Source organism: Wolbachia endosymbiont of Phyllotreta cruciferae, assembly GCF_918697765.1.
Taxonomy (GTDB): domain Bacteria; phylum Pseudomonadota; class Alphaproteobacteria; order Rickettsiales; family Anaplasmataceae; genus Wolbachia; species Wolbachia pipientis.
The window spans coordinates 1,038,085-1,153,427 of record NZ_OU953855.1 but is presented as its reverse complement, the minus strand read 5'-3'; the positions used below and the strand labels follow the sequence as shown (position 1 = coordinate 1,153,427).

Sequence of the window (115,343 nt, the reverse complement as noted above, 5' to 3'; positions counted from 1 at the left end):
AATTAGAATAGTGGGCTGAATTCTCAGTTTATCTACGGTTAAATGTACTGCATCAGTGCAAAGGTCAAGAATAATTACGCTTACTATACTACTTTGGCTGCTTATGTGATAAACTCCTTCTGCTGCTCTTCGCCAGATTAATCTTGAGCCGCTTAATAAATCCTCGAACCAACTTGCAATTTTTTCTAAGTTAAGATTGGTTGATAGTAGGTGAAATCGTTGTTTTTGATGTGTATTTGGTAAAATGTAGCGACAACAATCTTCACAAATCATGTCATCACACTCTTCATCAAAATCTCGACTAATAGGAATTTCATTATTACAATCTGGGTAGAATACATTAGGCCAATCTAGATGGTCTTCTATGCGGGAACAAATAATAAAATCAACTTCTTTTAGCTTAATAAAGCTGAGGTCAGACAACCACAATGCAGTTTCTAAATAAGCTTTACTAGGATCAATCCAAGAGTCATGAGATCTCAGAATATCTGCAACAGCTTGCTTTTGGGAGGATTGTAAGTCCATAGGTTTCTTTCATTAATGATTTAAAATCTTCACGCTCTTTTTTATTAAGTATGTGCTCTGAGTAATAAATAATAGTATAATGTTCATTTCTTTTAAAGAACAGAGTTACTTTCTTTTCTAGAAATACAATACGAATAGATTCAACAAGTGAATTATCTTGCTCAATTGTTAGTTTTAGCATTTGTAATTCCCTAGCAATTGAGTTAACTGGATTAGTAACTACAACTAAGTACGTGTCTTTTTTCAGCTGAGTTGAACGAAATTTTACCTCAAATAGACAAATATTAGGATCAGTACCTTCTATGGAAGATTTTAAGAATGTTGCAACAAGAAGTGTACAATTCTGGTCTTTCATGTCGATAAATAAGCATTCACATTCAAAATAATTACTTACGATGCTATTTGCTATTTTTAGGCTTTCATTAAAATCCTTAGCACACAGGTTTACTTGATTACCATGAAGTGAAAAATCCAGAATAATCCAACTTGGTCTATATCCATGGATAATACGATTTGAATTGAAGAGTAGGTCCTTATCGCTAGCTCGACGTATAAACACATATATACGATTTTGGTGATAGAAAAAACCTTGTAGTTGAGTTTCAAAGCCATCATCTTTTTCAGCATCGTATTCTTTTAGTAATCGGTAAGTAACTTCTTTTGATATAAAGTTTTTAAATGGAGTTTTCATCTGCCTTGGAGAGTTCTGTAAAGTAAAAGATGAAAATCCTCTCTTTTGTACTTTATCAAAATGGTAAACACATTTGATTAATTCTGGGTCACTATGGAATAAAGCAAAAACTAAGGATTTTTTATCATGTTTGTTATTTTTACATAAAAAGTTTGCGATCAACTCTTCAGCCAAAACAGACCTTGCTACTTCAACAACAGCAGACTCAAGTTTAGAATGGTTGAAGTGGCTAAGTAGATAATAGTTGAACAAAGAGTCTGAGCAACCTATAAGCATTTTGCGTTGTTCTTGAACTGAAATATCATCATGCTTCTGAAATTCAAACAATTGGCCATTTTGCTTATGTGCAAAGGAATACTGAAAAATAACATTTAGTTGTCTACCTGAAAGAGAATAAAGCCAATTTTTACGTATTTCTTCATCTTGAAAGCTAGTCAGCCAATGATCTACTGGCATTTCCAAACTACTCTCCCAGAATTCTCTACTAGGATAAAGATTAACCATATATTATGTGTAATATAATACGCTACATTTAACATAATTCAAAAACTAGTCAACGGTAAAAATTATAACAAAGATTTAAGAAAACAAATCGATAAAAATATTTTTCTTTCACTTAAACATACAACAATGAAAAATGTATATATTAAGTAATAGGTCTGCGTAAAAAGGGAAATGTCAATACTCACAGAGTCAGGAAGAGCAGCAATAGCAGCAAGCATAAAAGAGCAACCAATACATCTTGCTTGGGGCAGTGGTGATGCCAATTGGGAAAGTAGTCATCAAATCGAAAAAGTTTTTGTTGAGGATGAAATAGCCCTAGATCACCATCCCATTAAAGACGTAAAAGTTTTTATCGGACAAACAACTTATCAGCCAAGTGTTGACTATACAGTTGATAGTAGTACTGGTCTAATAAAACGTACGGAAAATAGCTCTATTCCAGTAAGTGATAAAGTTACTGTACAGTATACTGAAAGCACACCACCTGAACCTATAAATTCTATAAAGCTCTTGAATGAACTTGGCAGACGTACTGCGGATGAAGTGCTATTCTGCACAGGTGATGAAAATGGCGAACTTATAACTCCTTCTGGAAGGTTTAGGCCCTTAAATGTACCAACTAATAACTTGTACCTTAAATTTACTTTCGATTTCACGGACGCAGCAAATCAAGTTATACGGGAATTAGGGGTTATGGTTGGTACTAAAATAAAAGAAGGATTACCTGAAGGACAGAGATATTTCGAGCCAAAAGACGTGGAAAATCCTGGAATTTTGTTAGTTTTAGAACATACAGTACCACTTATCAGAACTGCAGCAACCAGGGAAACTTTTTCATTTGTTGTAACTTTTTGAATTTTTCTAGCATTAAATGACTTTAAACGCCTATTATAACCGCTTTAATCCTGACAAAGAATACGAAAAAAGTTTGTTCCTGGCAGGAAGAGGTCTACAATCAGCAGAATTAAACGAAACTCAGGAGTATGCTCTCTCTAAGCTTAAAGGCATAGGTGATGCAATATTCCGTGATGGTGATGTTATAGCAGGAAGCAATTGTATTATAGATAGAGAAACTGGTAAAGTTACGCTTGAATCAGGAAAAATCTATCTGCGTGGAGCAGTTAGAAAAGTCGAAAAAGAAGAATTTATTATTCCACTGAGTACCACAGTTCGCATCGGTGTTTTTTTCGCCCTATCTACCATTACAGAACTTGAGGACGAAAATCTTCGTGATCCTGCAGTTGGTACAAGAAACTATCAGGAAGTAGGCGCAGCAAGGCTTAAAGTTTCTACCATTTGGGGTTATCAATCTGAAGGTGTTTCTTCCCCTTTTTCTGTAAATGGAGAATTTTACCCAATTTACAATATTGAAAATGGAGTATTGATAGAACATTCACCACCACCACAAGCAAATATAGTAACTACTGCGCTTGCTCGTTATGACAAAGAAGCCAATGGTTCCTACGTCGTAAATGGTCTTGAAGTAATGTTCCTGCAAAAGGAAGAGGGAGAAGGAGGAAAAAAAATATTTGTGATTAATGAGGGCAAAGCTCATGTTGATGGCTATGAGATTGAACTTCCTCACAGTATTCGTGTTTCTTTTGATGAAGATCCGGATATAAAATCAGTTGAATCAGAACCACATACTTTTCAGCCAAATAGCCAAAGAGTAATGGAACTGAAGGTTAATGATTTTCCAATAAGTGAAATTAAAAAAGTAGATATAACTGTTCAGAAAACTATTACTGTTACTCACGGTTCATATTCTGGAGCTATTGATCCGATACCTGACTCTGCAGTACTTGAGATTATTCAAGTTAAACAAGGCAATGTTATTTATGAAAATAGTATAGATTACAAATTAAACGCAGGAAACGTTGATTGGTCATTACCAGGTAAAGAACCAGCTCCTGGAAGTAGTTACCTGATAACCTATCGCTGTCGCACTCATGTAAGTCCTGAAGATATAAGTGAAGAGGGGTGTAAAGTAAAAGGAGCAGTTGATAATAGTCTGGTTTTGATTGATTATACCTGGAAAATGCCCCGCTTTGATTTAATTACTATCGATAGCAAAGGAGTAGTAAGAAGAATAAAAGGAATTTCTCACCCTTGGCGACCATCGATGCCTAAAGCACCTAGCGGACAACTTCTGCTTTGCTATATTCATCAGACGTGGAAAAAAGGCGAAGGGGTAAAAATAGTGAATAATGCTATTCATGCTGTACCGATGAATGAGCTTGAAGCAATGAAAAAAGGAATAAATGATCTTTATGCTCTTGTTGCACAGGAACGTCTACGCAGTGATGCAAATTCAAGAGAACCTACCACCAAAAAAGGAGTATTTGTTGACCCATTCTTTGATGATGATATGCGTGATCAAGGAATTTCGCAGCTTGCAGCAATAGTAAATAGAGAGCTAGTTCTGCCAATAGATGTAGAAGTTGCAGATATTGAAAAAGGTGGGGAAAGATATCTTTTGCCATATGAACTTGAACCGGTACTGGAGCAGCTTTTACAGACTAAAGGAGAAAAGATCAATCCATATCAAGCTTTTGATCCAGTCCCGGCGCAAATTACTCTAAATAAAAACATTGACCACTGGACAGAGGTTACCACGAATTGGAAAAGTCTAGTAACAAGAGTATTTAATGTTAAAGAAACGACAGAGCTGCTGTCAAGTACTTCATACGAAACTGAATTTATGAGAGAAGCAACTCAAAATTTTGAGATTGAAGGTTTTGCAACTGGTGAAAAGCTTAAGAAATTAAAGTTTGATGGAATTTTTATTCAACCTCAAGCATAGAAAATATTTGAAAGAAAAACATGATCGCAACATTTATTGCTGATAACAGAGGAAAAATAAAAGGAAGATTTACTGTACCAAGAAACATTCCTGCTGGGACTAAGTTAGTGCAGTTCTTCGGTGATAAAGGCAGTTATGGAGAAGCAACTTATACTGGTAAAAAAACTATTACCATAGAGGAAAGAAGAAGAGTTATCGCAGCAAGAAGAGTTGATCCTTTAGCGCAAACATTTACGCTAAATGAGAGCAGACACATAGGAGGCGTGGAGCTATGGTTTATAAATAAAGGCAAAAAACGTGTTGTTGTGCAGATTAGAGAAACAGCAGTGGGAATGCCATCGCAGACTGTTATTGCTGAAAGCTATATTGAGCCGAAAGATATAAAAGTAGATGGCACAGCAACACGTATAGAATGGTCGCCAGTGTTTTGCCATGCAGGAGAGGAGCATGCAATAGTACTGCTTACTGATGATCCTGGTACTGCAGTAAAGATAGCAGAACTTGGCAAATATGATGCAGTAAATAGCCGTTGGGTAACAAGTCAGCCATATCAAGTAGGAGTATTACTGTCGTCTAGCAATGCAAGTACGTGGACTCCACATCAAAATTTAGATTTAACGTTTCGATTACTAGCTGCAAAATTTAGCGAAAGTTCTCACGTTATTGATCTGGGCAAAGTTACTGCAAATAACGTATCAGATTTAATTGTTTTGACGAACGTCGAAAAAGTAGCATTTGATACCAATGTAGAATTTATCTTAACAGATGAAGAGGGAAGAGAAAACTTTTTGTCTGATAATTTGCCACTTGCACTGCGTGAAAGATTATCTGGAGAGCTAACGGTAAAAGCAAGCCTAAAAGGAGGGCGAGAAAAAAGTCCAGTTCTTTATCCTGGGTTACAGCTAGTTATGGGTAATATAGGGGAAAAAGGAGATTATGTTACAAGAAGCATTACAGCAGGAGCTAACACTAAGATTACCATAACATATGATGCGCTAATACCTGGCACTGCAGACGTAAAAGCATATGTGCAGAAAAGCGTCAAAGAATGGCAGCTAGTAAATTTAACCTCGGGAAAACCAATAGGGGAAAATTGGGTAGAGAGAACTCATGTGCTAACAAACTTTAATGGTAATGAGACAAGGATAAAATTAGTTTTAAGTGGAACAGTTGTCTATCGTCCTAAAGTCAAAAATTTGCGAGTGATTATTACTTAAATCAATGCCAAATGACCAAAGCAAACGAGGATATACACTACCACATCCAGAAAATATTGCTGTGCAGGATGTTGTTCGTATCCGTACCACAATTGAGAAAATAGATGAAGATATTACCGAAAGAGAAGATGAGCATAATCAACTTAAGAGTAATTTTGAGCGGTTTAATTTTGAGACTTTTTTAAATTTTTGGAAATGAAAGAAGCAATATACCAAAGGATAAAGGATTTAGCAGCAAACAGCACACCTGATCAACTGGCATATCTTGCAAAATCGCTGGAATTGATAGCAGATAAAAAAGCTATTGCTGACATTGTGCAGATGACTGAGGTAAAAGAGATAATTGATTCACTACAAAAGAGGCTTAAGGATTTAGCAGCAAACAGTACACCAGATCAATTAGCATATCTTGCTAAAGCATTGGAATCAATAGTCGACAAAAGTGCAGTTTCTGAAATTGTACAGATGACTGATGGTAAGCTAAAAGAACTTCTTGATAGTGCAAAAAAACACTTAGCTGATCTGGATAATAAAAAAGCTAGTTCTTTAGCAGTGATCTCTGAATCAGAGAAGCAGTTATTAAAGAGAATTGATGAAAAAGGAACAACAAATTTATCGCTACTTGATACGAGAAAGAATGCCAATATTGCAGCAATAAATAGTGTTGGCAATGATCATAAAGATGGTCTTAAAGGTTTAGTGAATAACTTCCGTACTGTTAATGATGTGCCAAGTGGCTCATCAATTATTAGGGAAATAGAAACTCGAATTGAAAACATCCTTAATGAGGTAAAAACTCGGGATGAACAGTTAAAAGCGTCTCTTATAAATGAAATAAGAAAGCGCAACATGGTTGAACCAGGGTCATTACCTTTCTTATTTGGTGTACTTGGCAGAAAAAATAATTATTTTGGCCACGGAACTTTTACGACAGAGCTTGGAAAGTGGAGTAGTGATATAACAAAAACTGACTATATGTTACAACTACTAGCAGGTAGCCATACGTACAATACAGATTACGTTAGTTTTTATCGGCCAAGACAACTAAGTTTTATAGAGGGAAGTAAAGGAACATTTATTTACGGAGAGTTATGCACAAAAAGCTTTTCGGGTAGTTATGATGAGATATACTATTACCCATATGCTGCACTTGGAGTAGTATTTGTAAAAAATACAACCAATGTGAACATAAATAAAGCAATAGAATTTGTTGGATCATCGTATTCGAGTACGGAGTATGGGGGAGCAGGGTTATTTGTGGGAACACCAGATAATACCAATTCTAATAAATCAAGTATTTCAAGAATAATATGGAAAAATGTTTACCAATACACGAGTTCTGATAGCAAGTTAGCTGGATCTGGTAATGTGGAGATTCCAGCAGGAAAAACAGTTGCAATATTACTTTACACATCATCTTACCTGTATTCCAGGACACAAGTTAGTCAAGGTATGCTTGCATCAAATTATGTACATAACTATGGTCAATTTATTCAGTGGGGGATTTATAACATACGTAGCAATGTTCTAACTACAGGACTTGAAGTAGATGTGGAGAGAACGCTAAAAGCTTGGCAATGTCCAGGATTAGAACGAACTAATCAAATATGGCAATGAGGAGGAATTTATGACTATTTATATACGTTTTGAAAACCACAAGCAGATTGAAACAACAACACTTGAAAACAAGCCAACTGGAAATGATTGGCATGAAGCACCAGAAGATTTTGATTGGCAAAAAAGCTATTGTCTAACAGAAGGGGAGATGGTATGAATAAGTATTGCTTGGTTGGAAGCAAGAGAAGATAATGACTTCTCAGAGTGGATAGGTGGCAGGTTGGATATTTTTCTGAAGCACTTTCTGCTCAGGGAGTAGAAAGAAGACTTCGTAGGGGAGATTAACTGCCCCTGCCACCGAAAATCATCGTGAGGCTCACAAAATGTGATGACCTCGTATAGGAGTTTGGAACAACCGGCAATATTCTACTCTGATATATTGAAATATGCAATTGGAGGAAAAAATATGCGTCACATTGGAGTTGATTTACATACCAATAGTTTTACTGTTTGTTACTTACAGGAAGGGAAACCTGAGCATATTCAAACGTTTCGCTTAAAAGACTTGGATAATTTCACCAAAGATCTTCAAGAAACAGATGAAGTAGCCATAGAAGCAACAGGTAACAGCTGTTTCTTTTATGATGCAGTTTCACCTTACGTTAAACGCATAGTAATAATTGCTCCTGGGCAGTTTGAAGTTGTTCGTCGCTCTGTGAACAAAACAGATAAGCATGATGCACGAGCTATTGCTTTCTTTCTCAGCAAAGATATGTTGCCTGAGGCAAGGTGCAAAAACAAACAATGCCAGCAGTTAGCTTCTCTTCTTCAAATGAGAGATCAGTTAGTAAAGTCACGGGTATCTTTAATCAATAAAGTTCATGGTCTTTTTAATTACCATGGAATAAAAATTAAAAAAGAAGTACTTACAACTAAAGTAGGATTTGAACGTGCTACTCAAAAGCATAATTGGGATCCTTTAGAAAAAGTTGAAATTGAAGTGATTAGCTATCATTTAGAAGCTATCCGAGAAAGCCTTAAAAAGCTTGAAAAGGAAATTATAGCTTTCGCTAAACAACTTCCTGGGTTCAGCAATCTTATCAGCATAAAGGGAATAGGTCCAATTTCTGCAGCTGTTTTTATTGTAACAATTGGAGACATTAATGATTTCCGTAGACCTGAGAAACTTACTGCATATTTTGGAGTTGTGCCAAGAGTTTCTCAATCTAATCAGCAATGTACAATTGGAAGAATTACCAAACGAGGGTCAAAAATAGCGCGTACTTCTTTAGTTCAATGTACTTGGATTGCTGTACGTTACAGTCCTTACTTGAAAAGCTTTTATGAACATATAAAAAAGAAGCGTGGTTCTGCTAAGGCTATAACTGCTACTGCTAGGAAATTTCTTATAACTATTTTCTACACTCTTAAAAATAACTGGGTTTTTAAAGATTTTACAAAATTTGAAATTTTTACTGGACAATAATCATAGGAGAAAAATGTTACCGAAGATTTTAAAGAATTTTAATGTATTTGTTGATGGTCGTGGCTATGCAGGAAAAATAGATGAAATTACCCTACCAAAACTTACCATAAAAATAGAAGAGTATCGTGCTGGTGGTATGGATATTCCAATAAATATTGATATGGGCATGGAGAAACTTGAAGCAGACTTTACTTTCGCTGAGTATGATTCAGAACTATTTAGACTTTTTGGCTTGATAGATGGAAACTCAGTATCTTTAACGCTCCGTGGAGGAATGCAAGGTAGTGGTAGCAATGAGGTTGAAGGAGTAATTATCAACCTTAGAGGCATATTCAAAGAATTTGATTTTGGTAGCTGGAAACCTGCTGAAAAAGCAACGCTGAAGTGTACTGTAGCTGCTCATTACTATAAACTTACCATAGGTGGCAATGAGCTGATAGAGATCGATGCTGAAAATATGATAAGAAAGATAAATGGCGTTGATCAAATGGCCTTGCTGCAAACGGTTTTAGGAATATGAAAACTTATTTGAAATTTTATTTTTTAAGGAGAAGCATATTAAAATAACTTTAAAAGTGTAAAAATATTTTATTTTTTAGGAGAATTTTATGAAAACTATAACACTAAACAACCCAATTACAGTTGATGGAATTTCTGTCTCAGAGTTATCGATGCGCGAACCTAAAGTAAGAGATTTACTTGCTATAGAACGTATAGAAGGAGAAGCCTTGAAAGAAGTAGCTTTAATTGCTAATCTAACATCCGTGCCAAAAGAAGCAGTTGAGGATTTATGTATTAAAGATTATGTAGAAATACAAAAGGTGCTAAAAGATTTTTTGTCACCGCTGGAACAGAGAACTTAAAGTATAATGTATTACTACTCAGTTCTATTTCAGGAAGTGGAATTGAGCAGATTACTAATATGGATGTAAATGAATTTTTATCATGGGTAGAAATAAGTAAAGGAGTAGCAAAAAAATGTCAATGCTTTCAATAAAAATAGGTGCGACGTTAGATGGAAGTTTTAATAATGCAATGACAGGTAGTGCAGCAAAGCTTTCTAAGCTGGGTGATAGTATAAGGCAGCTTGATTCGTCAATGAAATCTGTTTCCAAATTTAAGCAACTAAATTATGATGCCCTTGAAGCAATGAAGAATTGGAAGGAAGCGGAGAAAAAAGCAAAAGAATCAGCTGCAGCAATTGCTAAAGAGAAGAAGGAAAAAAAAGAGCCAAGCAAAGCACTGAGAAATGAATTCGAAAAATTGAAAGCATCAGCATCAAAAGCAAAAGAGGCTTATATCAAAAAGAGAGATGCACTTCACACATTAAATGAAGAAATCAGGAAAAGTGGAAAGGATGTCAAATCTTTAGTGAGAGATCAAACTAAACTTGGTTCATCTATTGAAGTACTAAAAGGAAAATACAGTAAATTAGGATCTGTAATACAAAAACAGCGAAATGCTTTGGCAAAAAAAGCGCATTATAGATCACAAGTAATGGAAACTATAGGACTAGGTCTTTCACTTGCAGCACCAATTAAAGTTGCGATTGACTTTGAAAGTGCTATGGCTGATGTTAAAAAGGTAGTAAATTTCAAGGATGGAACAAATGAAGCCGAAGAATTTGCTCAAAAATTGAAGAAATTATCCCGTGAAATACCATTATCAGCTTCAGAGTTAGCACAAATAGCTGCAAGTGGTGGACAGCTTGGTATCAACAAAGGTAAGCTACTTGAATTTACCACAACAGTAGCTAAAATGGCCACAGCATTTGACATGTCTGCTGAACAAGCTGGTGATTCTATTGCCAAACTCGCTAACATTTATGGAATCGCAGTAGAGAAGATGGAAGAAGTTGGTGATGTTATAAATTACCTATCAGATAATACTGCAGCTAAGGCGAACGATATGATTGAAGCACTCGCTAGAGTGGGTGGTAATGCAAAACAATTTGGTTTAGATATTAATCAGACAAGTAGTTTAGTAAATGCCTTCGTTAGTTTAGGTAAACAACCTGAAAAAGCAGCAACTGCTGTCAATGCTCTGCTTTCTAAACTTCAAACTGCTGAAGGGCAAGGAAAAGAGTTCAAAGCAGCATTGGAATCGATAGGTATCACTGCAAAGGAAATGTCACAAAAGGTTGCTGAAAACGGGCAAAACGCTCTACTTCATTTTTTTGAAATTTTAGAAAAAGTAGATAGACAGGAACGTTCACAAATCCTTCTCAATCTCTTTGGTCAAGAATATCAAGATGATATTGCATTGATAGTTGGGAGTTTGGAAGAATATAAAAAAGCAATAGATTTTGTGGCTGATAAAGAAAAGTATAATAAATCTATGCAAAAGGAATTTAATAACCGTGCAAGTACTACAGCAAATAATTTGCAGCTACTTAAAAATACAATAGCAGAGCTAGGAATGAACTTAGGGTCAGTTATGCTACCTCCTTTAAATTGGATAAGTAAGATTTTGAGGTCAATATCTACAGGTATAGCTTGGTTCGCAGAGAAATGTCCAATTTTAACTACAGGAGTTATGAGCATAATTTCAGCTCTTATTATTGGCAAGATTGCAGTGGTAGGTTTTGGTTATGCATTTGCATTGGCTGGAGGTGGAATACTAACTTTTAAGGCTATTTTGCAGGGAACACTTTTGCCAGTATTAACTTCGTTATCAGCGCGAGTAATTCCAGCAGTAATCATGGGACTGAAAGCTTTAACGCTAACCAATCCTATAGGAGCTGCTATTGCTGGACTATCAGTTGGTGCAGCGCTTGTAATTGCTAATTGGCAAAAGGTAAAGGACTTTTTTTCAAGTCTCTGGAAATCAATTACAAAATCTATAGAAAATTGGATTGGTATAGGAAAATTTTTTAATGATAGTCCAATAAAAGCATTAGAGAAACCAGTAGAAGCAAAAATAGGCAGTGCAACTAGTGAAAATAATGTTTTTAGTAAAGGAAATCCTTTATTGAATAATAATGCTTTTAGTAGAATTTCGAATAGTAGAACGAATATTGAAAGTGTGATTACAGAAAAAAGTTCTGTAGCAGATAATTCAGAGAAAGTTTTAAAAGACTGTGAAAAGTGTGAACAAAAAATTTTCAATCAAACTTTTACATTTAATATAAGTATAAAAGCAGAACCTAACCAAGATGTACGTAGTCTTGCTGATGCAGTAATAAAAAGAATAAGGGAAAAATCTCGTGATGTTTTATTTGATTCAATAGAACCAATTTACTAATGCTATCACTTGGTCAACATAAGCTTTCTCCAACAAGTGTAAGGTATAGTAAAGAAAATCGTTGGAGTACAATTGAGTCTATTGGTAAAATACCTTCATTACAAAATATTGGCCAAGGTACAGAAAATATAGACTTAGAAGGAATAATTTATTTCCATAATCTCAATGATTTAAATCAATTAAAAAGTATGAAAGAAACTGAGAAAAATCATGAACCAAGTATCTTAGTAGACAAATTAGGAAATGTTTTGGGAAGATTTGTTATTGTGCGGTTAGAAGAAAAGCAAACGTCGTATTTTCCCTGTGGATTACCAAAAAAGGTTGAATTTAGCTTAAGTTTAAGGAGTTATGTATGACAGTACATTATATAACCCGAGAAAATGAAATGTTAGATTACATATGTTTTAAGCACTATGGATATAGCTCTGGAGCAGTAGAAATAGTATTAGAAGAAAACCCTGGTCTTGCAGAGTATGGAAGTTTTTTGCCTACAGGATTAAAGATCAAGTTACCTACAATACAAAAGCAATTAAAAAAATCGAAGTTAAAAGTGTGGGAATAAATGAAACCTGAATTTAGCATTGAAGGAATAAAAGATCATGTAATATCGGTGCATCTTACTGATGAATCTGGTACTATAGATGATGTTGCAGAGGTATTCGTTGATTATGGCAATGAAAATGTAGAAGTTCCAAATGAATTGAACATAGCACTAGGTTATAAGGAAACGGGAATCTTTCCAATGGGTATATATACAGTCAACGAAATTACGATACAAGGTCCACCTAAGACTCTACTAATCAAAGCTCATGCAACAAATTTAAGAATATCTTTAAAAGCAAAGGTATCAAAAGAATGGCATCAAATTACCATAGAAAACTTAGTGAAAGAAATAGCTCAAAAACATGGATATGGACATAAAGTTGCTGAGGAATTTAAGAATGTATTGATACCCCATATTAATCAGGCAGATGAAAGTGATATAAGTCTGTTAACAAAGATCGCAACAGAGCGTGAAGCAATGGCAAAATTAGCTGGTGGGTATATATTGTTTATTTCAAAGAATATGGCAAAATCAGCCACAGGAAAAGCTTTAGGAACAACAACTATTAGACCTCAAGACACAATTAATTGGAAAGTGCATTTTACCGTACGTGATAAGTATAATTCAGTAGTAGCAAAATGGCACAGCTATGAAAAGGGCGAAACTATTAAAGAAACAGTTGGTAGTAGCGAGCCAAGTTATATTATGCTGGAACTTTACTCTAATGCAGAGTCAGCGCTGAGTGCAGCAAATGCCAAGTTGAAACAATTGAAGCGTAACAATGAAACTTTAGATATAACTATGCCTGGTAATCCAGAGTTATTTGCAGAAGCTAAACTTAATCTTATAGGTTTCAATCAAGCAGTAGATGGTGAATGGATAGTTAATAGAGCGGAGCATACTTTAAATAGCTCAGGTTACCTTACTATGTTGTCAGCATCTTTGAGTAAGTAACGTTAAGGAAAAATAAGTATATAGTCTATTCAATGTAAAGAAACTACTGAATATGAGTCAATTGAAATGTAATGAAAAGGAAAAAATACATTTTGTATGGTTTATAATATTAATGGTATGTGTCATTATTACATATTGCTATCAAAAATCTAAAGCTACAGATAATTATAAAACAATCTTACGCATTGCTTCTGAAAATTGTAACCTAGACGTAGTAAAGTTTTCAGTAAAGAACCTATTGAGCATTAACACACAAATTCCTAGATTAACAGTGCTACATTGTGCAGCAGAAGGAAAATGTCTAGAATTAGTAAAATTTCTAGTGAATGAAGGAGTTGATATAAATGATACAGGTAGATATAAAGGGTGGACAGTATTACATTCTGCCGCATACGGAGGCAATTTAGAGATAGTTAAGTTCTTATTAGAAAGAGGTGCTAATCCTAATATTAGAGATACAGATGGAAAAAACCCTCGGGATGTAGCTGTAATAGAATCAAGGCACAACAAAGATAAACCTTACAGAGAAATAATAAAGCTACTTGCAGAAGCAGAGGACCGATACGAATCAACAAAAAGTAATCATTAAAGCTATAAGTTTTCTATGATCTCTATATAAACTTCCAAAACTATCCATAACAGATTAATACTTTCACATGAAAAAGCAAAAAGTTCCAATTACAGTAATTATCACGTTATTAATCCAAACCGTAGCAATCATATGGTGGTTATCCAAGTTAGACTCAAGGGTACAACTTCACGATAAACTTATTGAATATGGTTTAATGGAAAAAGTGTTAGTATAGCCTTTCTCATAATAGTGGGAACAAATGAAGAAAAGCAGAGTCGACAGCCTGGCGAAAAGATTTAAAAAGAGGAATGTTTTTCCTGATTCTGTTTTTGATAGCAAACCAATGGTGCTCAATTTTATTGAAATCTGGAGAATATGGCGGCAGATACAGAATATCTACACCAATGCTTTTGGCAAATTCAACAGTCTTTTTAGACTTATGAAAAGTTGCATTATCCAAAATCACGGTTTGTCCAGGCCGTAAAATTGGTGCAAGAAATTGCTCAAACCAGCCATTAAAAACCTCTGTATCACAATAGCCTTCGAAGGTCATAGGTGCAACGATTTTTTCCTTATTTAAAGCTGCAATCATGCTAACTCTCTGAGTTTTCTTACCTGATTTTAGTGCATGAAATCTCTCTCCTTTTCTGCAATATCCATATGGGTAATCTTCTGTATTGTCTATACCAGATTCATCAATATATACCAAATTTTTAGGGGACTTTGCCGATATGATTTTCAAAAATTGAGCTCGTTTTTCTTCGTTTCTTTCTTTATATCCATAAGTCTTTTTTTGCGTGTAAATCCAATTTTTTTTAGAGCTCTATGAATCGTTTGACGACTTATATTGCCCCAGAGTTTGGCTACCTCCGATTGTGTTTTAGCGCCGTATTTTTTTATAAATTCTGCAAATGCATTCCAATCGGTGATTTTATGATTATAGCCTCTATTCCCCAGTTTCTTCGATTGAAAATCTCCTGTTTCTTTCCGCCTTTTTTCCCATTTGTACAATGTTATTCTACCGATTTTGAACCTCTTTGCTACTGCTGTTTTACTCTCTCCTTCATCTAATGCCTGAATGGCTTTTTTCCTTAAGTCATAACTGTACGCTGCTGGCACTTTTACCTTCTTATTGCCCTAAGTCTTTATTTTATCCTGTTCCCACTATTATGGGAAGAGCTATAAATCTCTACTGATTGGTTTATCCACTAATTCAAATAGCCTAGACCCATAATCTCTCCTCATGATTCTACTGTTTACTGGAGTGGTCAGTATATCAATTATCGACTGCTTTAAGTGCTCTATTCCTTCTAACGTCTTTCCTGTTTTAGCATCCATACCCTTCATTTCTATTTTGCAAAGACGCTTTCACTGCCTTTTATTACTTTAAACCCACATGAAACTATATCTCCTACTCTTCCTACACAGAGAATAATAGGAAGTGATCTAATAATTAAAAGAGCATATGAAGAACTAAATAGGTTCAACTGGTCAGAAAAAGAATTTATCGCTTATGAACAGGAAATAAAACGTATTCTTGATGAACAGGCTGTCCTTGCTCAAAAACTCGATGATGCTACTCATAAAGGTAGACAAGAAGGCATCCAAATCGGCCATGAAAAAGGCATGGAAGAGGGCGAAAAACAGGCTAAAATTGCTGTGGCTAGGGAAATGCTTGCTGACAAAATGAATATTGATACTATTGCCAAATTTACTGGATTGTCCATTAGCGAAATTAAAAAACTTTAAAAGGATTGTAATCTTCTTCTCATCTGATTAGCTGATCTTACATCGTTTAAGTTAGTTCCTGGTTGCATTTCCAAAATTTCACAATAATTACGACATAATCTAGCGTTTTCATTTTTTAAAATTTCAATAACTCCATGGTTGCTTTTTTCCTCAGCTAAAATAAAAGGAGAATTCTTTCGGTTGTTTAGAGCGTTTACATTAGCACCTCTCTCTAATAAAGTCTTAACAATCTCATTATGACCCTCTAATGCTGCATTATGTAATGGTGTACAACCGTCTTCATCTTTAGAATCAATACTAGCACCTCTCTCTAATAAAGTCTTAACAACCTCATTATGACCCTCTAATGCTGCATTATGTAATGGTGTCCGACCGTGTTTATTTTTAGAATTAACATCATCACCTTTTTTCAATAAGGTCTTAACAAACTCATTGTTACCCTCTGCTGCTGCAATATGTAATCGTGTACAACCTTCTAGATCACTTTCTCGATCTGAGTCCTGTTGTTCATACGATTCATCGTTGCCAACATTAGCACTCTCCTGTTCTGCGGAATTATCACTATCATTACTACTTGACCTGGACTTAAAAAGATCAGAAACACTAGGAGTTGAAGGAAGAAAGTCTAGGTCAATGCTTTGTGGTGACGCGTTACCAATTCCACACGACCCTTGCATCGAAGAAATAAAATTAGCCCACTCATCGCTTAAAGTACCTGGTAATAAGCAATCTAGGTCACTGTTTTTTGGTGGTACGTCACCACCATCTATGTCATTTCTCTTACCAGCACTACCATGCTCTAGGTCTTTTAACGCAACAGCAACTTCATCATTATCATGATTATCCCCTTGCAAAGAGATACTCTGTAAGTCATTTCTTTCGCTAGAATTACTAGCTTGCTCCAATGAACTACCACTATTTTGTTCTGGTGAACTGCAAACACTCTTCTCATCACCAAAGCTCTTTTCACTAATATCACTTGAAGCAGTGTGTTCTACTTCTTGAGAACCTGAGCTACTTAATACTGAGGAACTTTCATCTGAGTTTTCTATAAAATTTGATAAAAACCCTTGAACTTCTTTAAGGCGATCATTTTCTGGATCTTGAGATAATCTCTTTGAAATTAACTGCAATGGTGTATTATTATACCGATCTAAAAAAGAACGAGCTCCTTTCTTTAAGAGCATTTCTACTACATCTGGGTGACCTTCCTGAGCAGCAAGGTGTAGAGCAGTTCTGCCACAACGATCCACAGCGTTAACAGCAGCATTCCTCTCTAAGAGCATTCTTACTATATCTAAGTGACCTTTTTGAGCAGCATTGTGCAGAGGGGTACTTCCACCTTTGGATCCAAAAGTAACATTAGCCCCCTTCTCTAAAAGATATTTTACCATTTCTCTTTGACCATCTGTTGCAGCTAAATGAAGAAGAGTACCTTCATTGTTGAGTAATTTATTAACATTATCGATCTTATCTATAAAGAGTTTTATAGCATCCCAGTCCCTACTTCGAGAATCACAAGCTAATCTTAAACGTTCTAAAATCTTCAATTCATCAACCCTCTTATAATCTTTCTCAGATATTTCACGATATTCATCTTTCTTATTCATAAACTTAGTGATATCAGATAGCTTCATACTAATACTAGCTGCATCATTAAGAGAATCAATACTACAAACGCCTAAGTAATCAATAGCCATTCCATGATATTTCATAGCTTTTTCATAACATTCAGCTCCCTTAGCCTTATCATTTATACTACAATAACTATCACCTAACTTATTATAACTATTGCCTATAACCTTAATAATACTAGTGTTCTGACTATCCAATGCTTTAGCTTTCTCATAATATTCTATAGCTTTTTCATAACATTCAGCTCCCTTAGCTATATCATTTATACTACAACAATTATCACCTAACTTATTATAACTATCACCTTCTTGCAAAAAAACATTCTGCAAGCCATTATTATCTCTTGCATCAATACTCGACCGTGATTCACTTTCCTCTGATAAATGATTGTTATCATTTTTATCACTAGTGCTAGATGACCTAGAAAATGCCTCTTGATTTTCACCATTTGATTCTACATCATTTAAAGTCAGTTGTTCCCCTTCTTGAGAATCTGGACTACTTGACCGTGAGCAACTTTCCTCTGAGCCGCTTTCTCGATTTGAGTCTTGTTGTTCATACGATTTATCGCTGCTAACATTTTGTACAACTTTTGATTTTATTTTTACTTCTTGTCTAGGACTATCAGATTTTACTGTACGTGGTCTTTTTTTCGAATACTGCGATGTAAGACCTTCACTATTGCGCTGCTTCTTCCTTTTTTTAACACAGCCTTTTGTTTGTAAATTATCTGAACTATGAATATTCCTCTTTTTAGAATCACTTGCTTTTTCTAAAAGATCAAGATAATGCTGCTTTTGTTCTGGATTCTTTATGTATTTTAATAGCTCATAAAAAACTTTACAATTATCACAGGAAATAGCAATGTCCAGCGCATTCTTATTATCATTGTTTGCAAATTCAATATAATTTTCTTTTTCATTTTCTCCAACGAATTGTAGTAACTTCTCAACAGCTTTTACATTACCGCTCCTAGCAGCAAAGTGCAGAGGTGTTTCACCTTTATTGTTTTTGCTTTGAACATAACCTTCTTTTGCTTCCGCACCTACAAACTCTAATAATTTATTAATAACTTCTACATTACTACTTCTAGCAGCAAAGTGCAGAGGTGTTTCACCTTTATTGTTTTTGCTTTGAACATAACCTTCTTTTGCTTCCGCACCTACAAACTCTAATAATTTATTAATAACTTCTACATTACCACTTCTAGCAGCAAAGTGTAGTGATGTCTCTTTCTCATTGTTTTCAGCTCTAACATACCCTTCTTTATCATTTACATACTCTAATAACCTCTCAACAGCTTTTACATTACCGCTCCTAGCAGCAAAGTGTAGTGGTGTATATAAAAGTTTGTTTGTACACTTAACATAATTTTCTTTTCCCTCTCTTTCTGTAACACACCCTATTAAACTCAGAATAACTCCTACATTATTCTTCTTAGCAGCAAAGTGTAGTGGTGTTTCACCTTTATTGTTTTTGCTTTGAACATAACCTTTTCTTTCTTTTTTATCTACAAATTTTAATAATTTATTAATAACTTCTACATTGCTACCCCAAGCAGCAAAATGCAGTAGTGTACATTTATTACTGTTTTCATGCTTAACATACCCTTTTTTATCATTTACAAACTTTAATAACTCCTCAACAACTTTTACATTACCACTTTTAGCAGCAAAGTGTAGTGGTGTTTCATCTTTACTGTCTTTGCTTTGAACATAACCTTCTTTTGCTTTTGCATCTACAAACTCTAATAAATTACTAACCACTTCTGCTTTACCACTCCTAGCAGCAAAATGCAGAGGCGTTTCACCTTTATTGTTTTTGATTTTAACATAACCTTCTTTTGCTTCTGCACCTACAAACTTTAATAATTTACTAAAAACCTCTATATTACCACTTCTAGCAGCAAAGTGTAGTGGTGTGCATCCATCACAATTTTTATCTACGAAATAATCTTCTTTGTGATTTTGTTTTCCAATATAATCCATTAAAAATTGAAGAATTTCTAAATTCTTTCCCTGAACAGCAAAGTGTAGAGGAGTATTACCATAAAAATCTCGACCTTTAACATATCCATCATTAGCCTCTACTAACTTCTTAACATCATCAAATTTCTCATTAGCGATAGCCAAATGAAGAGCATTACAGCCATAATCCTCCTCATTTATGATAGGTCTTTTCCTATTCTTACGAATTGCTGACCTATTAAAAGTTGCTCGATCACCTCGAACATCAGCTTGAGAAGAAAAAATGCTGTACTCTCGAGAAAGGTAGGCATAATACTCTGCTTTCTTCTTATCCTTCTTTCCTGATCTTTTATCAGCAATAGGTAGGCGATGGTCTCTTATATTATTGCTTTTAGCTTGAATATTGTTTTTAACTAAACTACTTATAATTTCGTTTATTATCTTATCGTCGGATGGTATTTCGTGCTTACTACCCATCAGTAAACCATCTACTAAATTTTTAGCATCGCTTTCATCTCTTATGAAAGAAAATTTTATTTTATCGTTATCTAAGTTAAATGTATAATTAATGAAATTTACTATATTCTTTAAATTATCAATTACTTGTTTTCTAGATCCTACATCTTTTATAGCTTTTCTTAATAAATCAAAACTAATAACCTCTTCGTTTATCGGTATAAACTTAATTTTATAACCTTGTTCAATATCTTCTTTCTTGATACCATCAAGTAGATGACTTTTACGAGGGTCTATTTCTAAATTGACAATTTGCAAATTTCTATAATCAATAGCAAAACTGCTTATATTAGGCACAGGGCCTCTGCTCTTGTCTATGATACTCAAAACTGTAGTTTTGGCTTTTTCACGTTGACCCGCGGTTAACAAAAATGCAATACTTTGACTATCTAGATGCAATAAAAGATATTTTTGTGATATCTGAGCATGATCCTGATTTTCAAATAAAAACTCTCCTAACAATAGCCTATAAAAGCAATTACCTTTATAACGAGAAAGTCTACTACTTATAAATGATTGGATTTTATCTTGTTTATCAGTCTTACCTCCATCCAATATCATTGTTAATTCATCAAAAAAATTCTTTGAACAACTTTCATGATTTCTGTTACCTGTATTCTTTCCACGAGATGGACTATATGATACAACTTCTTCAGTGCGACCTGGAAGGTCATGGTTTTGTGGTGGTTAAATTCCATCTTCCCAGACATCAGGGATAATGTATATCTCACATTTCAAAGAGTGGCAACCTCTGGGATGCAAGCATGAGATAAAAGCAGGTAACACTAAATCTCGTGGTGAATCCCTGCAAACAGAGTTAGATATGATTACGAGAGAAACCTATGTTTGAATTGTCGTCAAAGCATAATATGCGAAAAGAGATTGAACTACGCATAGACCAAAATGGTACGAAGCAAAAAGGGAACTAAAGATTGAAGACTTTAGTTATTGATGTTCCAAGCTTCCGGCAAATAGTAGGAATCTAAGTTTAACGTGAAACGAAGCCATGGAACAGAGTAACCACATAGAAGCTCTTATATTCATTAAAATATAAGTAAGTAGCCAGCCACAAGCTACTATGTGGAAGGATTGTTTAAGAAGCTAATGCCCAAAGTAATATCTGGGATATGCAGACGTAAACACTTTAATTTGGAAGGTAAAGTGGTGAATAGTAGTGAATATGTTATGGACCAGCAAAAAGTTAGGTATGAATGGAATGGAATTCCTTGGCGCAAGCTAAAGAAATCTTCATTTAAGCTACAAAAACGAATTTACCAAGCTTCTAAATGTAATGATATCAAAAAGATGCATAATCTTCAGAGATTATTACTCAAATCAACAAGTGCAAAAACACTCGCTGTTAAGAAAGTAACACAGGACAATAGGGGGAAGAAGACTGCAGGTATTGATGGAAAAGCTAACCTTAATCAAAAAGAAAGATTACAACTATCATATTCTTTAGATATAAAAGAAAAAGCAAAGCCATCAAGACGTGTCTGGATTCCAAAATCTGGTAAGCCATCGGAGCATCGCCCACTTGGTATACCCACTATATCGTGTCGAGCAAAACAAACACTTGTAAAAATGGCTTTAGAACCAGAATGGGAGGCAAAACTTGAGCCAAACACTTATGGTTTTAGACCTGGTAGATCATGTCATGATGCAATTGAAGCCATATTTGATGTGCTAAAACAGAAAACAGCATATGTATTAGATGCTGATATTTCTGGATGCTTTGACAATATTAACCATAATAAATTGCTTGAAAAGCTCAATACCACACCAACATTAAAGAAAATCATAAAAGGATGGTTAGGAGCTGGTGTTATGGAAGATGGAAAGCTTCAATCCACAAAACGTGGTACAATTCAAGGAGGGACGATCTCACCGTTGCTAGCTTGTGTTGCATTACACGGATTAGAGCAACATGTCAAAAAAGCATTAACAAACGAACTCTTTCAATGCATGAAAAGAAAATATGGTAGGATATCGCATAGAAACGCGCAAAAGTCTATTAGTGTAATTTTCTACTGTGATGATTTTGTCATCATACATGAAAACGAAGAGATTATTCTTAAAGCAAAAATTTTAGTTGAAGAATGGTTAGAAACCATTGGACTAAAATTAAAGCCCTCTAAAACAAGAGTTTCTCATACATTAAGAACCATTGACGAAACAAAACCAGGATTTGATTTTCTTGGATTTTCAATAAGACAATATCCAATAAAAGAAAGTAAGAAAGGTTACAAGTTATTAATCAAACCAAGTCGTAATTCTATAAAACAGCATACACTAGCTATTAAACATAAACTCAGAGAAATGCGTGGAGCACCACAAGAACGTGTGATAAAGGATCTCAATCCAATAAACAGAGGATGGAGTCAATATTACTCCTCGGTAGTTTCATGTAAAATCTTTAGCTCATTGGATAATATTATGCATAGAAAACTCTGGAAGTGGGCAGTTTTTAGGCACCCAAACAAAGGGAGATGCTGGATAAAAAGAAAGTACTTTAAGAAGTATAATAACGAAAACTGGCGCTTTATGACAAGTAACAAGGTACGTCTTACTATACACAGCGATCATGTTATTAAACGACATATCAAAGTGCAAAAAACCAGATCCCCATATGATGGTGATTGGGTATATTGGGGTAAACGTCTGAGAAAAATACCAGATAAGCCACTAGGAGTAATAAAATTATTGAGGTTGCAACAAAGTAAATGCGATAATTGTAGACTATGGTTTAAAAGTGATGATACAATAGAAATACATCACAAAGACCGGAATAGACGAAACAATATGATCACAAACTTATCTTTGTTACATGGACATTGTCACGATGAATTACACAGGAGGTGTGCATGAAAAGCACCAAATTAGAGAGAAGCCGTATGAGGCGCAAAGTCTCACGTACGGTTTTGCAGTCGAGTGAGGAAGGGCGACCTTCTTCACTTAGACAACAAATTAGTTGTAAAAGACAAGACTTAATCTGACAGACAAGAATTAACTGACAGAAGAATTGAGGTAGTCAAAACTAATATCAGTCTCTTGTGTAATGCTACTAATATTTTTCTGAAAAGCAACATGTTTGCTATCAAGAAAAGTCTGCATAGGCGTCTTACCATAGCAATATTTACCTGAATGCGGTCTTGTTTCATTGTAAGAACGCAACCAATAATCAACATCAATCTGTAGACCTTCCAAAGAATTGTAGATTTTCTTTCTGAAGATAATATTGTAACACTCATCTTGCATAGTTCTATGAAACCTTTCACATATGCCATTAGTCTGTGGAGAATTGGCTTTGGTCCTAGAATGATCGATATTTTCGATTCCCAAATAAAGCTGATAAGCGTGATTTTCAGGCTTACCACAATACTCTGTTCCTCGGTCTGTAAGGATACGCAATAATGGCACATTTTGCTCATCAAAAAATGGTATCACTCTATCATTCAGCAAGTCAGCAGCAGTAATAGCCGTTTTGTCTGTATAAAGCTTGGCAAATGCTACTCGAGAATAAGTATCAATGAAGGTCTGCTGGTAGATTCTTCCTATACCTTTTATATTACCTACATAATAGGTATCTTGAGAACCCAAATAACCTGAATGTTCGGTGTCAATTTCACCATGTGCTTCTCTTTGTTCTTTAACTTTTTCTAAAGCTGCAAGTTGCTCTTCGGTTAATATAATTCCATCTTGAGCTACTTTTGCTTCCAGTGCTTTAAGTCTTTTCTTGAAAGTTTCAAGATCATTTCTCAGCCATATAGATCTCACTCCTCCCTGAGAAATTATTATACCTCTTTTTCTCAGTTCATTTGCAGCTCTTTCTTGCCCATATGCTGGAAATTCTGTTGCTATACCAATCGCTGCTCTTTCTATATCGTCGGAAACTCTATTCGCTAATAGAGGTTTTTTCTTACTTATCTCATGTAATGCTTCTTCTCCTCCATTTTCGTACAACTCTTTGAATCGATAAAATGTATCTCTTGAGTATCCCATCACTTTGCATGCTTGAGATACATTTCCTAGTTGTTTTGCTAGTTCTAATAACCCTAGCTTTGGTTTTAGTATTTTTGTTTGTATTGTACTCATTTCTAACACTCCTTTCTTTTATTATTTTATAACTTACTTTTTTAAAGTGTCAGATCAAGTCTTGTTTAATACAAATTAGTTATTGCTTTTCCTTGACGTTTATGTAGTCCAAGTTCTATCTGCATCACCATAATGTTACGTGACCAGCCATGTTCAATAGCTTTTTTTACATAAAATAATCTTATTTCATGACTTTCTATTTTTTCCAAAAGAGTGATATTGTGATACCAAGTTAATTGTGCAAGAGGCTCCTGCACAAATTCAACATCAGGATATTCTTCGGCAAACTTACGCATATACTTCAGATTTCTCGTGCTAAAGCCTTTCATTTCTGGAAATGTACTTCTCAAATCCTTACTTAATTGATCAATTACCTTAGCTCCCCAGGTATGTTCTTTTTGGCGTTTTAGGATCTCTGTACCAATATGGTGGTAAAGCAAAATAAGCTTACTATTTACTGCAAGTGCTGCCTTATAACGGTTTGTTGCAATACGATCTTTCAACTGCTCTAAAAGTTCTGTATATTCTTTTCCTATAATTTTTGTCATACGGTCCCTTTTAATCCATTATACAATTCTTTGTCTGTCGAGAAGACAATCTTTCGCTTGCCTGCAACTTTGAAGGGATTCCTTATTGACTTCAAAGTTGTCCATCAACTAAAATATATTGACTTTATGTGCAATATTAGCTTTAAACCAGTAAAACAAGCTGCTTAACATATGCGTTTTTTCTATTCTAATTATATTCTTTTTTTGTCTTTATGTTGTTTTCTGCTTTTTTCGTTACCTTCAACAAAAGCCCAAACGAATGATACGTCAGTTGTTCCTATACCACAAAGGAAAAAAGAATTGGTTGAGCACACTGTTGTAGCACAACCGAGGCAAATTATCGAAATGCAAGAAGAAGTCATTATTAACGAGGGTAAAGAATTCATTCCAATTCCAAAAAGAAAAAAAAGTGTAGAGAAAAAACTAAGAAGGGATGTTAGAGGGGCAAAAAATGAAATAGGAAACGAAAAAAGTGTTGAGAGCAAAAAGGATGAATTAGTTGTAACAGAAATTATTAACTCTATAAGAGACAAGCTCACAAAATGCTGGAGCATTCCTGAAAGCATAGCTTACAAAGAAAATTTTAATATAAAAATTAACTTATTGTTATCCAGTCAAGGCGAGATAATTATGGCGGATGTAGCAGACAGTGATTCCTATCGAAATAATCCACTTTTCAGGTCGATAGCAGATAACGCAATGCGTGCAGTATATAAATGTAGCCCATTAACCGGCTTGCCTACTCAGCACCACCACATTTGGCGTGAAGTAACACTAGACTTTATTCTATAGCTAAAGTAATTCTATAATTTAATAAGCCCACTGTATCCGTTCAGGCAATGGCGTCAACTTAAGGAAAAATATCAGCGATAGTGTATAAAATTTCTCTCTAAATTTTTTATCATTAAATTATCCAAAGAGTGCAATAAACAGCACTTTTGTTTCTGTTTTATTTCAACAAAGAAGTCTAAAATGTGTCCTTTTTAGGTGAAACATGCGTGCGCCAAGCAAAGTGCGTAAAGTCCAGTTGGTGAAAATCCAACCCAGGCAAAGCCTAGCCAGCAGGCTGGAACAAACCACTATGCTGCGTAAGGTAACGAGCGTAGTAAAGCTAGTGGAATGGACAACACAGGGTACAACGAAAGTGAAGGTATTGAGTCCCGAAATTCTCGATGTCATAGAGGTCGACACGTTGCATATAGTGGAAGACAGCAAGAAGGGTAACAATAGGGCAAGTTATCACTCACTCTATCGGGATCTGAGGCCGTATCACGTGTTGAGATGGAGTTTACGTAAACTTGGGAGATCCTTTGTATTCCTATTAAGGTACGTTGGAACAAGTCAACAAAGGCGAGTACTGACGGAAGATATAAAGGAAGTCGGACTGATTGATAGTACTCAGAGTGTGGGAAAGCCACATACAAGGGGAAGCGGTCAGCAATATAGTGACTGGTTTAGGAATTGCTATGCCAATACAACGGAGGTTGGAATAACGTGCAAAGAAAACTAAATCAGATAGCAGTAAGAGCCAGGCAAGATAAACGATTGAAATTTAATCGTTAATTCATCTGATAAACGCAGAGAATCTTGCTGAATGTTATAAAGAGCTAAAGCATAACAAAGCATGCGGTATAGACCAGGTGACAGTAGAAGCTTATGGAGAAAATCTTGAAGAGAAGCTCAACACTCTGGTGGATAGTATGAAAAGAAAGCGATATCAACCGCAACCAGTGAAAAGAGTATATATACCAAAAGCTGGAAGCAAAGAGAAACGCGGGCTTGGAGTACCGTCTACAGAAGATAAGTTAGTCCAGATAATGCTGAAGAAGATATTAGAAAATATTTATGAAGCTAACTTTCTGGATAACTCATATGGTTTTCGTCCTGGTAGAAGCTGTCATCAAGCGGTAAATGCACTAAATAAAGCAGTTATGTACAGACCAACTAACTATGTAGTAGAAGTTGATATCAAGAAATTCTTTGATAATGTCCAGCACAAATGGCTAATGAGATGCTTGAGAGAACGGATAACAGACCCAAACATACTGTGGTTAGTAAAACGATTTCTTAAGGCAGGAGTAGTCGAAGCAGGACATTATGAAGCAACTGAACTAGGCACACCTCAGGGGGGAATAGTAAGTCCTATACTAGCTAATATATAGTTGCATTATGTGCTGGATTTGTGGTTTGAAAAGAAATTCAAGCTAAGATCTAAAGGTTATATGGAGCTAGTTAGGTATGCAGACGATCACCTGATTTGCTGCGAAAGAGAAAAAGATGCTAGAGAACTCTTAGAGTCACTGAAACAAAGGCTAGGAAAATTTGGACTGGAAATATCTGAAGACAAAACAAGAATAGTAAAGTTTGGCAAAAAGGAGTGGCAACAAGGAATAAGGGAGAAACGAAAAACGGAAAGTTTCAACTTTCTAGGATTCACCCATTATGGTACAAGGAGTCGTAAAGGTAGAGTAATGGTAGGTCATAAAACCTCGAAAGAAAATCTATCTAGAAAACTTAAAGAAATCAAAGAATGGGTGAAAAAGATCCGAAATAAAGTTCACCTTAAAGATTGGTGGTCAATACTTAAAGCAAAACTAACAGGACACTATAACTACTTCGGAGTTAGCGGAAATTACCGGTGGTTGAATAAATTCTTCTGGCGGGTAATCAAGCTAGCGTATAAATGGATAAACCGACGTAGTCAGAAGAAGAGTATGAATTCAAAGCAATTTATACACTATCTACAAGTTAATCCATTACCAAAACCAAGAATATGCTACTCATTATATACAAAATAGGAAATGCTGTGAATACTACATTGTGGAGCCGTGTGCGGGAAAGCTGCAAGCACGGTTCTGGTGGGGGAGTCATAGCGATAAAACTTAATCAGGAGGATTTAAAACTATGACTTCTACCAAACAAAAAGGAAAAAATTTTATTCTACAAATTAAAAATATAATATACTCGAAAGCTTTTCAGAGAATCCATTGTGTTGAGTTTTACACGAACAAGAAAACTTCCTTTTTCGACAGTATTTTCTATGATTTTAAAGTTAGTTAAAAAAAGTTTGGGAATAGAATGTGAACTTATGGAGCCATTGACATGTACCCTCAAAGCAAGCTTTTTCTAAAGCAAGGTATAAGATTTGCCATACAGGCTTTCAAGAATTTAAGCATCCAAACAGCCTATCAGGATGAACCTGAGTTGGAGAGGCTATAGACTTATTGCAGCAGATGGTTCTGGTATGAGATTACCCAGCTCTGAGGAAATTGTATCCGAGTTTGGCCGCTTTAAACCAAATGGAACAACAGGCACAATGCCACCATTGGCAATTTGTTTGTTGATTTGTGTACTTCGCTGATTTGTAGTGCTCGTCTTGCGGCTTGGAATATAGGTGAACAAACGTTGGCGGAAGAGCAATTACCCGAAGTTATCACTCAAATGCGTTCATTAAATCAAAAGAAATTATTATTTATCTATGATCGTCTTCAGTAAAATTCATTCAGCAGCATTATGATTTGGAAGTAGATTTTATTTTTCGCTTGCAAAAAAGAAATTATAGCAAGCTATGGGAACGCTGGCGAATTAGATTTCGATTTTATATTAGAAAATGAAAAGCTAAAAAATAAAATGAAAGGACAGAAAGTAAGAGTTATAGTGCTGACATTAGCCAACGGAGAAACAGAGGTATTGGTTACTTCACTTTTTGATCGAGAAAAATTTACTTTGGAAGATATCAGCAAAGCTTATGTATTAAGGTGGCATATAGAGGAGTGCTATAAACGACTCAAAATAGGTGCAGAGTTAGAGAATTTTTCTGGCGTAAATTTAGAGGCTGTATTACAAGAATTTTGGGCAAACTTAGTCATGTGTAATATATTGTCGCTTCATATGTGTGATGCACAAGGGCCTTGGAATCCAGATCAAATTGCTAAGTATCGTTTAAATTTTTCGGTTTTATTTGGTGTAATGAGGCAGAAACTCTATCAGGTACTTATTGCGCCAAAAAACTTTCAAGCCCTTTTTGATAGAGCAAGTATACGCGCTAAAGTTAAAATCCGACCAGGACGATTGTATAGCCGCGATAAGGTAGATAAGCCCAAACGCCATCATGTCTTTAGGAGAGTTTGCTAATGGAGGCTCTTAAGTTGACGCCATTGCCTGAACAGATACAAAAAATCTATTGTTTTTTTATAAATTAAATCCTAAGGCATTTTTTACTGTAGATTAATCATTTGATTATAGTATCATTTTAATTAAGCTTATGCTTGGGATATTTATGAAAAATATTTTATATTTTATATTATTAGCTGTTGTATTCGGATCACTGAGCCTATTTGCTGTAGAGCAATTTGAAGAAAAGAAAATTGAATCAGTTCATAAAAACGAAAATGTAGGTGTAAGGAAGCAAGATAGCACAAATCAAAAAGATGAGTTAAAAAGCAACGTCGATGCTAAACAAACACAAGAGGCTGAGAGCAAAAGATTAGACGGCACTACCGATAAAGAGAAACTGCAACACAACGAGAACAAAGCTTTCGTGGTTGAAAAAACTATAAGTGAAGGTGAAAGGATTGATAAAGATTTGCCAAATGACCAGCTAGAAGGAAGCACAGACAAATTTGCTCAAAATTTACCAAATGTGGCCAATAAAGAAGTGAATAAAGATTTGAAACCAGAGCCTTTGCCTTTAAGTGCTGATTTAAATGAGAATACAGCTAACCCGCAAAAAAATCTACAAGCTGATCAGAAGATTGATATAAAAGATAATGAACTTTCAAAAAGTGATGCGAGTCAATTATTAGAGGGAAAAAAAGAAAAAGTAGAGAATCAGTCTGAAGAAAAAAAAGTGAAAGAAACAAACAGTAATTCCAAGGACCGCAATAGAGTAAAACCTATAACTAAAAAAGATGAAGAAGAGCAAAGTGAAAAGAAAAGTTTACAAAAATGGACAAAGCTAAACAGAGAACCAATAAAAGAATGGGGTCATAAAGACATACAAAGCAAGTCAATATATAAACGACAATATGATAGCCTTAATGAGCATCTTCCTACAACTGTGTTTATTGATGATTACAGTAAGCAATTTTTTTACTGCATTAAGAAGAACAACTTAACTTGCTTAAGAGGAGTAATAAGTAAGCTAGAAAAAATTGGATTAACAATTCAAGAGATACTAAGGTTTAGAAATAAATTGGGTGATACTCCTCTCATTTATTCAGTTAAACAAGGTGAGGTAGACATAGTGCGCTTTCTCTTATTACAAGGTGCTGATCTTAGAGTAGTTAACAATAATTTTCAATCCCCAATTGATATAGCAATCGAAAAAAAGCAGATCAATATAATAAATGCGATTGCCGAAATGATGCCACATCTTTTGGAGGATAGAAAAATAGACAATAAAGAAAGCTCAGCAATGTACGATTGGGCTGTGAAAACGAAAGAAATACAGTGCGATAAGCAAGATGATTAGATTTTTGATATTAATTTTAGTTGGTCATTTATGTTATGGAAACGAAACAAATGATGAAAAAAATCAGATTAGTGATTTTTTAAACGCTTTGCATGATGCAAAATACGTATCTTACAGTAAAAAAGACTTTGCTGAATTTTTGGTGCAGTGCCACAAAGAGGGCGTGCCAGAAGACTTTAAGAAAGGTTTTGGTTCTAACTTAAATGGAGCTAATTTTAACCAACTGTACCTAAGTAAATCTGTTTTTGATGGAGTAAGTCTGATTGGTGCTGATTTTTCTAACACCGATTTATCCGACGTGTCTTTCATTGATGTTGATTTACGTGGTGCTAATTTCTCCAATGCTAATTTACATGGCATTAAAATAAAAGGTACAAATTTGAGTTTTACAAAATTTGTTTCTGCAAACTTAACAGATATCGTATTTGATCAGTCTAATGTTAGTTATGCTGATTTTATCAGTTCCGATCTCAAAAAAGTGAGTATGCACAACGTAATTGGTTTGCATACTAATTTCTCGAATGTGAAAATGAATTTCTCCAACTTATCAAACTCGAATGTTAGCCACGTAAATTTTAGTGATAGTGAAATAAACGATACTGTTATGCAGAAAAACAACCTTGATAATGCAAGTTTCTTTGGAGTGGATGCATATAAATTAAAGATACAATTTTCTTCATTAAAAAATGCTAACATATATGGTGCAGAGTTAAAAGAATCAGACTTTACAGGTAGCAATCTTTCCGCTGCCTACCTTAATTCTTCTATCATAATTAACAGTAACTTCGACGAAACTAATTTAAGCAACACACAAATTTCCTATGTGAATGACGATAATTCAAGTTTTGTTCAATCTATACTAAATGGTTCCAAGATAAAGCATACATATGTTTCTGAAGCAAATCTTCAGGATGCTGATTTATCCAATATTGATTTTAGTTTTAGTGAACTGCATCAAGTTAATGTCTCTAATGCTGACATTCGTCACGGAAAGTTTCATAATACTAAAGTTGCGAATTCTAACATGAATGGCTCATTTTTTGACCATTCACTATTCACCTCTGCGAAGATAGAAGATTCAGACCTTTCTACAACTTCAATGTATAAGATAAAAATCCAAGACTCTCAAGTTTATAACAGTACACTTTCTCGCCATAATATTGATTCCAGTGAAATAGAAAATTCAACATTCTTTAATTTATTAGCTGATAATTCGAGCTGGTCCAATTTAAAAGTAACTAATTCAAATTTTATTGAAAGCGATTTCAGATCTTCTTTGCTTCACGCTAATGCCTTTAGGAAAACTAGCTTTTTTCTTAGCAATTTGAGTAATTCAACAATTAGTGATATGTCTTTTCTCTCTTCAAGCATATATAAAAGTTCAGTTGCTGATGTTCACTTAACAGGTTGCAAATTTGATAATTCAATTTTGATTGACAATCAAGGGCAGGAGAAACTCACAGGTTCAGAAAATGCTATAACTTCAATTGAAGATTTGCAAGAGAAAATATCACAGGGTGAAAAATTTAATGTAAATTATTCTTACTTTGAATTTAAGAATATGAATTTAGAAAATGCCGATTTTTCTAATTCAACATTGAGTAGAGCAAAGTTTGTAAACGTTAATTTGAATAAGGCAAATTTTGAAAAGACCGATTTGCGCTATACTGTCTTTGATAACTCTTCTCTCATTGGCACCAACTTATCAAATTCTAATTTAGAAGGTTCTAGCTTTTTAAACTCTGATCCAAAAAGCACCATGTTAAAAAATGCAAAGAAAAATGACCGTAAAAAGTGAGGGCGTATTATTGGTTCTATCCTCCCCTTCTGGAGCTGGAAAAACTACTATATCAGCAAAATTACTTGAGCGATCAACTAATTTAGTTAGGTCTGTTTCTATGACTACGCGCGAGCCTCGCCCCGGCGAAATAAATGGAAAAGACTATTTTTTCGTTACCGAAGAAAAATTTCACGAGTTATGCAAAGCTGGCCAAATGCTTGAATACGCCAAAGTTTTTGAGAATTTTTATGGTATACCAAGAGATTTTATAGAGCAAAACCTGAGCAGTGGAATAAGCGTTTTACTAAGCATAGACTGGCAAGGAGCATTTCACTTATTCAAGCTCATGAGAAAAAAAGTTGTGAGTGTTTTTATACTTCCCCCTTCAATGGAAGAGCTTAGGTTGCGTTTGCAAAAGCGTAATAGTGATGATGCAAGCGAAATAGAGCGCAGATTAGCCGAAGCTCAAAAAGAGATAAGCAAACGTGATAAATATGATTATGTAATAATCAATGATGATATTGATAAAAGTGTAGAAGAGATAAGCTCCATACTAAATAAAGAAAGACTTAAAAAACTAAAAGAAAAACCAAGTCTGGAAGACTGATAAAAACATCAATTTGGATATTTGCAGCTATAGTTTCTTATCCTATTTTAGCCAATAGCACATTTCACAGTTTAGCTATATTTATTATTTTTTAAGATTAAATGGTTAAAATAGTAGCAACTGTTCAAGTGAGGTTTAACTATGACGGCAAATTTTCTCACAGAAATTAATTTTCTGCCTTTCCACCTATATTTTGATCACATATACAACGTTTAGCTCAATTTAAAAGTCAAACTTCTTGGTTGTTAGTTTAGTGCTGACAACTTAAATAGCTTTTAATATTGAGGTTTTAGTATGGGTATAGATATAACTGCACTAACTACTAATGCAGATAAATTAGGTGAATGCATAGATAAAAATAAAAAGCAAGAGCAGGATAGAAAAGACGAACAATTATATGGCATTATAGAGAGAAAGGTAAAAAAAGAAGAACACAAGCGTGAAAAACCAAGAGGTCAAGATGGAACCCTCAAGAAGTGTAAAAGGTTATTTGAGGAAGGTGCTAGCTCTGAAGTACTAACTAAATTAGAAGAATCACTTAGAGAACAAGAAAAATATTATAAGTATTATGTCCAATGCTTTCTTCCGGTATTGAATAGAAAAATATCGAAAGAACTAGACCCTATAAAAAAAGAGGAAATAGGACAAGCAATTTCAGAAATTACTTATAATAGCAGATATTGTTTTACCCACAACCGTAGGGACAGCGAAACAGAGAGTGGCTACGGCAGTGATGTTGAAGATGATCATGAAGTAGAAATAAGCAACGAAATAACAAATAACAATGCTCTACTACTAAAAGCGATCAAAAATGGAAATAACAGGAAATTTAGAAAATATCTAAAAGATTGTACGGATATTAGCAGCATAAAAGCTGAAGAAGGGAAAAATATTTTACACCTCATTGCGTCGTTGGAAAAGAAACAGAAATGCAAGTTTCTGGGTACCCTAATAAAAACGGTCACCAAGGAAGATTTAGCACAACTTGTTGATAGTGAAAATCAGGACGAAAAAACTCCTCTTCAGGTGGCACTAATTAACAAGATAACAAAAGAAAAACATGAGTCTCATACAATCCAAGATAACGATAACACACTTAAGTTTCTTACAAAATTGTTAGAGCATGGGGCCAGCTCTGATAATTTAGGATTATCTACAAAAAAATTACAAGACTTAAAAGAAGAGCAAAAGACATACTATCGTAATTTCTTAGAAAAATTAGCAGAGTCAGTAAAGAAGTCTAAGTTAGACCAAAAGACAGAAAACTCGGTAGTAATTAAAATCGCGAAAATTACCGACGGTGGTTACCCATTACATAAAGCAGTTTCAGATAAAAATATAGATAGATTTAATGATTTGCTACAGAGAGGTGATGATATTACTACTAAAAATGCAGATGGTGATACGGTCTTACACTGTGCTGTGACATTAAAGAAAGAAGCAAAGTGTAACTTTACTCAGCTTATACTAGAAAAAAACAAAGAACTGGTAAATACTCGAAACAAACAGCAAACACCTCTTCACCGATTACTTCAGTATATAGAAAAAAAGAGCGGGAAACAATCATGTACAGGTAAAAATTTTGAAAAAACTAAAAGGTATGAAACCCTAGAACTATTGCTAAAAAATGGTGCAGATATTACTGTGCAAGATAAAGATGAAAAAAATGCTCTGCACTATATTGCTTCATTCAAAGGAGAACAAAAAGTTGCATGTTTGAAGTTGACTTTAGGTAAGGATGAATTTAGTAAGGCTATAAATGCTGTTAACGGGAAAGAGCAAACACCTCTTCATCAGTTGCTTCAGCATATAAAAGAAAAGAATGAGGATCGATCATGTACAGATAGAAAATTTGAAAAAACAAATAGATATAAAGCCTTAGAGTTATTTTTACAAAACGGTGCAGATATTACTGTGCAAGATAAAGATGAAAAAAATGCTCTGCACTATATTGCTTTACTAAAAGGAGAACAAAAAGTTACATGTTTAGAGTTGATTTCAAATAAAGATGATGCTGTAAATACTACTAACAAGGAAGGGCAAACACCGCTCCATCAGGTACTCCAGCGCATACAAGAAAAGAGTAAAGAACCTTCATTGAAAAATAAAATAAAGAATGTAATAAAAAAAGAATTTAAGGATACTGGCAGGTATAAAACCTTAGAGTTATTTCTACAAAATGGTGCAGATATTACTGTGCAAGATAAAGATGAAAAAAATGCTCTGCACTATATTGCTTCATTCAAAGGAGAACAAAAAGTTACATGTTTAGAGTTGATTTTAAATTCGGTGGAAAAAGAGAAATTTAGTAAAGCTGCAAACGCCGCTAACGAAAAAGAACGCACACCACTACAAGTAGCGCTAATTACTAAGACGACAAAAGATAAACATAATTTGGTCAATCCTAAGAGCCGTGATAACACGATCAAGTTCTGTGTAAAATTATTGCAAAATGGTGTTGACCCAAAGCAGTTAATACTACCCGAAAGATTATGGAGCAAAGAGTATTATAAAACTATAAAAGGAATAGAGAAATCAATGGGTAGAGCGCTTATTCCAGATGATATGAGAACTGAACTGAAGTGCAACTTTGGCAGGAAGTTAAAAGCACGCGATATTGTGAAGTACATCAATAATGTTGCTTGTAAAGCAGTGACAACGCTTGTATTTGCTGCTTTAGCCTGTGCAGCAATATTCAGTGCTTCTCAAGGAATTATTACAATTGCAACTGCCTCATCTATTATAGCAGTTATTGGAGTTTGTTATCTTATTTACTTGAATTTAGAAAATATTTATGAAGGATTTGGAAAAATTAAAGGAAAGTTTACTGAAGAAAAGCAACTTACACTTCAAGATAACGCACCAAAAAATGATACACAATGCAATAACTCTGTTAAAGATATAGAAAATAAGTCCAACGATTTAGAAGAGCAAGAGGTGCAAAAATCATCAAATCAATCAGAGCATACTGAGAGTCCTCCAGACACTAAAATGAGTGCCATATCAATAATGAACTCGTTGAAAAATTGTGTAGGGATAGTGTAACTAGTAAACCCTCTTCTCTGGCGCTATGAAATCAATCTCACCGCTCAGAGTTTTTTCAGCCACTTTTTTATAATCAATTTTTACGTTAATTTGCCCTTTCTTTTCTTCAAGCCACGCTATAGTGTGCTTCATCCAGTTTTTGTCATCACGTTCAGGAAAGTCTTCACGAGCATGGGCACCTCTGCTTTCCTCGCGATTAGCTGCGCATTCCATGGTAATAACCGCTTGTGGGATCATGTTAGCAAGCTCCAGTGCTTCAACTAAATCACTATTCCACATCATACTGCGATCCTCAAGTGAAATATCAGGCATCATTTTTGCTACCTTTTTTATAGCTTTTTTGCCTTCTTCTAAAACTTCAGCAACACGGAAAACTGATGCGTATTTTTGCATAGTGTTCTGCATTTCACCGCGTATTTTTGCTACTTTTAGCCCACCGGAAGCAAATCGCATTTTATTAAACCTATCTACTATCCAGTCTGTGCAGTCTGAATGCAATTTTTTATGTGGTGTACCGGATTTTAGTTTCTCTTTTGCTCTGAGCGCTGCAGCTCTGCCAAAAACCACAAGATCAAGAAGCGAGTTAGAACCAAGTCGATTTGCACCGTGCACAGAGACACACGCAGCTTCTCCAATTGCAAATAGTCCATCTACCACTTCTTCCTTACCTTGCTTCAGCGTGATCACTTCTCCATAATAATTGGTTGGAATGCCACCCATGTTATAGTGAACAGTCGGAATGACCGGTATTGGATCTTTAGTGACATCAACTCCAGCAAAAGTTCTTGCGGTTTCGCTAATGCCCGGCAATCTGAGTTTTATTACTTCCGGATCAAGATGTGCTATAGTTAAATACATGTGATCTTTTTTCGGTCCAACTCCTCTTCCCTCTCTAACTTCAATTGTTATTGCACGACTTACCACATCACGGGAAGCTAAATCTTTTGCTTTTGGTGCGTAACGTTCCATAAACTTTTCGCCCTGAGAATTAACGAGATATCCCCCTTCGCCACGGCATCCTTCTGTCATCAAGCACCCTGAGCCATATATTCCTGTTGGATGAAATTGTACAAATTCCATATCTTCAAGTGGTAATCCAGCCCTTACCACCATGCCGTTACCATCACCTGTGCAGGTATGCGCACTTGTTGCAGAGAAATAAACACGTCCATATCCACCTGTTGCTAGCACCACTCTATGCGCACGAAATCTATGTAATGTGCCGTCGCATAGCGACCAAGCAAGAACTCCGCAGCATGTTTCGCTATCCATAATTAAATCAATCACAAAGTATTCAACAAAAAATTCAGCGTTGAATTTAAGACACTGCTGATATAGAGTGTGAAGGATTGCGTGCCCAGTTTTATCTGCCGCCGCACAAGTGCGTTGAGCTGATTTTCCTTTACCAAAGTGAGTTGTCATTCCACCAAAAGAGCGCTGGTATATTTTGCCATCTTCTGTACGAGAAAAAGGTACGCCAAAATTTTCAAGTTCAATAACAGCTTTAGCAGCGTTTTTACACATATATTCTATTGCATCTTGATCACCAAGCCAGTCTGAACCTTTTATTGTGTCATATGCATGCCAGCGCCAATCGTCTTCACCGATATTACCTAAAGCTGCACTAATTCCGCCTTGTGCTGCAACTGTATGACTTCGTGTAGGGAAAATTTTAGAAATGCAGGCAACTGAAAAATTAGTTGCAGCCATCCCAAGCGTTGCTCTGAGCCCTGCTCCACCTGCACCTACTACTACCACGTCATACTCATGTTCTATGATCTCATACGCTGACTTATCCATATTTACTTATTTTATCATTACAGGCTTATGATATCACAGAAGTAGAAAAAATCTATACAAGTTTTCTATAGTTAAGACGTCATGCCGCCGCGGCGCTAACAAGTAGCGGGATGACGGTTGTCGGGGTGTCATGAAAGTAGCTGACACTTGGGGTCTATGTTTTTTCTGGTCACACGTACAGCTGTACGAACATTGTGCTACTAGTAGGGTGTGTATTAAACAAGACTTGATCTGACACTTTAAAAAAGTAAGTTATAAAATAATAAAAGAAAGGAGTGTTAGAAATGAGTACAATACAAACAAAAATACTAAAACCAAAGCTAGGGTTATTAGAACTAGCAAAACAACTAGGAAATGTATCTCAAGCATGCAAAGTGATGGGATACTCAAGAGATACATTTTATCGATTCAAAGAGTTGTACGAAAATGGAGGAGAAGAAGCATTACATGAGATAAGTAAGAAAAAACCTCTATTAGCGAATAGAGTTTCCGACGATATAGAAAGAGCAGCGATTGGTATAGCAACAGAATTTCCAGCATATGGGCAAGAAAGAGCTGCAAATGAACTGAGAAAAAGAGGTATAATAATTTCTCAGGGAGGAGTGAGATCTATATGGCTGAGAAATGATCTTGAAACTTTCAAGAAAAGACTTAAAGCACTGGAAGCAAAAGTAGCTCAAGATGGAATTATATTAACCGAAGAGCAACTTGCAGCTTTAGAAAAAGTTAAAGAACAAAGAGAAGCACATGGTGAAATTGACACCGAACATTCAGGTTATTTGGGTTCTCAAGATACCTATTATGTAGGTAATATAAAAGGTATAGGAAGAATCTACCAGCAGACCTTCATTGATACTTATTCTCGAGTAGCATTTGCCAAGCTTTATACAGACAAAACGGCTATTACTGCTGCTGACTTGCTGAATGATAGAGTGATACCATTTTTTGATGAGCAAAATGTGCCATTATTGCGTATCCTTACAGACCGAGGAACAGAGTATTGTGGTAAGCCTGAAAATCACGCTTATCAGCTTTATTTGGGAATCGAAAATATCGATCATTCTAGGACCAAAGCCAATTCTCCACAGACTAATGGCATATGTGAAAGGTTTCATAGAACTATGCAAGATGAGTGTTACAATATTATCTTCAGAAAGAAAATCTACAATTCTTTGGAAGGTCTACAGATTGATGTTGATTATTGGTTGCGTTCTTACAATGAAACAAGACCGCATTCAGGTAAATATTGCTATGGTAAGACGCCTATGCAGACTTTTCTTGATAGCAAACATGTTGCTTTTCAGAAAAATATTAGTAGCATTACACAAGAGACTGATATTAGTTTTGACTACCTCAATTCTTCTGTCAGTTAATTCTTGTCTGTCAGATTAAGTCTTGTCTTTTACAACTTAAGTTATCAGCCATTTTGTATTCAAAATCTTTTTATATTTTAAATTTAGCGTTAGATAATTCTTCAAGTGAGTTTGTAATCTCTTCAGTTAGCGTCTCGTGAATTTTTTCAGTGTCACTCAGTGATGCAAGCAGTGCTGAAACTCTATTTGGAACATTAAGCAAATTATTACGTACAACTCTTGCTACGTTAAATGCCTCACTTTTTACTTCCTCTACTGCTACAAGTTCTCCTATTTCAGCTTTTGCCTTTGCTTCTAGCAACCTTCCTCGCTCCATTTCATTTTTTATTCGCGTTTTTAGCAACATTGTAGAAAGGTTATTTGTATTTTCGTTTTCTGGATTTTTCCTCCTAAGTGGCTGACTTGGATCTCTTATTGCTGCCACCGCTTCATTTGCTTGTTCTCTATTGATCAAACCATCCTCCAACTCAACTATTCCTTTTTTTACTAAATAACAGACATATTGCTTTGATACTCCTATCTCTCTTGCCCATTCTGTTTGTGTGATTTTCACTTTTTTTTTCTCCTCTCTCTTGTTTCTACGAATTTTCTTCTTGAATCTCTGAAAAGGTTTTGCCAGTATCAGCAATTCCCTACCTGTTTATACTTGCCGGCGTCTTAGAGATATTTTACTAATATAGAGCGAAGTACTCCGGTTTATAGCTGCTTTCTTTTTACATAGTGAAATTTGGCTATTTTCAACTAATACTATAAATTGCATCTTTGTAGTTATGAGATTCAACCACTACTTGCTCTAGCGTTAAACTGCTGCATTTGGCATCTTTACTATGGTTTTCTTCAAGCACTTTTGTCCTTGCTTCCTTTATTTCCTCAATGAACTTTCCATTAACTTTTTCTGGTTCAATTCTTTCCTCACAATATACAAGATTTGTGCAATTTGTTTTTCTGTAGTAATGTACTCCAAGGAATATCACTGATAGTGCAAGTATACTCGAGCCTATAAGTAGTGATAACCCTACGTTATTAATCAAAGCGTTCTGGTAAAACTTCTGTACACTATTAATATCACCTTCTACATACAGTAATAAAGGCAATACTATATTTGCAGCAACCAAACTGCTTAATAATGCTGTAAATAATGGCCTATCTTTGATTACTGATTCTACTTTATTTCTTCTACTAATGACTTTGTCGTCAATATTAATGAAATTGTTCTTACCCTTCCAAGCGTTAAGTGTAAAATGTGAATGAGTACCATTGCTGTATTCCAGTTTGACTGATTTTATTACTTTATCTTTTGGTTGATACTTTAGCACCTGATTCAAAGTTTCATTCCCATTCTTTCTCCCTACTTGACACTCTTCAGTATCTCTAAATTGCTTTATTCCACAAAATATCGGACTAATTGCAACCAATAGTGCAACAGCTAGAATTGGTATAGTCACATAGATGGTACTGTTTGCAAAAAATGCAATTAATTGTGCTTTATTCTGTAAATATACCAAAGCTGCAGAAACGCTAAGTGCAACAGCAGCTATACCGAAAATTATAAATTCCTTCTGCTGCACTGTATATTTTACTCTTGGCAAAATTCTATTTGTTTTCTTTTCTTTTTTAATTAACGGGGTTTCTTCATTATCACTTTTTTCTGATGGGCTAGTTGAAAGTGTAACTGGACTATCATGATTTAATGACATATTCTCCCATTCTTGCCTGCCACAAAACTCACTCATTTCTGTTACTTGAGAATTTGATCTTGTCACCTCTGCACTTCTATTGTCTATTCCACTATCACTTCCTTCCAAACTCTTTTTTAAAAATTTCGTATTCAGATCTACAGGTTCATCAGTTATATCTTCTGATTCTTTCTTAATTGATGTTTCTTCAGAATTTGACTTTTCTATCTCTGGACTTTGATCATTTATTTCACCATCTAAACCTCTTTTCGAGAATCTTTTACTTTGGTCTATAGTTGCATACATAGGTTCTCTTATAGCTTCTTGCTCATCACATTTTTCTCCATTTAATTGGAAAGAAGAATGTGGTAGCCTTGGTGGTGCAATATCCTGAATAATACTCAACCGATGATTTTCTGCTGTTCTAGGTGAAGGTGGAGCTACATTTCTAATATTGTCCTTCTCCAACATTCCATTCCTAGGTAACGGCTTTGGTTTATCTCCTAATTCTTTATCCTCTTCCTCTTTTTGCATTTCTTTTGTATTGTCTATTTTGGGGTTGGAAGATGTGTTTGATGCTGCCTCAAACTGATCAAGATAATACGGATGGTTATATTCTATTCCATTTGCCTCACAAACTGCATTAAATTCGTCCTCTATGTCTTTACCATCATCAAATACTAAAGAAGAACAACTCACTGAAAAATCAGCACCTGCTTCGTCTATTTTTGCTGTAATACTGCTATCGCTACTATTGCTAATCACATTTAAAGAAGCTAGTTTGCATTCAGTGTTCAGGTCAGGTTCTTGCTTCGTACCTTTTTCAAACAATTCAATTCTCTCCTTAACAGATAGTGTAGAATTTGAAACATTATTTTCTACTTCTTCAGAAAACGATGCTTCATTATTTGTTTGCGACGTTACTACTCCAGCTAACGTCTTTTCTTGATTCATTGAGTACACCACATTTAATCCAAAGTTATTTGTTACGCTAAACTCATTAAAATACGGTATATACCAGTAAATTAATATTACAACTACCAAGGCTTACTAAATTTCTGTTTGCGTTATCTTTTCCACTTTTTTCTTACTGTTTTTCTTCTTGAATCTCTGAAAAAGTTTTACCAGCACCAGAAAGAATTGCTTCCCTACCTGTGTACACTTGCCAACGTTTTATGGTTACATCTACAAATTTTGAATCTAGCTCTATTGTCCTACAAATTCTTCCTGTTCTCTCACATGCAATCAGTGTACTTCCAGAACCGCTAAATGGATCAAGTACTATGTCTCCTGATCTGCTGCTGTTTACTATTGCTCTCTCCATTAGCTCTACTGGCTTCATTGTTGGGTGCAGTGAGTTATGTATTGGCTTATCATAAAACCACAGATCACTTTGATTTCTACCGCCATGCCACTCACGTTTATTGCCGCTTTTCCATCCATAAAGCATTGCTTCGTATTGTCTTTGATAATCTGATCTTCCTAGCGTAAAGTGATTCTTCGCCCAAATGATAAAAGTTGACCATTTTCCTCCCGCTTCCTCAAATGCTTTTTGCAACGTTGAAAACTCTGATGATGATGCACAGATGTAAATTGCACCTTTAGTATATGCTAAAATATGAGTACAAATATCATAGAGAAAAAGCTCATACTTTTCACCTTGATTATCGTTTAGTATCTTTTTATCCTCTCTTTCTTGACTGCTACCATAATCAACGTTATATGGAGGATCACAAACAGTAATGTCTGCCATTTTATCATCTAACAGCGCTTTATATGATTCAACTACAGAGCTATCACCACAATAGATTCGATGATCACCTAAAATCCATAGATCACCTGGTTTTGTTATTTCTACCTTTTTGTCATCACCAACCAAGTCAGAAAAATCTTCTTTTTCACTATCTAAATCATCAAGGAAATGTTGAACTTTTTCTAATTCAAATCCAGTCATTTTAAGATCAAACTGTAAATCTTCTAACTCTTGAATTTCTACTTTCAAAAGCTCATCATCCCACTTTGCCCAATTAGCTGATTGATTTGCCAGTAATCGAAAAGCTTTAGTTTGTGGTTCATTTAAATTATCACTTAAGACCACTGGTATACTTTCCATACCAAGTTTTCTTGCTGCTTTAAGTCTTAAATGACCATCAACCACAGTGCCATCACTTTTTGCAACTATTGGTATACGAAAGCCAAATTCTCGAATAGAAGCACACATTCTGTTGACCACATCGTCATTTTTACGTGGGTTACGCTCATATTCAACTAGGTTTCGAGTAGGATAGTAGTGGATTGCTAAATTCATATCTTAATAATTAAAAAGTTAATATTCAAAATATATCTGACGCTAGAGAAGGCCTGGGGTCGAACCCACCAAACCCGCCATTATGGCCGAAAGGACCCACTTTTTATGGGTTTTTTGTCTTATTAATATCTTTACTAATATAGAACATTAATGCCAAAGCATCGGCCTCATTATCATCTCTAGGTGAAAAACTTTTTTCACGTATCGCTTCAATAACTTCACTCTTACTTGCATTGCCTTTGCCTGTTATAAAGCGTTTTATAGTTTTAACATTAACACCTTGGTAGGGAATATTGTTCTCTTCACACCAAGCAGACAGAACTGCGAGAAAACCGCCATAGCAATGCGCTGCATCAGTTCCTAGATGTCTTCTTACTTCCTCAAAATACACTGCAGTGAACTCATGTTTCAAAGAATTAAGCCAATTGTGAAAACTTAAAAAACACATTCCACCTCCACTGAAACGGCTACCATGAAAGCTTTTGCTTCCACTTTCAATTACTCCATCTGTTAGAATTGCCCAGCCGGTTTGCTTGCCGAGATCTAGCGTTAAGATTGACGTACAAAAACTCCTTTGTGTAATTAAAGTTCAATGCCCTGTATAATATATATGTACGATGACTCGCAAATTCGTCCGCAATTTTGAAAAAAAATTAAAAAAAATTTCATATCCTGCCATTTGAGTTTTTTTCATCTTTACTTATCTTAATAACTATTTTACATAACTTATATTACGCCAATATTTATATTATTATATTATCATATATTATATTTTACCTGTATTTAAATATATATATAATATATATAAGACTTCAGTAATCCGTAAACCCTCTTTACTGGCCGATTTTAGCCACTTAACTTTAGAAACGGCTTTTAGGAATAGAACATAAAAAAGACAATATTATCAATAACTTAACGATTACTGCTTTCTGAAATACTAATTAGTAACTCAGAAATTAGGTACGAAATTGGTAGTTTTTTACCTATGAAAAAGTAGCTTCAGTAGTGTATCAAAACGTTTAAATCTTATTTTAACTTTTAAAGATTTTATTCTTTTAGATAAAAAAATTATTACTACTTTTTTATAATAAATTAGTCATACAAAGTCTTGGTAAAAATCTCTATTCATGAAACTTTTGGAGTTTTTATGAAGAATTCTTATCAAGGAATCGATTCTACAATTGTTAAACATGTGAGATTTCAAGCTTCGCGCCTTAAATCCAAAAGCTGTTTTATTAACGAAAGTCTCGAAGATATAGAACAAGAGCTTTTTTGTCAGGTTTGGCAATATCTTAACCAGCACGATGAGAAAAGAAGTAGTTTTAGTACTTTCGTTGCTAGATTAGCTAATTATTGTGCTCGCAATATGTTACGCAATCAGTTATGTCTAAAACGTAATATAACTTTTGATGATATAAACGACGATATTCCAGATCATAGGAACTCGGAAATCGAAGCGATAATTCGCACTGATATAAATAATATAATTTCAACTTTGTCTGAAAAAGATAGTAATTTATGTCAATTACTTAAGGTATTTACTATTACTGAAGTTTCTGTAATAACCAAAATACCAAAGACAACTATCTATCGCACACTAGAACGAATACGCAATAAATTCTCAGTTTTAGAGAAGTTATAAGCTCTCGATTATATTTGCTCAAAATTTTTTTTTTGCAAATTGCGGACGAATTGCCTAGGTCATCGTACATATATATTTAGGTACTGGGAGAAAAATGAAAATAATGAACAGCAATGAACGGCTAAAAGTTCAAACAGGTATAAAAATGGTCATCTTTGGTCCTTATGGTATAGGTAAAACTAGTCTCTTAAAGACCATAAATGAACCAACACTTTGTCTTGATTTTGAGGCAGGTTTACTTGCTGTTCAAGATTGGCAAGGGGATTCTGTAAGTATTCGTACTTGGAATGAGGCAAGAGATATTGCATGTCTCATAGGTGGTCCTAATCCTGCGTTAAAATCTGACTCAGCATATAGCCAAAGACACTATGAGCATGTATCCAGTAAATACAAAGAGCTTGCTTCGGAGTTTCTCAAGTATCGATGTGTTTTTATCGATAGTATTACAGTAGCCTCGCGTTTATGTCTTTTATGGTCAAAAATGCAACCTGAAGCTTTTTCTGAAAGATCAGGAAAACAAGATATGAGAGCTGCTTACGGGTTACTTGCTCAAGAAATGATGGCTTGGCTCAATCAGTTTCAACATATTCCAAATAAAGACATCATTACAGTTGGAACTCTTGGACAATACCTCGATGATTTCAATCGCTCAACTTGGCTACCTCAATGTGAAGGAGCTAAAACTGCAAGTGAAATTCCAGGTATTGTTGATGAGGTAATCAGTATGGTTGGAATCAAGAAAGATGATGGTACAGAGGTTCGTTCATTTGTCTGTCAGACGATTAATTCTTGGGGATATCCTGCTAAAGATCGAAGTGGTTGCCTTAATATGGTTGAAGAACCGCATCTAGGAAAACTTCTTACAAAAATTAAAACTAAAGCTTTTGCAATTCAACCTGTCACGCCCAACATATAGGAGGTTATTATATGCTACAAAACTTTTTAACTATTGGTCAAAAAATTCCTTTTTTCAGTGTGAAAGAATACTTGGACGATCGATCGCCAATACCAGAGGATATAATCTCACCAAGAATTTTAACAAAAAGAGGCTTATTGGTACTGGGTGGCCCACCTAAAATCGGCAAAAGTGACTTTTTGATTTCATGGCTCGTTCATATGGCTGCAGGTGTTCCTTTTCTTGGTATGGTTTCAAATAGACCTTTAAAAATTTTCTACATGCAAACTGAAATTGAATATGAATATATGAAAGAACGTTTGCAACAACTTGATAATGAACTTTTGAATGTAGCTGCTAACAACTTAATCATTACGCCAAAAGTGCACTTATCATTTAATCATGATGAAATAAGTGAAATTAAGGAGATTGTAAATGAACGCTTTAAACCTGATGTTTTGGCCATAGATTCATTACGTAACATCTTTAGCAGTGAATATGGGAATGAAAATGATAATAGTGCTATGCTGTTCTTTCTGCAAAAGACTCTTGAGAAGCTACGCAGTGCTGTCAATCCAGATGCTTGTATTGTACTCACTCATCATACAAAAAAATTATCGAAAAAGATGCTCGAAGAAGATCCATTTCAAGGCCTAAGTGGTGCTGGATCTTTACGTGGATTTTACAGTACTGGTATGGTGATGTTTGCTCATGATGAAGAAAGCAGTGCACGCCAGATAGTATTTGAGCTTCGCAATGGTGAACGCGTGCCAAACAAACTTGTCGATAAGATAAATGGTCATTGGCAGCTAATGGAATAGCTAACTTTCACTTTAAAGTCAACTTATAGGAGAGCGTATGCTACAAGATTTTTTAACTGATTTTAATAATGCAAAACTGCAGAGCAGTTTAATACCGAAAGGTACAATAGTCAAGGTAAAAATGGCAATAAAGCCTGGAGGTTATGAAAATTGGTTCACTAAAAACTACACTACTGGCAGTATCTATTTAAATGTAGAATTTACCGTCACTGAAGGCCCATATGCAAAACGCAAGATTTTTCAGATTATAGGTATCAAAAATGGCAAAGCAGAAGGTGAAGAAGACATCTGGGGAGAATCTGGACGTTCTATGCTGCGTAGTATTTTGGAATCATCCAGAAATATTCATGCAAATGACACTTCAGAGAAAGCAGTTACTGCTAGAAGAATAAACTCTATAGCTGATTTCAACGATTTAGAGTTTACAGCAAAAGTAGGCGTTGAAACTAATAATACATACGGAGATAGAAATAGGATTACTACAGTTATTACTCCAGAATTACAAAAAAATTTTCAAGATGATTGGTTGCCATTTTGAAGTATGACGAAGGAAAGTTGTGGGCTGCTGTTATTACTAGAGCTATTCAGGATGCAGCAGGAAAAAACCCTAAACTTAAAAAAGAGGCTTGTCAATGGATTCGCTCACGATCTTTTGAAACTGTTTGTGAGCTGGCTAATCTTGACTTTAAACGTCTAAAAAATATGTTGAACAAATTTGGAATAAACAAGGAGAACTTTATGGATTTTTCATCTAAAAATGCTTTGAAAATAAAATCGTTATTAATTAATAATATCAAAGATTGTTTATCTTATTTGTTGCCTGATGGCAAATCTTACCAAGATAAATTCTATATTGGAAGTAGAAATGGAAATAAGATAATAGTTGAAATGGAAGGAGAAAATGCAGGAAATTGGTACAACCTGATCGAAGAAAAGAAAGGAAATATAATAGACCTTTGGACTTTAGTTAAAGGTAATATAGATTCTGCTGAAACATGGTTGAACGGTAAAGATGAAAGAAGTTCCATATTACAAGAAAAACAAAACGAAGGAAAAGCATTTTCTGTAAATCATTACTTAAATGACAAATCACCAATGCCACAAGATATAATAGGCCCAAGAATTTTGACACCAGGTGGTCTTTTGGTCATAGGTGGTACTCCAAAGATTGGCAAAAGTCATTTTCTTCTTTCTCTATTAGTACATCTGGCCGCAGGAAGATCATTTCTTGGCATGAAACCTACAAGACCGCTAAAAATATTCTATCTACAAAATGAAATGGAATATGATTATATTAGAGAACGTATACAACAACTCAATAAACTTCCTCATTTAGCAACAGAAAACTTAGTTGTGACGAACAAGATGAATTTGACCTTAAATGAAGAAGGTATAGAAAAAATAAAAAATATGGTAGAGGAAAAGTTTGATTTAGTTGTGATTGATTCTCCTTATAATTACGTTAACTATGGTCTACAGCATGCAATAGAAAAACTACGTTCCAAGATTAATCCTATGGCTGGAATAATCATCACAAATCACACCAAAAAAGTATCTACCTCTACATTGGAAAAGAATCCATTTCAAGCTCTCGTTGGTGCTAATGCTTTAAGAAGTTTTTATACATCTGGAATAGTAATATTTCAACCCAATAAACGTACAAATATCTTGCAAGTAGTATATGAACTTAGAAACGGTAGATCTATACCAACAAAATTCATCAACAAGATTAATGGATGTTGGAAATCTGCTAACGTTATAGCTAGAACATAAAAATTCTTCAGGTAGGTATGGATATTTATTGTTCACAAAGAAATGGACATTATAAATTATTAGGGAAGAAAGAACAGTTAAGAACTCAACTCCTATCAAATATAAGGTCATGTCTTTCTTATTTACTGCCAAGAGGAACTTTTCGTGGTGATAAGTTCTATGTAGGTGATCTACAAGGCAATAAAGGACAAAGTATGATAGTGGAGTTAACTGGCAGTAAAGCCGGATTATGGCATGATTTTTCTACCGGAGAAGGAGGAGATATTTTTGATCTTTGGGCTGCTGTTACTGGAAAAAATCAATTTACTGATACGATAGAAGATATTGCTAAGTGGATTGGTTATTCGGAAAAAAATAACACTCTGGGGCAACCAACGGCATCATGGAACTATTACGATAAAAGTGATCAAGTGATTGTTACAGTTTATCGTTATAACACTGATTCAGGAAAAAGATATCTTCCTTTTGATGTAAAAAGGTCTAGTTTTACTCTACCAGAGACCAGGCCTTTATATAATATTCCAGGTATCATGAAATCTGATAAGGTAATTTTAGTTGAAGGTGAAAAGTGTGCAGATGCTCTGATAGAGCAAGGTATGACTGCCACAACTGCAATGTTAGGAGCAAATGCACCAATAGAAAAAACAGACTGGTCACCACTTAAGGGTAAGCATGTTATTATTTGGCCAGACAATGATGAACCAGGTAAACAATATGCTGAGAAAGTTGTGAAAAAGCTTACTTTTCTTGGTGTTTTATCACTTACTCTTCTTGAAATACCGGAAAATAAACCAAAGGGATGGGATGCGGCAGACGGCATACAAGCAAATATAGATATTTCTGAATTCATTGAAAGTAACTCGAGAAAAGTAATTGTTAAGCAATTGCTTAATATTCAAGAATGGAGCATAGAACGTTTTATAGGTCCAGTACCAGAGCAAAAGTTTCTTGTTGAAGGGTTATTTCCTTTAGGAGTGACATCTATTCTAGCTGCAATGGGAGATACTGGTAAAGGTATGCTTCTGCTTGATTTAGCACTGAAAGTTGCGAGTAGAAAAGATCAGCCATGTGGTTTTGGTCCTTTAGTTACTGAACATGGATCTGTGGTAATTTTCTCAGCAGAAGATGATATGAGTGAAATACATCGTCGTTTGGAGCGTCTTGACTCACAATGCGAGAGATTAAAATATAAAGATAGGCTCTTTATTGTACCATTACCAAATGTTAGTGGATCACTTACAATCATAAAGAGTGTTTCAGGTAAAGTGATAGAGACTTCTCCTGAATTTGAATCGATAACAAAACAACTTAATAAAATAAAAGACTTAAAATTAATCGTATTTGATCCACTTGCATCATTCGTGCATGCTGATTTAAATACTGACCCAGCCGTAGGCGATTATTTGATGTCTTTATTATCTGATTTAGCAGGTAGCACTGGAGCATCAATAATTACTGCCCATCATATGAGAAAGCCAAAAAGTGAAAAACCTATATCGACTGTTGAGCAAGCACGTGATGCCATTAGAGGTACATCTGCTCTTGTTAATGGTGTTAGGTGTTCATACGCTTTTTGGTCTGTGGAAGATGCAGCTAAACCGACAATTTTTAAATCAATAGGAGAATCTGTAAGACAGAACGCATTATTTTATGGAGCAATTGTTAAAGCAAACGGTTTGGCTGATCGCACTTTACGCACTTATTTAAGAAATGAAGAAACAGGATTGTTAGAGGACATAACTGAAAGATTAAGAATAAAAAATATGAACGAAAAAGATTCAAAGCAGCATCTTATAACTGCAATTACACGAGCAGCAATTTCTGGACATCCATTTACCCATACAGGAAGTACAGGAGTGTATAAACAGCGGCATAGACTACCTGAGGAGTTTCACAGTATAGGAAGAGATAGAATGGAGCGTATAGTTCAAGAGCTGTTACAAGCACGGAAGTTGGTTAAAGGAATGGCTACTGGTTCAAAAGAAGATAAATGGCTTGACATTCCTAGCGGACCATTTGCTCGCGGTGTTGGAAAGTTTAGCTGTGGAGCTGAGCTATTCTCCTAAAAAATTTTCCTGATATAAAAAAATATTTTGATTTTTGCGGACGAATTTTGAACTCACCGTACATATATAATATAGGGGGCTTAATTAAAAATGTCAATACTCACACAGTCAGGAAGAGCAGCAATAGCAGCCAGCATCAAAAAGCAATCTATCCATCTTGCTTGGGGAACAGGTGATTCAAGTTGGGAAAGTAGCCACAAAGTAGAAAAAACTTTCGTTAAGGGTGAAATAAAATTTGATCATCAACCTATTAAAGATGTGAAGGTTTTTACAGGGCAAACAACTTATCAGCCAAGTATTGACTATACAGTTAATGGCAGTACTGGTGTAATAAAACTTACGGAAAATAGCTCTATTCCAGTAAGTGATAAAGTTACTGTAGAGTATAGTGAAAGCACACCACCAGAGCTGATAACTTCTGAAAAGCTGCTCAATGAACTTGGCAGACGTACTGCAGACGAAGTGCTATTCTGCACAGGTGATGAAAACGGTGAACTTATAACTCCATCTGGAAGGTTTAGGCCCTCAAATGTACCAACTAATAATCTCTATCTCAAATTTACTTTCGATTTCACAAACGCAGCAAATCAAGTTATACGGGAATTAGGGGTTATGGTTGGTACTAAAGTAAAAGAAGAATTACCTATAGGACAGAGATATTTTGAACCACAAGATATAGAAGACCCAGGGATCTTATTAGTTTTAGAGCATACAGTACCGCTCATTAGGACTTCAGCAACCCGGGAAACTTTTTCGTTTGTAGTGACATTTTAGAAAAAGAGAAAAAAGATGACCTTAAATAGCTATTATAACCGCTTTAATCCTGACAAAGAATACGAAAAAAGTTTGTTCCTGGCAGGAAGAGGTCTACAGTCTGCAGAATTAAACGAGACTCAGGAGTATGCTCTCTCTAAGCTTAAAGGCATAGGCGATGCAATATTTCGTGATGGCGATGTTATAACAGGAAGCAATTGTATTATAGATGGGGAAACTGGTAAAGTTACACTTGAGTCAGGAAAAATCTATCTTCGTGGAGCAGTTAGAAAAGTAGAAGCAAAAGAGTTTGTTATTCCACTGAGTACCACAGTGCGTATCGGTGTTTATTATCTAGAATCTACGATTACAGAACTTGAGGACGAAAATCTTCGTGATCCTGCTGTTGGTACACGTAATTATCAAGAAGTAGGAGCTGCAAGACTTAAAGTTTCCACCATTTGGGGTTATCAAGCAGAAGGTGTTTCTTCCACTTTTTCTGTAAATGGCGAATTTTATCCAATTTATAACATTGAAAATGGAGTATTGATAGAACATTCACCGCCACCACAAGCAAATATAGTAACTACTGCTCTTGCTCGTTATGACAAAGAAGCCAATGGTTCCTACGTCGTAAATGGTCTTGAAGTAATGTTCCTGCAAAAGGAAGAGGGAGAAGGAGGAAAAAAAATATTTGTGATTAATGAGGGCAAAGCTCATGTTGATGGCTATGAGATTGAACTTCCTCACAGTATTCGTGTTTCTTTTGATGAAGATCCGGATATAAAATCAGTTGAATCAGAACCACATACTTTTCAGCCAAATAGCCAAAGAGTAATGGAACTTAAAGTTAATGATTTTCCAATAAGTGAAATTAAAAAAGTAGATATAACCGTTCAAAAAACCATTACCATTACTCATGGTTCATATTCAGGAGCTGTTGATCCAATACCTGACTCTGCAGTACTTGAGATTATTCAAGTTAAACAAGGCAATGTTATTTATGAAAATAGTATAGATTACAAATTAAACGCAGGAAATGTTGATTGGTCATTACCAGGTAAAGAACCAGCTCCTGGAAGTAGTTATCAAATAACTTACCGCTGTCGTACTCATGTAAGTCCTGAAGATATAAGTGAACAGGGATGCAAAGTAAAAGAAGCAGTTGATAACAGCTTGGTTTTGATTGATTACACCTGGAAAATGCCCCGCTATGATTTAATTACTATCGATAGCAAAGGGGTGGTAAGAAGAATAAAAGGAATTTCCCACTCTTGGAGACCATCGATGCCTAAAGCACCTAGCGGACAACTTTTGCTCTGCTACATTCATCAGACATGGAAAAACGGAGAAAAAGAAGGGGTAAAAATAGTGAATAATGCTATTCATGCTGTACCGATGAATGAGCTTGAAGCAATGAAAAAAGGAATAAATGATCTTTATGCGCTGGTTGCACAGGAACGTTTACGCAGTGATGCAAATTCAAGAGAACCTACAACGAAAAAAGGAGTATTTGTTGATTCGTTTTTTGATGATGATATGCGTGATCAAGGAATTTCGCAGTCTGCAGCAATAGTAAACAAAGAATTAATTTTACCTATAGATGTGGAAATTATTGATGTTGAAAGAGGTAAAGAACCTTATCTTTTACCTTATAAACTTGAACCGGTACTGGAGCAGCTTTTACAGACTAAAGGAGAAAAGATCAATCCATATCAAGCTTTTGATCCAGTTCCGGCACAAATTACTCTAAATAAAAACATTGACCACTGGACAGAGGTTACCACGAATTGGAAAAGTCCAGTAACCAGAGTATTTAATGTTAAAGAAACAACAGAGCTGCTGTCAAGTACCTCATACGAAACTGAATTTATGAGAGAAGCAGTACAGAATTTTGAAATTGAAGGTTTTGAGCCAAGTGAGAAGCTTAAAGAGATAAAATTTGACGGAATAATTATTCAACCTATAGCATAAAAATATGTTAATAGTTAACAATCAAGGACAAATAAGTGGAAAAATAAAAATCCCAGCAAATATTCCAGCAGGTACTAAATTAGTACAGTTTTATGGTGATAAAGGAAGCTATGGAGAAGCAACGTACACTGGTAAAAAAACTATTACCATAGAAGAGAGAAGAAGAGTTATCGCAGCAAGAAGAGTTGATCCTTTAGCGCAAACATTTACTTTAAATGAGAGCAGACACATAGGAGGTCTAGAGTTATGGTTTATAAATAAAGGCAAAAAACGTGTTGTTGTGCAGATTAGAGAAACAGCAGTGGGAATGCCCTCGCAGACTGTCATTGCTGAAAGTTATATTGAGCCAAAAGATATAAAGATAGATGGCACAGCAACACGTATAGAATGGTCACCAATGTTTTGCCATGCAGGAGAGGAGTATGCGATAGTACTACTTACTGATGATGCAGATACTGCAGTAAAAATAGCAGAGCTTGGCAAGTATGATGCAGTAAATAGCCGTTGGGTAACAAGTCAACCATATCAAGTAGGAGTATTACTGTCATCTAGCAATGCAAGCACCTGGACTCCACATCAAAATTTAGATTTAACGTTTCGACTACTAGCTGCAAAATTTAGTGAAGTTTCTCATGTTGTTGACCTGGGCAAAGTTACTGTAAATAATGTATCAGATTTAATTGTTTTGACGAACGTCGAAAAAGTAGCATTTGATACCAATGTAGAATTTATCTTAACAGATGAAGAGGGAAGAGAAAACTTTTTGTCTGATAATTTGCCGCTCGCGCTGCGTGAAAGAATAAATGGGGAATTAACGGTAAAAGCAAGCCTAAAAGGAGGGCGAGAAAAAAGTCCTGTTCTCTATCCTGGGTTACAGCTAGTTCTGGGTAATCTTTCAGAGTTCGGAGATTATGTTACAAGAAGCATTACAGCAGGAGCTAACACTAAGATTACCATAACATATGATGCGCTGATACCTGGCACTGCAGATGTTAAAGCATATGTACAAAAAAACGTGGATTGGCAATTAGTAAATTTAACATCAGGAAAACCAATTGGAGAAAATTTGGTAGAGAGAACTCATGTGCTATCAAATTTTAATGGTAATGATACAAGGATAAAATTGGTTTTAAGTGGAACGGTTGTCTATCGTCCAAAAGTCAAAAATCTACGAATCATTATCACTTAGCAGAATGTCAGATGATAAAACAAGTAGAGGATACTCTTTGCCTCATCCAGAAAACATTGCTGTGCAAGATGTTGTTCGTATCCGTACCACAATTAAGAAAATAGATGAAGATATTACCGAAAGAGAAGATGAGCATAATCAACTTAAGAGTAATTTTGAGCGGTTTAATTTTGAGACTTTTTTAAATTTTTGGAAATGAAAGAAGCAATATACCAAAGGATAAAGGATTTAGCAGCAAACAGCACACCTGATCAACTGGCATATCTTGCAAAATCGCTGGAATTGATAGCAGATAAAAAAGCTATTGCTGACATTGTGCAGATGACTGAGGTAAAAGAGATAATTGATGCACTACAAAAGAGGCTTAAGGATTTAGCAGCAAACAGTACACCAGATCAATTAGCATATCTTGCTAAAGCATTGGAATCAATAGTCGACAAAAGTGCAGTTTCTGAAATTGTACAGATGACTGATGGTAAGCTAAAAGAACTTCTTGATAGTGCAAAAAAACACTTAACTGATCTGGATAATAAAAAAGCTAGTTCTTTAGCAGTGATCTCTGAATCAGAGAAGCAGTTATTAAAGAGAATTGATGAAAAAGGAACAACAAATTTATCGCTACTTGATACGAGAAAGAATGCCAATATTGCAGCAATAAATAGCATTAGTAATAGTCATAAAGATGGTCTTAAAGGTTTAGTAGAAGATTTTCGTGCTGTTAATAATGTACCATCTGGCTCATCAATTATTGGGGAAATAGAAACTCGTGATAACCAATTAAAAACATCCCTGATAAATGAGGTAAAAACTCGGGATGAACAGTTAAAAGTGTCTCTTATAAATGAAATAAGAAAGCGCAACATGGTTGAACCAGGGTCATTACCTTTCTTATTTGGTGTACTTGGCAGAAAAAATAATTATTTTGGCCACGGAACTTTTACGACAGAGCTTGGAAAGTGGAGTAGTGATATAACAAAAACTGACTATATGTTACAACTACTAGCAGGTAGCCATACGTACAATACAGATTACGTTAGTTTTTATCGGCCAAGACAACTAAGTTTTATAGAGGGAAGTAAAGGAACATTTATTTACGGAGAGTTATGCACAAAAAGTTTTTCGGGTAGTTATGATGAGATATACTATTACCCGTATGCTGCACTTGGAGTAGTATTTGTAAAAAATACAACCAATGTGAACATAAATAAGACAATGGAATTTGTTGGATCATCGTATTCGAGTACGGAGTATGGGGGAGCAGGATTATTTGTGGGAACTCCTGATAACACTAATTCTAATAAATCAAGTATTTCAAAAATAGTATGGAAAAATGTTTACCAATACACGAGTTCTGATAGCAAGTTGGCCGGATCTGGTAATGTGGAGATTCCAGCAGGAAAAACAGTTGCAATATTACTTTACACATCATCTTATCTGTATTCCAGAACACAAGTTAGTCAAGGTATGCTTGCATCAAATTATGTACACAACTATGGTCAATTTATTCAGTGGGGGATTTATAACATACGTAGCAATTTTCTCACCACAGGGCTTGAGGTAGATGTGGAAAGGACGCTCAGGGGTTGGCAATGTCCAGGGTTAGAACGAACTGATCAAATATGGCAATGAGGAGGAATTTGTGACTATTTATATACGTTTTGAAAACCACAAGCAGATTGAAACAACAACACTTGAAAACAAGCTAACTGGAAATGATTGGTATGAAGCACCAAAGAATTTTGACTGGCAAAAAAGTTATTGTTTAACAGAAGGAGAGAAAATTGTTGAAAGGAATAAGGAAGATATTGAGCTGGAGTTATTGGAAAATGCGAAACTTTCTGCACTTGATAGTGTGCGTTTTTATTTTAATAACTATACTAACGAATACGCTGGAAATTCTCACCAAAAAGCTAAATCGTATCAAATACAAGAAAAAGCCGCAAAAAGCATTCTAGCAGCACCAGAGTCTATAAGTAAAAAGGATACAGAAATTATAGAACCATTAGCAAAAGTCCGTGGTATTACAGTTATTGAAATGGCAAGAATAATTGAAGAAAAAGCAAAAAAAGCAGTAAAAGAAATAATTAAATGTGAAGAGTTGGAAGACATTACCAAGAAGAAAATTGCAGAAGCCAAAAGTAAAAATGAGCTAGAGAACTTACTAAACGATTTTAAACAAAAGATACAAAGAAATGGCTGAAGAATTTTTACACGGAGTAAATGTTATTGAGGTAACCTCAGGAGCAAAGACAGTACGTACAGCTAAATCATCAGTGATAGGTGTAATTGGTACTGCACCTGAAGCTGATGAGCAAAAGTTTCCGCTAAATAAACCAGTGTTAATTGCAGGAAGCTTAAAAGAAGCAGCAAGACTTGGAAAGAGTGGCAGTTTACCTTCTGCAACAAACGGAATATTTTCCCAGATTGGTGCAACAGTAGTAGTTATTCGAGTTAAAGAAAGTGAAAACAGCGATTCAAAGCTCAAAGAAAGTGAAACTATCCAAAATATAATTGGCGGTGTTGATAAAGAGACTGGAGAGTATCAAGGGATAGAGGCATTCCTCAGTAGTGAAAGCATAGTTCATATTGCTCCAAGAATATTAATTGCACCTCAGTTTACTCATCAGTTACCTGAAATAGATGGAGTAAATCCAGTAGTGAGTGCTTTAATTTCCATAGCAGAAAAATTAAGAGCAATTATTGTTGCAGATGGACCAAATACTAATGATGAAGAAGCAATAAAATGGAGAAAAAGTGTAGGCAGCTCAAGAGTTTACGTAGTTGACCCTTGGGTTAAGGTATTTATTGAAGGAAAAGAAGGAACCTTGCCAGCAAGCCCATTTGTAGCTGGTTTAATAGCAAAAGTAGATAGCGAACAAGGATTTTGGCACTCACCTTCAAATAAAGAGATAAATGGTATTGTTGGAACAAGCAGGCCTATTGATTTTACGCTCGGTAATACAAATTGTAGAGCAAACCATTTAAATGAAAATGAAGTAACAACGATAATTCATCAAAATGGCTATAGGCTTTGGGGAAATAGAACATGTTCAAACGATTCGAAATGGGCTTTTCTATCAGTAAGGCGCACTGCAGATTTAATTAACGATAGTTTACTTCGAGCTCATCTCTGGGCAGTTGATCGCAATATCACAAAAACTTATATAGATGATGTGATTGAGGGGGTGAATTCTTACCTTGCAAGTTTAAAAGCGCAAGGAGCAATTATCAGTGGAAAATGTTATGCAACTCCCGAACTCAATACACCGGCAAATATTGCAAGCGGAAAAGTGTCTTTTGATTTTGAGTTTACACCGCCATATCCAGCTGAGCAAATAATATTCAGATCCCATCTTGTAAATAATAGTGTAATAAGTTAGGAGAAAGCGAAGTGTTACCCAAAATACTGAGAAATTTTAACGTATTTGTAGATGGTCGTGGTTATGCAGGAAAAATAGATGAAATTACGCTACCAAAGCTTACCATAAAAACAGAAGAGTACCGTGCTGGTGGTATGGATATTCCAATAAATATTGACATGGGCATGGAAAAGCTTGAAGCAGATTTCACTTTTGCTGAATACGATACAGAGCTCTTTCGGCTATTTGGGTTGATAAATGGAAATTCGGTATCTTTGACGCTCAGAGGTGGAATGCAAGGTAGTGGAAGTAATGATATTGGAGCAGTAATAATCAATTTAAGAGGCATTTTTAAAGAATTTGATTTTGGTAACTGGAAACCTGCTGAGAAAGCAACGCTGAAATGTACTGTAGCTGCCCATTACTATAAACTTACTATAGGCGGTAATGAGCTGATAGAAATCGATGCTGAAAATATGATTAGAAAGATAAATGGCGTTGATCAAATGGCCTTGCTACAAACGATTCTAGGGATCTAATATGGTTGACAAAATTACATAAAAATGTTAAAATATAAGAAGTTGTAGGTATATAGTTAATATGGATTCTAAAGCTCATACAAATTCCATAGAGCAGCTAACTGGTTCACTTGTTAGTGTAGCACAATCTCAAGACAAGTCCGTTTTAAAGTTATTAACTGAATTAATGGAAGAAGAAATTGAAGATATGGAATTATCTAAGATTGCTGACGAACGCTATAAAGAAAAGAGGGTTAAACATCAAGATGCCTTCTGGGATTAAGCCTTACAATATAGACTATTCAGAATCTGTTATAAAGAAAGACATTCCGGCTCTTCCAGCAAAAGTAAAGTTAATGATTAAGAAGGCAATAATGGAGCGTCTAACAGTTGATCCAATTGGACTTGGAAAGCCATTAAAGCATAACTTAAGTGGACAACGTAGTCTACGAGTGAGGTATACTTTATTATATAGATGTACCAGAACATACAGTAGTTATTACTTCAATTGAACACAGAAAAGATTCTTATCAAAGCTAATCCTATTTATAGCACCATACAAAGAAATTAGTTATGTAAAAGCCGATATAGACTTTTATTTAATTAACTTTTTAAGGAGGAACATGCAAGCTATAACACTTAATAACCCAATAACAGTTGATGGAATTTCTGTCTCAGAACTTACTGTTAGACGTCCAAAAGTTAGAGACTATCTTGCAATTGAACGCTTAAATGGTAGTGACCTTAGTAAAGAAGTAACTTTGACTGCTAATTTGACATCAGTTGCAAAAGAAGCAATTGAAGAGTTAGATATTGCTGATTATGTGAAAATTCAAGAGGTATTAAAGGATTTTTTTTCACCGATTATCCAAAAAACTTGAGATTAGAAGTATTAATGTTCAGCTCTGTTGTAGGAGGCGGGGTTGAACAAATACTTGATATGGAGATTAATGAATTTATCTTATGGCATAAAGCAGCGAGGAAGGTACAATGTCAACATTATCTATAAAAATCGGAGCAGTTTTAGATGGCAGTTTCAGTACTGTAATAAAAGGAAGTAGCAGTCAACTTACTCATCTTGGTGAGAATATAAGAAAGCTTGACTCATCTTTAAAATCAGTATCAAAGTTTAAGCAGTTAGGTCATGATGTTTTGACTAGCAAGAGGTCATGGAAAGGCTTTGAAGATCAAGTAAAATCTTTAGCTAAACAAATGAAGGCAATAGAGAAACCGAGCAAAACTTTAAAAGCAGAATTTGACAAGGCCAAAACCTCTGCAATAAAAGCAAAAGAAGCATATTTGAAAAAGAGAGATGCTTTGCATTCATTTAATGAAGAAGTAAGAAAAAGTGGAAGAAATATTAAGTACTTAGTAAGTGACCAACATAAACTTGGCTCTTCTATTGAAGTATTAAAAGGTAAGTATGGTAAGCTTGGATCTGCAATACGTAGTCACCAAAGTTTTTTAGCAAGCAAAGCACATTTTAAGTCACAAATTATAGAGACTATTGGGCTAGGGCTAACGCTTGCAGCTCCAGTTAAAGTTGCAATTGACTTTGAAAGTGCTATGGCTGATGTTACAAAAGTGGTAGATTTTAAAAAAGGGACGGATGAAGCAACTAAATTTGCAAAGAAGTTAAAAGAGATGTCACGTACTATACCATTATCAGCCGCAGAACTGGCACAAATAGCTGCAAGTGGTGGTCAACTTGGTATCAAGAAAGAAGATCTTTTTATGTTTACAGAAACAGTGGCAAAAATGTCTACAGCATTTGATATGTCTGCAGAGCAAGCAGGTGATTCTATAGCTAAACTCTCTAACGTTTATGGAATTGATGTTAGTAAAATGGAATACGTTGGTAATGTAATCAATCACTTATCAGATAACACTGCTGCCAAAGCAAAAGATATGGTTGAAGCTCTAGCAATAGTTGGTGGTACTGCAAAACAATTTGGTCTTGACATCAAGGAAACAAGTAGTTTAGTAAATGCCTTCGTTAGTTTAGGTAAACAACCAGCAAAAGCTGCAACTGCTATAAATGCTCTACTTAGTAAACTTCAGACTGCTGAAGAACAAGGAGGGGATTTTAAAGCAGCATTAGAGCAAATGGGAATAACTGCAGAAGAAATAGTACAAAGAATAAGCGAAAACGGCGAAGAAGCATTACTCTATTTTTTTCAAACTCTAAAGAAAATGGATAACCAGGAACGTTCTACAATCCTTATGAAACTTTTCGGTCAGGAATATCAAGATGATATTGCATTATTAGCTGGAAGTTTTAATAAGTATGAGGATGCAATAAAGTTATTGGCTAATACAGAAAAGTACAAGAGCTCTCTACAAGAAGAATTCAAAAATCGTGCAGACACTACAGCTAATAAATTACGACTTCTTCGAAATGCAATAGCTGAAGTTGGTATGAACCTGGGCTCAGTGATGTTGCCTACTTTAAAATCTATAGCTGAATTTTTACAAGAAAAAACTAGATATATAGCAGAGTTTGCAGAAAAATATCCAACTTTAACCACGGCGATCATGGGTACTGTAGCATCCTTGATAAGTTTAAAAATTGTAGCAGTAGGACTAGGATACGGATTTACATTGCTAGGAAGTACGATTTTTAGTCTGAAAGCAAACCTACTTGGAGTATTTTCATTTTTATCAGCTACAGTTTTTCCTGCAGTAGTAACAGGACTAAGAGCAATAACACTCGCTAACCCTATAGGACTTTTAGTTGCTGGACTTGTTACTGGTGCAGCTCTTGTTATAGCTAACTGGCAAAAGGTGAAAGACTTTTTCTCTAGCTTGTGGAAATCACTCATTGAACCTATAGGAAAAGCTTTTTCATGGATAGGGGAAAGTGTATTTGGAAAAGTATTGGAAAATAGCCCACTGAAAGAATTTGAAAAAAGAAAAACTGAAATAAAAGCAGTCCATACTCCCATAAAGAGTAATATTCTCAACAGTGGAAATCCTGTGCTAGGTAACAGTATAATTAAAGAATTTTCAAAGAGAAATAAAAATAGCTTCAGAGTCAAAAGCCTTATTGAGGAGACAGAGAGCGATAAGATATTTGCAAGGAGTAAGTTTGAAAATAAAGAACAAAATAAAACTCAGAACATCACTAATAATTACACTATCAGCATTAAAGCAGAACCTAACCAAGATGTTCGTAGTCTTGCAGATGAAGTAATAAAAAGGATAAGAGAAAAGTCACGTGATGTTTTATTTGATACGGTAGAGACATTTTATTGATGCTATCTCTTGGTCCGTATAAGTTTGCTCCCACAAGTTTAAAGTATAGCAGAGAAAATCGTTGGAGCACGATTGAGTGTATTGAAAATATGCCACTATTACAAAATATCGGTCAAGGTGTAGAAAATATAGATTTAGAAGGAATGATTTATCTGCATAATCTCAACGGGCTAAATCAATTAAAGAGTGTGAAAGAAGCTGAAAAACCACATATTTTAGTAGATAGTTTAGGTAATATTTTAGGACAATTCGTAATTACTAGGTTAGAAGAAAAGCAGATGTATTTTTTACCTAATGGACTACCAAGAAAAGTTGAATTTAGTTTGAGTTTAAAAAGCTATAGATGACTGTATACTATGTGAGTAAAGAAAATGAGATGTTAGATCTGATTTGCTGGAAACATTACGGATTTACTGATGGAGCAGTGGAATTAGTACTAGCAGAGAACTTAGGTTTGGCAGAATACGGAAGCTTTTTGCCTGCAGGATTAAGGATAAAGCTTCCTACTATTAAGAAAATAGTACAAAAGTCAAAATTAAAGGTCTGGGAATAAATGCAGCCAGATTTTATAATAGATAAATGTGAATCAATTAAAGGTAGAGTTATATCATTGCACCTTACAGATGAATCAGGAATAATAGATGATGTAGTTGAAGTGTGTGTTGATTACAGGGATGAAGACATAGATATTCCGAATGAATTGAACATAGCACTAGGTTATAAGGAATTTGGAATCTTTCCAATGGGTATATATACAGTCAACGAAGTGACTATACAGGGTCCACCTAAGACTCTACTAATCAAAGCTCATGCAACAAATTTAAGAATATCTTTGAAGGCAAAAGTATCAAAAGAATGGCGCCAAATTACCATAGAAAACTTAGTAAAAGAAATAGCCCAAAAACATGGATATGGATACAAAGTCGCTAAGGAATTTAAGAATGTATTGATACCCCACATTAATCAGGCAGATGAAAGTGATATAAGTCTGTTAACAAAGATCGCAACAGAGCGTGAAGCAATGGCAAAATTAGCTGGTGGGTATATATTGTTTATTTCAAAGAATATGGCAAAATCAGCCACAGGAAAAGCTTTAGGAACAACGACTATTAGACCTCAAGATACAATTAACTGGAAAGTACATTTTACCGTACGTGATAAGTATAATTCAGTAGTGGCAAAGTGGCATAGCTATGAAAAGGGCGAAACTATTAAAGAAACAGTTGGTAGTAGCGAGCCAAGTTATATTATGCTGGAACTTTACTCTAATGCAGAGTCAGCGCTGAGTGCAGCAAATGCCAAGTTGAAACAATTGAAGCGTAACAATGAAGCTTTAGATATAACTATGCCTGGTAATCCTCAAATTTTTGCAGAAGCTAAACTTAATCTTATAGACTTTAACCAAGCGGTAGATGGTGAATGGATAGTTAATAGAGCGGAGCATACTTTAAATAGCTCAGGTTACCTTACTATGTTGTCAGCATCTTTGAGTAAGTAATGTTAATAAAAAATGAGTAAATGATCTATTTAATATTAAAAAGATGTTGAATATGGATAAATTGGGTCAAGATACAAAAAACAAGCTGCATTTTTGGTGGCTTATAACAGTAATAGTATGTATTATTGCTACCTATTCCTACATGAAGGCAAAGGCTGCAGATAATTATAAAACGATATTACGCATTGCTTCTCAAAATTGTAACTTAGAGACTGTAAAATTCTTAGTAGAAAATCTATTAGATATTAATGTGCAGATCCCTAAATTAACAGCACTACATTATGCTGCAGAAGAGGGATGTGCAGAGGTTGTAAAATTCCTAGTAGAAAAAGGAGTTGATATAAATGCTACGAAATATGAAAGATGGACACCTTTACATGCAGCTACATATGAAGGCAAATTGGAGATAATTAGATTTTTATTAGACAAAGGTTCAGACCCTACCATTAGAGATACAGATGGAAAAACACCAAGGAAAATTGCTGTATTAAGATCACGGCATAATAAGGACAAACCTTATGATGAAATCATTAAGCTACTTGCAGAAGCAGAGGACCGATACGAATCAACAAAAAGTAATCACTAAAGCTGTAAGTTTTCTATAATCTGCATATAAATTTCCAAAACTATCCATAACAAGTTAATATTTTCACATGAAAAAGCAAAAAATCCCAATAGCGGTAATAATAACAATAGTTCTACAGACTGTAGGATTCATATGGTGGTTGGCAAAACTTGACTTACGTGTACACATCCATGATAAATTTATAGAAAAAAACCAAGGACTAATCGAAATAGTCTATCGACTTGAAGAGAGAGTGAAAAACCTCACTGAAGAAGTCAACGAACTTGAAGCTATTCACAAACACAAATAAATTTTACAGTGACAAAGTACATTTTATCTGTAGATGGAGGTGGCATTAGAGGGATAATACCTGCCATTATTCTAGCAGAAATTGAATCTAGGACAAAAAAGCCAATTTCCCAGATTTTTGATTTAATGGCAGGAACCTCAACCGGTGGGATTATTGTTGCTGGACTTTGTAAAAGCAATAAACTTCAATACTCTGCCAATGATTTGGTTGAACTTTACCAAGAGTATGGAGCATATATCTTTCAATCATCATTTTGGAGAAAATCAATTGCTTCTTGGCTGAGTGGTTCTCAGTACTCATATAGAAATATGGAATTTATTCTCAACAAATACTTTGGTGAAAGTACTATGGCCGATGTTGCGAGTAATCTACTACTCACCAGTTATGACATTCACAATAGTTGTGAATTTTTCTTCAAAAGTTGGAAAGAAAAAAACATTAAGTTGAAAGATGCACTCAGAGCTACAACAGCTGCTCCAACGTACTTCACACCAAAACGTCTGAAAATTAGCCAAACAGAGAGAGTATTGATAGATGGTGGAGTGTTTGCAAATAATCCAGCGGCTTGTGCATATGCAAGTGGTAAGAGGTTATTTCCAAATGATGAGATTATACTGCTATCAATAGGCACTGGTGGAACAGATAGAAGTATAAAGTATGCTAACTCAAGGAAATTTGGCAAAATAGGGTGGATCAAGCCACTACTGAATGTGATGTTTGCCTCTGGATTGGATTGTGTTGATTATCAACTAGAACAAGTAATAGACGATAAATATATAAGAATACAATCGCAATTGAAAGTAGCATCGACTGAGATGGACAATATTACACTCAAAAATATCAAATCTCTTCAGCAAGAGGCAAATGCAATGATAGAGGACAACCAGAAATTAATAGATAAACTTTGCGATTTCATATCTTAATTTATACCAAGCAAAATTCAACTGAGCCAAAAAAGTTGGTTAGCAAATTCTGCTGGTTAAATCATTAACTAACTTTACTTATATCTTAAACACATTCAATTTTCACACTCACCCAACTCATCAGCAGTTAGGCCACTTGCTCGCACAATAATATCAATAGCAACACCTTCCTTAACTAGATCTTTTGCAATCTTGATTTTCTCTGCTTTTTTAACCTTTTCTTTACCAGTTTGCATTCCTTCAGATAAAGATCTGGCTACCGTATCCAGTAATTCTTGATCCTCAATTTTTTCGCATTTACCTATAAACCCAAAAACTGGCTCATTTTCATATTCTGTTAGTCCAAGAGCTTTAATGTTAACTGATAATGTCTTTGCTATCTTATATAATATTTCAATTGGAATGTCTGTATATCCTCGTTCATAGTCGTGTATTTCTTTAGGTGTTGAACCGATTTTATTTGCCAAGTCCTCCTGAGTGTATTCCCGTATTAATCTCTGCTCTTTTATCCTTTTCCCCACTTTGTAGAGTATAGAATCAGTACAAATTTCTTTCTCTATATCATCATATTCATAAGTAGATAAGCGAGTCACTTGGGAAATAATATCAACTGAAACTCCTTCTTTCACTAGATTCTTTGCTACTTCTATTTTCGCTTCTTCTTGGCTAATTTTCTCGCTAATATATACAAACCTTACTAATGGATACAGCTTCTTGCGTAATTCCTGATCCTTAATTTCTCTATGTATTTTTGTTAGATAGACTATTTCTTTATCCTCATCTTCATACCAACTGTTTTCTCTTAGTACTGTTGGTCCTGGAAGTAGATCTATAACATTGACTGACAATGCTCCTGCTATTATATACGATTCTTTGATTGTAATAGCCTTGCACCCTAGTTCAAAGTTATGTATTTCCTTATGTGTTAAACCAATTTTTCTTGCTAATTTTGCCTGAGTATACCCTTGTACGATCCTACAACCTTCTATTTTTTTCCCTAGCTCGTAGCTTACTGAGCCAACATGCTCTGAATTATCATAGATAAATCCTCTAAAAGCTGTTTTTCCTACAGAAGCAAACATATATTCTATCACAAAAAAATCCACTATTGGCTAAGTTTTTATGAAATCACAAAAATTTCTCAATCATATAATTTGATAAGCCTGTCGTTTGCAAGATAATATCAACAGAAATTCCTTCTTTCACTAAATTCCTTGCAACTTCAATCTTCTTTTCCTCTCTGACCTTTTCTCTACAAACATGTATACCTTCAAATAAAGACTTGATTAGCATATCGCGTAATTCCCGACTCTCAATCTTTTTGTATTCTTCTATCAAATTTGATAGCTTTTCTTCCACTTCTTCATCTGATTCGGGAAGTAGATCTATGATACTGATTGATAATACCTTTGCTATTTCATCTAACATTTCAAGTGAAACAGCAGCTCGTCCTTGTTCATACTCGTATATTCCTTGATTTGTTATGCCAACTTTATTCGCTAAATCTTTTTGTGTATATCCTCGTATCAATCTCCACTCTTTTATCCTTTGCCCTACTTTGTATGGAATGGGAATTTTGTTCTCCTCATACTCACCAATAGATAAGTTAGTTGTTCGAGAGATAACATGAGCAGAAACTCCTACTTTCATCAAACCCCTTGCTACTTCTATTTTTACCGCTTTTCTGCTTCTTTCCTCGCTCAAACGAATAAATTTGGTTAATAAATAAAATACCTTGCTTAATTCTTTATCTTTATAACCCTTTACTAAATTTAATATTTCTTCATCTTCAAAATATCTTTTTTCATTTGGTAGCGTCTCTCCACAAACTAGACCTTTAACATTTACTGATAATGCTTCTGCTATAGCATATAATTTCTTAATTGGAATTTTACGACTCCCTTTTTCATATTGCAGTATTGCCCAGTACTTTACACCAACCTTCTCCGCTAAATCCTTCTGAGTATACCCTCTCTCTAACCTCCAACTTTTCACTTTTTGCCCTACCTCTAGACTTTTTTCCATACAAAGAACCATACATATAATATTTTCTACTATAGCTCAAAGGCTCCAGATATAATGGTAGACTCTGGAACCTTAAAATAAATGAATTAAAGCCCCCTAAAAGTTTCTTTACTATTTTCACGTACTTTATCTACCCATGAAGACAATTTTTCACTTGGGCTATCAACCTCCTTCATAAGCTGCTTGCTATTCCATATGCCACATCTCATAAAACTTCCCTTTTCTACTGCTTCTTTAAGTTTTACTCCAGCAAAAAGACAATTTTTTCCTATTTCTTCGCCTCTTTCTTGTAATTTAGACCACATTTCCTTATTTTCTACTCTGACTTGTACTTGATCATATTTTTTTACATCGTGGTACAATATAATATCTAGCTTACCAATACTTGTAGGAAATTCTAATATAATAGAGCTTCCATCTGACATATCGATATAGTTTCTTATACCTCCCTTCTCACTTTTAACCTCAACTGCATCATTGCCAATTTTTAAAATATTACTTCCTAGCTCTCTTTTTGCTTCCAGTATTTTGGCTACCTCTACCTTGCTATCCCCAGAAAATTCTATATACGATGTTGTATTATCTATTTCAACATCTATTAATTCTCCTTCTTGCACAGCACTTTCGCCAGCTTTCTCTAGTTCTTCTAGTCTCTCATCTATATGTGGCTGAACTTCTGGTTGTAGCTCATTATAGATTTCACCTATCAATTTATTCTCCAATAAAGTATCATGAAACTCTGCACCGTTTAGCATTAATTTACGTATTAGCTTTTTACGATCAGCCTTATCAAATTTATGAAAATGTGTGCCCAGTATCACATATTCCGCGAAGCTCCACTCTCCATCATTACATGCATTTAGCCTTGCTCCAGCAGCTAGTGCTTCGTCTACAACCTTGTGCAGTTCATTTGGACTTTTTGCTCTTACCACAGCACTCTTAAACCCTTACTATTACCCACAAATAAAAACATAGTATTGTATTTACTCAAATAATTTAATTTTATTAACCTGAAAGCTTATTAGATTAAAATTATTAAACTAAGAGTTATAATTTTAGCAACTAAAAGCTGTAAATTGCACCATATAAACAGTTATTTCAAGCAAAAGTTATGCCATTAAGAGCTATGCAACAAACATTTATATTTGTGGGTAATAGTAAGTCTTAAACCAGCTCAACTTTTCTGCACTTGGCTTTATTTTTTTCAAAGCTGAAGCAAATGGATTTTTATCTTCTTGATCACTTACAGGTTTTGTGCCATAAACATAGTCAAATCCTTTCCCATAGTTGATTTTGTTTTCGCGAACTTCTCTACCAGGGAAAGGTGCTATTTCTTCAGGCTTTTTAGCCTTATTAATTTTGCTTACAAAGGTGGATTGCTCCTTAGTACGACCTATTCCTACAATAGCATTTAACACCTCACCTTTTGATAATCTATCAAGATCAATGTTTAACTCGTAAGTACCTCCTTCTTGATCATCAAAAGGTACAATTATTTTATTACTCATATTAGCCTCCGCTATTAAATATACTTTACTAAGTCTACAACCGACTTTATTACTTTATTATTAATTCAATATATACTTTCTCATTAATTATAAGCAATAGTTAATGTACTTGCAAATACTTTCTTCATTCAAGTAGTTAAACAACTCATGAAAATCTTCAAATATCTGCTTTATAACAGTCCTTGCTCTTTAAAACTAAAATATCCAACACTTGTAATGATAATGTGATCCAGTAACCTAATCCCTATAGTCTGACAAGCTTCAGCCAAGTCTTTAGTTACAGCTTGATCCTCATCAGATGGCTTTAACCTTCCTTCTGGGTGGTTATGCGATATTATTATTGACGTCGCTTTTCTTATTAATGCCTTTCTTGTTACTTCTCTTATGTAAAAAGGTACCTTATCCACTGTACCAGTAAACACTTCTTCCCCCTTTAAACGGCACTTTTGATCAAAATATATTATTTTCATCTTTTCCTCCTCTGAATAACCAATACTCACCCTTAAATATTTTACGATGGTTTCCAAGTTATCCATTACAGGTCCTTTCTTTAACTCTTCTCTTGGTACTCTCTTTGCAGCTTCCTTTAGGCATAAAATTACTGCTACTGTAGAGTCAGTTATCCCTTCTATAGTTTTCAAGTCATCTATTTCCTGGCCTAAAATTCCTCCTATTCCAAAACTATCTATTAGCTTTCTAGCAATAATTCGAGCTTCTTCCCTGTCATGCACTGCACTTAGAAACGTTTCTATTACTTCACGATCAAGTAGTGCTTTACCGTTGCTTTCTAATGCTCTGAATTCTATTTCTTCTCTACGATCTTTCTTATTATTCATAAAAATTACCCTTCACTAATAACAAAATGTTTTTATATATTTACTGCTGTTTTTTTGTCAGCATTGGCATAAGGCCATAGCTTTTGAGTGAAGTCAAATCAATTTTTCAATCTTTTTTACTTATTTTTTCATCAAAAAGTAAAGATGTTAATAGATAATGATTTTTTATTTTAAATTTGTTGAATTTCGTCCAAAGAGATGTCTACTGTTTTTAAAATAATATTGATAGAAATTCCTTCCTTAACTAAATTGTAAAAGACAAGACTTAATCTGACAGACAAGAATTAACTGACAGAAGAATTGAGGTAGTCAAAACTAATATCAGTCTCTTGTGTAATGCTACTAATATTTTTCTGAAAAGCAACATGTTTGCTATCAAGAAAAGTCTGCATAGGCGTCTTACCATAGCAATATTTACCTGAATGCGGTCTTGTTTCATTGTAAGAACGCAACCAATAATCAACATCAATCTGTAGACCTTCCAAAGAATTGTAGATTTTCTTTCTGAAGATAATATTGTAACACTCATCTTGCATAGTTCTATGAAACCTTTCACATATGCCATTAGTCTGTGGAGAATTGGCTTTGGTCCTAGAATGATCGATATTTTCGATTCCCAAATAAAGCTGATAAGCGTGATTTTCAGGCTTACCACAATACTCTGTTCCTCGGTCTGTAAGGATACGCAATAATGGCACATTTTGCTCATCAAAAAATGGTATCACTCTATCATTCAGCAAGTCAGCAGCAGTAATAGCCGTTTTGTCTGTATAAAGCTTGGCAAATGCTACTCGAGAATAAGTATCAATGAAGGTCTGCTGGTAGATTCTTCCTATACCTTTTATATTACCTACATAATAGGTATCTTGAGAACCCAAATAACCTGAATGTTCGGTGTCAATTTCACCATGTGCTTCTCTTTGTTCTTTAACTTTTTCTAAAGCTGCAAGTTGCTCTTCGGTTAATATAATTCCATCTTGAGCTACTTTTGCTTCCAGTGCTTTAAGTCTTTTCTTGAAAGTTTCAAGATCATTTCTCAGCCATATAGATCTCACTCCTCCCTGAGAAATTATTATACCTCTTTTTCTCAGTTCATTTGCAGCTCTTTCTTGCCCATATGCTGGAAATTCTGTTGCTATACCAATCGCTGCTCTTTCTATATCGTCGGAAACTCTATTCGCTAATAGAGGTTTTTTCTTACTTATCTCATGTAATGCTTCTTCTCCTCCATTTTCGTACAACTCTTTGAATCGATAAAATGTATCTCTTGAGTATCCCATCACTTTGCATGCTTGAGATACATTTCCTAGTTGTTTTGCTAGTTCTAATAACCCTAGCTTTGGTTTTAGTATTTTTGTTTGTATTGTACTCATTTCTAACACTCCTTTCTTTTATTATTTTATAACTTACTTTTTTAAAGTGTCAGATCAAGTCTTGTTTAATACAACTAAATTCTTTGTAATTTTCATCTTTTCTACTCTCTTCACTTTCTCTTTGCAAACTTGTATGCTTTCAAACAGAGATTTTATTAGTACATTACGTAGTTCTTGGCTTTTAATCTTTTTGTATTCTTCTATTAACCTTGATAGTTCCACTTCACTATTCTCATTTTCTGTTGTTTCTGGAAGTAGGTCTGTAATACTAATTAATAGTACCTTTGCTATTTCATCTAACATTTCAAGTGAAACACCAGCTCGTCCTTGTTCATATTCATATATTCTTTGATTTATTATACCCACTTTACTTGCTAAATCTTCTTGAGTGTATCCTCTTCTCAACCTCCATTCTTTTATTCTTTGACCTACTTTATACGGAATGGAAATTTTTTTCTCATCATTATCATATTCATCAATAGATAAACTGGTCGTTTGAGAGATAACATGAGCAGAAACTCCTTCCTTAACCAAACCCTTTGCTACTTCTATTTTTACCGCCTTTCCACTTTCTTCCTCACTAATACGGATGAATTTAGTTAATAAATAAAACGTTTCACGTAATTCTTGATCCTTAATCTCTCTATGTCTTCTTACTAGATTTAATACCTCTTCTCCCTCATACCTTCCCTCATTTGATACTTCTTGTACGCAAGCTAGATCTCTAGCAGTTGTTGATAATGCTTCTGCTAATTCATATAACTTCTTAATTGAAATTCTGCGTGTTCCTTTTTCGTATTGAAGTATTACCTGATATGTTGTTCCGATTTTTTTTGCTAAATCTTTTTGAGTATATCCCTTTGCTAATCTACGATTTCTTACTTCCTGTCCTATTACTTTGTAATCTAAAAAATTAGAGCATTTATTCTCTTTTTTCACATTTTATACTCCATAACCAGAAGAGCTGTTACGTATACTTAATTGGGAACCTTTTTGACAAACTGAACTCATCTCCTTTCAAACAATTTTTCTATATCAATTAGTTTCATTTCTATATAAGTTGGTCTTTCATGACCAGGATATGGAGTTTTCTCAATTTGTCTTAGTATCTCATTCATCTCTTCCAATTTCATTTTTCTTCCTGCTCCATGGCAAGCGATTGTGGCTGATATTTTATTCACCTTATCCTCTATTGGCAACGTATCTTCCATTTCCATTAACTTATCTACTATATCAACTAGCATCTCTTTTATATCTATTGTTCCCAAGATTGCAGGTATTTCTTTTATCGTTACTTTATCTTCTGATTGTATTTCAATATCAAAACCCATTTCAAAAAGCTCATCTTTATAAGTTTTAACCATCCCCATTCCAGCTTGGTTTTTAATTTCAACTGTTTCAGGAAGAAGTTTTTGTCTTTTTATGCTTGATTTTTGCTTTAAGCACTCGTATATCAACCTCTCATAGGCTGCATGTTGATCTACTATAATCAGCCTATCTCCAGCCTCAGCAATAATGTAAGTATTGTGGACCTGACAACGTGCATATCCTAGGGGATGATCCTCTACCAAATCAATTTGCTTCCTTTCTAAAACCATCGTTCCCTTTTGGGCTGGGGATTCTCCATACTTAAAAGTTTCTGGTAAGCTTTGCCTTCTTTCATCTGGTGCATTGAATTCTTTCATTAGACGATTTTCTAAAAGACTTGGTCTCTTTTCATAAAACTCTTTTTGATCTTTTTTCTCTTGACTATCAACCTGCTCTTGGCTTTTACTATCATTAAAAATTAGCTCCTCTTCAATACCTTGATCACCCGCTGCAAATCTCGTTGATAGTGTTTTTATTATCCCTCTTCTCACTATTTCATATATTAGCCTTTTATTCTGAAATCTTACTTCCGATTTATTTGGATGCACATTTACATCTACTTGGTCATATGGTACTTCTAAATGCAACACTGCAAAAGGATACCTATTGTTTGGAATAAAATCGTGATACGCATATCTAATTGCACCAACAAGTAGATTGTCTTTTATTGGCCTTCCATTAACAAACGTATAAATCTGAGTTGAGTTGCCACGATTGACATTAGGTTTACAGATGTGTCCCTTAAGTTTGATGCCTTCTTCTTCCTCTTTAACTTCCAGTGAATTGCTTTGAAATTCTTCTTCTACTTCACATAATCTGTTAAATAATGAAGTTTGCTTAACATATTTTAAGAGCTTTTTATTACCGGAAGTGAGAGTAAACCCAATACTATAATTAATCATCGCTAAGTTATTCACAATATCAACAATACTTTGTGTTTCTGCCCTTTCGGTTTTTAGAAATTTTAGTCTATTTGGAGTCGCAAAAAATAAGTCACGAACTTCAATATATGTACCTTCCAATAGAGAACAAGGGATAACTTCTCCTACTTTTTCTCCTCCTTCATACCTTATAGACCATGCTTCCTTTGCTCCACTTGCCTTAGACGATAAGTTCATTCTACTTACTGCTGCAATTGAAGGCAAAGCTTCTCCTCTAAACCCAAGGTGCTTGATTTCTATTAACTCACTATCGCTTAATTTTGAAGTAGCGTGGCGCATAAACGCAAGTTCCAAATCTTCCTTTTCTATTCCATTTCCATTATCTGTCACAGTTATAAGATTGCGCCCACCACTTTCTATTTTGATCTCTATTTTTGAACTTCCAGCATCTATTGCATTTTCTACTAATTCCTTTACTACACTTGCTGGCCTTTCGATTACTTCACCCGCTGCTATACGGTTTATTGTTTTTGTATCTAAAAGAATTATTGCCATAGAAGCTTTGATTGAAAGTAAAATATACCCTTCATGACTTACTTTGTCTAAAATTTATATCTCTTTTTTGGTGTCTCTGATTTCTGTATTTTAGTTTTCTTCCTATAGCTTGCTTTCTAATTATACATATTACCCATTGTAAGCTTATACTATGTTGTAAAGCAGTTTCATCTAATTTTTGCCATGTTTTCAACCCGAATTCTGGATTAGATTTTGGCAAATTATTGAAAATCTTGTCTTTTTTAATTAAGTCTGATCAAATTTAAAAGTGGCAGTTTATTGCGTGTTTCATGCTGCTAAACTATTAAAATTCTTAAATTTTACTGAATTATAGCCCTTCTAATAATAGTGGCAACAGAATAAAATAGAGATTTAGGGTAATAAGAAGGTAAAAGTGCCAGCAGCGTACAGTTATGACTTAAGGAAAAAAGCCATTCAGGCGTTAGATGAAGGAGAGAGTAAAACAGCAGTAGCAAAGAGGTTCAAAATCGGTAGAGTAACATTGTACAAATGGGAGAAAAGGCGGAAAGAAACAGGAATCGAAGAAACTGAGAAGTAGAGGCTATAATCATAAAATCACCGATTGGAATGCGTTTGCAGAATTTATAAAAAAACACGGCGGTAAAACACAATCAGAGGTGCTGAGGCAATATATAGTCATCAAACGATTCATACAGCTCTAAAAAAAGTGGATTTAAACGCAAAAAAAGACTTATTGATATAAAGAAAGAAATGAAGAAAAACGTGCTGAATTTTTGAAAGTCATATCGGCAGAGTCCCCTAAAAATTTGATATATTGATGAATCTGGTATAGAGAATACAGAATATACGGATATTGCAGAAAGGGAGAAAGGTTTCATACACTAAAATCAGGTAAGAAAACTCAGCATGATTGCAGCTTTAAGTAAGGGAAAAATCTTTGCACCTATGACCTTTGAAGGGTATTGTGATACAGAGGTTTTTAATGGCTGATTCGAGCAATTTTTGGTACCAATATTACAGTCTGAGCAAACAGTGATTTTGGATAATGCAACTTTTCATAAATCCAAGAAAACAAGTGAATTTGCCAAAGGTATTGGTGCAGAGATTCTGTATCTTCCTCCTTATTCTCCAGATTTTAATGAAACTGAGCATCATTGGTTTGCTATAAACCCGAGCCAGAAACTCTGTTCAAATCTTTTCGTCAAGCTGTCGATTCTGCTTTTTTATGAGATGTTCTCACTATTGGGTAAAAAGCTATAACTCCTCATTTAGCTGTGGATTAAAAATTGTGGAACTTCTCTTACTTGCTTCTCTATTTCCTCCTAATTTAGAATTTGAACTTTCCGTAATAAAAATGTAGAGAACGATAGAGAGAATAATCCCCGATTAATCTTGCAATATTCGTTAAAATTCAATAGCAAGTAGTTGCCTATCGATACGCATTCATGCCTTCACCTAAATAACCTTTTTTTCCTTTTTCAAACACTGCTTCAATTGTAGTATTAGTTAAAGCTGTCTTTACCTTTATGAGCTCCGACTTCTTTCCACTATCAAGCTTTCCTCCATTAATTCGGGTATCTAGTACGGCTATAAAATCCTCCTTTACGCTTTTTATTATACTTGCATCTTCTACGGTAAGGCTTTCTCTAAAATTTATCTTACCTAATTCTTTTAGATTCCTTGATTGAAACTTATCTATATCTCCACCTATTCCATGCCACTCGTTTGCATACTTTGGAACATTTTGTGTATGACCTAGAAAATTTACGAATTCATTATAAAGCTGTTCAGATTGTTTTACCATCTCGTGATTAATCTCACCAAGTCTGACTACATGCGCTGCATGAATTTCTCTTCCTTTGTTGCTACTCTGATCTTGAGATTTACTTGATCCACTTTTGACTACTTGATTCCTTAGTATATTTGTTTGTTCAGAAGCTCTTTGTATTATTCCACCAATACGAAAAAAGCGTGTAAAACGGTCTTCTAGGTGATCAGATACGTTACGTTCCCTATATTGATATTCTTCGTAACCAAGAAACTCTTCATTATCAAAGGATGACGATTCAAAATCATGTATTACCTTCGAACGCTTTCTTGCAGATGCACCACCAAACGCACCAAGAGATATAGGAAGCCGGTGCCAGCCTTGCTGAATGTGATACCGTATTCCTTTATCATGTTTAATACAATCAGCTACCTTATCTCTGAATCCTTCTGGTGATATTATATTTCTTAATCCAGGTATAGTTTCTGATAAAGCTTCATATAAGCAATTATTTTTTGATTCACTACTGTTTTCTGATGTGCTGCTTCCGCAAAATTCAAAATGATTATCTTTGAGCTCAAGAGGAATAATTATCCTTCCTGTTCCTTCTGATATAGATGAAAATTCTTGTCTTATACCACCATTTCCTTGAACAATAACGATTAGCCCTGGAATTACAACTCCTTGCTCTTTTAGTATCTTATATACTACTTGAGTACACGCGTTAACACATGTCATATCCATTGGAATGTTTTCTCGGACTATATCTGCAAGTAAGTCAGGATTTCTAGTTTTAATCATCAGCTTTCGCAAATCTTCATGATATTTTTCTGTAATGTGGTCTTCTGCTTTAGAAGTATTGTCACATTGTTGTTCACTCTGTAGCTTTTCCTTATACTCCTGCTTCAGCTCTCCAAAGTGCTCAAAATACCCACTTTCTTTGTAAGATTTGTATGCTTTTTGCACTTTCTTTCCAACATATCTAATCATCTGATTAGAGCCCTCTTTAAGGATAGGACTTACAATATGCTGTGATATCACTCGTCCAGCTTTTTCGCAAAGCAGTGATTTCCACTGATCAATTAATTCTTTTTTAAAGCTCTCATAGCTTTTTTTTGCTTCTTGTTTTTGATCTAGTCCAGCATTTTTTTTCAATTCATTACTATTCGATTTATTTTTTATTTTTTTATCTAAATCATCTAAAAGTTTACCAGTAATCATTGTTATATCAGCAATATGAGCAACACGTTCTTGCCAAACTACCACTTTGCTGATAGTATGAATAGGAAATACTAACTTATTGCTTGTTGTACTCCTTTTTTCAACAGCTTTTGCAATTCCTTGAGTTACGCTACCAACTATCTTATTAGCTATAGGCAAGAGCTTTTCCACGCAATTTTGTTCAGTGAAAGCACTCTGGGTTAAATCATTCACCATTTTTTTTGCTTTTTCCTCCCCTAATATCTCATATACTTCCTTCAGGCTTGCAGAAATGTTATGCTTCTCTACCTCTTGTTCAATATTTGACAAAATACTAGAGGCTATACCTTCACACAATCCCTGAAGGTAGTTCTCAACGAGCGTGTCAACTCCTGCATTGGCTAAGCCAAGCGCTATCCCCTCCATGGCTTTAAGAGTAATACGCTTTGTAACTTCTTTTCCTACTACTTTCCAACCTGCAGTTTTAATTAATTTAGTGCCAGACATCTCTGCAACCTTTTTTCCACCAGCTTCAAAGCTAGGCCCAGCTAGCTTATGGCCAAAACGTGAGACCTTAGCACCTCTTGAAAGGTAGGCTCCTATACCAACAGTAACAGCTGTCATCATTAAACTTTCAAGCTTATGTTGTCTATAATCTTCCCAACTAAAATAACCTGACTTTAAAGCACCAGCAGCAAAGAAGATATCATTTACACCCTCGCTAACAAATGCAGCACCAACATGAGTCATAACACCTACTGAATATAACTCTATAGCAGTACCTACAGCTATTTGACTTATTCCCATAGCAGTTACTACTGCAGTGTTAATAAGCATTTCTCGTGTCCATTTCTTTTCTTCTAACTGTAAAAGTTGATCTAACCCATTTAGAAAAAAGACATGCACTTCTTCTATATTTGCAAATTCACCTTGACCACAAAGCTCAGTGAAAGGTTTTAGTTTACTGTCAGGCACTTTTAGAGCTTTCAATGAACTTCTTGATCTTTTCAAAGTGCTGACAATATTTTTAATTGTATCTTCTTTTGCCAACTGTAATCGGTTATCTAAAACTTTTTCCACTGTTTTATCAATACTTTGCGACTTGGTCAGCGCGTTCTTGTGGCTTCCTTCGGGAGAAAAGTTCAAAGGTATCTGTCTTTTATCAGGACTATTAATATAATAAAGATCTTGTACTAAAGATTTGCCGGCATTTTTAATACTTTCCTTGCCAATACCCTCATCTTGTATAGATTGTATTGGGTTGTACTTGACAATCCACTTTTTCTTAATTAAACAATTAAAAAGCTCTTCTGTACACTCTGTTGAAATAAGCTTACCTTGAGAAAGTATAAGTTTAAAATCATCTCTAGTCATTGTTCGACTATAAATGTTCTGCAACTTTTCTTCTAAATCTTCATTCTTAGTCGTCACAGTAGTAGGTCTGATAATTTTTTGTTCCAATAACTCCAAAACTAAACTTTGATGTGGTTTAGTCGTTAATTGCAGACGGACAGGAAAGTTTTTTTCTTCTAGCTGTCCTGCAATTTTTTGAAGAGCTATTCTATAGGTAAAACATGCAGATAATAGTCCTTTTACAGTATTTTCGTAAACTGGACAAGAAGGAAGCTGAACTTGTTCAATTTCATTAAACTTAATTTTTAGTCCATAAGCGTTATTTTCTGAGTCATCCTTTTTCTCAAGAACTTTTTGCTTAACAAGCTCTGCTAAAACTTTTTCAGCTTCACTTTTAGTGGTACTTACTTTAGAAAAATCCTCCAGAGTGATAGAATCATAACAAGGAAAAGTCATAGATTCAATTCTACTTGGGTCTATACGCACTTTCCTGTTAGATAAAAGTACTCCTCTCTCTTTCAACATCTTATATTTGTCTTCGCCTACAATCTTTATAAAGTCATCTTTTTTAAAAATATTACCGTTATTTTTTTGTTGTGTAATCTGTTCTACGTTTAAAAAAATTTCCCCATTACCAGACTTCAAAGCTTGCTTTTCCAGTGTTCCTTTCTTTACTTTTTCATCAAGAGAATCTGACAGTGATGGATCAATTTCTCTCAATCTTTCATTGTCAACTACAACATACTTAACTTCTTCACTTAAGTCTTTTTTTTGAATGAGCAATTTCCAAAATGCTTCTCTGCTAGGTAATGGTATTGCTTTTTTTAACGCTTTTTGAAATTCTTTTTCATTAATTTCTTTTCCTTTATACTTAGAAAGAAAATCTTTTAATGCTTCAACCGATACTCCATAACCAGAGCTGATTATTTTTAGCTCTTCTTCGGAAATGTTCTTTTTTACTCTCGGCTTTTTTAAAATACCTTTTTTAAGCAAATCCTCATACAGAACTTTAGCTAATTCTTCTTTAATATCATGATTAACAAAAGATTGTGGAGTAATAGTGTTACCCAAAGTATCATCTACAGATCGTGAAAACATATAATAAAGGTTAGCCAAGCTCTTTTGCTGTTCTTCATAGGCGTCGATTTGAATGATACTTTCATTATTATTCTTCTTAATCTTACCAATAATACCTGCTGCATTGATAGCAAATTTACTATGCTCATCTAAAAGCCTTGCAGCTTCTCGCAATTCTTGCTTAAATTCTTTCAAAACTTTCTCATCTTCTTCTTTTAAAGGCTTTTGTTCTAAATCAACCCTCTTTACTAATGCAAATGCCTTGTAATAACGTGCTGCTTCAGAAAAATATGGCTCTTTTTTAATCACCTCATCAAACAGCTCAATGGCATTTTTATGAGCATTTTTATGTTCCTCATTTTGAGAGAGATACTTTCCAAGTTTAATCATTTGAATTGGATTTTCTTTAACCCAGGCTAACCAGTTTGTGCTATCATATTCAATAATTAGAGTTGAAGGTCCTTCATACGAAGGTATCCACTTTTCGCTATACCCAGTGTCTAAATTCTTTAATCGTGAGATAAATTCGTCCAGTAAGTTGTAAAGATTTCTTTTATCCTGTTCACCTGTCAAATTTCTTACATATTTACTGTGTTCATCTAACCAGAAAGCCCATTTGTCCAAGCAACTTTGCAATAAAATTTCTTTAACTTCAGTAGGTACTTTTTTATCATCAAGGTCTTTCTTCAATTGTTCGTACTGCTCTTTGAATGCTTTAAAACAGCTTTCTTCCATAGTAATCTGAGTATCATAGTAAGCTTTAATGTCAGATATACGATGTAATTCTTCCACATCACGCTCTTTTTTTAAATCAAGTATTTTTGAGTTACTATATTCTTGTCCTTTTAAATCCATAATGATTAATTGACCAGAACCCTGGTCTCCACTTCTTGCTGCTCGCCCAAATGCTTGCTGTTCAACTCGAATATTGCTAGGTAGGTAAGTTAAACAAACATGCAACCCTTTTGCTTCCCTCAATTTTTCTGTAATTTTTATGTCAGTTCCACGACCAGCAAGATTTGTTGCAATAATAATCTGTCCTTGCCCCAACTCTTTGTTACCTTGAACAATTTCAAACCCTTTATCAAACTCTTCGTAATCTCGTGTATATGTATGAACATGTTTTGCATCCTTTCCTCCAAAAGCTTTGTATAAAGTCTCTACATCATTTACTGTTTCACAGATGATTAGAACAGATCGTTTTTCTTCATCAGTGAGCTTTTTTGCTTCGTTATATATGCACTTTATCCATTCATCTTTGCCAGTACAAAGAATAGGTTTTTCCTCATGAAATTGCTTAGACTTGGCTGTAGGGATAGTCACAAAGTCTACCTCATGTATCTCCTGCAATAAATCTCTTTCTCTCTGTGACCCTAAGGTGCCTGTTAGCCCATATAAGTTGCTATATAATTTAAAAAAAGAAACGTTAGAGATAAAAACAGCTTTTAAGCTTTGTAAAGATAATTTACACCCATGTTTGAGTTGCAAAAATTGGTGTAGTGCTTCATCCCACTGAGAATTTGCTTGATCTGTTCCTGTATCTCTATCAAGAATTGTAATATTAGGGTTGCGATCTGTACTACTTCCGGTTTTATCTACATCCACTACATAATCCTCTCCTGCTTTCATGAAGAACGCGGTTATAGCGCTATTAATCCAAGATTCTAAGTGCTGTTCAATAAACGGTCTGAGATTATTGGGAACATGTATACATTTTTCTCTTTCAATGCACTCTTTTAAAAGGTAATGAAGACGCTCTTTGTAACAATTAAATTCAGGTGAAAGTACTTTATTAAGTTCATTGTTATTAATGTTTCCTTTTAACAATTTGCCCTGATCATCCAATATCTCAGCTTTGATTAAACGTTCCCACATAATATTTTTTTGCTGCTTGCTTAATTCAGACCCAAGCTTTTCAATATCTTCTTTTTTCACCAATCCATACAAGTCACTTATCACTGCTTCTTTGATTGCTTTAGCATCAAAAGCATAGCAAAGTTCTTTATCATCTCTAGCTGGTCTATTAATCCACTGCCAAATGTAAATGTAAACAGATTCCAGCTTATCTAGGCCTGCCAGATCATGAGATAAGTACAACATATTGTTACCTTTATCGAGCAACATACTATCTACTTCATCAACAATTACATTGTTAAAATTACGATCTCCTAAAATATTTTTCCCGTAAAATTTATCTAATAAATAATCGCGCTGGAAATTAGATAAATCACCATATACCACTTGATTACCTGAATATGCTTCCTTTCTTTTTTCAATATCTTCACTACAGTTATGTGATACATTAATACCAAACAAATTATAGATATCTCTATTATCCTCAGCATCACGTTTTGCCAATACAGAAGAACTAGTTATAACATCTACTTTCTCTCCACAAAGTGCTTTCATAATTGATGCTGCTACTACAATTAGTGATTTTCCCTCTCCAGTAGACACTTGTGCTAGGGTGCTGCGATCATTTGTCAATAACGCCAATACAGTTAATTTTTGAGTATCACGAAGCTTAAATACTCTTTTTAGTTCTAATTCTTTTTTTAACTCTATTGCTCTATATATTACAGCAAGCATTTCCTCTTTTACATCTTGCTTTCCTTTATCCATATTGCTCTGAAATTCTTTTACCCAATTTTTAATATCATCTTCCGTAAAACTACCTATAGGTTTTCCAGAAGTTACATACTTATCAATACTTTCAATATGATTCTTAATTTTTGGCAATTTGTTTAAAATTTCTTTCGAAGTATTAGCATTACCTTTAATTAGTTCAACTAACTGCGATATCTTCCGTTCTTCTTTATTAGCAGTAAACCTCTGCTGCATTTTCTGTGCCCACTTATCAATTATACAACTGTTAAGGGTATTTAACTCTTCTGTACTTAAGTTCCATTTTTCATTATGAAAATTAGATAAAATGTTAGTAAGCTTATCAGATGACAATTCTTGTTTTTTCTTTTCTAGAGCCTCTATAAATTTCTCCGCTAAAGGAGCGCCAAAAATATTCTCTATAGATAAAAGATAGTAAGAAGCTGTTGGTAAGTCATCCTTTTGCCAATCTACTAATTTTGATAGCTTGCATGTCCAGTATTTTTCTTTTAGTGCATAAGGCCACTCAGATAACTCTAGTCCTTCTAAACTAACTGCCTCATTTGGAATATTACTTAATAAACGTAGAGTATCTTCAATACATTGAGTAGAAATAGGATTGCTTGATTTATTTTGATCTAACTTTACTTTAAATAACAGTAAAACGTCCTTATTTTCTATTTTCGATAAGTACTTTCTCCATTCAGGTTTCTCTATTAATGTTTTTTTGAAATAATCTTCGAGTTGCAATAATATCAATTCATCTATCCAATTCTTTTGAGGATAAGCTGCAACTATCCAGCAAAAGATATTCATCTCTTTTCTATCTTCGATAATAAAGGTTAGAATTGAGTTCACTAAACAACATAATTCTTGAGAGGATACATATCTTCCTTCGCTAGAAAAGCTTTTCAACATGTTATGCAAAATTCCTTGCTGCCCAATATATTGAGATGTAATTTTGTTCAATCGCTCTTTTAACTGTTGTTTTTTCCCTTCAGGAAAGTATTCTATAATTTTTTCTATATCTTCCTCTTCATTAAAATATTGTTCATCTTCTGAAGGACTGTTATTGGATAGAAAAGCTTGATTATTTAAGTAATCATCGAACTCCTGTTTTTGTTTAAATGGCCTAATTTTTGCAAAAATCTGTGCATAAAGACTATCTTTCTTTTTGCGCTCTTCTTCTAGCTTTAAGTAGCTTTTATCAATATTTAATTGTATAAATTTATTGTCTCTACATAATATGTGAATAATTTTCTTAGATGAAGGGTTGTGATCACCTCGCAGGAACAATCTATTATCTTGATCTTCAACATATAATCTGATGTTAATACCAAAAACGTAGGCTAATAATTCTCTGTAACTTCCCGATAATGGGCCTTTTTCTTGAATATAATCATTATACTCTTTTAGAATAGCTTGATCTTTACAACACTTATCCCAATCATACTCTAGCTCAAGCTGATTATTAAAACGATCATAAAGAACTTTTAGAAAATTATCTTCTTGTATTTTTTCCTCTAGCTTACTTATTAAAGATTTGTCTTTAACACTTTTAATCCATAAATCAAATATTTCTGCATGTCTTGGCTGAGATAACTCACTTTTAAACGCTTCAAAGAATATATTCAAATTGCGTTCTTGTTTTTCTAGAAATTCTTTATATTCGTTATAATATTTTTTAACATCTGTATGTTCCTCTTCTAATTTTCCTACTTCTAAAACAAACGCTCTAATTGAGTATTTTAAAGCTTTATTCTCTGTATTCTGTAATTCTTCTTTACTGAATTTAGAAATTTTTTCATGTTGTTCTGTACTATTTTCATAAAGATATTGATTCAGAGTTCCTAAAATATGGTGAGAAATATTGTTATCATTTTCTTTTGCTTCAATGAGATATCTTGCTGCATTTTCAGGTGTTAATTCTACATTATTTGTAACCTCCTGATAAGGTGGTAATTGCTTTACAACTTCTTGCAATGTAGCAAGTCTATACTTATCAATCAAAAGCTTCTCTATGTCTTGTAGCTCTGTATTATTTTGTAAGCTACTCGTTTCAGGAGGGCTACCTTTTAAGGTTTCAAAAACTAAAAATAACTGACTAAGCTGAGATAAATTAAGTTCTGCCTTTTTTAACTGAAACCAATTGTCTAGCAGCAATGGTTCTTTTTTTAGCTTATCAATAAAACTTTTAACATCAATAGTCTCTCTGTAAGTGATACTAGATGTTGTAATAAAGACATTATTATGATGCTTACTTCTGTTATGGTAAGGAGAATGACGCTTAATTCCTAATTCTGTAGTTTGCTTTTCCTGCTGTTCTTGATTTTCAGTGATTGCTTGTAAGGCTTGTTGTTTAGTATTTTCTAAATCAGATCGTAAGTCCTGCAATGTATTTTTTTCCATAGAACTCAAATGATGAAAATAACTAGCTAAAATGCTACTTTGTGAAATATTTTTTTTCCTTACAGCTTGTGCGTGATGTTGTTGCTCACTATTCTGTCTAGTATTCTTCCTTTCCTCATATTTTTTTTGTTTTTTGTGCTCAATATTAGTAGCTATAATTTTAGCATATTTTTTATTATATGGACACCATACTCGATCACTTGAATTATTATCATAATATTCTAGTGTACACTTACTGCTTTGATCTGTACCGAAAAATCTAGGCCATTTTTCTGTGAAGAATTGTGAAACCCAATAATCCATATAACCCATATCCCAACCATTTTTCCCATGGATACCATGTAGACCTCCCTGTCCTTTTTCTCCTTCTTTTCCTTGGTTGGTATTTTTCATAATACCACACTCCTGGCTGCTATTTTCTAGATTTCTTACTATTATCTCTCCAGCATATCCCCCTTGACCACCTAACCCATATTCTCCACCATGCCATCCAGGTTGTCCTAATGACCCTTTATAGAGAAAAAAAGCCTGACGACGTGTCAGCCCGCCTCCACGCTCAAAAGAAAAAGTGACCTCATTTCCTTGACTTGTAACTGTTTTTATAAAAATATTCTCCTCAAAACTCTTGAGTGATGGAGTCGTATCACCAGCTAATGCAATCTGACATGCTGTTTCATTATAAGAGCGTATATCTTCAATATCTTTAATAATTTTTTCAATTGTTGCATTATTAGCCCCTGTATACCACACAGTTTCTACTGTTGATGAATCATTTTTAATATTCTCAACAATCTTTTTTATTGTATATTCTCTCTGTATACTCCCTGAACTAAAATCAGCAACAGGAGGAAACTTTTTATCAAATTCTGCCTTCGTAATACCTACTCCATCCTTACCATCTCTTCCATTACCACCATTCTGGCCTTTACTACCCTTGCCACCATGTGAAATAATGGTAAAGTTTTCTTGGCCTTCTATCTTTTCCGTTAAAATTAAAACATTGCCACCACTTTCCCCAGGATAACCATCTGCTCCTTGTTTGCCATGACCATCTTTTCCAGTACCTGCATTATTGGAATAGGTATGATCGTTATCTTTTCCAGATACATCCCAGGTTACTTGATCATAAACCTTTATTGCTTTGGTTAAAATAACTACATTCCTTCCCTGCCAAACTTTACTCTTAAGGTTTGTATCAATATGTATAATACCAGCGCCGACAAAACGTACTTCCTCTATATTTGGATTTTCTAAAAGTGCATTTTCTAATTGCCGTAAAGTTTCACTGACAACAATGTTCTTCCCTTTTACTTCAACAACCAATCGATTATCTATTCTTCTCTTTTGTATTTCTACTGGTTTTATATAAGCACCTATAATTTCCTTAAACTTGTCTATTAAAAAAAGATCTTCTTCCTCCAAGCCCTCTGTTGCTTCTTGCAAAACTGTAAGATTTTCACCATAAGTATCTACTTCAAGCTTCATAATATTATTGATCAATTCATCAAACGATAAATCACCACGACAAAAGTCTCCTAATTCCAGTTCAGCAATAATTGATTGAAGATTTTTAGAGGAACTTAAAAAGTCAACAAAAGTTTCTAGAAAAACTAATTCTTTTTCAGCAGAATCACTATAGGCAACTATTTGTTCCAAGCACTCTTTTTTAAACCGACTTATGAAAATTTTTTCATCCTCTTTCCTAACCAATTCATAGTGCTTCATTAAAAGGATGTAACACTCAAGTTGGTTTAAAGGATTAGGAATCTGGCTTAAATCCTTTATATCATCTAGTGAATTAAAAATTTCTTGAATAACAGCACGGCTTTTACTTTCAGTCAGTTCTTTTAGTAAATTTGTTGTTTCTTGTAGCCAAAGCCTTGCGCAATATTTTATATATTTTCTCTCAATATAAGCATTGTCAATAGTGCTAAGCGACCTATGAAGCCTTTCTTCTATATAATCTTTAACTTGCACTAAATTACTTTTATACTCTTTAACTTCTTTGCTAATAATATCTTTTATCTCCTGTTTCTTATCACTATGTTCCTTCGTTGCATTTACAGTTTTTTTGAGATTGTCACTAGTTCTCTTATATCGTATACTCAGTGCAGGTTGGCCAGCCAATTGATACACTTGACCTAAATAGTCAGACTGCTCTGCAGTAATGAAAGTATTTTTATACTCAGGTACAGTAATTGCATCTTCTAGCATATTAATGACTCTTAACAGCTGAATATTTTGAATCTGCTGTCTATTCTCAGCAGAGCATTGTTGCAAAGGAACCTGATTTATACTACCTAAAACAATACATAATTTTGTGTACTTTTTGAATTTATTAAAAGTGCTATATTTTGTCAGCAGATCTTCTTGCTGCTCATGTATTTTCTTTACTTCTGTCAAAAACTTTTCAGCATCATTCTTTAATTCTTTTGTCCCGTCTGAATAGCCTTCTCCAGAAACTTCAGCAAGCTTCTCTAAACATTTTTCTAGATATTGTTTTACGCTTTCTAAATCAACCTTATGCTTATTAAACAGCTCATCATTACAGTAGCATGCAAGGTTATAATAGTGATAGGCTAAGCGTTCACAATACTGTGAATACGACCAAGAATTAGTATTTTCTCTTATGTCTTTTCTTAGCTCCCTATAACGTTTATTTAATTCTTCCGCTGTACTTGCTAGCCAAGACTCACTCCCCGTCCAAACTCCCCAAGAATTTAAACATTCAATAGCTTGCTCAATATTCAAAAAAGAGCTTACATTTCTTCCACTGTCACTAATCTGTTGATTTTGAACATTAAACATATATAATTCCTACCTATTTTGTTGTCTATTTACTGCTGGTTCCACAGATGGCTGATCTATATTAGTGCTACATTCTTTTTGAAAAAAAGATTCAAGAAAATCGATCGTTATCTTATGGTTGCTTTCTGATTTTTTAATTCTCTCTTCATTATTTGAGCCTTTTTCTTCTATCTTCAATTTTCTGGTTGTATTTAAGCTTTGATAATCTACAGGAGCTTCTTTTTCCTTCATAAATCCAGCATTTATCAAATGTTCTTTGCAGAGTATCAATTCATAACTACCCTTATTATCTTTACGTGCAGTTCTACCTTTAATCTGTGTTTCTTCTTTTATATCAAGTGAAAAGAATGTCTGTATAACATGCACCCCGCCGCTATTTTCTACAGCAACACTAGACTTAAAATCAACACCACGACCCATACCTCTTGTTGCTAGCGTTATTGTTTTTGCAATACCTGCTTCATCAATATACTTCTCTTTGGCATGCTCTTCAGTATTTTCTGTTAATGTATGCAATCGATCAAATTTACCGGAGAATTTTTCTTTGAATTTGTTTATTTCTATATCTGTATTAAAAAATATTAACACTGATTGTCCTGAACCAACCTTAGAGTTTGCATGATTAAAAATTTTACTGAGCCATTCTTCTTCTGAATTCTGAGATGTAAAATTTTCACTTGAATTAAATTTTAAATGAGAATCACCAAAAAAAGATGGCATGATGGAATTTTCTCTGATGTTATAAGATTCTCTTACCACTTTTTTCTCATGATCATTAAGCGTAGCTAAGGTACCACTCACTCCTAAGATAAGAGGATATTTCTCAGGCAATTTTGCATAAGATACTACGCCACAACCTATATTCAAATACCCATAATTTTTACAATCAAAGTCTTTTTTCTTCAATCTAAAATAATTAAATATGTTATAGTAACCACAGTAAGTGTGAGTAGAATAAATCCCATCGGATTTTCTATAACTTATGATTCCTTTATCGTTAATTTTATAGTTGTTAATGTACCAATCTTGATCACTTCCTTTTGTAACACGTATTGCAGCATCAATCATTTCCTCTAGATGTTCTTGATAGAGAGACCGATTAGTATATTCTTTTTTAATAACCACATTATCTTTTTCTTTCAAAAGATAGTATTTTCCAGGTTTAAATAAAAATTTATTAAATTCTTTAAAATCTTGATTTCTTTCTCCTATCTTTTTCTTAATGAATTCTTCTACCTCTTTCAAAATAGTACTTTTTTCATAATTTTTGCTGGCCATTTCCCATATTTTTTCCTGAATACTATCTAATGCTGGAATTCTTATAGTATTACATGCACCATAAGTATTCCCATAGAATTGATCAGAAAAGAAAACATCCACTTCATCTATTAAAAGAGTAGTATTACTGATATCCTCTTGCTTTATCTGTCCAGATTGCTCTACGCTGTGATTTAAGATTCGATCTTTAACTAACTCCCTTAAACCTTGCTTCTTACCATTTATTTCAGGTTTCAGCACTTCATTTGCCATCTCCTCAAATGTACCATAAGTTATCTTGTCACCAATACCAAACTCCTTAAAAAAGCCGTTAAAATCTTGTTGATCTCGAGCTGCTAAGTATTCACTATAACAAACAGTTCTGACCTTATGACCTGTCAATACTAATAGTGAAGAGAGTAAACCTAGTACAAGCGATTTGCCTTGTCCTGTTAAGACTTGCGCAAGATGCTTATCAATACCTTTAGAGTCTTTATCAACACTTAACAATCGCAAAATGCATAATATTTGAATGCAATGAGGCTTTAAGCTCTTTCCTGTACTTGTAATATCTTTTGATTCCTGTATGGACCACACAGCAGCTAATCCAGCAAGAAGATCAGGTAAAGTTTCTCTCTTGAATTTTGTGTTCCATTCATTAGTTTTAATTTGTTTTGATTGCTTCCGTACCTTTTCAGTAATAAATTTAATTTTATCTTGGTAATTTTTGTCAGAAGCCTCTTGTATATAGGAGTTAAATTCTTTTAAGTATCTATTATAGCAATCTCTTAGTGCTTCTACTGTGCTATTATTGTTTTCTTTTCTATATAGCTCTAAAGCTTTATCTATATCAATCTCATCTTGTTTTCTTAAATACCAAAAAGATTCCCCTATGATACCAATTCGTTTTTTAAAATCCTTATAAGAGCTGCTATTATCTACTACAGAAATAAACGGCTCTGTACTCTCTTTTTTAAATGTAGCAAAAGATACGTAATTAGGTTGTTCCTTGAGATAAAGAAAAGATTTCTTAACTGCTGATAGTAACTCACTTGCCGCACTTAAATTATCGTCATCAGACCATTTCTTTTGCCTCAGTAAATTACTTACTCTATTTAATAGATCTTGAGTGATTTCAATTAAGTAGTGATTAGGAATATTATTCTTGTATTTTTTGATGAAATTTTCAGAATCTAAAACCTTATATGAATTTTTATCTTTATTGGCTACTTCTACTTCAGTTAAGTCATTAGCTTCTTTAATAAACCAATTGAATTCTATACTATTTAAATCCTCTAAAAATTCATTAAACGATCTAAAGTACTTAATGAACCCTTGTGATTTTGCTTTTTTATCAAGTGCAGTACTTGCAATATCAAGTAGTGTGTTACGTATTGCTTCCATGTTTTGCTTGAACTCCCCATAAGGAAACTTATCAGGAATTTTTTCTAAAATAAATTTTCTATTCTTCCAATACTCGTTATATACATCTACCAAGTCTCTAAAATCACTAGATTGTTCATCTAAAAACGCCTTCTTAATAGATTTTATTTGTTTTGTTAAAATATCTCGATCAATTTCTGAAACTTCTTTTGAGAGATAAGGACTTGTTTGTGCTATAAACCTTATAACATTATGTGTTGCTATTCGAAATGACTCATCATGATCACTTTCTGTGTTTTTAATAAAATCAGTATAGCCTTGTATGAGAGGTTCAAATAACTTTAATTCTTCTTTGGAAAGTGGATTGGCAATAGCATTGTTAAGAATATAAATCCATACTAAGCGCTCTTCAGGTATAGCTGACAACTCGTCACTGCTAACAAACAAGCTCTTGATAAATTGCCATAATGTTTTATCATTCTCAAATTTCCTTTCGTTAGAATAATAACCTGGCTCAAAATGTTTCATTAGTGTAAAGATAAAGCGATATTGCTGCTCAAGAGAGTGGTTTAAAGAGGAAGTTGATGGCCAATTTATAGTTTTTATCAAGCACCATTTTCCTTGTTCATTTTTTTTAAGCAAATCATTAACAGGAATGTCTATTTTACTACTAATCTCTAAAATTAACTCCTGAAAGCTCTTACAAAGATAAAAATAAATAGGATGAGTTAAAGGCGCAAAATCCTTCAACGAATTGTACTTCATTATTTCATTTACCTTTCTAAAAAAAGAATCCTGCAAATTATCTAAAAATTCTGAGAAAAGTTGCTCATCCATTGCATTAGCAAGGTCAGAAAATAAATTTATGTCTTTGTTACTTACATGAAGTGCTTGTTGTTCAAGCAGTGCATCTATATTAGAAATCATTAAATAGGCTAGTGAGGAACTGTAGGAAGAACATTTATCACGTAAGGACTTTCTATGACACTCTATTAACTCGTTACGAATTCTTTGTAATTCTCCTAATAAATTCTTTATGCTGGGCTGAGCAGAATCATCGAGTCTAGGAAAATTCTTGTTTCTCTCACGCAAAGCTTTTTCTATATTTAACAAGCCTTGAATAACATCTTTAAGTTCAGTTGAGATGTAGTTATTGTTAGCTATATCAGTCAATATTGAAGTATCTAAATCTTTTAGTTTCTTATATTTTTCTAGTGTGATGGAAAGCTGTAAAAGATCCTCTGCATACTCAAGATTATCTGCAGTCTTATCACTTCTACCATGCAAAAGTTGTTTAAACTGCCCATAAGCAGTATTTCTTTTATCTAACAATTCATCTTTTAAAATCTCGGTTATTACAAGCTTTTCAGAAAGTTTTCTCTTAACATCTATGAAAGATTTAGTAAAATCTAACCTTTCTTGATTGTGAACTCTTATCCTCGCAACAAAATTATCTTGGTTAGAAGTAAATAAGCTTCCTGAACCATGTATTTTGATATCTATACTACCGTAAGAAAGTTTACCTGAGCATACTAATTTACCATCTTCTAACTTTTCCTTTATGTATTGTTTTTTATCTTGGTTAAATATTTTTCTTATTCCTTCTTTGCTTTGATCAAGATTGCTTTGATGAATATTATCAACTTCTTTATGCTGACTACCTTTCCAGGTATGCTGCTTAAAATGTGATACAGTAGGAATAGACTCCAGGTCAGAATCACTTTCACAAGATATAGAAGATCTCTCAACCTTATCACTAGCATCACAGTACTCCTCATCAGAGGAATGAGTTGAAGAAGGTAGCAAATTCTGACTTACCTGCTGACTATTAGAATTTCCTACGTGCATAATACTCCCTATAAAGAATTATCAATATTCTTAATTTAAGATGTTTTATTCTTTGAAAAGAGGCAAGAAAAAATTTTATATGTCGATAAATAAGGTTCTTAAAACACGGTGTTTTTTTTCAAAATTTGTTGATTGAGTTATGGTGGTTGAAATAGCAAACCAATTAAGTTGCCTCGTCCAGCGCTCTCTTTTAGTTAATTACTGTTTTTTCCTTATAAAAATTTAGCTTACCTTTTACATCTAAATAGCTAACAAAATTCGGCCTTTTATAGATGAGTAACCCTCTAGGAATTATCTTCTTGAATTCTATGATATTATTTTTTGTAACATTGTTATACATATCATGATAAAGGGGCTGGCAAAGCTTGTCAAGAAATTTTCTTATTTCATTTAAATTGCTTGTAACCTTCTTATACACTCATCTTTACCAAGAATCACCATGATATCAATGATTCCAGGTGCATCCATTACTCCAGTTATAGGGGCGCGTAATGAGTGGTATACATCGCTTATTTTCATATCGTGCAATTTTGCACATTCCTTGATCTGAGAAGATAAAAAACCCTTATTCCAATTTTCATCACCGATCTTTGACAGAAATGACGCGAGTAACTTGATTATATCGAGGTTAGATTTGACAATTTGCTCAGCCTCTTCACTTAAATCAAGTGGCGGATCTTGAATATAAAATTTTGCTAAATCCAATAATTCGGTCAGGTAGTTTGCTCTTTTTTTTAGCTCTGTCAGTCCCTGCAGTAAATAGCCCTTTTTTTTGTCAGTTAGAGTATTTTCTCTAAGCATTAGAGTCAGAATATCTTCATTGCTCATATTACTAATATAGTGGTTATTCAAATGCTCCAGTTTTTTGAAATCGAGCCGTGCAGGTGAACGACCAATACTTTCTAAATTAAACCACTCTATTGCTTGCTCATCGCTAATAATCTCATCGTTGCCGTGACTCCAGCCAAGTCTCAGCAAGTAATTACGCATCGCTTTTGGCAATATTCCCATCTTTTCATAATCGCAAACGCTTGTGGCACCATGCCTTTTGGATAGCTTATTCCCATCTTCCCCATGGATAAGCGGCACATGCGCAAAACGTGGAACATCAAAATCAAGAGCCTGGTATATTAGCAACTGTTTAAAGGTATTAGTGAGGTGATCAGAACCACGTATAATATCGGTTATTCCAGCATCATGATCGTCAATTACGACAGCAAAAATATATGTTGGAGTGTTGTCAGAGCGTAAGATCACTATATCATCAAGCTGGTTGCTATTTACTTTGATTTGGCCGTATATTTTATCATCAATGACGATCTCTTGTGAGTCTGGCACTTTGAAACGGATAACTGACCTCACACCGGATGTCATTCCAGCGCGTGACCACATATTTTCTTCTGGATCCCAGTGTCGGCTACTTGGATGACAAGAAGGAGGTTTTGTAGTACATTTATGCTTGTATATCTTGCCCTCTTCTCTTGCTTTTATTTTCTTTTCTGCAACTTCATCCTCAGGGCAATAACAGTGATACGCCCTACCCCTCTCAACTAAAAGGTTTGCTACTTCAATGTGCCGCTCTATTCTTTTTGACTGATATACTATTTCCCCATCATAGCTCATACCGAGCAATCTTAGCCCTTCTATAATTGCATCAATTGCTTCTTGCGTTGAACGTTTTCTGTCGGTGTCCTCAATTCTTAGCAAAAACCTGCCACCATGATGCTTTGCATAGAGCCAATTGAATAAAGCAGTACGAGCTCCTCCAATGTGCAAAAATCCTGTTGGTGATGGAGCAAATCTCGTGACTATACCTGGCATATTTGTCTGTTACAGTAATGTAAATGATGATAGCTAAAATTTATGTTTGTAACAATTTAGAATTTATTTGTTCTGAGAGATAAAATTTTATTTATTTTTCATAAATTGTGTTGTATAATTTAGTATTGGTTGAATATAGCGAGGTGAGTTATGGATGGACTTGTAGATATAGCAAAATTGCTTTCAGATAATGAAGCTAATATCAATTGGCGTTACACCGGCCCTTTTGATAAAACAAAACAAAGAGTACAGGCAGATAATCTCCTGCATTTAGCTCTTACTTTTACCCACAAATGTAAAAAGTGAGTAAGCTAAATAATTTAGGATCAAAATGATAGAAACAAGTACAAGCGTGCAATATACAGATGGCTTAGGGATAAATGGCTGGAAAGAGAGTTAAAACACATTAATTTGGGAGATAAAAGGCTTAATAAAAGGCTTATAAAAACAAGTTATTGCATAGAGGGTAAGGCATCTGGTTCAATTAATCAAAGCTGTAGTGGGTGGAAAGAAGCTAAGGGTGCATATAGATTATTTAGCAATGAAAAGCTTGAAGATAAGGAAATTTATTCTTCCCATTATAAAGAAACTAAGGAAAGAATAAAAGGAAACCAGTTGGTCTTTTCAGTTCAAGATACAAGTTATTTGGATTTTGACTCTCATATAAAGACCAAGAGACTAGGCAGTATTTCTAAAGCTTATACAAAGCATAAAATGGGTTTACTGTTGCATAGTGCCTTAATAGTCAGCAGAGACGGATTACCTTTAGGTCTATCTTCCCAACAATGTTGGGCGCGTTCTATTAGGGAAGAAGAAACGGCACAAGAAAAAGCAAACAGAAAATACCGTACCTCCATAGAAGAAAAAGAAAGTTATAAGTGGATAACAGCTCTTAAAGAAACTATAAACAACCTTCCTCCAAATGTACAACTTGTTACCCTTGGTGATAGGGAAGCAGACATCTTCAAATTTTTATGGGTGGCTGAGACGTTAGGTAGTTTTTATGTAATCCGCAATCGAGCTAATAGAAGATTTATCTGTACTGAAGTCGGAAAAACAGATTTGCAAACACGCATCACTCAACTGCCAGTAAAAAAGAAAATTTCTCTAGAAGTTACTAAAGGTGGAAACCAGAGATCAAGGAAAGCTAATATTGAAGTTAAGTATATGAAAGGCTATATACCTATCAGATCTTCTTCCATTTATGGGTCAAAAGATACAATACATAAAATAAGTGATAAAATCCCTGTATATGTGGTAAGTGCAAAAGAAACAAATCCTCCTGATGGATTGGAAGCTATCGACTGGACTCTACTAACTAATGTACCGATTAATAATACTTTAGATGCCATAGAAAAGATAAATTGGTATAAGCTAAGGTGGAAAATTGAAGAGTATTTTAGGATTTTAAAATCAGGATGTAAGATAGAAAGCTCCCGCTTAGCTACAAAAGAAAGATTACAGAAGTTAATTGCTATAAAAAGTATAATCGCGTTTAAAATTTTATATTTGACAAAAGTGGCTTTATCAAATCCCATGGAAATTTGTACTAAAATTTTAAGCAACGAAGAGTGGAAGGTCCTTTACATGCGTGAGTATCGGGTAGCAACATTACCCGAAGAACCTCCAAACATAAAACAAGCTATTATTTGGTTAGGAAAATTGGGTGATTTATGAATAGAAAAAGTGATAATTTACCAGGGTCTATGACTCTATGGCGGGGCTATGAAAACCTTAAGGAGAGCATTGTTATGCTTCACATCATAACCTCTCAAAATTGTGGGTAAAAGTAAGCATTTAGCTGCAAGAATACAAAACAAAGGTAAATTTGTAGACATTTGTAAGAAGAACATTGCTTCTGTAACTGCGCATAATGAATATGGAGATAATCCATTTCATGAAGCAGCAAGAAGTGGAATTTTGCTGCCTGCAGTACAAGAGATTGTGAATGACTTAGAGACGGAAGCTGATAACAAAATTACGAAAGCAGAAGAAGCTGGAGATCGGAAAGAAGTAAGCAGATTGAAAGAGGAACTCAAATGTAATAAAAAATATATTAAAGATGCGCTCTGCAGTAAAGACTATGCTTTTAATAAGAAGAGGGAAACTCCTCTTTATTACTTAAATGCTGCACAACAGAAAGAAATTAAGCAAATCGCAGGCATAAAAGACAGCTTTATATGTAACCAGAAGTTTCACCTGTGCTTATATATAATAGGAGCGATAGCATGTATCGCTGCTTTATGTTTGTCTTTATACTTTTTATTTTTAGTTTCTCAATCTTTTGCACTAAGCTCGATGGTTGCAATAGCTTCTGGCGGAGTCACATACCTGTCAGTTAAAGCATGTAGCGAGATACATGCCTTGCATAACGAAAGCACTTTAGTGGAAAATGCTAATGTACAACTTGCAGGAGAAAGTTTGGGTGTTTGATGAAGCTAGAAATTACTTGCAGGCAATGATATAGAAATTTACTTTCTTAACTTCAGAAAGTATACTCATACGATGATAGAAAAGAAGTACAGTAAGATTTTAATAGCAAACAGAGGAGAGATTGCCTGCAGGATTATCAGAACTGCCCATAAGATGGGTATATCTTGTGTGTGCATATACTCGGGTGCAGATGTAAATTCTGTGCATGTAAGACAAGCAGATGAGTCAAGATATATCGGCCCTTCGCCATCTTGCCTCAGTTATTTAAACATTGAAAAAATATGTGAAGTAGCAGTTGAAACAGGTGCGCAGGCAGTTCATCCTGGCTATGGTTTTTTAGCAGAAAATCCAGATTTTCCACGTGCTTTGCAAAAACACAATATAGACTTCATCGGCCCCAGTGCAGAAACAATAGAAGTTACAGCCAACAAAATAACAGCAAAAGAAGCGGCAAAAAAAGCTGGAGTGAATGTAGTGCCAGGATATATGGGTAAGATTAGCGACGCTGCCCACGCAGCTCAAGTTGCTGAAGAAATTGGCTTTCCGGTTATGCTTAAAGCTGCATCAGGCGGTGGTGGCAAAGGAATGCGAATTGTAAACTCCAAAAAAGAAATTGAACTAGCATTTACATCAGCCACAAATGAAGCAGAGAAAAGTTTTAAGGATGGCAGTATCTTTATAGAGAAATATATAGAGTTGCCAAGACATATTGAAATACAAATCATAGCAGATAAATATGGCAATATAGTTTGTCTTGGAGAAAGAGAATGCTCGATACAAAGGAATAATCAGAAAATAATAGAAGAAACGCCAAGTCCATTCATTAGTGAAGAAGTAAGACAAAAAATGTATGTTCAATGTGTTTCTCTGGCAAAGCAAGTTGGCTATTTTTCAGCAGGCACTGTTGAGTTTGTTGTAGATAAAGACCAAAACTTCTATTTTCTTGAGGTAAATACGAGATTGCAAGTTGAGCATCCAGTAACAGAATTTATAACTGGAATAGACATAGTAGAAGAAATGATTAGAACTTCCTGTGGAGAGAAATTGAGATTCAATCAGGATGATATTAAACTTACTGGTTCTGCAATAGAAAGTAGAATTTGCGCTGAAGACCCATCGAAGAAATTTTTCCCTTCCAGCGGAAGAATAAAATATTACGATAAACCGGGTGAAAATGATTATGTAAGAATAGATGATGGAGTTGCTGCAGGTTCAGAAATTAGCATGTTCTATGATTCGATGATTGCCAAAGTGATAACATATGGAAAAGATAGAGTAGAAGCGATCAGCAGAATGCAAAAAGCATTGTCTGAATGCTATATAGAAGGAGTAACAAATAATATAGAATTTCTAGAATCCATCTTCCATCACCCAAATTTTATCGCAGCAAAGCTCCATACGAGATTCATTCCAGATCATTACCCTAGTGGGTTTCACGGCGATTTTGTTACAGAGGAGTATATTAAAATATTTATTTTCACTGCGTTATATGTTCATTTGGAAAATGAAGAAAGGTACCATCATAAAGCAGTGAATGAAACATCTCAGGTGTCATTCCAGTGCGTGACACTGGAATCTAGTAAAAAAGAAGGGGCACCAGTATCAGCTACTCGGATGGCAGGTGACCGTGCAAGAGATTTATTCATAGTGAATATAAATGACAATGAGTACTCCGTAAATGCAAAATACCAAGATAATATATCAATAACGGTATATAATCACAATAAATACTCCGTTATAGGCAAGTGGAAATCAAGTTATAGATTGCTATATATCACAATTAATGACGATACCAATATAGCACTTAAAATAGAAAGACAAGGCAGCAAGTACTTCATAAGACATGCAGGTATGAAAGCTGAGTGTTGTATATTAAAACCTCATGTAGCTGAATTAAGTAAGTTAATACTAAATAATGAAACAGAAGGGATTTCAGCAGATGCTGTAAAATCCCCAATATCTGGTTTATTAGTTAAATTGCACGTAAATGTAGGAGATCAGGTGGAAATAGGACAACCTTTATTTGTGGTGGAGGCAATGAAAATGGAAAATATCATATGTGCTGAAGCAGCAATGGTGATAAAAAATATTCCCGTTCAAGAAGGAAAAAATGTGCAGATTGGTGATGTAGTCTGCTTCCTTAAATAACACAAGAAGTATAAACTTGACCCAAACAAGATAAATGAAAACACTTGATGAGCTATGGCAATGGCTATCGGTATGTGCAATAATAGAGTAATTACACCTAAAATGATCTGAATGACGACGGAGAGCAGCATAATATATACCGGTTTTATGCTAGCATTTTTTACTGTGAGTATTACTACCAAAGTTAGTATTAGCAATGCCAGTGCTCGATGTATAAATTGCACTGTCGCTCTGTTCTCAAAGATATTCAGCCATATAGGCTGCAAGAAAAATAAATCTTCTGGAACGATTTGTCCGTCCATTAGTGGAAAGGTATTGTAAATCAAACCAGCATTTAATCCTGCAACAAATGCACCGAAAATTATTTGTATTACAATTAGGACCAAAATCATCCTTGCGTAGTATATAGTGTTACCACTAACCTTAAGTTTTGTTTGTTGTGGCCTTATCTGATAATCAAAAAATTGATATGACAATAATGCAAAGATAACTAATGCTAATAATAAGTGAAGTGCGAGCCTATAGTGGCTAACATGAGGCTTGGCTACCAAGCCGCTTTTTACCATATACCAACCAGCAAAAGCTTGCAGCGCTCCAAATAACAAGACTATCAATAGCCTTATTATTACCTTTTTAGATATTTTTCTTCTTAATGTAAAATATATAAATGGCAGGACAAAAACTAAACCTGTTAGTCTTGCAATTAATCTATGCACATACTCTATTAAGTATATAGCGCGAAACTCCTCCATACTCATACCATAGTTGAATGCTTTATACTCAGGTGTAGCTTCGTATTTTAATTTTTCTTGTAGCCAGTCTTGCTCATTCAGTGGTGGTAATGTTCCAGTGATGGGTTTCCACTCCGTGATTGACAATCCCGCTCTTGTAAGTCTGGTAAATCCACCAATTCCTACCATAAGAATTACCATGACCGAGCAGAGAAAAAGCCAAATGGCTACAGGTTTTGCTTCCATAAACCATGTTTAGTTTTGTTCCATCGCTCAGGGTAAAGAATAAACTCCCACAAGGCAAGAAAAGCTGCAACACTATGTAGCAGACTATAGACCGGAAAAAATATCGATACTATATAAAAATAAAAAGGCATCTTTTGCTGTTTGACAGCTATTACCAAAAGAATCAGGTTAGTAACGTATACCACTACAAAGTAGTACAAAAATAATCCATTTAAAACTTTAGTTAATATCAATGAAAGCAGTAAAAATGGAGTAGTAAAAAATATAAAAGCTGCAGAACCAACAAAAAGATTCAATAGCAAAATTCCCTTAAATCCAGTGTGTTTATGAAGTGACTTTATATTTTTTAAATGAACAATATAAGTTTGCATATAGCCTTTGATCCAGCGCGCTCTTTGCTTAATCCAAGCAAATACAGCAATTGGTGACTCTTCCAATGTTTCTGAGTCAATCATCCTGGTTTTATATCCCATTTGCGCAAGTCTCAAACCGAGGTCAGCATCTTCGGTAACACTGTAAGCATCCCAGAAAAACACTTTTTTTAGAATTTTTACTGAAAAATGATTACTGCTACCACCCAAAGGCATTGGCATGTTCATTTTTTGGAATCCAGGCAATAAGTATTGAAACCAGTTCATATACTCCAGAGAAAAGGATTTTGTGAGAAAATTATAATCACAATTATAGTAATTTAATTTCGCCTGTACACAGGCAAGCTTATCGTCGTCCTTATTAAATTCAATCAGTGCTTTTTTTAACTGCAATGGGTCTGGTTTATCGTCCGCATCATATATTACTGCATACTTTCCTCTAGCAAAGCTCATAGCATAATTGCATGACTTGGCTTTTGTTCTAGGCAAAGAATGAGGCACTTTTATTACTTCAAAATACTGCGGTAAAGTGTACTTTTCTATAGCTGCTAGCGTTTCTTGGTCATCACTTTCTACCTGAAGCTTCACATCTAATTTTGATTTTGGATAATCCAAACTTTCAATGCTTTCGATCAATTGCTCTATCACTGCACTTTCTTTAAAAGCAGGCAATAAAATAGTATATATAGGAAAATCTTCTTCATTCAGCTTACTATAATCCACTTTTTGGTTGGAGGTTTCACATAAGCTAAAAACTGTAGCTATAAACTTGAATAAATAACTAGAACATCCGATTATAAATATCAACATCAAAGCAAAATATGTATATTTCTCTGTTAGTGTTAAAATTGAAGTTACAATAAAGAAAGAAGCAAAAAATATTGAGCTTAGTTTAATGCTTTTAGCTGAAAAATTAGGATTCTTGTAATATAAGTAGTTGCTTGCAAATTCTGAAATACCAAAGTGCGAGTTAAGAAGATTTAAAATCTGTTCGCTATCCACTTTTATTAATACATAGTCAATACCGTAATGAGCTTCGACCCAACGGTTGATATCTCGGCTTGTGTCTTCAACCATAAAAAAAGTAGTATTATTTAATTTTTGCCAAGGAATTATATTAAATTTATAGTAAAAAAGTTTCTCTGGCTCTTTGCACAAACTAGAATCAAACTTAATTTTTTCTACATTATCAGCTTGAAGTATAGGCAATTGTTGCATTGAACCTAATGCAATTTTTTATTTAAGTCACGTGAAAATGAAGATATGACCTCGCTACTACGCTTATCATCTTTACGTTCATGCATTATTTTTTTTACAGCATCAGCAGCTATATTCACTGTGTTAGTCTGTAAATCCCCAAGAGCTTTTTCAACTTGGTCAGTGACTTTCTTCAAGTTAGAATGGGCATTGTCATCTAATGTCTGATCTAGCTGCTGTCTATTGTGCTTAATGATACTATTAGCTTTATCAAGTGCTTCATTCATCATTTTATTAACTTCTGCATCTAATTCTTTGTATTTTTTAGAAGATTTTTTGTAATACTCCAACATATCTTTCCTGAATTTTTCAGTTTCTTCACTTGAAAATTTGCTTTTGTTACGCTTATTGTTAAGCGCATTTTTTATCACTTTCTTTAGCAATTTATACGAAAGGACAAAACTTACCAAGAAGGCAAGACCGATAATCAGTGATGTAGACATAAAAACCCCTAAAATTCTTTGGACACCAAGTCAGCAATAAATTCCTCTTCAATTTCAGAATTAGTCAATTTAGTATAATAAATTAAAGCAATACTAGTAGCCATTTGTTTTAACTGATCAGTATATTCAGATTTAAATTCTGCCACTTTTTTTTCAATAAGCTTGCTCTTTTTTTTGTCTTCCTCTTCTAATATATTCTTAACATTAGCTCTCATTTCTTCTACCTGAGCAAGTGCATCATCTATGATTTTTTTTGCCTGTATTCTAGCTTGGTTTAAAGCGGCATTATACTTGGCAATCTGCTCTTCCGTGAGTCTTAAAAGATGAACAGAACTATTAAAAGAACCCAATACTTCTTTACTTCTAGTGCTTATTATTTTATCTAACTTTGGTAAAAATAAACAACTTACCACGAAAAAAAGTGAAGAGAAAAAAATTAAAAACCAAAAAACTTGAGAAAAGAAGGTTGAAACATCAAGCTGTGGCATCTGTTAAGCAGCAAATATTAATAACATTGCAAGTACAAACGCAAGCAATCCCATGATTTCAACCATGGCAGCACCAATATAAACATAACTTTTCATTTTACCTTCTGATTCAGGGTTTCTCGCAATCCCATTTAACATAGCAGAAAAGATATTAGCTATACCTAAACCAGCACCGAGCATTCCAAACACAGCTAAACCAATTGCTATAAACTTTAAAGCTACTAAATCCATATATTACCTTTAATTTTTCTTTATAATATAATTGTAAAATATTCTACAAGGAAGTCAATTACTTTACTGCATCTGACAAATATACACATGTTAATATAGTAAATATATAAGCTTGTAAAATTGCAACAAATACTTCAAATCCTATCAATGCAATTATGAACAAAAACGGCGCAGGAGTGAAAAATATGTTCATATTTACAATAAACCCTGCTATCACTTTGATGATTGTATGACCAGCAATCATATTTGCTGCAAGCCTTATTGATAGGCTAACCGGCCTTACTAAATAAGCAAACAACTTAATAATAATTATTATAGGTGCAAGCCACGAAGGAGTTCCTTTTGGTAGCAATATGCGTAAAAATTCTACTCCCCTTTCTTTAAATCCAACAATCGTTATATAAATAAAAACCACCATCGATAAAGCGAAGGTGACTATCACATGACTTGTGACCGTGAAACTATAAGGAAGAACACCAACTAAATTACACGATAAAATGAAAATAAATACTGTGAATATCAATGGAATGTGCTGCAAGCCTTTGCTTCCAGTGTTATTTTCTATTATTGAAATAACAAAATCATATACATACTCAACTGCAGCTTGCAAATATCCTGGTATTACTGACCCCTTCTTTATTCCAAAAAGCAAAAAGAGTATCATCAATATCACCGAAATCATCGTGAAAAAAGATGAATTGGTAAAGCTTACGTCATACCCAAATAACCTAGGTAACTCTATTATTGTATATACTTTAAATTGCTCTAGCGGATTTAACGCCATTTTGACCCTATGTACTTGAACTATAACAGTAAATAAAGTATGAATTTTATAGGACAAAGTCAAGGGTTAAGATAAGGCTCTGCGTTATTATAACATTGATACATTAACAAAATATGTAATTAGAGTGTTAATTACAGTCAGCTCTGTATTTTAAAATTTACTAATCTTATTAAATTATTTAACTTAACATCTTATTTTAATTATAATTTAATTTTTAGTGAGGTATATAATGAACGAAATAGATTTTATTAACGCTAATCATCCTTTAAATTTAGAGCAGGAATTTGGTAACGGATACATCAAATTGACAGATGGTTCCTTTAACGAATACACTGGCCATTATCAAATAGGAAGCGAAATACTAGATGAAAGCCATAATATGATAGGAGACTTAACTATAGATGGCTACATTCATAGCTTCCATGCAGATACCCACAATATGAATCTTAAATCCTTTACGGAGATAGATTTAAAAGGTGATATAAAGAAGATAAATTCTCTTTACAAGAAGATATAAAGTTACAAAAACTTCTGCATCATTGCTTGTGATACAGAAGTCACTTTTCATTCCACTACAATAAGCTTTAAAATCACTACATTTTACATTACAATAACTTTTTCACTTCTTTTTAGGTCCATGAAATTCACATTATCTTGGTTATTAGAACACTTAGAAACCAATGCTAGTTTAGAAGAAATTACCGATAAATTAACTCACATAGGGTTAGAAGTAGAAGATGTGATCGATAATTCCAGATTGACTGGGTTTATTGTTGCAGAGGTATTAGAAGTCGTACCTCATCCAAATGCTGATAAATTAAAATTATGTAAAGTAAATGATGGAAGTAAAATTCTACAAATAGTCTGTGGAGCAAACAATGTTAGAGAAGGTATGAAAACTGTACTTGCATCTCTTGGTAGCACGTTGCCAGAAAGTGATCTCACAATTAAGTCCACAAAAATACGAGGAATGCTAAGTGAAGGGATGCTCTGCTCTGCTTCTGAACTTGCGCTGGTTCAAGAGGAAAGTGAAGGAATAATCGAGCTTTCCGATGATTATAAAGTAGGGGATAAATTTTTCAATTGTGACCCTGTAATTGATATAAATGTTACTCCAAACCGTGGAGATTGCTTAGGCATTTATGGAATAGCTCGCGACCTTGCTGCAACTGGAATTGGGACATTAAAGACTTTAAGCATTCCACAACTTACCAGCTCCATAAATTCACCAATCGATGTTGAAGTTACTGACGGGGAAAGTTTTATTAGTGGAATATACATCGCCAATGTAAAAAATCAAGAAAGCCCAAAATGGTTAAAAGATAGGCTGGAATCGATAGGAATGCGCTCCATTTCTGCAATAGTTGATATCACGAACTATATTATGATATCTTTCAGCCGCCCAATGCACGCGTATGATGCAAAAAAAATAGAAGGAGAGCTCACAGTACGCAAAGCAAACGACGGAGAAAAATTTGCTGGTTTGAACGGTAAAGAATACTTATTAAACAAAGACATAAGCGTTATTGCAGGTGATAAAAATATTCATGGAATTGCTGGAATTATAGGTGGTAAGTGCAGTGAATGTACTCTTGAAACTACTGATATCTTTTTAGAGTCTGCTTGGTTCGATCCCATCTCTATTACTAAATCTTCAAGGCAGCTCGGCATCTCCACAGACGCTAGTTACAGATTTGCACGTTCAGTTGATCCTGGATTTACTTTTGATGGACTCAACCTTGCAGCTAAAATGATTCTGGACTTATGTGGTGGAGAAACCTCAAGCGTAGTGTCTGCTGGCAGTTTAGATAGTGCTGACACCAAGGTGAGCTTTGATTATCAGGATGTGAACAAGTTTGGAAGTGTGTCTGTATCGCCTGATGAGGTGCTTGATATCTTAACGAAACTAGGGTTTAGTATTGATAAAAAAACCGAAGGCAATTGGAATGTACAAGTACCAAGCTGGAGACCGGACGTGACAATACCGGCTGACCTAATCGAAGAAGTAACAAGGATATACGGCTATGACAAAATAAAAGAAGAACCACTACCAAATAATGTTGAAGAAGTAGATAGTACATACGACAATTTGCGTATTTTGATGACAAACAGAGGGTTTCATGAAGTGCTAACCTGGTCGTTTATGAGTGAATCAACAGCTGAAAAATTTGGTTACTCGAATAAGTTATTTATCATCGATAATCCGTTTAACAATAGCTTTAATATAATGAGACCAAGTATTATGCCAAATTTATTGCAAGTTACTGCTGATAATATTGCCCATGGAATATCTGATCTTGCAATCTTCGAAATTGGGCCGATTTACGATGGTGAAGCTCGGTCTAAACATGTTTTAAGTGGGATAAGAACAGGAAATAATTTACCGCGAAACCATTATAATACTGATAGAAAAGTAGATGTTTTTGACGCAAAGGCTGATTGCATAGCAGCTTTGGAGTTTTTTAACGTCAATTGTGATAATTTAACGATAGAGAGAGCAGAAAAAGAACATTATCACCCAGGAAAGTCAGGCACTCTCTCTTTTAAGAATAAAGTAGCAGGTTATTTTGGAGAGTTGCATCCTAATATATTAGATCTTTTTGATATCAAGCAAAAAGTTGTAGGTTTTGAGGTGATATTAGAAAATATTGAAAATTTACCTGTAAGTAGAAAGAAATTTATCGATTATAAATACCAAAGTGTAAAACGTGATTTTGCATTTATTGTAAATAAGGATGTGAAAGTAGGTAACATAATCAATGTGGTAAAAAAAAGCTCAGAGCTCATCACAGAAGTTTTAGTATTTGACGTATACCATGGAAATAATATAGAATCGAATAAGATGTCTATAGCATTGTCAGTTACTTTCTGCTCTCCAACTCACACTTTAACTGAAAAAGAGATCCAAAAAGAATCAAGTGCTATAGTTAATTTAGTATGTGAAAATACCGGAGGAACTTTGAGAACTTATCGTTGAGTCACAATCATAGTTTCCTGCCGTTGCTGTGTCACACTTACTTCATCCAATTTATTTCCAATATTGAATTCAATATCCTTGAAAAATCTATCCCACATTCCATGCAAATGCTCTTCTATTTTAGGCCACACATCATTTTTAAATGTTACCCCATCATCAGAAAATAAATTACCTAAAAAGGCTCCAATACCTTCATAATTTGACTGAAAACATTGAAGAAATGTCTCTCCTTCTTTATAAGTATTATGTGCCACATTTAACGCTTTTCTCTCTGTAGTCTCTTTATAAGCATTTGATGCTCCAATCTTTATTGCACCAAACATAACTTTACTCCAGTTCTTAACTTTCTGTATACAACCTTCACTATTTCCTGGTATATTATTTATTATATCTTTTGTCAAATTATCTATCAAAGGAGACAATAAACCTTGATAAAAGTGCTTGATATTATTTTTTGTTTTTATCACAGGACTTTTTATGCATTTTTCTGCCAAATAGTATTCAAGTTCCGCTTCCTCTAACAACTTCTTAACTGCTTCTTCGTTAAAAGTTTCACGCTCGAACTCCTTCAGTAAATCATCCTCTATTATTGCAAACTTTATTTTTTCGCGAGATTCTAGTTCTTCTATATAATCATTTTTTGTTTCTTCATTTATCAACAATCCTTTTTCTTCTAATTCTAACTGTTTTAATGCTTTGAGAATTTCTTGGTTATTTTTCAAATGCTTCTCTATTAATTTTGTACTTGGATGCTGTTCTCCTTTCCTATTTCGCTCACCTTCTAAATATTTGTTTAAATCCTCATTTTCTTCTATTACTTTCCTTAACGATATAGGTTGCTCTAAGCATTCTGCAATTTCCGCTCGGTGCGCATTAATCCTCTGTACTAAATCCGGCTCCTTTTCCTCTAACAGCTTACATGAATCCTCTATACCCTTTGCTTGGCCTTTGAGTACATTTTGTTTTTTGCATTTCGTTATTTCTAAATATATCTTTGCTACAAAAGCATTTACTTTATCTGAAGCTTCTTTTAAATTCTCACTCAAAGAACCTTTTATCTCCTTTTCTAAATCCCGAAACTGGTCTATTAAGCTGAGCATGCCTAATAGGCCTAACTCACCCTTGGCTTTTTTCATTACTGATTTTACTAGCCTTTGCTCAACTTCTTGATCATCATACTCGAACTTAAAAAGACCTTCTAACCTTCTTCTTAAAACATCACCTGCTAAATTATTCTTTTTTACATCTCCATATATTTCTTTCAATTTTTCATGTATCCTAATATATCTTTTTTGTCCTTCTTTTTTTAAAAGATTAATCTCTTCTTTAGCATTACCTAGAGCTGTCTCTGTTTCTCTACTATGTATATATTTATAAACATCAATAATTGTTCTCTTAGCTATCTTCCCTTCTTCTTTAAGCCGCTTCCATTCTGCTTTAAATATAGGAAGCTCACTATCATCTAAAACATCCGGTACTTTTGCTCCTGCTTTTTTCAGATCTCTTATTATCACTTCTTTCTCACCTGGTAATTCCTTACCTTGACTCTCTAATTCCTGCCTCACTAAAGAATTTTTTATCTCATCTTCCAGTGAAAAACCTTCTTTCCGTCTATCCAGCTGAAACCTAACTGCTTGTATAAAGGCAACTTGATAGGCGTTGTATATTAAGTGAGTTGTCAACTTAAAATCTATGCTACTTACCACTTTTAACCTGAATTCGTCCAACAATTCCTTCAATTTATCATATGTAATCTCTTTCTTTTCTAGCTTTATCAGTTCTTCCATAGTCTTCGCAAATTCTTGAATAGAAGTTGCAAGCACATCCTTGATTTCATTGCGTAAGGGCTTAAGACCATTTTTTAAATTGATGTTAGTTGACAATTTCAGTACGATGCTATGCTCTGAATCCCGCGTCACATCAAACCACTTGTTATTTTCATTTTCATACAAATCTCTAAGCAATCGTTTAAATTGCGGTGGAAATTCTATTTCCATATCCCACGCAATATTTGGTCCAGTAACTTCCTTTTCATGAAAAGACACCTCAATATTTTGATGCTTATTAGAATACCGCCCCATACTTATTTTAAGAGCAGTAACTAAAGAGTGAGATAAATCTCTATTTAAAAGATAAAAAGTAGCCAAAGCAATTGTTGCAGGAATAAGTAATGCTGCAAGCATAGCTATATTAACAAGAATCACTATTGCAGCAAGAACACCATATGCCAGTCTTTTTGCTGTACTTTCACTTACTTCACTTTTTTTTGTTTTATTCTCCTCTGAACTGATTTGTGTCTTATCATTTGTTTTTAATTTATTATATACGGCTAATCCTAACGCAGTGAAAACTATATAAGGAAACATTAAAACTGATAGAGCTAAATTTAATACTTTCTTCTCCGGGCAAGCTCGATTTACCTCTTTAAATATTCTACTTGATATATTATACCAAGAAGTAAAAAAATCAGAGTTATAATCTTTATAATGAAATATACTGAGTGGAACGTTAAAATTAGCTAACGGCTCTTGTTCTTCCACAGCATCAAAAAATTCTTCTTCCTCTTCTGAAGTAGCAAGACCTAAATCATTCCCTTCTTCTACATTAGAAACAGCTTCCATAGCATCAAAAAACTCTTCTTCCTCTTCCAAAGCAACATTGGAAATAGATTCTACTTTACCTAAACCATCACTATTGTTAACAACTTTTTCATAATCATCTGCAACAGCTTTATTCATATTATAACCTTACCCTAAGCAATCTAAGTATAACATAAACATTAGTAACTTTGCAACTTTATTAACAACTTAACTTGATACCAACTATCAACCCTTGATATTCTTTAGAATAGAAGTCGGCTTCGATCTCTTTATTAATGTCCAAAGATAAGGCAAGGGTCTGCTCTTTTATATATTCATTCCATGTAGTTATTGCTTCCTTAATTTTTTCATCTTCTGTTTTGATTGTTACTCTAATTCTATCTGATATATGAAAATCAGCTTGTTTTCTAGTTTCTTGAATGAGCCTCACAATATCTCTCGCGAGCCCTTCTAGAATTAATTCATCATTTAAAGTAGTGTTCAGAATCACAATCCCTTTGTTGTTATCAAACACAGCAGAATATTCACTGTTTGCTTTTAATAACAGTTCATATTCACCTTTTTCTATAATATAGTTCTCTGTTTCATCTCCTAAAAATATTGAACCTTTTGCGGAACCTTCTGTCATTCCAGCGCGTGACGCTGGAATCTGCATCTGGATCCCAGTGTCAGCTACTCGGATGACACCGGATTCAACTTGTTTCCACTTTCCTTGTTTAACATATTGAACCAGTGTCTTAATCTTCTCCGGAACTCTCTTTCCAAGCATAGGAAAATTTAGTTTCAGTTCTAGTGATGCAATACCTTCAAGTCTGTTTACTAATTCCAAGCTTTTTACATTCACCTCATCTTTTATCATCTCCTGGTACTCATTTGAATCTGCAGCACACTGGATCCCAGTGTCAGCTACTTGGATAACAGGAGAGAACTCTGGGATGACAGAAAGCGGTTCACCTTCAAGAAAACTACAGGAAGACTGATGATAAATGATCATACTGCCAAGCGGCTGTCTGATACGTATATTAAAAGTGTTTCTGATCGAAAGTGCAGAGTTGCACACCTCTCTCACTAAATCCATCTTGGCAATGAGCTGACTATCAAACTTCTCTAATTGTGGGAAATCAGCCAAATGAACAGATGTTTCTTCATACTTAAGCCCTTGCCATATATTCTCTGTTATAAGTGGCAACAAAGGAGCTGCAGCTCTTAGTATGTAATAAAAAACCGTATATAGAACATTATAAGCATCAGTTTTATCCTGATCCAAATCACTTTTCCAAAAACGCTCGCGACTGCGACGAATATACCAATTATTTAGCACTTCAAAAAAGTTCATTAAAATTTTGCAAGCCTCTTGGGAGTTATAGCTGTTCATAGAAGCTTGGATACTTTCTATAGCTTCAAAACATTTGGAAATCATGTAGCGATCAATAGTACTTTGATAATCCTTACAAACTTCAGCTTTAATTCCATCTGCATTTGCATACATAGTAAAAAAGTGATAACTGTTCCAAATAGGTTTTATTACGTTTTTCAGAACATCTCGTATTGAGTTTCCTTCTTTATCGAGTAGCAAATTACCACCACAAACAATAGATCCAGAAAGCATAAGAAAACGCAGTGCATCAGAACCGTATCTATCAAAAACCTCCATTGGATCTGCATAGTTATTCAAACGTTTGGACAATTTTTGCCCTTTTACATCCAAAACAACACCGTGGCATATGCAGTTCTTAAATGGTTCCCTATCAAACAAAGCAGTGGACAATACAAAGAGCGTATAAAACCACCCCCTGGTTTGCGCTATGTATTCAGTGATAAAATCCGCAGATTCAAACCACTCCTTATTTTCAAACGGATAGTGGATTTGCGCAAATGGCATCGAGCCAGATTCAAACCAGCAGTCAAACACGTCAGGTACACGGCGCATAACTGATTTTCCTGTTGGATCATCAGGATTTGGTCTTGTTAAAGTATCGATAAATGGTCTGTGCAAGTCGTCTATTTTAACATTAAAATCTCTCTCCAGTTCTTCTATTGAACCATATACATCTACTCTTGGATATCTCGCATCGTCTGATTTCCATACAGGGATTGGCGTACCCCAGAATCGATTGCGTGAAATTGACCAGTCGTGTGCCCCTTCAAGCCATTTTCCAAATTGACCATCTCTAATGTGGTTTGGTATCCAATTAACTCTCTTATTTAGCTCTACCATTCTGCTTTTGAATTTTGTAACAGCAACATACCAAGAAGGCATAGTGCGATAGATCAAAGGAGTGTCAGTTCTCCAGCAGTGTGGATAATTGTGAATATATTGTTCAGTTTTAAACCAATTCCCTTGCTCTTTTAATTTTTTTATTACTGTATCATTGGTATCAAAAACATGAACCCCTGCCAAATCTGAAATTTCAGCAGTAAATTTTCCACTGTTATCAATTGGACAAATAACTGGAATATCATGGCTTTGGCAAAGGTAAAAATCTTCCTCACCAAATCCAGGAGCAGTGTGCACAACGCCAGTACCATCTTCTTCCGTCACATAATCAGCAATAAAAACGCGAAATGCATTTTTTGTGTCTTTAAAATAGTCAAACAGTGGTTTGTAAGAAAGACCTGCAAGATCATTCGCTTTAAGTTTTATATTGCAGTTTTCATATGGAATATTGCTTTGTTCACAGTGGCTGACAAATTTCCCTAAATAACTTTCAGCGAAGATGTAAACTTCATCGTTAACTAGATCTTTTGCATTATCCCCTGTCATCCCAGTAGCCCCCTCCCCTGTCATCCCAGTGCTTCGACACTGGGATCCAGAAATAGATTCCAGCGTCACGCGCTGGAATGACATCAAAGGGTGGACTGACACTGCACAATACTTAATATCTTTTCCTATTGCTAAAGCCAAGTTGCTCGGCAACGTCCAGGGAGTTGTAGTCCAAGCAAGTAATTTACACTTTCGTTTAACACTTTTAAATTGCTGTGGGTTTTCTAAAAGCTCAAATGCAACAGTTACAGCTTTGCTAACTTTTTCTCTATACGCGTTATCAAGCCTTGTTTCGAAATTAGATAATGGAGTTTCGCATGCCCAGCTATATGGTACAACGCGCACTGATTCATACACCAGACCCTTATCATAAAGCTGCTTGAATGCCCACATGACCGACTCCATGAATGATTTATCCATAGTCTTATAGTCATTGTGAAAATCTACCCATCTTGCTTGTCTATTGACATATTTTTCCCACTCTGATGAAAATTTCATCACAGAAGTACGGCAATGATCGTTAAATTTATCTATACCAAACTTCTCTATCTCAGTTCTACCAGATATTCCAAGTTCTTTTTCTGCACCCATCTCAGCCGGCAATCCATGGCAATCCCAGCCAAATCTACGTTCAACCCTTTTTTGAAGCATAGTTTGATATCTTGCAAATGCGTCTTTGATGAAACCAGTGAGTAAATGTCCATAATGCGGAAGTCCATTTGCAAATGGAGGCCCATCATAAAACACAAAACAATTATCCTTAGAACGTTCTCCAACTGACCGCTCAAAAACTTTATTTTCCTGCCAAAATTTTATGATTTCTTTTTCTAACGACGAAAAATCAGGACTACTTACTGTATCAGGATAATGCTTTGACTTCATGTTCGCTATGTAAAACTAAAGAATATAGGGCTTTCTGAAAAATTACAAATTCAAAAATATTTCCGTAGCTCACATCCCAGCAAACTATTCTGCCGAGCTTCTAATACCTTTTTTTAAGTTTTACTTGCAGTTTTTATTGTTTTACTTAACATTAACCCAAGCTTTAGGGGTATTTTATGGATCAGAAGACAGATAAGTTTCCATAATTTTTAAAAATGTTGTGCTTTGTTGAAATGTGGGAACGTTTCTCTTACTATGGAATGAGGGCACTTTTGGTCCTATTTTTGACTTCTCACTTAGGTTTCACTGATGAGAGGGCCTTTACTATTTACTCATTATTTGCTGCAACAGGTTATGCTATACCAATACTTGGAGGTTTTTTAGCTGATAAGTTGATGGGATTCCGCAACATGGTGTTGCTTGGAGGGATAGTGATGATAGCAGGTCATGCTTGCATGTCATTGGTTAAGTTTGAACCAGGTTTATTATATTTAGGTTTATCTCTAATAGCCATAGGTACTGGTATGTTTAAAGGGAACGTAACTAACTTACTTAGTTCATGCTATGGCAAAGACGATCCTGAACGTAGCAGAGGCTTTACTTTATTTTACGTAGGTGTGAATATTGGAGCAATATTGGCTTCTATTTCATGTGGTTATGTAGCCCACTTGTTTGGTTGGCACTACGGCTTTGGTTTAGCTGGTATTGGGATGTCTATAGGGCTAATCTTTTTTCTCAAATTTCAGAATCTTTTAGGAGATAGCGGCCTTTCTCCTTATCCAGAGCTTATGAATAAGCGCATATTAGGGATTAAAATTTTTGGTATAGTATTGATAGGAAGCTTTCTGTCATCATCAATAATTGCTAAAATGCTTATACATAGTGAATTTTTTACTAATATGCTCATATTTGTTGGAATAACAGCTCTGGGCATATTTATTTATATAATATCTAAATTATCAGCAGAACAAAGACGAAAATTAGTGGCATTATCTATTCTTGTGGTATTTTTCTTGTGTTTTTTTGCTTTAGAAATGCAGCTTGGCTCTTTGGTTAACTTATTCACCGAAAGAAACGTTATTAACAATGTATTAGGTATAACAATTCCAGCTTCAGTTTCTCAAGCCATAAATCCTTTGTCAATTATAATATTTGGCTTTCTTTTTGGAACATACATGAAGTTTAAGCAAAAATATGCAACTTCCATGTTTACCCTTGGCCTTCTGACAATGGCTATGTGTTTTTTCACACTGTACATAGGATGTTTAAACTCTAACATTGAAGGTAAAGTAGAATACTTATATTTAATAATTGCTATCTCCTTTATGGGACTGGGAGAATTATGTATTGCTCCATTAGTCCAAGAACAAGCAACTACACTAGCCCCCAAAAACCTTAGAGGAGTAGTGATGGGTATAGTAATGCTATCATTAGCGTTTTCTAACCTAGCCGGAGTTGCAATATCAAAATTTATGTCAGTTCCTTCAGTAAATGGTAAAATAAATTATTTAGAATCTTTAGAAATATATAAAGAGGGTTTTTTAAAGGTGGGAATATTTAATTTAATGCTCGTTATTGTATTTTTATTCTTCTTCAATTTTATACATAAAGTTGTTACTAACTCATCTTGTACAAAAAATTGATATAGGTAAGCTCAAATTTGTAGGTTTAAGGTACCCGTTCAGGCAATGGCGTCAACTTAAGAACTTTCATTAGCAAACTCTCCTAAAGACATGATGGCGTTTGGGCTTATCTACCTTATCGCAGCTATACAATCGTCCCGGTCGGATTTTAACTTTAGCGCGTATACTTGCTCTATCAAAAAGGGCTTGAAAGTTTTTTGGCGCAATAAGTACCTGATAGAGTTTCTGCCTCATTACACCAAATAAAACCGAAAAATTTAAACGATACTCAGCAATTTGATCTGGATTCCAAGGCCCTTGTGCATCACACATATGAAGCGACAATATATTACACATGACTAAGTTTGCCCAAAATTCTTGTAATACAGCCTCTAAATTTACGCCAGAAAAATTCTCTAACTCTGCACCTATTTTGAGTCGTTTATAGCACTCCTCTATATGCCACCTTAATACATAAGCTTTGCTGATATCTTCCAAAGTAAATTTTTCTCGATCAAAAAGTGAAGTAACCAATACCTCTGTTTCTCCGTTGGCTAATGTCAGCACTATTACTCTTACTTTTTGGCTTTTCGTTTTATTTTCTAGCACAAAATCAAAATCTAATTCACCAGATGAAATTCGTTCCCATAGCTTGCTATAATTTCTTTTTTGCAAGCGAAAAATAAAGTCTACTTTCAATTCATAATGCTGCTGAATGAATTTTAATGAAGACGGTCGTAGATAAATAATAATCTATCTTGATTTAATGAACGCATTTGAGTAACGACTTCAGGTAATTGTTCTTCTGCTAACGTTTGCTCACCCACATTCCAAGCCGCAAGGCGAGCACTGCAAATCAGCGAAGTACATAAATCAACAAACAAATTGCCAATGGTGGCATTGTGCCTGTTGTTCCATTTGGTTTAAAGCGGCCAAACTCGGATACAATTTCTTCAGAGCTCGGTAATCTCATACCAGAACCATCTGCTGCAATAAGCCTATAGCCTCTCCAACTCAGGTTCATCCTGATAGGCTGTTTGGATGCTTAAATTCTTGAAAGCCTGTATGGCAAATCTTATATCTTGCTTTAGAAAAAGCTTGCTTTGAGGGTACATGTCAATGGCTCCATAAGTTCACATTCTATTCCCAAACTTTTTTTAACTAACTTTAAAATCATAGAAAATACTGCCGAAAAAGGAAGTTTTCTTGTTCGTGTAAAACTCAACACAATGGATTCTCTGAAAAGCTTTCGAGTATATTATATTTTTAATTTGTAGAATAAAATTTTTTCCTTTTTGTTTGGTAGAAGTCATAGTTTTAAATCCTCCTGATTAAGTTTTATCGCTATGACTCCCCCACCAGAACCGTGCTTGCAGCTTTCCCGCACACGGCTCCACAATGTAGTATTCACAGCATTTCCTATTTTGTATATAATGAGTAGCATATTCTTGGTTTTGGTAATGGATTAACTTGTAGATAGTGTATAAATTGCTTTGAATTCATACTCTTCTTCTGACTACGTCGGTTTATCCATTTATACGCTAGCTTGATTACCCGCCAGAAGAATTTATTCAACCACCGGTAATTTCCGCTAACTCCGAAGTAGTTATAGTGTCCTGTTAGTTTTGCTTTAAGTATTGACCACCAATCTTTAAGGTGAACTTTATTTCGAATCTTTTTCACCCATTCTTTGATTTCTTTAAGTTTTCTAGATAGATTTTCTTTCGAGGTTTTATGACCTACCATTACTCTACCTTTACGACTCCTTGTACCATAATGGGTGAATCCTAGAAAGTTGAAACTTTCCGTTTTTCGTTTCTCCCTTATTCCTTGTTGCCACTCCTTTTTGCCAAACTTTACTATTCTTGTTTTGTCTTCAGATATTTCCAGTCCAAATTTTCCTAGCCTTTGTTTCAGTGACTCTAAGAGTTCTCTAGCATCTTTTTCTCTTTCGCAGCAAATCAGGTGATCGTCTGCATACCTAACTAGCTCCATATAACCTTTAGATCTTAGCTTGAATTTCTTTTCAAACCACAAATCCAGCACATAATGCAACTATATATTAGCTAGTATAGGACTTACTATTCCCCCCTGAGGTGTGCCTAGTTCAGTTGCTTCATAATGTCCTGCTTCGACTACTCCTGCCTTAAGAAATCGTTTTACTAACCACAGTATGTTTGGGTCTGTTATCCGTTCTCTCAAGCATCTCATTAGCCATTTGTGCTGGACATTATCAAAGAATTTCTTGATATCAACTTCTACTACATAGTTAGTTGGTCTGTACATAACTGCTTTATTTAGTGCATTTACCGCTTGATGACAGCTTCTACCAGGACGAAAACCATATGAGTTATCCAGAAAGTTAGCTTCATAAATATTTTCTAATATCTTCTTCAGCATTATCTGGACTAACTTATCTTCTGTAGACGGTACTCCAAGCCCGCGTTTCTCTTTGCTTCCAGCTTTTGGTATATATACTCTTTTCACTGGTTGCGGTTGATATCGCTTTCTTTTCATACTATCCACCAGAGTGTTGAGCTTCTCTTCAAGATTTTCTCCATAAGCTTCTACTGTCACCTGGTCTATACCGCATGCTTTGTTATGCTTTAGCTCTTTATAACATTCAGCAAGATTCTCTGCGTTTATCAGATGAATTAACGATTAAATTTCAATCGTTTATCTTGCCTGGCTCTTACTGCTATCTGATTTAGTTTTCTTTGCACGTTATTCCAACCTCCGTTGTATTGGCATAGCAATTCCTAAACCAGTCACTATATTGCTGACCGCTTCCCCTTGTATGTGGCTTTCCCACACTCTGAGTACTATCAATCAGTCCGACTTCCTTTATATCTTCCGTCAGTACTCGCCTTTGTTGACTTGTTCCAACGTACCTTAATAGGAATACAAAGGATCTCCCAAGTTTACGTAAACTCCATCTCAACACGTGATACGGCCTCAGATCCCGATAGAGTGAGTGATAACTTGCCCTATTGTTACCCTTCTTGCTGTCTTCCACTATATGCAACGTGTCGACCTCTATGACATCGAGAATTTCGGGACTCAATACCTTCACTTTCGTTGTACCCTGTGTTGTCCATTCCA

The 115,343-nt window shown here is 34.6% G+C and carries 81 protein-coding genes and 10 pseudogenes (1 of these 91 running past the window's edge); 57 read left to right on the top strand and 34 right to left on the bottom strand.

The genetic code is table 11. The annotated features are described in order from the left end of the window. Together NL281_RS05325 and NL281_RS05320 are read right to left on the bottom strand one after the other, a co-directional pair. Positions 1 to 525: the 5' portion of a hypothetical protein gene (locus NL281_RS05325; protein WP_253303078.1), read on the bottom strand. It extends 585 nt beyond the left edge of the window; the window shows 525 of its 1,110 coding nt (coding positions 1-525); its start codon is at positions 523 to 525; its stop codon lies beyond the left edge, outside the window. Next, positions 470 to 1,672, bottom strand: a complete 1,203-nt coding sequence (locus NL281_RS05320; RefSeq protein WP_230440372.1) for a hypothetical protein — start codon at positions 1,670 to 1,672, stop codon at positions 470 to 472. Before NL281_RS05320 ends, NL281_RS05325 begins: the two co-directional genes overlap by 56 nt. A gap of 219 nt (positions 1,673 to 1,891) precedes the next feature. On the opposite strand from NL281_RS05320, the gene NL281_RS05315 reads away from it, so the two are divergent. From NL281_RS05315 to NL281_RS05250, 14 genes are all read left to right on the top strand, one after another. Next, positions 1,892 to 2,575: a hypothetical protein gene (locus NL281_RS05315; protein WP_253303077.1), complete on the top strand. Its 684-nt coding sequence runs from the start codon at positions 1,892 to 1,894 to the stop codon at positions 2,573 to 2,575. A gap of 16 nt (positions 2,576 to 2,591) precedes the next feature. After that, a complete protein-coding gene (locus NL281_RS05310) occupies positions 2,592 to 4,523 on the top strand; it encodes a DUF4815 domain-containing protein (protein WP_253303076.1) in 1,932 nt (643 codons plus the stop codon). A gap of 20 nt (positions 4,524 to 4,543) precedes the next feature. Continuing rightward, entirely contained in the window at positions 4,544 to 5,740 is a 1,197-nt protein-coding gene (locus NL281_RS05305) for a hypothetical protein (protein WP_253303075.1), read from the top strand. 4 nt (positions 5,741 to 5,744) lie between these two features. Further along, positions 5,745 to 5,939 (top strand): hypothetical protein, encoded by a 195-nt coding sequence (locus NL281_RS05300; RefSeq protein WP_065094988.1) that lies wholly within the window; start codon positions 5,745 to 5,747, stop codon positions 5,937 to 5,939. Next, positions 5,936 to 7,357: a hypothetical protein gene (locus NL281_RS05295; RefSeq protein WP_253303074.1), complete on the top strand. Its 1,422-nt coding sequence runs from the start codon at positions 5,936 to 5,938 to the stop codon at positions 7,355 to 7,357. The genes NL281_RS05300 and NL281_RS05295 overlap by 4 nt, the downstream gene beginning before the upstream one ends. A gap of 10 nt (positions 7,358 to 7,367) precedes the next feature. Continuing rightward, on the top strand, positions 7,368 to 7,514 hold the full coding sequence (locus NL281_RS05290; protein WP_253303760.1) for a hypothetical protein: 147 nt from the start codon (positions 7,368 to 7,370) through the stop codon (positions 7,512 to 7,514). Between the two features lie 249 nt (positions 7,515 to 7,763). Further along, positions 7,764 to 8,783, top strand: a complete 1,020-nt coding sequence (locus NL281_RS05285; RefSeq protein ID WP_253303708.1) for an IS110 family RNA-guided transposase — start codon at positions 7,764 to 7,766, stop codon at positions 8,781 to 8,783. Positions 8,784 to 8,796: 13 nt separating this feature from the next. Then, positions 8,797 to 9,303 carry a phage major tail tube protein gene (locus NL281_RS05280; protein WP_253303073.1) on the top strand — a complete coding sequence of 169 codons (507 nt, stop codon included), beginning with the start codon at positions 8,797 to 8,799 and terminating at the stop codon, positions 9,301 to 9,303. Positions 9,304 to 9,391: 88 nt separating this feature from the next. Next, positions 9,392 to 9,646 (top strand): phage tail assembly protein, encoded by a 255-nt coding sequence (locus tag NL281_RS05275; protein WP_019236447.1) that lies wholly within the window; start codon positions 9,392 to 9,394, stop codon positions 9,644 to 9,646. 115 nt (positions 9,647 to 9,761) lie between these two features. Continuing rightward, positions 9,762 to 12,026, top strand: a complete 2,265-nt coding sequence (locus NL281_RS05270) for a phage tail tape measure protein (RefSeq protein WP_253303072.1) — start codon at positions 9,762 to 9,764, stop codon at positions 12,024 to 12,026. Further along, positions 12,026 to 12,382, top strand: a complete 357-nt coding sequence (locus NL281_RS05265; protein ID WP_253303071.1) for a phage tail protein — start codon at positions 12,026 to 12,028, stop codon at positions 12,380 to 12,382. The genes NL281_RS05270 and NL281_RS05265 overlap by 1 nt, the downstream gene beginning before the upstream one ends. Beyond that, positions 12,379 to 12,588: a tail protein X gene (locus tag NL281_RS05260; protein WP_253303070.1), complete on the top strand. Its 210-nt coding sequence runs from the start codon at positions 12,379 to 12,381 to the stop codon at positions 12,586 to 12,588. Before NL281_RS05265 ends, NL281_RS05260 begins: the two co-directional genes overlap by 4 nt. Beyond that, the gene (locus tag NL281_RS05255) at positions 12,589 to 13,524 is read left to right on the top strand and encodes a phage late control D family protein (protein WP_253303069.1); all 936 of its coding nucleotides are present in this window, start codon (positions 12,589 to 12,591) and stop codon (positions 13,522 to 13,524) included. 52 nt (positions 13,525 to 13,576) lie between these two features. Next, positions 13,577 to 14,113, top strand: coding sequence for an ankyrin repeat domain-containing protein (locus NL281_RS05250; RefSeq protein ID WP_253303068.1), 537 nt, complete (start codon positions 13,577 to 13,579; stop codon positions 14,111 to 14,113). Positions 14,114 to 14,336: 223 nt separating this feature from the next. On the opposite strand, the gene NL281_RS05245 is transcribed toward NL281_RS05250, so the two are convergent. The 3 genes and pseudogenes from NL281_RS05245 to NL281_RS09255 all read right to left on the bottom strand — a co-directional run. Further along, positions 14,337 to 15,214 (bottom strand): IS630 family transposase gene (locus tag NL281_RS05245; RefSeq protein WP_253303067.1). Its coding sequence is split into 2 segments (ribosomal slippage): positions 14,337 to 14,890 and positions 14,890 to 15,214, totalling 879 coding nucleotides; the frame shifts between segments, so codons are not numbered across the junction. Positions 15,215 to 15,280: 66 nt separating this feature from the next. After that, positions 15,281 to 15,442: pseudogene (locus tag NL281_RS05240) on the bottom strand (GPW/gp25 family protein); the annotation flags it as partial. 2 nt (positions 15,443 to 15,444) lie between these two features. Beyond that, positions 15,445 to 15,519 (bottom strand): annotated as a pseudogene (locus NL281_RS09255) (PAAR domain-containing protein); the annotation flags it as partial. Position 15,520: 1 nt separating this feature from the next. Here NL281_RS09255 and NL281_RS05235 point away from each other — a divergent pair. Continuing rightward, a pseudogene (locus NL281_RS05235) lies at positions 15,521 to 15,844 on the top strand (Rpn family recombination-promoting nuclease/putative transposase); the annotation flags it as partial. On the opposite strand, the gene NL281_RS05230 reads toward NL281_RS05235, so the two are convergent. Continuing rightward, on the bottom strand, positions 15,841 to 20,424 hold the full coding sequence (locus NL281_RS05230; RefSeq protein WP_253303066.1) for an ankyrin repeat domain-containing protein: 4,584 nt from the start codon (positions 20,422 to 20,424) through the stop codon (positions 15,841 to 15,843). The pseudogene NL281_RS05235 and the gene NL281_RS05230 sit on opposite strands and share 4 nt — an antisense overlap. Positions 20,425 to 20,680: 256 nt before the next feature. Here NL281_RS05230 and NL281_RS08475 point away from each other — a divergent pair, with 256 nt between their 5' ends. The 3 genes from NL281_RS08475 to NL281_RS08470 all read left to right on the top strand — a co-directional run bounded on the left by NL281_RS08475 (position 20,681) and on the right by NL281_RS08470 (position 22,958). Further along, a complete protein-coding gene (locus NL281_RS08475; RefSeq protein WP_256469361.1) occupies positions 20,681 to 20,812 on the top strand; it encodes a hypothetical protein in 132 nt (43 codons plus the stop codon). Positions 20,813 to 21,042: 230 nt separating this feature from the next. Further along, the gene (gene ltrA, locus NL281_RS05225) at positions 21,043 to 22,830 is read left to right on the top strand and encodes a group II intron reverse transcriptase/maturase (protein WP_253302976.1); all 1,788 of its coding nucleotides are present in this window, start codon (positions 21,043 to 21,045) and stop codon (positions 22,828 to 22,830) included. After that, the gene (locus NL281_RS08470; protein WP_256469360.1) at positions 22,827 to 22,958 is read left to right on the top strand and encodes a hypothetical protein; all 132 of its coding nucleotides are present in this window, start codon (positions 22,827 to 22,829) and stop codon (positions 22,956 to 22,958) included. The genes ltrA (NL281_RS05225) and NL281_RS08470 overlap by 4 nt, the downstream gene beginning before the upstream one ends. Before the next feature lie 10 nt (positions 22,959 to 22,968). Here the strand turns inward: NL281_RS08470 and NL281_RS05220 are convergent, their stop codons facing one another. Both NL281_RS05220 and NL281_RS05215 read right to left on the bottom strand, forming a co-directional pair. Continuing rightward, a complete protein-coding gene (locus tag NL281_RS05220; RefSeq protein WP_253303703.1) occupies positions 22,969 to 24,057 on the bottom strand; it encodes an IS481 family transposase in 1,089 nt (362 codons plus the stop codon). A gap of 65 nt (positions 24,058 to 24,122) precedes the next feature. Further along, on the bottom strand, positions 24,123 to 24,605 hold the full coding sequence (locus NL281_RS05215) for a DUF1016 N-terminal domain-containing protein (protein WP_253303065.1): 483 nt from the start codon (positions 24,603 to 24,605) through the stop codon (positions 24,123 to 24,125). A gap of 171 nt (positions 24,606 to 24,776) precedes the next feature. On the opposite strand from NL281_RS05215, the gene NL281_RS05210 reads away from it, so the two are divergent. From NL281_RS05210 to NL281_RS05175, 7 genes and pseudogenes are all read left to right on the top strand, one after another. Beyond that, positions 24,777 to 25,397 (top strand): hypothetical protein, encoded by a 621-nt coding sequence (locus NL281_RS05210; protein ID WP_006279909.1) that lies wholly within the window; start codon positions 24,777 to 24,779, stop codon positions 25,395 to 25,397. Positions 25,398 to 26,305: 908 nt separating this feature from the next. After that, positions 26,306 to 27,403 (top strand): annotated as a pseudogene (ltrA, locus tag NL281_RS09250) (group II intron reverse transcriptase/maturase). A gap of 106 nt (positions 27,404 to 27,509) precedes the next feature. After that, positions 27,510 to 28,739, top strand: a pseudogene (locus NL281_RS05195) (IS4 family transposase). A gap of 145 nt (positions 28,740 to 28,884) precedes the next feature. Beyond that, entirely contained in the window at positions 28,885 to 30,078 is a 1,194-nt protein-coding gene (locus NL281_RS05190; RefSeq protein WP_077188062.1) for an ankyrin repeat domain-containing protein, read from the top strand. Continuing rightward, positions 30,071 to 31,876 (top strand): pentapeptide repeat-containing protein, encoded by a 1,806-nt coding sequence (locus NL281_RS05185; RefSeq protein ID WP_253303064.1) that lies wholly within the window; start codon positions 30,071 to 30,073, stop codon positions 31,874 to 31,876. Before NL281_RS05190 ends, NL281_RS05185 begins: the two co-directional genes overlap by 8 nt. After that, complete coding sequence (gene gmk / locus NL281_RS05180) at positions 31,860 to 32,465, top strand: guanylate kinase (RefSeq protein WP_253303729.1); 606 nt, start codon at positions 31,860 to 31,862, stop codon at positions 32,463 to 32,465. Before NL281_RS05185 ends, gmk begins: the two co-directional genes overlap by 17 nt. A 294-nt stretch (positions 32,466 to 32,759) precedes the next feature. Continuing rightward, positions 32,760 to 35,510: an ankyrin repeat domain-containing protein gene (locus NL281_RS05175; protein WP_253303063.1), complete on the top strand. Its 2,751-nt coding sequence runs from the start codon at positions 32,760 to 32,762 to the stop codon at positions 35,508 to 35,510. Here the strand turns inward: NL281_RS05175 and sdhA are convergent, their stop codons facing one another. Continuing rightward, on the bottom strand, positions 35,511 to 37,310 hold the full coding sequence (gene sdhA, locus NL281_RS05170) for a succinate dehydrogenase flavoprotein subunit (RefSeq protein ID WP_253303062.1): 1,800 nt from the start codon (positions 37,308 to 37,310) through the stop codon (positions 35,511 to 35,513). Between the two features lie 284 nt (positions 37,311 to 37,594). Between sdhA and NL281_RS05165 the strand changes: the two genes are divergently transcribed. Next, positions 37,595 to 38,683, top strand: coding sequence for an IS481 family transposase (locus NL281_RS05165; RefSeq protein ID WP_253303703.1), 1,089 nt, complete (start codon positions 37,595 to 37,597; stop codon positions 38,681 to 38,683). A 70-nt stretch (positions 38,684 to 38,753) separates the two neighbouring features. Here the strand turns inward: NL281_RS05165 and NL281_RS05160 are convergent, their stop codons facing one another. From NL281_RS05160 to NL281_RS05145, 4 genes are all read right to left on the bottom strand, one after another. Continuing rightward, positions 38,754 to 39,236: a hypothetical protein gene (locus NL281_RS05160; protein WP_015589000.1), complete on the bottom strand. Its 483-nt coding sequence runs from the start codon at positions 39,234 to 39,236 to the stop codon at positions 38,754 to 38,756. Positions 39,237 to 39,420: 184 nt separating this feature from the next. Beyond that, complete coding sequence (locus tag NL281_RS05155; RefSeq protein ID WP_253303061.1) at positions 39,421 to 41,313, bottom strand: hypothetical protein; 1,893 nt, start codon at positions 41,311 to 41,313, stop codon at positions 39,421 to 39,423. Between the two features lie 133 nt (positions 41,314 to 41,446). Beyond that, the gene (locus NL281_RS05150; protein ID WP_253303060.1) at positions 41,447 to 42,667 is read right to left on the bottom strand and encodes a DNA modification methylase; all 1,221 of its coding nucleotides are present in this window, start codon (positions 42,665 to 42,667) and stop codon (positions 41,447 to 41,449) included. A gap of 103 nt (positions 42,668 to 42,770) precedes the next feature. Beyond that, complete coding sequence (locus NL281_RS05145; RefSeq protein ID WP_226079873.1) at positions 42,771 to 43,223, bottom strand: crossover junction endodeoxyribonuclease RuvC; 453 nt, start codon at positions 43,221 to 43,223, stop codon at positions 42,771 to 42,773. A 591-nt stretch (positions 43,224 to 43,814) separates the two neighbouring features. Here NL281_RS05145 and NL281_RS05140 point away from each other — a divergent pair. From NL281_RS05140 to NL281_RS05030, 23 genes are all read left to right on the top strand, one after another. Next, on the top strand, positions 43,815 to 44,309 hold the full coding sequence (locus tag NL281_RS05140; protein WP_010962699.1) for a sigma-70 family RNA polymerase sigma factor: 495 nt from the start codon (positions 43,815 to 43,817) through the stop codon (positions 44,307 to 44,309). A gap of 94 nt (positions 44,310 to 44,403) precedes the next feature. Continuing rightward, positions 44,404 to 45,225: an ATP-binding protein gene (locus NL281_RS05135; protein WP_253303059.1), complete on the top strand. Its 822-nt coding sequence runs from the start codon at positions 44,404 to 44,406 to the stop codon at positions 45,223 to 45,225. A gap of 11 nt (positions 45,226 to 45,236) precedes the next feature. Continuing rightward, complete coding sequence (locus tag NL281_RS05130; protein WP_253303058.1) at positions 45,237 to 46,025, top strand: AAA family ATPase; 789 nt, start codon at positions 45,237 to 45,239, stop codon at positions 46,023 to 46,025. A 37-nt stretch (positions 46,026 to 46,062) separates the two neighbouring features. Beyond that, positions 46,063 to 46,563 (top strand): hypothetical protein, encoded by a 501-nt coding sequence (locus NL281_RS05125; RefSeq protein WP_010962695.1) that lies wholly within the window; start codon positions 46,063 to 46,065, stop codon positions 46,561 to 46,563. After that, on the top strand, positions 46,560 to 47,798 hold the full coding sequence (locus NL281_RS05120) for an AAA family ATPase (protein WP_253303057.1): 1,239 nt from the start codon (positions 46,560 to 46,562) through the stop codon (positions 47,796 to 47,798). The genes NL281_RS05125 and NL281_RS05120 overlap by 4 nt, the downstream gene beginning before the upstream one ends. 17 nt (positions 47,799 to 47,815) lie before the next feature. After that, positions 47,816 to 49,864 carry an AAA family ATPase gene (locus tag NL281_RS05115; RefSeq protein WP_253303056.1) on the top strand — a complete coding sequence of 683 codons (2,049 nt, stop codon included), beginning with the start codon at positions 47,816 to 47,818 and terminating at the stop codon, positions 49,862 to 49,864. A gap of 90 nt (positions 49,865 to 49,954) precedes the next feature. Next, positions 49,955 to 50,638: a hypothetical protein gene (locus tag NL281_RS05110; protein ID WP_141456755.1), complete on the top strand. Its 684-nt coding sequence runs from the start codon at positions 49,955 to 49,957 to the stop codon at positions 50,636 to 50,638. A 15-nt stretch (positions 50,639 to 50,653) separates the two neighbouring features. Next, complete coding sequence (locus NL281_RS05105; RefSeq protein ID WP_253303055.1) at positions 50,654 to 52,591, top strand: DUF4815 domain-containing protein; 1,938 nt, start codon at positions 50,654 to 50,656, stop codon at positions 52,589 to 52,591. Positions 52,592 to 52,595: 4 nt separating this feature from the next. Then, positions 52,596 to 53,780, top strand: a complete 1,185-nt coding sequence (locus NL281_RS05100; RefSeq protein ID WP_253303054.1) for a hypothetical protein — start codon at positions 52,596 to 52,598, stop codon at positions 53,778 to 53,780. Between the two features lie 4 nt (positions 53,781 to 53,784). After that, positions 53,785 to 53,979: a hypothetical protein gene (locus NL281_RS05095; protein WP_015589010.1), complete on the top strand. Its 195-nt coding sequence runs from the start codon at positions 53,785 to 53,787 to the stop codon at positions 53,977 to 53,979. Further along, positions 53,976 to 55,409, top strand: coding sequence for a hypothetical protein (locus tag NL281_RS05090; RefSeq protein ID WP_253303053.1), 1,434 nt, complete (start codon positions 53,976 to 53,978; stop codon positions 55,407 to 55,409). Before NL281_RS05095 ends, NL281_RS05090 begins: the two co-directional genes overlap by 4 nt. Positions 55,410 to 55,419: 10 nt before the next feature. Continuing rightward, the gene (locus NL281_RS05085; RefSeq protein WP_253303052.1) at positions 55,420 to 55,980 is read left to right on the top strand and encodes a hypothetical protein; all 561 of its coding nucleotides are present in this window, start codon (positions 55,420 to 55,422) and stop codon (positions 55,978 to 55,980) included. Further along, positions 55,973 to 57,160 carry a phage tail sheath subtilisin-like domain-containing protein gene (locus tag NL281_RS05080; RefSeq protein ID WP_253303051.1) on the top strand — a complete coding sequence of 396 codons (1,188 nt, stop codon included), beginning with the start codon at positions 55,973 to 55,975 and terminating at the stop codon, positions 57,158 to 57,160. Before NL281_RS05085 ends, NL281_RS05080 begins: the two co-directional genes overlap by 8 nt. Before the next feature lie 11 nt (positions 57,161 to 57,171). Further along, the gene (locus NL281_RS05075) at positions 57,172 to 57,678 is read left to right on the top strand and encodes a phage major tail tube protein (RefSeq protein ID WP_253303050.1); all 507 of its coding nucleotides are present in this window, start codon (positions 57,172 to 57,174) and stop codon (positions 57,676 to 57,678) included. A 61-nt stretch (positions 57,679 to 57,739) separates the two neighbouring features. Next, the gene (locus tag NL281_RS05070) at positions 57,740 to 57,940 is read left to right on the top strand and encodes a hypothetical protein (RefSeq protein WP_253303049.1); all 201 of its coding nucleotides are present in this window, start codon (positions 57,740 to 57,742) and stop codon (positions 57,938 to 57,940) included. 340 nt (positions 57,941 to 58,280) lie between these two features. After that, positions 58,281 to 58,538 carry a phage tail assembly protein gene (locus NL281_RS05065; protein WP_010405430.1) on the top strand — a complete coding sequence of 86 codons (258 nt, stop codon included), beginning with the start codon at positions 58,281 to 58,283 and terminating at the stop codon, positions 58,536 to 58,538. A 109-nt stretch (positions 58,539 to 58,647) separates the two neighbouring features. Continuing rightward, positions 58,648 to 60,912, top strand: a complete 2,265-nt coding sequence (locus tag NL281_RS05060; RefSeq protein ID WP_253303048.1) for a phage tail tape measure protein — start codon at positions 58,648 to 58,650, stop codon at positions 60,910 to 60,912. After that, on the top strand, positions 60,912 to 61,259 hold the full coding sequence (locus NL281_RS05055) for a phage tail protein (RefSeq protein WP_015589018.1): 348 nt from the start codon (positions 60,912 to 60,914) through the stop codon (positions 61,257 to 61,259). Before NL281_RS05060 ends, NL281_RS05055 begins: the two co-directional genes overlap by 1 nt. Beyond that, complete coding sequence (locus NL281_RS05050; RefSeq protein ID WP_253303047.1) at positions 61,256 to 61,465, top strand: tail protein X; 210 nt, start codon at positions 61,256 to 61,258, stop codon at positions 61,463 to 61,465. The genes NL281_RS05055 and NL281_RS05050 overlap by 4 nt, the downstream gene beginning before the upstream one ends. Next, a complete protein-coding gene (locus tag NL281_RS05045) occupies positions 61,466 to 62,410 on the top strand; it encodes a contractile injection system protein, VgrG/Pvc8 family (RefSeq protein WP_253303046.1) in 945 nt (314 codons plus the stop codon). A gap of 52 nt (positions 62,411 to 62,462) precedes the next feature. After that, positions 62,463 to 62,996 carry an ankyrin repeat domain-containing protein gene (locus tag NL281_RS05040; protein WP_155968672.1) on the top strand — a complete coding sequence of 178 codons (534 nt, stop codon included), beginning with the start codon at positions 62,463 to 62,465 and terminating at the stop codon, positions 62,994 to 62,996. 67 nt (positions 62,997 to 63,063) lie between these two features. Beyond that, positions 63,064 to 63,285, top strand: coding sequence for a hypothetical protein (locus NL281_RS05035; protein ID WP_015589022.1), 222 nt, complete (start codon positions 63,064 to 63,066; stop codon positions 63,283 to 63,285). Between the two features lie 8 nt (positions 63,286 to 63,293). Beyond that, positions 63,294 to 64,208, top strand: coding sequence for a patatin-like phospholipase family protein (locus NL281_RS05030; protein ID WP_019236454.1), 915 nt, complete (start codon positions 63,294 to 63,296; stop codon positions 64,206 to 64,208). A 95-nt stretch (positions 64,209 to 64,303) separates the two neighbouring features. On the opposite strand, the gene wmk (NL281_RS05025) is transcribed toward NL281_RS05030, so the two are convergent. The 8 genes and pseudogenes from wmk (NL281_RS05025) to mutL all read right to left on the bottom strand — a co-directional run bounded on the left by wmk (NL281_RS05025) (position 64,304) and on the right by mutL (position 72,754). Continuing rightward, positions 64,304 to 65,290 (bottom strand): WO male-killing family protein Wmk, encoded by a 987-nt coding sequence (wmk, locus tag NL281_RS05025; protein ID WP_253303728.1) that lies wholly within the window; start codon positions 65,288 to 65,290, stop codon positions 64,304 to 64,306. A 46-nt stretch (positions 65,291 to 65,336) separates the two neighbouring features. Further along, the gene (wmk, locus tag NL281_RS05020) at positions 65,337 to 66,233 is read right to left on the bottom strand and encodes a WO male-killing family protein Wmk (protein ID WP_253303045.1); all 897 of its coding nucleotides are present in this window, start codon (positions 66,231 to 66,233) and stop codon (positions 65,337 to 65,339) included. Between the two features lie 86 nt (positions 66,234 to 66,319). Next, positions 66,320 to 67,177, bottom strand: a pseudogene (locus NL281_RS05015) (hypothetical protein); the annotation flags it as partial. A 225-nt stretch (positions 67,178 to 67,402) separates the two neighbouring features. Next, positions 67,403 to 67,741, bottom strand: a pseudogene (locus tag NL281_RS05010) (hypothetical protein); the annotation flags it as partial. A gap of 170 nt (positions 67,742 to 67,911) precedes the next feature. Beyond that, positions 67,912 to 68,577, bottom strand: a complete 666-nt coding sequence (locus NL281_RS05005; protein ID WP_253303044.1) for a JAB domain-containing protein — start codon at positions 68,575 to 68,577, stop codon at positions 67,912 to 67,914. A 284-nt stretch (positions 68,578 to 68,861) separates the two neighbouring features. Beyond that, positions 68,862 to 69,950, bottom strand: coding sequence for an IS481 family transposase (locus NL281_RS05000; RefSeq protein ID WP_253303703.1), 1,089 nt, complete (start codon positions 69,948 to 69,950; stop codon positions 68,862 to 68,864). Positions 69,951 to 70,004: 54 nt separating this feature from the next. Beyond that, positions 70,005 to 70,889: a WO male-killing family protein Wmk gene (wmk, locus tag NL281_RS04995; RefSeq protein WP_253303043.1), complete on the bottom strand. Its 885-nt coding sequence runs from the start codon at positions 70,887 to 70,889 to the stop codon at positions 70,005 to 70,007. 68 nt (positions 70,890 to 70,957) lie between these two features. Beyond that, complete coding sequence (gene mutL, locus NL281_RS04990) at positions 70,958 to 72,754, bottom strand: DNA mismatch repair endonuclease MutL (protein ID WP_253303042.1); 1,797 nt, start codon at positions 72,752 to 72,754, stop codon at positions 70,958 to 70,960. Positions 72,755 to 73,148: 394 nt separating this feature from the next. Between mutL and NL281_RS04985 the strand changes: the two are divergent. Further along, positions 73,149 to 73,965: pseudogene (locus NL281_RS04985) on the top strand (IS630 family transposase). A gap of 200 nt (positions 73,966 to 74,165) precedes the next feature. Here NL281_RS04985 and NL281_RS04980 read toward each other — a convergent pair. The 3 genes from NL281_RS04980 to gltX form a co-directional block, all read right to left on the bottom strand. Next, positions 74,166 to 85,955, bottom strand: coding sequence for a DEAD/DEAH box helicase (locus NL281_RS04980; RefSeq protein ID WP_253303041.1), 11,790 nt, complete (start codon positions 85,953 to 85,955; stop codon positions 74,166 to 74,168). A 9-nt stretch (positions 85,956 to 85,964) separates the two neighbouring features. After that, positions 85,965 to 90,443: a helicase-related protein gene (locus NL281_RS04975; protein WP_253303040.1), complete on the bottom strand. Its 4,479-nt coding sequence runs from the start codon at positions 90,441 to 90,443 to the stop codon at positions 85,965 to 85,967. A 390-nt stretch (positions 90,444 to 90,833) separates the two neighbouring features. Further along, entirely contained in the window at positions 90,834 to 92,264 is a 1,431-nt protein-coding gene (gene gltX, locus NL281_RS04970; RefSeq protein ID WP_253303039.1) for a glutamate--tRNA ligase, read from the bottom strand. A 150-nt stretch (positions 92,265 to 92,414) separates the two neighbouring features. On the opposite strand from gltX, the gene NL281_RS04965 reads away from it, so the two are divergent. The 4 genes from NL281_RS04965 to NL281_RS04950 all read left to right on the top strand — a co-directional run bounded on the left by NL281_RS04965 (position 92,415) and on the right by NL281_RS04950 (position 96,845). Next, a complete protein-coding gene (locus tag NL281_RS04965) occupies positions 92,415 to 92,570 on the top strand; it encodes a hypothetical protein (protein WP_253303038.1) in 156 nt (51 codons plus the stop codon). A 51-nt stretch (positions 92,571 to 92,621) separates the two neighbouring features. Continuing rightward, on the top strand, positions 92,622 to 93,941 hold the full coding sequence (locus NL281_RS04960) for an IS4 family transposase (protein ID WP_370274048.1): 1,320 nt from the start codon (positions 92,622 to 92,624) through the stop codon (positions 93,939 to 93,941). Between the two features lie 102 nt (positions 93,942 to 94,043). Beyond that, on the top strand, positions 94,044 to 94,697 hold the full coding sequence (locus tag NL281_RS04955) for an ankyrin repeat domain-containing protein (RefSeq protein WP_253303036.1): 654 nt from the start codon (positions 94,044 to 94,046) through the stop codon (positions 94,695 to 94,697). A 72-nt stretch (positions 94,698 to 94,769) separates the two neighbouring features. Continuing rightward, positions 94,770 to 96,845, top strand: coding sequence for an acetyl-CoA carboxylase biotin carboxylase subunit (locus tag NL281_RS04950; protein ID WP_253303035.1), 2,076 nt, complete (start codon positions 94,770 to 94,772; stop codon positions 96,843 to 96,845). Here NL281_RS04950 and NL281_RS04945 read toward each other — a convergent pair. Genes NL281_RS04945 through NL281_RS04920 form a run of 6 tightly spaced genes read right to left on the bottom strand, consistent with a single transcriptional unit; the run spans position 96,794 to position 101,396 of the window. After that, complete coding sequence (locus NL281_RS04945) at positions 96,794 to 97,822, bottom strand: COX15/CtaA family protein (RefSeq protein WP_253303034.1); 1,029 nt, start codon at positions 97,820 to 97,822, stop codon at positions 96,794 to 96,796. The genes NL281_RS04950 and NL281_RS04945 overlap by 52 nt on opposite strands. Further along, positions 97,804 to 99,402, bottom strand: a complete 1,599-nt coding sequence (locus NL281_RS04940) for a glycosyltransferase family 2 protein (RefSeq protein ID WP_370274066.1) — start codon at positions 99,400 to 99,402, stop codon at positions 97,804 to 97,806. Before NL281_RS04940 ends, NL281_RS04945 begins: the two co-directional genes overlap by 19 nt. Before the next feature lie 14 nt (positions 99,403 to 99,416). Beyond that, the gene (locus tag NL281_RS04935) at positions 99,417 to 99,893 is read right to left on the bottom strand and encodes a F0F1 ATP synthase subunit B family protein (RefSeq protein WP_077188071.1); all 477 of its coding nucleotides are present in this window, start codon (positions 99,891 to 99,893) and stop codon (positions 99,417 to 99,419) included. A gap of 8 nt (positions 99,894 to 99,901) precedes the next feature. Then, entirely contained in the window at positions 99,902 to 100,381 is a 480-nt protein-coding gene (locus NL281_RS04930; RefSeq protein ID WP_077188072.1) for a F0F1 ATP synthase subunit B family protein, read from the bottom strand. A 3-nt stretch (positions 100,382 to 100,384) separates the two neighbouring features. Next, positions 100,385 to 100,612 (bottom strand): F0F1 ATP synthase subunit C, encoded by a 228-nt coding sequence (locus tag NL281_RS04925; protein WP_006014985.1) that lies wholly within the window; start codon positions 100,610 to 100,612, stop codon positions 100,385 to 100,387. A gap of 58 nt (positions 100,613 to 100,670) precedes the next feature. Continuing rightward, positions 100,671 to 101,396, bottom strand: a complete 726-nt coding sequence (locus NL281_RS04920; protein ID WP_022626288.1) for a F0F1 ATP synthase subunit A — start codon at positions 101,394 to 101,396, stop codon at positions 100,671 to 100,673. 229 nt (positions 101,397 to 101,625) lie between these two features. Here NL281_RS04920 and NL281_RS04915 point away from each other — a divergent pair, with 229 nt between their 5' ends. Continuing rightward, a complete protein-coding gene (locus NL281_RS04915; protein WP_077188073.1) occupies positions 101,626 to 101,913 on the top strand; it encodes a hypothetical protein in 288 nt (95 codons plus the stop codon). A gap of 120 nt (positions 101,914 to 102,033) precedes the next feature. Next, entirely contained in the window at positions 102,034 to 104,373 is a 2,340-nt protein-coding gene (pheT, locus tag NL281_RS04910; protein ID WP_253303032.1) for a phenylalanine--tRNA ligase subunit beta, read from the top strand. On the opposite strand, the gene NL281_RS04905 is transcribed toward pheT, so the two are convergent. Both NL281_RS04905 and NL281_RS04900 read right to left on the bottom strand, forming a co-directional pair. Next, on the bottom strand, positions 104,364 to 107,111 hold the full coding sequence (locus NL281_RS04905) for a coiled-coil domain-containing protein (RefSeq protein WP_253303031.1): 2,748 nt from the start codon (positions 107,109 to 107,111) through the stop codon (positions 104,364 to 104,366). The two genes, pheT and NL281_RS04905, sit on opposite strands and share 10 nt — an antisense overlap. 61 nt (positions 107,112 to 107,172) lie before the next feature. Further along, a complete protein-coding gene (locus tag NL281_RS04900; protein WP_253303030.1) occupies positions 107,173 to 110,619 on the bottom strand; it encodes a class I tRNA ligase family protein in 3,447 nt (1,148 codons plus the stop codon). Between the two features lie 215 nt (positions 110,620 to 110,834). Between NL281_RS04900 and NL281_RS04895 the strand changes: the two genes are divergently transcribed. Next, complete coding sequence (locus NL281_RS04895; protein ID WP_370273915.1) at positions 110,835 to 112,262, top strand: peptide MFS transporter; 1,428 nt, start codon at positions 110,835 to 110,837, stop codon at positions 112,260 to 112,262. A 69-nt stretch (positions 112,263 to 112,331) separates the two neighbouring features. Here NL281_RS04895 and NL281_RS04890 read toward each other — a convergent pair. Both NL281_RS04890 and ltrA (NL281_RS09245) read right to left on the bottom strand, forming a co-directional pair. Beyond that, a pseudogene (locus NL281_RS04890) lies at positions 112,332 to 113,554 on the bottom strand (IS4 family transposase). Between the two features lie 106 nt (positions 113,555 to 113,660). Beyond that, positions 113,661 to 114,758: pseudogene (gene ltrA, locus NL281_RS09245) on the bottom strand (group II intron reverse transcriptase/maturase). Between the last annotated feature and the right edge of the window lie 585 nt (positions 114,759 to 115,343).

Bases quoted from the DNA above. Each gene is read 5' to 3' on its own strand.
- NL281_RS05320 (WP_230440372.1), bottom strand. From the start codon at position 1,672: ATGCCAGTAGATCATTGGCTGACTAGCTTTCAAGATGAAGAAATACGT.
- NL281_RS05315 (WP_253303077.1), top strand. From the start codon at position 1,892: ATGTCAATACTCACAGAGTCAGGAAGAGCAGCAATAGCAGCAAGCATA.
- NL281_RS05310 (WP_253303076.1), top strand. From the start codon at position 2,592: ATGACTTTAAACGCCTATTATAACCGCTTTAATCCTGACAAAGAATAC.
- NL281_RS05305 (WP_253303075.1), top strand. From the start codon at position 4,544: ATGATCGCAACATTTATTGCTGATAACAGAGGAAAAATAAAAGGAAGA.
- NL281_RS05300 (WP_065094988.1), top strand. From the start codon at position 5,745: ATGCCAAATGACCAAAGCAAACGAGGATATACACTACCACATCCAGAA.
- NL281_RS05295 (WP_253303074.1), top strand. From the start codon at position 5,936: ATGAAAGAAGCAATATACCAAAGGATAAAGGATTTAGCAGCAAACAGC.
- NL281_RS05290 (WP_253303760.1), top strand. From the start codon at position 7,368: ATGACTATTTATATACGTTTTGAAAACCACAAGCAGATTGAAACAACA.
- NL281_RS05285 (WP_253303708.1), top strand. From the start codon at position 7,764: ATGCGTCACATTGGAGTTGATTTACATACCAATAGTTTTACTGTTTGT.
- NL281_RS05280 (WP_253303073.1), top strand. From the start codon at position 8,797: ATGTTACCGAAGATTTTAAAGAATTTTAATGTATTTGTTGATGGTCGT.
- NL281_RS05275 (WP_019236447.1), top strand. From the start codon at position 9,392: ATGAAAACTATAACACTAAACAACCCAATTACAGTTGATGGAATTTCT.
- NL281_RS05270 (WP_253303072.1), top strand. From the start codon at position 9,762: ATGTCAATGCTTTCAATAAAAATAGGTGCGACGTTAGATGGAAGTTTT.
- NL281_RS05265 (WP_253303071.1), top strand. From the start codon at position 12,026: ATGCTATCACTTGGTCAACATAAGCTTTCTCCAACAAGTGTAAGGTAT.
- NL281_RS05260 (WP_253303070.1), top strand. From the start codon at position 12,379: ATGACAGTACATTATATAACCCGAGAAAATGAAATGTTAGATTACATA.
- NL281_RS05255 (WP_253303069.1), top strand. From the start codon at position 12,589: ATGAAACCTGAATTTAGCATTGAAGGAATAAAAGATCATGTAATATCG.
- NL281_RS05250 (WP_253303068.1), top strand. From the start codon at position 13,577: ATGAGTCAATTGAAATGTAATGAAAAGGAAAAAATACATTTTGTATGG.
- NL281_RS08475 (WP_256469361.1), top strand. From the start codon at position 20,681: ATGTATATCTCACATTTCAAAGAGTGGCAACCTCTGGGATGCAAGCAT.
- NL281_RS08470 (WP_256469360.1), top strand. From the start codon at position 22,827: ATGAAAAGCACCAAATTAGAGAGAAGCCGTATGAGGCGCAAAGTCTCA.
- NL281_RS05220 (WP_253303703.1), bottom strand. From the start codon at position 24,057: ATGAGTACAATACAAACAAAAATACTAAAACCAAAGCTAGGGTTATTA.
- NL281_RS05215 (WP_253303065.1), bottom strand. From the start codon at position 24,605: ATGACAAAAATTATAGGAAAAGAATATACAGAACTTTTAGAGCAGTTG.
- NL281_RS05210 (WP_006279909.1), top strand. From the start codon at position 24,777: ATGCGTTTTTTCTATTCTAATTATATTCTTTTTTTGTCTTTATGTTGT.
- NL281_RS05190 (WP_077188062.1), top strand. From the start codon at position 28,885: ATGAAAAATATTTTATATTTTATATTATTAGCTGTTGTATTCGGATCA.
- NL281_RS05185 (WP_253303064.1), top strand. From the start codon at position 30,071: ATGATTAGATTTTTGATATTAATTTTAGTTGGTCATTTATGTTATGGA.
- gmk (WP_253303729.1), top strand. From the start codon at position 31,860: ATGACCGTAAAAAGTGAGGGCGTATTATTGGTTCTATCCTCCCCTTCT.
- NL281_RS05175 (WP_253303063.1), top strand. From the start codon at position 32,760: ATGGGTATAGATATAACTGCACTAACTACTAATGCAGATAAATTAGGT.
- sdhA (WP_253303062.1), bottom strand. From the start codon at position 37,310: ATGGATAAGTCAGCGTATGAGATCATAGAACATGAGTATGACGTGGTA.
- NL281_RS05165 (WP_253303703.1), top strand. From the start codon at position 37,595: ATGAGTACAATACAAACAAAAATACTAAAACCAAAGCTAGGGTTATTA.
- NL281_RS05155 (WP_253303061.1), bottom strand. From the start codon at position 41,313: ATGAATCAAGAAAAGACGTTAGCTGGAGTAGTAACGTCGCAAACAAAT.
- NL281_RS05150 (WP_253303060.1), bottom strand. From the start codon at position 42,667: ATGAATTTAGCAATCCACTACTATCCTACTCGAAACCTAGTTGAATAT.
- NL281_RS05140 (WP_010962699.1), top strand. From the start codon at position 43,815: ATGAAGAATTCTTATCAAGGAATCGATTCTACAATTGTTAAACATGTG.
- NL281_RS05135 (WP_253303059.1), top strand. From the start codon at position 44,404: ATGAAAATAATGAACAGCAATGAACGGCTAAAAGTTCAAACAGGTATA.
- NL281_RS05130 (WP_253303058.1), top strand. From the start codon at position 45,237: ATGCTACAAAACTTTTTAACTATTGGTCAAAAAATTCCTTTTTTCAGT.
- NL281_RS05125 (WP_010962695.1), top strand. From the start codon at position 46,063: ATGCTACAAGATTTTTTAACTGATTTTAATAATGCAAAACTGCAGAGC.
- NL281_RS05115 (WP_253303056.1), top strand. From the start codon at position 47,816: ATGGATATTTATTGTTCACAAAGAAATGGACATTATAAATTATTAGGG.
- NL281_RS05110 (WP_141456755.1), top strand. From the start codon at position 49,955: ATGTCAATACTCACACAGTCAGGAAGAGCAGCAATAGCAGCCAGCATC.
- NL281_RS05105 (WP_253303055.1), top strand. From the start codon at position 50,654: ATGACCTTAAATAGCTATTATAACCGCTTTAATCCTGACAAAGAATAC.
- NL281_RS05100 (WP_253303054.1), top strand. From the start codon at position 52,596: ATGTTAATAGTTAACAATCAAGGACAAATAAGTGGAAAAATAAAAATC.
- NL281_RS05095 (WP_015589010.1), top strand. From the start codon at position 53,785: ATGTCAGATGATAAAACAAGTAGAGGATACTCTTTGCCTCATCCAGAA.
- NL281_RS05090 (WP_253303053.1), top strand. From the start codon at position 53,976: ATGAAAGAAGCAATATACCAAAGGATAAAGGATTTAGCAGCAAACAGC.
- NL281_RS05080 (WP_253303051.1), top strand. From the start codon at position 55,973: ATGGCTGAAGAATTTTTACACGGAGTAAATGTTATTGAGGTAACCTCA.
- NL281_RS05070 (WP_253303049.1), top strand. From the start codon at position 57,740: ATGGATTCTAAAGCTCATACAAATTCCATAGAGCAGCTAACTGGTTCA.
- NL281_RS05065 (WP_010405430.1), top strand. From the start codon at position 58,281: ATGCAAGCTATAACACTTAATAACCCAATAACAGTTGATGGAATTTCT.
- NL281_RS05060 (WP_253303048.1), top strand. From the start codon at position 58,648: ATGTCAACATTATCTATAAAAATCGGAGCAGTTTTAGATGGCAGTTTC.
- NL281_RS05055 (WP_015589018.1), top strand. From the start codon at position 60,912: ATGCTATCTCTTGGTCCGTATAAGTTTGCTCCCACAAGTTTAAAGTAT.
- NL281_RS05050 (WP_253303047.1), top strand. From the start codon at position 61,256: ATGACTGTATACTATGTGAGTAAAGAAAATGAGATGTTAGATCTGATT.
- NL281_RS05045 (WP_253303046.1), top strand. From the start codon at position 61,466: ATGCAGCCAGATTTTATAATAGATAAATGTGAATCAATTAAAGGTAGA.
- NL281_RS05040 (WP_155968672.1), top strand. From the start codon at position 62,463: ATGGATAAATTGGGTCAAGATACAAAAAACAAGCTGCATTTTTGGTGG.
- NL281_RS05035 (WP_015589022.1), top strand. From the start codon at position 63,064: ATGAAAAAGCAAAAAATCCCAATAGCGGTAATAATAACAATAGTTCTA.
- wmk (WP_253303728.1), bottom strand. From the start codon at position 65,290: ATGTTTGCTTCTGTAGGAAAAACAGCTTTTAGAGGATTTATCTATGAT.
- wmk (WP_253303045.1), bottom strand. From the start codon at position 66,233: ATGGAAAAAAGTCTAGAGGTAGGGCAAAAAGTGAAAAGTTGGAGGTTA.
- NL281_RS05005 (WP_253303044.1), bottom strand. From the start codon at position 68,577: ATGAATAATAAGAAAGATCGTAGAGAAGAAATAGAATTCAGAGCATTA.
- NL281_RS05000 (WP_253303703.1), bottom strand. From the start codon at position 69,950: ATGAGTACAATACAAACAAAAATACTAAAACCAAAGCTAGGGTTATTA.
- mutL (WP_253303042.1), bottom strand. From the start codon at position 72,754: ATGGCAATAATTCTTTTAGATACAAAAACAATAAACCGTATAGCAGCG.
- NL281_RS04980 (WP_253303041.1), bottom strand. From the start codon at position 85,955: ATGTTTAATGTTCAAAATCAACAGATTAGTGACAGTGGAAGAAATGTA.
- NL281_RS04975 (WP_253303040.1), bottom strand. From the start codon at position 90,443: ATGCACGTAGGAAATTCTAATAGTCAGCAGGTAAGTCAGAATTTGCTA.
- gltX (WP_253303039.1), bottom strand. From the start codon at position 92,264: ATGCCAGGTATAGTCACGAGATTTGCTCCATCACCAACAGGATTTTTG.
- NL281_RS04965 (WP_253303038.1), top strand. From the start codon at position 92,415: ATGGATGGACTTGTAGATATAGCAAAATTGCTTTCAGATAATGAAGCT.
- NL281_RS04950 (WP_253303035.1), top strand. From the start codon at position 94,770: ATGATAGAAAAGAAGTACAGTAAGATTTTAATAGCAAACAGAGGAGAG.
- NL281_RS04945 (WP_253303034.1), bottom strand. From the start codon at position 97,822: ATGGAAGCAAAACCTGTAGCCATTTGGCTTTTTCTCTGCTCGGTCATG.
- NL281_RS04935 (WP_077188071.1), bottom strand. From the start codon at position 99,893: ATGTCTACATCACTGATTATCGGTCTTGCCTTCTTGGTAAGTTTTGTC.
- NL281_RS04930 (WP_077188072.1), bottom strand. From the start codon at position 100,381: ATGCCACAGCTTGATGTTTCAACCTTCTTTTCTCAAGTTTTTTGGTTT.
- NL281_RS04925 (WP_006014985.1), bottom strand. From the start codon at position 100,612: ATGGATTTAGTAGCTTTAAAGTTTATAGCAATTGGTTTAGCTGTGTTT.
- NL281_RS04920 (WP_022626288.1), bottom strand. From the start codon at position 101,396: ATGGCGTTAAATCCGCTAGAGCAATTTAAAGTATATACAATAATAGAG.
- NL281_RS04915 (WP_077188073.1), top strand. From the start codon at position 101,626: ATGAACGAAATAGATTTTATTAACGCTAATCATCCTTTAAATTTAGAG.
- pheT (WP_253303032.1), top strand. From the start codon at position 102,034: ATGAAATTCACATTATCTTGGTTATTAGAACACTTAGAAACCAATGCT.
- NL281_RS04905 (WP_253303031.1), bottom strand. From the start codon at position 107,111: ATGAATAAAGCTGTTGCAGATGATTATGAAAAAGTTGTTAACAATAGT.
- NL281_RS04900 (WP_253303030.1), bottom strand. From the start codon at position 110,619: ATGAAGTCAAAGCATTATCCTGATACAGTAAGTAGTCCTGATTTTTCG.
- NL281_RS04895 (WP_370273915.1), top strand. From the start codon at position 110,835: ATGTTGTGCTTTGTTGAAATGTGGGAACGTTTCTCTTACTATGGAATG.